The organism is Streptomyces sp. NPDC040610, assembly GCF_055594065.1.
The window spans coordinates 56,449-152,239 of record NZ_JBVIXA010000019.1 but is presented as its reverse complement, the minus strand read 5'-3'; the positions used below and the strand labels follow the sequence as shown (position 1 = coordinate 152,239).

General features: G+C 72.8%; 82 protein-coding genes (1 of these 82 cut by a window edge). 39 read left to right on the top strand and 43 right to left on the bottom strand.

What is annotated here, in order from left to right; all coding sequences use genetic code 11:
• Positions 1-140: 140 nt before the first annotated feature.
• The 8 genes from ACZ6AA_RS38440 to ACZ6AA_RS38405 all read right to left on the bottom strand — a co-directional run bounded on the left by ACZ6AA_RS38440 (position 141) and on the right by ACZ6AA_RS38405 (position 7,489).
• Positions 141-1,628, bottom strand: a complete 1,488-nt coding sequence (locus tag ACZ6AA_RS38440; protein WP_471463086.1) for a nucleobase:cation symporter-2 family protein — start codon at positions 1,626-1,628, stop codon at positions 141-143.
• A gap of 230 nt (positions 1,629-1,858) precedes the next feature.
• On the bottom strand, positions 1,859-3,259 hold the full coding sequence (locus ACZ6AA_RS38435; RefSeq protein WP_468454375.1) for an 8-oxoguanine deaminase: 1,401 nt from the start codon (positions 3,257-3,259) through the stop codon (positions 1,859-1,861).
• 45 nt (positions 3,260-3,304) lie between these two features.
• Positions 3,305-4,723, bottom strand: a complete 1,419-nt coding sequence (locus ACZ6AA_RS38430; protein ID WP_468454373.1) for a nucleobase:cation symporter-2 family protein — start codon at positions 4,721-4,723, stop codon at positions 3,305-3,307.
• A gap of 62 nt (positions 4,724-4,785) precedes the next feature.
• Entirely contained in the window at positions 4,786-5,757 is a 972-nt protein-coding gene (pucL, locus tag ACZ6AA_RS38425) for a factor-independent urate hydroxylase (RefSeq protein ID WP_471463084.1), read from the bottom strand.
• Between the two features lie 5 nt (positions 5,758-5,762).
• Positions 5,763-6,170, bottom strand: a complete 408-nt coding sequence (gene uraH, locus ACZ6AA_RS38420) for a hydroxyisourate hydrolase (RefSeq protein ID WP_471463082.1) — start codon at positions 6,168-6,170, stop codon at positions 5,763-5,765.
• On the bottom strand, positions 6,167-6,679 hold the full coding sequence (gene uraD, locus ACZ6AA_RS38415) for a 2-oxo-4-hydroxy-4-carboxy-5-ureidoimidazoline decarboxylase (protein ID WP_469010169.1): 513 nt from the start codon (positions 6,677-6,679) through the stop codon (positions 6,167-6,169). The genes uraH and uraD overlap by 4 nt, the downstream gene beginning before the upstream one ends.
• A 169-nt stretch (positions 6,680-6,848) precedes the next feature.
• On the bottom strand, positions 6,849-7,226 hold the full coding sequence (locus tag ACZ6AA_RS38410) for a helix-turn-helix domain-containing protein (protein WP_468454365.1): 378 nt from the start codon (positions 7,224-7,226) through the stop codon (positions 6,849-6,851).
• On the bottom strand, positions 7,223-7,489 hold the full coding sequence (locus tag ACZ6AA_RS38405) for a hypothetical protein (protein WP_468454363.1): 267 nt from the start codon (positions 7,487-7,489) through the stop codon (positions 7,223-7,225). Before ACZ6AA_RS38405 ends, ACZ6AA_RS38410 begins: the two co-directional genes overlap by 4 nt.
• A gap of 170 nt (positions 7,490-7,659) precedes the next feature.
• Between ACZ6AA_RS38405 and ACZ6AA_RS38400 the strand changes: the two genes are divergently transcribed.
• The 3 genes from ACZ6AA_RS38400 (at position 7,660) to ACZ6AA_RS38390 (ending at position 11,102) form a co-directional block, all read left to right on the top strand.
• Complete coding sequence (locus ACZ6AA_RS38400) at positions 7,660-8,499, top strand: TIM barrel protein (RefSeq protein ID WP_468454361.1); 840 nt, start codon at positions 7,660-7,662, stop codon at positions 8,497-8,499.
• A gap of 44 nt (positions 8,500-8,543) precedes the next feature.
• Positions 8,544-9,434, top strand: coding sequence for a 2-hydroxy-3-oxopropionate reductase (locus ACZ6AA_RS38395; RefSeq protein WP_468454359.1), 891 nt, complete (start codon positions 8,544-8,546; stop codon positions 9,432-9,434).
• Positions 9,435-9,635: 201 nt separating this feature from the next.
• Complete coding sequence (locus ACZ6AA_RS38390; RefSeq protein WP_468454357.1) at positions 9,636-11,102, top strand: catalase; 1,467 nt, start codon at positions 9,636-9,638, stop codon at positions 11,100-11,102.
• Positions 11,103-11,449: 347 nt separating this feature from the next.
• Here ACZ6AA_RS38390 and ACZ6AA_RS38385 read toward each other — a convergent pair whose 3' ends face one another.
• Positions 11,450-12,028: a YdeI/OmpD-associated family protein gene (locus ACZ6AA_RS38385; RefSeq protein ID WP_468483636.1), complete on the bottom strand. Its 579-nt coding sequence runs from the start codon at positions 12,026-12,028 to the stop codon at positions 11,450-11,452.
• 124 nt (positions 12,029-12,152) lie between these two features.
• Here ACZ6AA_RS38385 and ACZ6AA_RS38380 point away from each other — a divergent pair, with 124 nt between their 5' ends.
• Positions 12,153-12,788, top strand: a complete 636-nt coding sequence (locus tag ACZ6AA_RS38380) for a hypothetical protein (RefSeq protein WP_468454353.1) — start codon at positions 12,153-12,155, stop codon at positions 12,786-12,788.
• On the opposite strand, the gene ACZ6AA_RS38375 is transcribed toward ACZ6AA_RS38380, so the two are convergent.
• On the bottom strand, positions 12,692-13,411 hold the full coding sequence (locus ACZ6AA_RS38375; protein WP_471463078.1) for a TetR/AcrR family transcriptional regulator: 720 nt from the start codon (positions 13,409-13,411) through the stop codon (positions 12,692-12,694). The two genes, ACZ6AA_RS38380 and ACZ6AA_RS38375, sit on opposite strands and share 97 nt — an antisense overlap.
• 212 nt (positions 13,412-13,623) lie before the next feature.
• Here ACZ6AA_RS38375 and ACZ6AA_RS38370 point away from each other — a divergent pair, with 212 nt between their 5' ends.
• Complete coding sequence (locus ACZ6AA_RS38370; RefSeq protein ID WP_471463076.1) at positions 13,624-14,940, top strand: MFS transporter; 1,317 nt, start codon at positions 13,624-13,626, stop codon at positions 14,938-14,940.
• A 45-nt stretch (positions 14,941-14,985) separates the two neighbouring features.
• Here the strand turns inward: ACZ6AA_RS38370 and gcl are convergent, their stop codons facing one another.
• Positions 14,986-16,773, bottom strand: coding sequence for a glyoxylate carboligase (gene gcl, locus ACZ6AA_RS38365; protein WP_468454347.1), 1,788 nt, complete (start codon positions 16,771-16,773; stop codon positions 14,986-14,988).
• Positions 16,774-17,095: 322 nt separating this feature from the next.
• Between gcl and ACZ6AA_RS38360 the strand changes: the two genes are divergently transcribed.
• A complete protein-coding gene (locus tag ACZ6AA_RS38360) occupies positions 17,096-17,962 on the top strand; it encodes a hypothetical protein (protein WP_471463074.1) in 867 nt (288 codons plus the stop codon).
• Between the two features lie 76 nt (positions 17,963-18,038).
• Here the strand turns inward: ACZ6AA_RS38360 and ACZ6AA_RS38355 are convergent, their stop codons facing one another.
• Complete coding sequence (locus ACZ6AA_RS38355) at positions 18,039-19,679, bottom strand: AMP-binding protein (protein WP_468454343.1); 1,641 nt, start codon at positions 19,677-19,679, stop codon at positions 18,039-18,041.
• The gene (locus tag ACZ6AA_RS38350; protein WP_471463072.1) at positions 19,676-21,403 is read right to left on the bottom strand and encodes an AMP-binding protein; all 1,728 of its coding nucleotides are present in this window, start codon (positions 21,401-21,403) and stop codon (positions 19,676-19,678) included. The genes ACZ6AA_RS38355 and ACZ6AA_RS38350 overlap by 4 nt, the downstream gene beginning before the upstream one ends.
• Before the next feature lie 158 nt (positions 21,404-21,561).
• Here ACZ6AA_RS38350 and ACZ6AA_RS38345 point away from each other — a divergent pair, with 158 nt between their 5' ends.
• Both ACZ6AA_RS38345 and ACZ6AA_RS38340 read left to right on the top strand, forming a co-directional pair.
• Positions 21,562-22,440: a helix-turn-helix transcriptional regulator gene (locus ACZ6AA_RS38345; RefSeq protein ID WP_471463070.1), complete on the top strand. Its 879-nt coding sequence runs from the start codon at positions 21,562-21,564 to the stop codon at positions 22,438-22,440.
• A gap of 215 nt (positions 22,441-22,655) precedes the next feature.
• A complete protein-coding gene (locus tag ACZ6AA_RS38340) occupies positions 22,656-23,309 on the top strand; it encodes a LysE family translocator (protein WP_468483643.1) in 654 nt (217 codons plus the stop codon).
• Between the two features lie 26 nt (positions 23,310-23,335).
• On the opposite strand, the gene ACZ6AA_RS38335 is transcribed toward ACZ6AA_RS38340, so the two are convergent.
• Positions 23,336-24,460 carry a winged helix DNA-binding domain-containing protein gene (locus tag ACZ6AA_RS38335; RefSeq protein WP_471463068.1) on the bottom strand — a complete coding sequence of 375 codons (1,125 nt, stop codon included), beginning with the start codon at positions 24,458-24,460 and terminating at the stop codon, positions 23,336-23,338.
• Positions 24,461-24,811: 351 nt separating this feature from the next.
• On the opposite strand from ACZ6AA_RS38335, the gene ACZ6AA_RS38330 reads away from it, so the two are divergent.
• Complete coding sequence (locus tag ACZ6AA_RS38330) at positions 24,812-25,990, top strand: magnesium and cobalt transport protein CorA (protein ID WP_468455026.1); 1,179 nt, start codon at positions 24,812-24,814, stop codon at positions 25,988-25,990.
• Between the two features lie 128 nt (positions 25,991-26,118).
• On the opposite strand, the gene ACZ6AA_RS38325 is transcribed toward ACZ6AA_RS38330, so the two are convergent.
• The 8 genes from ACZ6AA_RS38325 to ACZ6AA_RS38290 form a co-directional block, all read right to left on the bottom strand.
• Positions 26,119-26,958, bottom strand: coding sequence for an MBL fold metallo-hydrolase (locus ACZ6AA_RS38325; protein WP_468483645.1), 840 nt, complete (start codon positions 26,956-26,958; stop codon positions 26,119-26,121).
• Positions 26,959-26,988: 30 nt separating this feature from the next.
• The gene (locus ACZ6AA_RS38320; RefSeq protein ID WP_471463066.1) at positions 26,989-27,870 is read right to left on the bottom strand and encodes an NAD-dependent epimerase/dehydratase family protein; all 882 of its coding nucleotides are present in this window, start codon (positions 27,868-27,870) and stop codon (positions 26,989-26,991) included.
• Between the two features lie 146 nt (positions 27,871-28,016).
• Positions 28,017-30,857 carry a helix-turn-helix transcriptional regulator gene (locus ACZ6AA_RS38315; RefSeq protein WP_471463064.1) on the bottom strand — a complete coding sequence of 947 codons (2,841 nt, stop codon included), beginning with the start codon at positions 30,855-30,857 and terminating at the stop codon, positions 28,017-28,019.
• Positions 30,854-31,066 (bottom strand): hypothetical protein, encoded by a 213-nt coding sequence (locus ACZ6AA_RS38310; protein WP_468483648.1) that lies wholly within the window; start codon positions 31,064-31,066, stop codon positions 30,854-30,856. Before ACZ6AA_RS38310 ends, ACZ6AA_RS38315 begins: the two co-directional genes overlap by 4 nt.
• Before the next feature lie 275 nt (positions 31,067-31,341).
• A complete protein-coding gene (locus tag ACZ6AA_RS38305; RefSeq protein ID WP_471463062.1) occupies positions 31,342-32,514 on the bottom strand; it encodes a barstar family protein in 1,173 nt (390 codons plus the stop codon).
• A 73-nt stretch (positions 32,515-32,587) separates the two neighbouring features.
• Entirely contained in the window at positions 32,588-33,076 is a 489-nt protein-coding gene (locus ACZ6AA_RS38300; protein WP_468461583.1) for a hypothetical protein, read from the bottom strand.
• 113 nt (positions 33,077-33,189) lie between these two features.
• Positions 33,190-33,657: a cyanase gene (gene cynS / locus ACZ6AA_RS38295; protein WP_471463060.1), complete on the bottom strand. Its 468-nt coding sequence runs from the start codon at positions 33,655-33,657 to the stop codon at positions 33,190-33,192.
• Positions 33,658-33,767: 110 nt separating this feature from the next.
• Positions 33,768-34,376 (bottom strand): carbonic anhydrase, encoded by a 609-nt coding sequence (locus tag ACZ6AA_RS38290; protein ID WP_471463058.1) that lies wholly within the window; start codon positions 34,374-34,376, stop codon positions 33,768-33,770.
• A 125-nt stretch (positions 34,377-34,501) separates the two neighbouring features.
• Here ACZ6AA_RS38290 and cynR point away from each other — a divergent pair, with 125 nt between their 5' ends.
• From cynR to ACZ6AA_RS38270, 4 genes are all read left to right on the top strand, one after another.
• Positions 34,502-35,395, top strand: a complete 894-nt coding sequence (cynR, locus tag ACZ6AA_RS38285) for a transcriptional regulator CynR (RefSeq protein ID WP_471463056.1) — start codon at positions 34,502-34,504, stop codon at positions 35,393-35,395.
• A gap of 72 nt (positions 35,396-35,467) precedes the next feature.
• A complete protein-coding gene (locus ACZ6AA_RS38280; protein ID WP_471463054.1) occupies positions 35,468-36,211 on the top strand; it encodes a VOC family protein in 744 nt (247 codons plus the stop codon).
• Between the two features lie 32 nt (positions 36,212-36,243).
• Positions 36,244-37,119: a helix-turn-helix transcriptional regulator gene (locus ACZ6AA_RS38275; RefSeq protein WP_468483652.1), complete on the top strand. Its 876-nt coding sequence runs from the start codon at positions 36,244-36,246 to the stop codon at positions 37,117-37,119.
• 105 nt (positions 37,120-37,224) lie between these two features.
• Entirely contained in the window at positions 37,225-37,869 is a 645-nt protein-coding gene (locus tag ACZ6AA_RS38270; RefSeq protein WP_471463052.1) for a hypothetical protein, read from the top strand.
• A gap of 66 nt (positions 37,870-37,935) precedes the next feature.
• On the opposite strand, the gene ACZ6AA_RS38265 is transcribed toward ACZ6AA_RS38270, so the two are convergent.
• The 7 genes from ACZ6AA_RS38265 to ACZ6AA_RS38235 form a co-directional block, all read right to left on the bottom strand.
• On the bottom strand, positions 37,936-38,169 hold the full coding sequence (locus ACZ6AA_RS38265) for a helix-turn-helix domain-containing protein (RefSeq protein ID WP_471463050.1): 234 nt from the start codon (positions 38,167-38,169) through the stop codon (positions 37,936-37,938).
• Positions 38,169-38,756, bottom strand: coding sequence for a DUF2975 domain-containing protein (locus ACZ6AA_RS38260; RefSeq protein WP_468461568.1), 588 nt, complete (start codon positions 38,754-38,756; stop codon positions 38,169-38,171). The genes ACZ6AA_RS38265 and ACZ6AA_RS38260 overlap by 1 nt, the downstream gene beginning before the upstream one ends.
• An 87-nt stretch (positions 38,757-38,843) precedes the next feature.
• Entirely contained in the window at positions 38,844-39,854 is a 1,011-nt protein-coding gene (locus ACZ6AA_RS38255) for a hypothetical protein (RefSeq protein ID WP_471463048.1), read from the bottom strand.
• A gap of 108 nt (positions 39,855-39,962) precedes the next feature.
• Positions 39,963-41,342 (bottom strand): NAD(P)/FAD-dependent oxidoreductase, encoded by a 1,380-nt coding sequence (locus ACZ6AA_RS38250; RefSeq protein WP_471463047.1) that lies wholly within the window; start codon positions 41,340-41,342, stop codon positions 39,963-39,965.
• Positions 41,343-41,545: 203 nt separating this feature from the next.
• Entirely contained in the window at positions 41,546-42,010 is a 465-nt protein-coding gene (locus ACZ6AA_RS38245; protein ID WP_468461563.1) for a peptidase inhibitor family I36 protein, read from the bottom strand.
• Between the two features lie 142 nt (positions 42,011-42,152).
• Positions 42,153-43,046: a hypothetical protein gene (locus ACZ6AA_RS38240; protein ID WP_468461561.1), complete on the bottom strand. Its 894-nt coding sequence runs from the start codon at positions 43,044-43,046 to the stop codon at positions 42,153-42,155.
• Between the two features lie 86 nt (positions 43,047-43,132).
• Positions 43,133-43,597 (bottom strand): hypothetical protein, encoded by a 465-nt coding sequence (locus ACZ6AA_RS38235; protein ID WP_471463046.1) that lies wholly within the window; start codon positions 43,595-43,597, stop codon positions 43,133-43,135.
• A 326-nt stretch (positions 43,598-43,923) separates the two neighbouring features.
• Here ACZ6AA_RS38235 and ACZ6AA_RS38230 point away from each other — a divergent pair, with 326 nt between their 5' ends.
• The 3 genes from ACZ6AA_RS38230 to ACZ6AA_RS38220 all read left to right on the top strand — a co-directional run bounded on the left by ACZ6AA_RS38230 (position 43,924) and on the right by ACZ6AA_RS38220 (position 48,558).
• Positions 43,924-45,567, top strand: coding sequence for a helix-turn-helix domain-containing protein (locus ACZ6AA_RS38230; protein ID WP_468461557.1), 1,644 nt, complete (start codon positions 43,924-43,926; stop codon positions 45,565-45,567).
• 184 nt (positions 45,568-45,751) lie between these two features.
• Complete coding sequence (locus ACZ6AA_RS38225) at positions 45,752-46,447, top strand: Pvc16 family protein (protein ID WP_468461555.1); 696 nt, start codon at positions 45,752-45,754, stop codon at positions 46,445-46,447.
• On the top strand, positions 46,444-48,558 hold the full coding sequence (locus ACZ6AA_RS38220; protein WP_471463045.1) for an ATP-binding protein: 2,115 nt from the start codon (positions 46,444-46,446) through the stop codon (positions 48,556-48,558). The genes ACZ6AA_RS38225 and ACZ6AA_RS38220 overlap by 4 nt, the downstream gene beginning before the upstream one ends.
• 127 nt (positions 48,559-48,685) lie before the next feature.
• On the opposite strand, the gene ACZ6AA_RS38215 is transcribed toward ACZ6AA_RS38220, so the two are convergent.
• Positions 48,686-50,104, bottom strand: a complete 1,419-nt coding sequence (locus tag ACZ6AA_RS38215) for a hydrolase (RefSeq protein ID WP_471463043.1) — start codon at positions 50,102-50,104, stop codon at positions 48,686-48,688.
• A gap of 352 nt (positions 50,105-50,456) precedes the next feature.
• On the opposite strand from ACZ6AA_RS38215, the gene ACZ6AA_RS38210 reads away from it, so the two are divergent.
• A complete protein-coding gene (locus tag ACZ6AA_RS38210) occupies positions 50,457-53,018 on the top strand; it encodes a hypothetical protein (protein ID WP_468461549.1) in 2,562 nt (853 codons plus the stop codon).
• A gap of 24 nt (positions 53,019-53,042) precedes the next feature.
• Here ACZ6AA_RS38210 and ACZ6AA_RS38205 read toward each other — a convergent pair whose 3' ends face one another.
• Positions 53,043-53,711 carry an eCIS core domain-containing protein gene (locus ACZ6AA_RS38205; RefSeq protein WP_468461547.1) on the bottom strand — a complete coding sequence of 223 codons (669 nt, stop codon included), beginning with the start codon at positions 53,709-53,711 and terminating at the stop codon, positions 53,043-53,045.
• A 251-nt stretch (positions 53,712-53,962) separates the two neighbouring features.
• Between ACZ6AA_RS38205 and ACZ6AA_RS38200 the strand changes: the two genes are divergently transcribed.
• The 4 genes from ACZ6AA_RS38200 to ACZ6AA_RS38185 all read left to right on the top strand — a co-directional run bounded on the left by ACZ6AA_RS38200 (position 53,963) and on the right by ACZ6AA_RS38185 (position 56,740).
• Positions 53,963-55,564: a phage tail sheath subtilisin-like domain-containing protein gene (locus ACZ6AA_RS38200; RefSeq protein WP_468483658.1), complete on the top strand. Its 1,602-nt coding sequence runs from the start codon at positions 53,963-53,965 to the stop codon at positions 55,562-55,564.
• A 74-nt stretch (positions 55,565-55,638) separates the two neighbouring features.
• The gene (locus tag ACZ6AA_RS38195; RefSeq protein WP_030360083.1) at positions 55,639-56,082 is read left to right on the top strand and encodes a phage tail protein; all 444 of its coding nucleotides are present in this window, start codon (positions 55,639-55,641) and stop codon (positions 56,080-56,082) included.
• The gene (locus tag ACZ6AA_RS38190; protein WP_468461543.1) at positions 56,082-56,585 is read left to right on the top strand and encodes a hypothetical protein; all 504 of its coding nucleotides are present in this window, start codon (positions 56,082-56,084) and stop codon (positions 56,583-56,585) included. Before ACZ6AA_RS38195 ends, ACZ6AA_RS38190 begins: the two co-directional genes overlap by 1 nt.
• Entirely contained in the window at positions 56,582-56,740 is a 159-nt protein-coding gene (locus tag ACZ6AA_RS38185; RefSeq protein WP_087886307.1) for a DUF6760 family protein, read from the top strand. Before ACZ6AA_RS38190 ends, ACZ6AA_RS38185 begins: the two co-directional genes overlap by 4 nt.
• Before the next feature lie 194 nt (positions 56,741-56,934).
• Here ACZ6AA_RS38185 and ACZ6AA_RS38180 read toward each other — a convergent pair whose 3' ends face one another.
• Positions 56,935-58,065: a hypothetical protein gene (locus tag ACZ6AA_RS38180; RefSeq protein WP_471463038.1), complete on the bottom strand. Its 1,131-nt coding sequence runs from the start codon at positions 58,063-58,065 to the stop codon at positions 56,935-56,937.
• A gap of 1,705 nt (positions 58,066-59,770) precedes the next feature.
• Between ACZ6AA_RS38180 and ACZ6AA_RS38175 the strand changes: the two genes are divergently transcribed.
• The 9 genes from ACZ6AA_RS38175 (at position 59,771) to ACZ6AA_RS38135 (ending at position 68,779) form a co-directional block, all read left to right on the top strand.
• Positions 59,771-60,271 (top strand): hypothetical protein, encoded by a 501-nt coding sequence (locus ACZ6AA_RS38175; protein ID WP_468483660.1) that lies wholly within the window; start codon positions 59,771-59,773, stop codon positions 60,269-60,271.
• An 83-nt stretch (positions 60,272-60,354) separates the two neighbouring features.
• Positions 60,355-60,777 (top strand): phage tail protein, encoded by a 423-nt coding sequence (locus ACZ6AA_RS38170; RefSeq protein ID WP_030360079.1) that lies wholly within the window; start codon positions 60,355-60,357, stop codon positions 60,775-60,777.
• Positions 60,778-60,815: 38 nt separating this feature from the next.
• Positions 60,816-61,535, top strand: a complete 720-nt coding sequence (locus tag ACZ6AA_RS38165) for a CIS tube protein (protein ID WP_468461536.1) — start codon at positions 60,816-60,818, stop codon at positions 61,533-61,535.
• Complete coding sequence (locus tag ACZ6AA_RS38160) at positions 61,535-63,430, top strand: VgrG-related protein (RefSeq protein ID WP_468483661.1); 1,896 nt, start codon at positions 61,535-61,537, stop codon at positions 63,428-63,430. The genes ACZ6AA_RS38165 and ACZ6AA_RS38160 overlap by 1 nt, the downstream gene beginning before the upstream one ends.
• Before the next feature lie 67 nt (positions 63,431-63,497).
• A complete protein-coding gene (locus ACZ6AA_RS38155; protein ID WP_380856423.1) occupies positions 63,498-63,950 on the top strand; it encodes a GPW/gp25 family protein in 453 nt (150 codons plus the stop codon).
• On the top strand, positions 63,950-65,908 hold the full coding sequence (locus ACZ6AA_RS38150) for a putative baseplate assembly protein (RefSeq protein ID WP_471463035.1): 1,959 nt from the start codon (positions 63,950-63,952) through the stop codon (positions 65,906-65,908). The genes ACZ6AA_RS38155 and ACZ6AA_RS38150 overlap by 1 nt, the downstream gene beginning before the upstream one ends.
• A gap of 28 nt (positions 65,909-65,936) precedes the next feature.
• Positions 65,937-66,494: a phage tail protein gene (locus ACZ6AA_RS38145; RefSeq protein WP_468483663.1), complete on the top strand. Its 558-nt coding sequence runs from the start codon at positions 65,937-65,939 to the stop codon at positions 66,492-66,494.
• Complete coding sequence (locus tag ACZ6AA_RS38140) at positions 66,491-67,876, top strand: zinc ribbon domain-containing protein (protein WP_471463033.1); 1,386 nt, start codon at positions 66,491-66,493, stop codon at positions 67,874-67,876. The genes ACZ6AA_RS38145 and ACZ6AA_RS38140 overlap by 4 nt, the downstream gene beginning before the upstream one ends.
• A gap of 105 nt (positions 67,877-67,981) precedes the next feature.
• Positions 67,982-68,779: a polysaccharide deacetylase family protein gene (locus ACZ6AA_RS38135; RefSeq protein WP_468461525.1), complete on the top strand. Its 798-nt coding sequence runs from the start codon at positions 67,982-67,984 to the stop codon at positions 68,777-68,779.
• 48 nt (positions 68,780-68,827) lie between these two features.
• On the opposite strand, the gene ACZ6AA_RS38130 is transcribed toward ACZ6AA_RS38135, so the two are convergent.
• Both ACZ6AA_RS38130 and ACZ6AA_RS38125 read right to left on the bottom strand, forming a co-directional pair.
• Positions 68,828-70,123 carry a cytochrome P450 gene (locus ACZ6AA_RS38130; protein ID WP_468461523.1) on the bottom strand — a complete coding sequence of 432 codons (1,296 nt, stop codon included), beginning with the start codon at positions 70,121-70,123 and terminating at the stop codon, positions 68,828-68,830.
• Between the two features lie 190 nt (positions 70,124-70,313).
• A complete protein-coding gene (locus ACZ6AA_RS38125) occupies positions 70,314-70,913 on the bottom strand; it encodes a TetR family transcriptional regulator (protein WP_468461603.1) in 600 nt (199 codons plus the stop codon).
• Positions 70,914-71,012: 99 nt separating this feature from the next.
• On the opposite strand from ACZ6AA_RS38125, the gene ACZ6AA_RS38120 reads away from it, so the two are divergent.
• The gene (locus tag ACZ6AA_RS38120; protein WP_471463031.1) at positions 71,013-72,014 is read left to right on the top strand and encodes an oxidoreductase; all 1,002 of its coding nucleotides are present in this window, start codon (positions 71,013-71,015) and stop codon (positions 72,012-72,014) included.
• 60 nt (positions 72,015-72,074) lie between these two features.
• Here ACZ6AA_RS38120 and ACZ6AA_RS38115 read toward each other — a convergent pair whose 3' ends face one another.
• The 5 genes from ACZ6AA_RS38115 to ACZ6AA_RS38095 form a co-directional block, all read right to left on the bottom strand.
• Positions 72,075-73,295 (bottom strand): XdhC family protein, encoded by a 1,221-nt coding sequence (locus ACZ6AA_RS38115; protein WP_471463029.1) that lies wholly within the window; start codon positions 73,293-73,295, stop codon positions 72,075-72,077.
• A gap of 73 nt (positions 73,296-73,368) precedes the next feature.
• On the bottom strand, positions 73,369-74,826 hold the full coding sequence (locus ACZ6AA_RS38110; RefSeq protein WP_468483667.1) for an NCS2 family permease: 1,458 nt from the start codon (positions 74,824-74,826) through the stop codon (positions 73,369-73,371).
• A gap of 159 nt (positions 74,827-74,985) precedes the next feature.
• A complete protein-coding gene (locus ACZ6AA_RS38105; protein WP_471463027.1) occupies positions 74,986-77,370 on the bottom strand; it encodes a xanthine dehydrogenase family protein molybdopterin-binding subunit in 2,385 nt (794 codons plus the stop codon).
• Between the two features lie 2 nt (positions 77,371-77,372).
• On the bottom strand, positions 77,373-77,981 hold the full coding sequence (locus tag ACZ6AA_RS38100) for a (2Fe-2S)-binding protein (protein ID WP_468461513.1): 609 nt from the start codon (positions 77,979-77,981) through the stop codon (positions 77,373-77,375).
• Positions 77,981-78,871 (bottom strand): FAD binding domain-containing protein, encoded by an 891-nt coding sequence (locus ACZ6AA_RS38095; protein ID WP_468461511.1) that lies wholly within the window; start codon positions 78,869-78,871, stop codon positions 77,981-77,983. Before ACZ6AA_RS38095 ends, ACZ6AA_RS38100 begins: the two co-directional genes overlap by 1 nt.
• 385 nt (positions 78,872-79,256) lie before the next feature.
• On the opposite strand from ACZ6AA_RS38095, the gene ACZ6AA_RS38090 reads away from it, so the two are divergent.
• Both ACZ6AA_RS38090 and ACZ6AA_RS38085 read left to right on the top strand, forming a co-directional pair.
• On the top strand, positions 79,257-80,960 hold the full coding sequence (locus tag ACZ6AA_RS38090; RefSeq protein ID WP_468461601.1) for a PucR family transcriptional regulator: 1,704 nt from the start codon (positions 79,257-79,259) through the stop codon (positions 80,958-80,960).
• Between the two features lie 184 nt (positions 80,961-81,144).
• Positions 81,145-81,921: a hypothetical protein gene (locus ACZ6AA_RS38085; protein ID WP_468461509.1), complete on the top strand. Its 777-nt coding sequence runs from the start codon at positions 81,145-81,147 to the stop codon at positions 81,919-81,921.
• A gap of 91 nt (positions 81,922-82,012) precedes the next feature.
• Here the strand turns inward: ACZ6AA_RS38085 and ACZ6AA_RS38080 are convergent, their stop codons facing one another.
• Positions 82,013-82,819 (bottom strand): GntR family transcriptional regulator, encoded by an 807-nt coding sequence (locus ACZ6AA_RS38080; RefSeq protein WP_468461599.1) that lies wholly within the window; start codon positions 82,817-82,819, stop codon positions 82,013-82,015.
• A 182-nt stretch (positions 82,820-83,001) separates the two neighbouring features.
• On the opposite strand from ACZ6AA_RS38080, the gene ACZ6AA_RS38075 reads away from it, so the two are divergent.
• Together ACZ6AA_RS38075 and ACZ6AA_RS38070 are read left to right on the top strand one after the other, a co-directional pair.
• Positions 83,002-83,871 (top strand): (2Fe-2S)-binding protein, encoded by an 870-nt coding sequence (locus tag ACZ6AA_RS38075; RefSeq protein WP_468461507.1) that lies wholly within the window; start codon positions 83,002-83,004, stop codon positions 83,869-83,871.
• A 258-nt stretch (positions 83,872-84,129) separates the two neighbouring features.
• Positions 84,130-85,197 carry a DUF2637 domain-containing protein gene (locus ACZ6AA_RS38070; protein ID WP_468461505.1) on the top strand — a complete coding sequence of 356 codons (1,068 nt, stop codon included), beginning with the start codon at positions 84,130-84,132 and terminating at the stop codon, positions 85,195-85,197.
• 307 nt (positions 85,198-85,504) lie between these two features.
• Here ACZ6AA_RS38070 and ACZ6AA_RS38065 read toward each other — a convergent pair whose 3' ends face one another.
• Positions 85,505-85,972, bottom strand: coding sequence for an ATP-binding protein (locus tag ACZ6AA_RS38065; RefSeq protein WP_468461503.1), 468 nt, complete (start codon positions 85,970-85,972; stop codon positions 85,505-85,507).
• 227 nt (positions 85,973-86,199) lie between these two features.
• On the opposite strand from ACZ6AA_RS38065, the gene ACZ6AA_RS38060 reads away from it, so the two are divergent.
• The gene (locus ACZ6AA_RS38060) at positions 86,200-89,262 is read left to right on the top strand and encodes an alpha-mannosidase (RefSeq protein WP_468461501.1); all 3,063 of its coding nucleotides are present in this window, start codon (positions 86,200-86,202) and stop codon (positions 89,260-89,262) included.
• A 159-nt stretch (positions 89,263-89,421) separates the two neighbouring features.
• On the opposite strand, the gene ACZ6AA_RS38055 is transcribed toward ACZ6AA_RS38060, so the two are convergent.
• Entirely contained in the window at positions 89,422-91,164 is a 1,743-nt protein-coding gene (locus ACZ6AA_RS38055) for a pyruvate dehydrogenase (RefSeq protein ID WP_468461499.1), read from the bottom strand.
• A 54-nt stretch (positions 91,165-91,218) separates the two neighbouring features.
• On the bottom strand, positions 91,219-92,904 hold the full coding sequence (locus ACZ6AA_RS38050) for a protein phosphatase 2C domain-containing protein (RefSeq protein ID WP_471463089.1): 1,686 nt from the start codon (positions 92,902-92,904) through the stop codon (positions 91,219-91,221).
• Positions 92,905-93,658: 754 nt separating this feature from the next.
• Between ACZ6AA_RS38050 and ACZ6AA_RS38045 the strand changes: the two genes are divergently transcribed.
• From ACZ6AA_RS38045 to ACZ6AA_RS38035, 3 genes are all read left to right on the top strand, one after another.
• Complete coding sequence (locus ACZ6AA_RS38045; RefSeq protein WP_468483670.1) at positions 93,659-94,738, top strand: helix-turn-helix domain-containing protein; 1,080 nt, start codon at positions 93,659-93,661, stop codon at positions 94,736-94,738.
• Positions 94,739-94,780: 42 nt separating this feature from the next.
• Complete coding sequence (locus ACZ6AA_RS38040; RefSeq protein ID WP_471463024.1) at positions 94,781-95,266, top strand: DUF456 domain-containing protein; 486 nt, start codon at positions 94,781-94,783, stop codon at positions 95,264-95,266.
• Between the two features lie 420 nt (positions 95,267-95,686).
• Positions 95,687-95,791, top strand: the start of a protein-coding gene (locus ACZ6AA_RS38035; protein WP_471463022.1) for a hypothetical protein. The gene runs 579 nt beyond the window's last position; only the first 105 of its 684 coding nucleotides appear in the window; its start codon is at positions 95,687-95,689; the stop codon falls past the right edge of the window.

The following is a 95,791-nucleotide window of genomic DNA, read 5'->3' as shown; positions in this document are numbered from 1 at the left end:
CCCCCCCCCCCCCCCCCCCCCCCCCCCCCCCCCCCCCCCCCCCCCCCCCCCCCCCCCCCCCCCCCCCCCCCCCCCCCCCCCCCCCCCCGCCGTCGCGACGCGACGACGATCTTCCTTGCCGCGGGCGCCACGGCGCTTCGTCAGTGCACCCCGGCCGCGGAGGGCCCCGCGGACGAGGAGTGCGTGCGCTGTTCGGCGATCTCCCCGCCGGGCTCCATGGGCGCGGTGACCTCGTCGTCCTCGCTGCCCTTGCCGGTGTGGTTGAACAGCAGGTTCAGGACGACCGCGGCGACGCAGCCGGTGGAGATGCCGGAGTCCAGGATGATCTTCGCGGTCTCCGGGAACGCGTGGTAGAACTCCGGCGCGGAGATGGGGATCAGGCCCACCGCGAGGGAGACGGCGACGATCAGGACGTTGTTGTCCTTCTCCAGGCCCGCCTTGACGAGGGTCTGGATGCCGCTCGCGGCGACCGAGCCGAACAGGACGACGCCCGCGCCGCCGAGCACCGGCCGGGGCACGACCGCGATCAGCGAGGCCGCCATCGGACACAGGCCCATCAGGACGAGGAAGCCGCCGCCGGTCGCGACGACGTACCGGCTGCGGATCTTCGTCATCGCGACCAGGCCGATGTTCTGCGCGAAGGCGCTGCACATGAAGCCGTTGAAGAGCGGGCTGACGGCGGAGCCGAGGGTGTCGGCGCGCAGGCCCGCGGCGATGGTCTTCTCGTCGGCGGGGCGGTCCACGATCTCACCGAGGGCGAGCATGTCGGCCGTCGACTCGGTCATGGAGACGACCATGACGACACAGAGCGAGACGATCGCGGCGGCGGCGAACTGCGGGGCGCCGAAGTGGAACGGCGTCGGGAAGCCGACCACGTCCGCGTCGGCGACCGGCCCGAAGTCCGTGACGTCGAAGGGGATCGCGACGAGCGTGCCGATCACGAGGCCGAGCAGCACCGCGATCTGCTTCACGAAGCCGCGCGTGAAGCGGCGGAGCAGAAGGACGATCACGAGGGTGACGCCCGCGAGGGAGAGGTACTTGGTCGAGCCGTAGTCGTCGGCCGCCGGGTTCGGGCCCTGCATCCAGCCGAAGGCGACCGGCATCAGGGAGATGCCGATGAGGGTGATGACCGTACCCGTCACCACCGGCGGGAAGAAGCGGACCATCTTCGAGAAGAACGGCGCGGCGATGAAGCCGAGCAGGCCCGCGACGATCACCGCGCCGAAGATGATGGGCAGCGCGTCGTCCTTGTCCTTGGTGGAGTCGACGACGGCGAGCATGGGCGCGACACCGGCGAAGGTGACGCCGTTGACGAAGGGCAGGCGGGCGCCGATCTTCCAGATGCCGAGCGTCTGGAGGAAGGTCGCGAGTCCGGCGGTGAACAGACAGGCGCCGGTGAGGAAGGTGAGTTCCTTCGCCGAGAGGCCGACGGCCGCGCCGACGATGAGCGGCGGCGCGACGACGCCCGCGTACATGGCGGCGACGTGCTGCAGGCCCGTGGTGGCCATCTTCAGCGCGGGCAGCTTCTCGTCGACGGGGTGCACGTCGGCTGTCGTGCCGTCGGGGCGTGGGGTCCCGTCGGGCTGTGGGGTGGTGCCTTGCTTGGTGAACCTGGGCTTGGTCGCCACTGCGGCTCCTCCGTTTGTTTTCCTGTGCCGGCTGCGGACCGGCACGCGCTTCTGGGAGGTGGTGCGTGATGCAAGGACTTGCTCGTTATGCGGTTGTTGAAGCGCCCAGGTAGTACTGACCGCCCCGGCGACGTGAAGCTTTGGGCCACGTTCCGGGGCGGCACTCGAGCAGCCCGCTCGGCTGCTCGAGTCCGGTCGGGGGCCGTCCCCCCCGACCGGAGATCCAGGGGTCAGCTCCCCGCGGCGATGCGCGCGAGTCGCTGCGCCTCGTCCCGCGTGACGCGGGCGATGGCGTCCTCGTCGACGTGGAGCAGTCGTCCGTTCTCGACGACCGGCTCGCCGTTCACGAGGGAGAGGGTCACCGGCGCGGCCGCGCCGAAGACGATGGCGGTGACCGGGTCGGCGATCGAGGAGTGCCCGATGCCGTCGATCTTCCACAGGACCAGGTCGGCGAGCTTGCCCGCCTCCAGGGAGCCGATCTGGCTCGCCCGGCCGAGGACCTGGGCACCGCCGTACGTCCCGAGGCGCAGGGCCTGACGGGCGTTCAGGGCGGCTTCCTTGTGGGCGCCCAGGCGGTTGATGAGGAGCGCGTTGCGCAGTTCGGTGTGCAGTTCGCCGGACTCGTTGGACGCGGTGCCGTCCACGCCGAGGCCGACGGGGACGCCCGCGGCGAGCATGTCGGGCACGCGGGCGATGCCGGCGGCGAGGCGGGCGTTGGAGGAGGGGCAGTGGGCGACGCCGGTGCCGGTGCGCGCGAACGCCTCGATGTCGGAGTCGTTCATGTGGACGCAGTGCGCCATCCACACGTCCTCACCGAGCCAGCCGGTGGACGCGAAGTAGTCGGTCGGGCCCAGGCCGAACAGCTCGTGGCAGAACTTCTCCTCCTCGACCGTCTCGCTGCCGTGGGTGTGCAGCCGTACGCCGAGGCGGCGCGCCAACTCGGCGCCCTGCTTCATGAGTTCGGTGGAGACGGAGAACGGCGAGCAGGGGGCGACGGCCACCTGCGTCATGGCGCCGAAGGAGGCGTCGTGGTGCTTGTTGACCGTCTCCTCGGTGGCGGCGAGCGCGCCTTCGAGGGTCTCGACGGCGAAGTCCGGCGGCAGGCCGCCGTCCTTCTCGCTGCGGTCCATGGAGCCGCGCGCCAGGGTGAAGCGCACGCCCATCTCGCGGGCCGCCCCGATGATGGCGCCGGACAGGTCGCCGGAGCCCTTGGGGTAGACGTAGTGGTGGTCCATGGCGGTGGTGACGCCGCCGCGGGCCATCATGCCGAGGGAGCCCTGCGCGGCGGCGCGGACCATGTCCTCGTCGATGCGGGCCCACGTCGGGTACAGCGCCACCAGCCAGTTGAAGAGGTTGTGGTCGGTGGCGAGGCCCCGGGTGATCCACTGGTAGAAGTGGTGGTGGGTGTTGACCAGGCCGGGGGTGGCCAGGTGGCCGGTGCCGTCCACTCGGCGTACGACGTTCTCCAGGCCCTCGGGGGCCTTCCCCGCGCCGATCGACTCGATCGTGTCGCCCGCGACGACCACGTACCCCGAGGCGTACTCGGTGTCGTCGGCGTCCACGGTCGCGATGGCGCAGTTCTCGATGACGATGCGCTCGACGGCGCCGCCGGGGGTTGCCGATGCTGCCATGGTGCTTCCTTCTCGTGGGAGTGGCGATGAGGGCACGGCATGACCCTAGGGAGATTTGAGTGCCGGGGCCGCGTTGTGCGCGCTGCCACGGGTGCCGAGGTGGTGGAAGAACAGGTTGAGCGAGACCGCGACGAGCGCGCCCGCGCTGATGCCGGAGCCGAGGACGGTCTGGGCCCACGCGGGGAAGTCCGCGTAGAAGGTGGGCGCGGCGAGCGGGATGATGCCCGCTCCGAGCGACACGGCCACCAGGATGATGTTGGAGCTGTCGTCCAGGCCCGCCTCGGAGAGCGTACGGATGCCGCTGACCGCAATGGAGCCGAAGAGGACGATGCCCGCGCCGCCGAGCACCGGCATCGGTACGAGGCTGACGACCGCGCCGAGCGCCGGGAAGGCGCCGAGCACGATGAGCGCCCCGCCCGCGACGGCGACGACATAGCGGCTGCGGACCCGGGTCAGGGAGACGACGCCGACGTTCTGCGCGAAGGCGGAGGTCGGGAAGCCGCCGAAGACGGGGCCGACCAGGGTGGCGATGCCGTCGGTGCGCAGGCCCCGGGTGATGGTCCCGCCGTCCGTCCTGCGCTCGCAGATCTCGCCGAGGGCGAGCATCCCGGCGCTGGACTCCGTCATCAGGACGAGCATCACGATGCACAGGGAGAGGATCGCGGCGGGCTGGAACTCGGGGGCGCCGAAGGCGAACGGCTCGGGCACGGCGGCGACGGGCGCGGACTTCAGGGCGGCGAAGTCGGCCATCCCGAACGGGATCGCGGCGAGCGTGCCGATGAACAGGCCCATGAGCAGGGCGACTTGCTTGAGGAAGCCGCGGGCGAAGCGCTGGAAGAGCAGGATCACCACGAGCGTGAAACCGGCGAGCGCGAGGAAGCGCATGTCGCCGAAGTCGGCGGCCTCCCTGTCGCCGCCCTGCGCCCAGGTGACGGGCACGGGCATCAGCGTCACGCCGATGAGCGTGATGACGACGCCGGTGACGAGCGGCGGGAAGAAGCGCAGAAGCCGCCCGAAGAAGGGTCCGACGGCAAGACAGAACACGCCCGCGACCATCACCGCGCCGTAGATCGCGGGGAGTTGGTGTCCCGTCGCGCTGTTCTCGGCGATGGCGAGGATGGGCGCGATGCCCGCGGAGGACGCGGCGTTCACGAACGGCAGGCGGTTGCCCACGACGCCTTTGACGCCGAGGGTCTGGAGCAGGGTGGCCAGCCCGGCGATGAGCAGGCCGGCCGCGATGAGCCGGGTCTGGGCGGCGGTGTCGAGGCCGACGGCCTGGCCGATGATGAGCGGAGGGGTGACGACGCCCGCGTACATGGCGGCGATGTGCTGGAGCGCGGCGGGGACGAGCCGCGAGGGGTGGAGCTTCTCGTCCACCGGGTGACACTCGTCCACCGGCTGACGCTCGTTCACCGGCTGACAGACGGGAGTTGACTCACCGTCAGGTATTGCGGGCTGTGCCATGGCTGTCGTTCCCTCCGGTGTGGCGCGCCCCGGCGCATCGGTGCCGGGGCGCGCGTCCCGCGTCAGAGGTTGGTCATGTCGACCGGGATCCTCGCCTCGGTGCCGTCGCGCAGGATGGTGGCCTCGATGAGGCCGTAGGGCCGGTCGGCCGCGTAGTAGACCGCGCCGTCCTTGGCGTCGTTGTCCAGACCGCAGAAGGACAGGTCCTGGCGGAAGTGGTGCTTGTTGGGCGCGGAGAAGCGGATCTCGTCGATCTCGCCACGGTTGTTCAGGACCCGCGTGCCCATCTGGTACAGCGTCTGCTGGAGCGAGAGGGAGTAGGTCTCCACGAAGGCCTGCAGGATGTGCTTCTTGGCCTGCTCGTAGGACTTCTCCCAGTTCGGCATGCGCTGCTCGTCACTGGTCCAGTTGTGCCGCCACCACGTCGAGAGGGACGTGGCGAGGATGCGGTCGTAGTCCTCCTTGAGCGTCGTGTACTTGTCCTTGATGTAGCCCCAGAACTCGGAGTTCGTGGAGTTCATCACGGTCAGGTCCTTCAGACCGCTCAGGATCTCGAAGTGCCCTCCCCCGTCACCGTCGGCGGTGTAGGTGATCTGGGCGAGCCGCGTCTCCTGCCCCTTGCGCACGAAGGAGTGCTTGACCTCGTCGGCGCCTATGAACTGGGAGTGGGAGTCGGAGGCTGAGATGCGCTCCCAGGCGTACTCCTCGATGCGGATGCGCGCCCGGTGGATGGAGGGCTGGCTGTCCACGAAGTGCCGCGCGAGGTGGATGCCGTACTGCTCGGCGGACTCGATGCCGTATTCCTTGGCGAACGCGAAGCAGGTGTTCTTCGTGGTGTCCGTCGGCAGGCAGTTGGCGTTCGAGCCGCTGTAGTGCACGTCGTCCAGGTCGCCGGAGAGGGCGACGGAGACGTTGAGGTCCTTGATGTGGTGGGTGTCGCCGTCCCGCGTGATCTTGACGACCCGGTTCTCGGCCTTGCCGTACTGGTTCTGCCCCAGGATCACAGGGCGGGCCCGGCGGGAATCGTCTGTCATGTCTGCTAGCTCCCTCGGTAAACGGAGTAGCCGAACGGGTTGAGCAGCAGCGGTACGTGATAGTGCTCGCCCGGTACGACGGCGAACGTGATCGCCACCTCGGGGAAGAACACTCCGCTCGCACCGCTGTCCCGATTCGCGGGGGCGTCCTGCTGCGCCTCGGCTTGCTTGGCTTGCTTGCTCAGGAAGTACGCCTCGACGGCGAAGTCGAGCCGTACGTGGGTGGTGCCCACCGGCAGCGCCGGCAGGTCCTTGCAGCGCCCGTCCGCGTCGGTGGCCGAGCCGCCGAGCGCGGTCCAGTCCGCGTCGTCGCCACCGCGGGCGGCGAGCGTGATGGCGACGCCCTCGGCGGGGCGGCCGACGCTGGTGTCCAGGATGTGCGTGGACACGGATGCGGTGGTGTCGGTGCTCATGCGGGGTCCTCCTCCAGGAGACGGGCCAGGCGGATGCGGTTGATCTTGCCGAGTTCGGCGCGGACGATCTCCCGCTCCTGCTCGGGCGAGTTGCCGATCCGGTCCCGGACCGCGTCCCGCATCTGCTCGCCGGTCCTGCCGGTGGCGCAGATGAGGAAGACGTGGCCGAACTTGTCCTGGTAGGCCAGGTTGAGGTCGAGCATCTCGGCCTTGAGCTCCTCGGACGCCCCGGCCATGCCCCGCTGCTCGCGGGACGAGGTCGGGTCCCCCGGCTTCGGGCGCCCGATGGGCGGGTGCCCCGCCATCGCCTCGGCCAGGTCGTCGGCGGTCAGCTCGGCCATGGCGGCGTCGCTGGCTGCGTAGAGGGCGTCGGCGGTGGTGAAGGGGCGCTGGGCGAGCAGCTCGCTCCCCCAGGCCGAGGAGGCGCAGGCCTCGTGGAGCTCGGCGGTGGCCGCCGGCTCCGGCAGGGCGTTGAACCGGGCCAGGCCCGGTGTCGTACGGGAAGTCACGGGGTGCCTCCGTGGCCATGTGCTGGACGGGCTGCGGAACAGCTAAGACCTTCAACAACATCCCGTCAACAGTTTGTTGAAATCATTTGAACAAAGAAGCCGCCACCCCGCGATACGGGTGACGGCTCGGCCGCGCAGTGTGACGACGGGGTCGCCCCACCGCGGGAAATCACTTGTCCTTCGCGGCGTTTTCCCTGTTCAGGTAGTTGTAGACGGTGAAGCGGCTGACCCCGAGCGCACCCGCCACGGTCTCCACGCCATGGCGCACGGAGAACGCGCCACGGGCCTCGAGTATCCGCACGACCTCCTGCTTGGCCTTGCGGTCGAGCTCCGCGAGGGGCATGCCGCGCTTGCGCTCCAGGGCGAGCAGGATGTGGTCGAGCGAGTCGGCAAGCTGTGGAAGGCGCACCGCGAGCACGTCCTCGCCCTCCCAGGCGAGCACCACATCGTCCGGACCCGCCTGGTCCGGCGGCAGCATCTCCCCGCCCATGGCGTCCACCAGCGGCTTGACCGCGGTCGCGAAGGGGTCGTCCCCGAAGGCGGTCACCGGGCGACCTCCCCCGGCTCGGGCTCCGCGATCACATTGACCTGGAGCGAGACGCGGGTGGCACCGGCGCCCAGGGACCGGCGCAGCATCGCGTCGACGGCCGTCAGGACCGCGTCGACGTCGCCCTCGGCGGTGTTGCCGAAGGGGCCGACGTCCACGGCGTCGAGGTCGGCGCCCTGGATGACGTCGCGGGCGGCCAGGGCGTGGGGCGGCGCCTCGTCGAGGTCGAAGGGCTCGGTCGTGAACTCCACTCTCAATCGCACGGCGCCAACTTAACGCGGCATCCCGCCCGCCAGGCGACCCCGCCCGATTTTCCGGTGGAGCCCCGTGGTGGCTTTTCCGGCGGAGCCCCTTGACAGCTTCCGCGGATCGGATGCAACCTTCCATCAAGCAGAAATGAACTTCCGCAATACGGAAGGAGCGCGGAAGCCCCATGGGATACTCCGACCAGCGCTTCAATGTGAACCTGTCGATCCTCTTCACCGAGCTCCCGCTCCTGGAGCGGCCCGCGGCCGCCGCGAAGGCCGGCTTCGGCGCGGTCGAGCTGTGGTGGCCCTGGGTCGACGCCCCCACCCCCGAGCGGTCCGAGCTGGACGCCCTGAAGAAGGCGATCGAGGACGCGGGCGTGCGGTTGGTGGGCCTGAACTTCTACGCCGGACAACTGCCGGGCCCCGACCGCGGCGCCCTGTCGATCCCCGGCGAGGAGAGCGAGAGGTTCCGTGCGAACCTCGCGGTGGCGGCGGACTTCGCGAAGTCGCTCGGCTGCACGGCGCTGAACGCCCTGTACGGCAACCGCGTCGACGGCGTGGACCCGGCGGTCCAGGACGAACTCGCCCTGGAGAACCTGGTGTTGGCGGCTCGTGAGGCCTCTCGCGTGGGCGCGACGCTGTTGATCGAGGCGCTCAACGCCGTGGAGTCGCCGCTCTGCCCGATCGTCAGCGCGCCCAAGGCCGTCGAGATCGTGGACAAGGTGAACGCGGCGACCGGCCTCGGCAACGCCAAGTTCCTCCTCGACCTGTACCACCTCTCCATGAACGGGGAGGACCTGCCCTCGGTCATCGAGCGGTACGCCGCCAAGACCGGGCACGTGCAGATCGCGGACAACCCCGGGCGCGGCGCGCCCGGCACCGGCTCGCTCCCCCTCGAGAGCCTGCTCGACCAGCTCAAGAAGGCCGGTTACGAGGGGTGGGTCGGCCTGGAGTACAAGGCGGGCGACCGCCCGAGCGCCGAGGCCTTCGACTGGCTGCCCGCCGAGGCCCGCGCCGCGCGCTGAGCGCCAACCCACCGACGTACGAAAGCAGTTAGAGAGGCACCCTCATGAGCAACCTCCCCAAGGTCGCCTGGATCGGACTCGGCATCATGGGATCGCCCATGTCCGAGAACCTGATCAAGGCGGGGTACTCCGTCACCGGCTTCACGCTGGAGCAGGACAAGCTGGACCGCCTCGCCGCGGCGGGCGGAACCGCCGCGAAGTCGATCGCCGAGGCCGTCGGGGACGCCGACGTGATCGTCACGATGGTGCCCGCGTCGCCGCAGGTCGAGGCCATCGCGTACGGCCCGGACGGCATCCTGGAGAACGCGAGGTCCGGCGCGCTGCTCGTCGACATGTCGTCGATCACGCCGCAGACCTCCGTCGACCTGGCGAAGGCCGCCAAGGACAAGGGCATCCGCGTCCTGGACGCCCCGGTGTCCGGTGGCGAGGCCGGTGCCATCGAGGCCGTGCTCTCCATCATGGTCGGCGGCGAGCAGGCCGACTTCGACGCGGCCAAGCCGCTCCTCGACGCGCTCGGCAAGACCATCGTGCTGTGCGGCCCGCACGGCTCCGGCCAGACGGTGAAGGCCGCGAACCAGCTGATCGTCGCCGTCAACATCCAGGCGTGCGCCGAGGCCGTGGTCTTCCTGGAGAAGTCGGGCGTGGACCTGTCCGCGGCCCTGGACGTCCTCAATGGCGGCCTCGCCGGTTCGACCGTCCTGACCCGCAAGAAGGACAACTTCCTGAACCGGGACTTCAAGCCGGGCTTCCGCATCGACCTGCACCACAAGGACATGGGCATCGTCACGGACGCCGCCCGCAACGTCGGCGCGGCCCTGCCCGTCGGTGCCGTCGTCGCCCAGCTCGTCGCCAGCCTGCGCGCACAGGGCGACGGCGGCCTCGACCACTCCGCGCTGCTCCGCTCCGTCGAGCGCCTCTCCGGCGCCCGGCTCTGACCGCGGGCCGCAGGCCGTAGAGCACCCCAGACTTCCGGGCCGCGGTGGCGTTGACACCTGTCCTGTCGCGCCCAGACGCCGCCGCGGCCCGGAACCCTCACCCTTCTCACCAACTTCAACAAACTGTTGACGCAGCAGCTCAGGGGTCCTTACGCTCCCCATCACGTCAGCAGCCACAGCACGGAAGGCCGACCCACCACCATGTCGCAGCGTGTGCTCACGACCGAGTCCGGCGCTCCTGTCGCCGACAACCAGAACTCCGCCTCCGCCGGTGTCGGCGGCCCGCTGCTCCTCCAGGACCAGCACCTGTTGGAGAAGCTCGCCCGCTTCAACCGCGAGCGGATCCCGGAGCGCGTCGTGCACGCCCGCGGCTCGGGCGCCTACGGCTACTTCGAGGTGACCGACGACGTCACCGCGTACACCTCCGCCGCCTTCCTCGGCGAGGTGGGCAAGCGCACGGAGACCTTCCTGCGGTTCTCCACCGTGGCCGACAGCCTCGGCGGCGCGGACGCCGTCCGCGACCCGCGCGGCTTCGCGGTGAAGTTCTACACCGAGGAGGGCAACTACGACCTCGTCGGCAACAACACGCCGGTCTTCTTCATCAAGGACCCGCTGAAGTTCCCCGACTTCATCCACTCGCAGAAGCGCGACCCGTTCACGGGCAAGCAGGAGCCGGACAACGTCTGGGACTTCTGGGCGCACGCCCCCGAGGCCACGCACCAGGTGACCTGGCTGATGGGCGACCGCGGCATCCCGGCGTCGTACCGCCACATGAACGGCTACGGCTCGCACACCTACCAGTGGACGAACGCCCAGGGCGAGGCCTTCTTCGTCAAGTACCACTTCAAGACCAACCAGGGCATCCGCTGCCTCTCCGCCGAGCAGGGCGCCGAGCTCGCCGGCAAGGACGCCAACTCCCACCAGACGGACCTGCTCCAGGCCATCGAGCGGGGCGTGAACCCGTCCTGGACCCTGCACGTGCAGATCATGCCGGCGGCGGACGCGGCGAACTACCGCTTCAACCCGTTCGACCTCACCAAGGTGTGGCCGCACAGCGACTACCCGCTGCGGCGCGTGGGCCGCCTGGTCCTGGACCGCAACCCCGACAACGTCTTCGCCGAGGTCGAGCAGTCCGCGTTCTCGCCGAACAACTTCGTGCCGGGCATCGGCCCCTCGCCGGACAAGATGCTCCAGGGCCGCCTGTTCGCGTACGCCGACGCGCACCGCTACCGCCTGGGCGTCAACCACACCCAGCTCGCCGTGAACGCCCCGAAGGCTGTCCCCGGAGGCACCGCCGACAACTACGGCCGCGACGGCCTCATGGCCACCAACGCCTACGGCCGCGACCGCAGGAACTACGAGCCGAACTCCTACGACGGCCCCACCGAGACCGGCAAGCCCCTGTCGGCCCCGCTGGCCGTGAGCGGCCACACCGGCACGCACGAGGCCCCGGCCCACACCAAGGACGACGACTTCTACCAGGCGGGCGAGCTGTACCGGCTGATGTCGGCCGAGGAGAAGTCCCGCCTGGTCGCGAACATCGCGGGCGGTCTCTCGCAGGTCTCCCGCGACGACGTCATCGAGAAGAACCTCGCCCACTTCCACGCCGCCGACGCCGACTACGGCAAGCGTGTCGAGGAAGCGGTCCGCGCCCTGCGCGACGACTGAGGTCCACCAACCCCAAGGCTGCGCGGGGGACTTGACGGGAGGTCGGTCCCCCTGCGCGGAGACCCGCACCGCCGTGGACCCGGATGAGGGGTGGTCCCACGGCGGGCGGGACGACGAGGACCGCGGCGGCTCGGGCGAGCCAGTGCGGTGGTGAAGGTCTTCCGGCACGCCTTCGACCTGAGAAGGCGCCGCCCGGGGGCTGTCGCCCGTGCCGCCGCGGTCCCGGCACCCCAGATTCCGCCCGGCGGCGCGTATGCATGTTCCGCCAGTCGCACGCCGTCGGGCGGCAGCAACTCCCGAACCCCCGGGGCGCATCGCGCCCCGGGGGCCTCGCCGTCCCCGGGGGCTCAGCGCACCTTCTCCCCCGCCGCCAGCGTCGCCACCATCCGCTCCAGGCGCGCCGCCCGCGTGCGCTCCGTCCGCGCCGTCTGCAAGCGCAGGATCACCAGGAACCGGTCCGTCCTGCCGAGCCCGTCGTACGTCCGGGCGGCCCGGGGTTCGGCGGCCAGCGCGGCCGCGAGGTCGTCGGGGACGCTCGCCTCGGCCTGCGGGTCGTACGCGGCGTCCCAGCGGCCGTCCGCCTTCGCCGCCGCGATCTCGGCGAGGCCGCGCGGACGCATCCGGCCCGCGGCGATCAGCGCCTCCACCCGGTCGATGTTCCGCTTCGACCAGGTGCCGCGCGGGCGGCGCGGGGTGATCTTCTGAAGGAAGTACGTGTCGTCGTGGCGGCGGCGCTGGCCGTCGATCCACCCGAAGCACAGCTCCAGGTCGATCACCTCGTCGGTCGTCACGGAGGCCACCCCCGACGCCTTCTTGGCCAGCTTGAGCCAGATGCCGGGGCTGTCCTCGTGATGCGCCTCCAGCCACTCCTCCAGAGCGCTCCGGTCGGCGAACGTGCGGACGGGGAGTCCGTCGAACGTCTCCATGGCAGAACTCCTTCGCTCCGTACGCACCTCACGCCACGGTATACGGCCCGCTCCCCCGCACGGCGGAGACGGTTCGGCGCCCGGGCTGACGCTCCGCGTCCACGGCGGCGGAAGAGTAACTGTCATGACGACGACAGCAGTTCACGAGGGCGGCATCCGCACGAGCGGGGACACGGGGTGGGGCCTGGCCACCGGCACCGAGCGCCCCGTCCCCCGCTGGGCCGAGCGCGTCGCCCACCTCATCCCCCTGGTCCTGCTCGCCCAGTGCGTGTGGCGGCTGCCCTTCGCCTTCGGGTTCGACATGGGCACCGGCACCGGCTCGATCGGCGGCCTGTGGGTCTCGGTGCCGTACATCTTCACGCTGAGCCTGCTCACCGAGGCCCTCGCCCTGCTGAGCTTCGGGCTCGTGCGGGGCTGGGGCGAGGTGGTGCCGGGCTGGGTCCCGCTGGTGGGCGGGCGGCCGCTGAACCGCTGGGTCGCGGTGGTGCCCGCGACGCTCGGCGGCCTCGGCGCGACGGCCCTGTTCGGGCCCTTCACCCTGGGCGCCCTCGGCATCGGCTTCTCCTTCGGGGAGTACGACAGCGCCTTCTGGGAGTTCCTGTTCCGGGCCTGCGTCCTGCCGGTCGGCCTGTGGGGCCCGCTGGTCCTGGCCCTGACCGTGCACTACTTCGTACGCCGCCGCCCGTCCGCCACGAGGGCCGCGAGCCCCGCCGTGAACACGTCCACGGAGAACGCGAACCGCGTGTCGGCGTCGTCCTGAGCCAGCTCCGCGAGCCGCGCCAGCTGCGGCAGGCCGTCGGCGTCGGCGGTACGCAGCCACGGCGGCGGGTGGGCCGCCAGGTCGGCCGGGTCCAACCCGGCGGGCGGGCGGTCCCGCAGGACGTCCTCGAACTCCACGAAGCCCACGACCAGGCGGATCGTCTCCATGCAGGCGCGGTAGGCGTCCGCGAGGCCGAGGCCGACCGCCTCGAAGAAGCCGATCAGGGCGTCCACGTTGCGGAGCATCACCGGGTGCGTGGCCAGGGTGATGTTCTCGCTCAGGGCCAGGGTGGTCATGCCGGGGTGGCGGCGGTAGTGGGCGCGCAGGTCGGCGCAGAAGGCGCGCAGGTCGGCCCGCCAGGTCTCCGGGGACGGGTCCAGGGCCGGTGGCCGCCAGGCTTCCTGGAACACCTCGGCGGCGACGGCGATCAGGTCGCGGCGGTCGTCGACGTAGTGGTACAGGGCGCGTGGGGAGACGCCCAGTTCGGCCGCGAGGGAACGCATCGTGAGGGCGGCGGCGCCGTGCCGCCCCAGGAACGCGAGAGCCGCCTCGCCGACGCCCTGCCGGGTCAGGGTCGCCCGGCCCTTCCGGTGGGTGGGCCGTTGCCGTGTGGTGCCGCTCATCCCCTGAGGCTAGCGCCCGCTTTTCTCGGTGGCGGCTCCACTCCCCTCACCGGCGGCTCCGCTCCCCCTCGATGGCCGCTCCGCTCCCGGAGACCCGGCGCCCGCCCCCCTTCGAGGCCACCCCCGCTTGAACTTCACACATGTTGACTTTAAGGAGTCCGAGCGCCAGGGTGGCCCAAGTAAGGATTGCCTCACCTCGCTTGGAGTCGTCGATGCCCCGTCTCTCCGGGCTCGCCATGGACCTCGGCCCGCTGCGCCAAAGCCGCGATTTCCGGCTGCTGTACGCGGGTTTCCTCGGCGCCCTGATCGGCACCCTGATGACCGGGGTCGCGGTGGCGGTGCAGGTGTACGACCTCACCGGCTCGTCCCTGCACATCGGGCTCGTCAGCCTCGCCCGCGCGCTGCCCATGGTCGCGGGCGTCCTCGTCGGGGGCGTCCTGGCCGACCGGATGGACCGACGCACCCTGATGATCGCCACACGGCTCCCGCTGACCCTCGTCGCGGGCGCGCTCGCCGCCAACGCCCTCGCCCCGGAGCCCCAGTTGTGGCTGATCTACGCGGCCACCGCCACGACGGGCCTGTTGGCGGGCCTCGGCGGCCCCGCCATGCTGGCCGCGATCCCGGCCCTCGCGGGCACCGGCCGCCTCGCCGCCGCGGGCGCGCTGCTCTCCGGCTCCACCCAACTCGCCGCGCTCATCGGCCCCGCGGTGGGCGGCGCGCTCATCGCGGGCCCCGGCCTCGCCGCGTGCTACGCCGTCGACGCGGCGGGCTTCCTGGTGTTCACGGCCGCGCTGTTCTTCGTCCGGCCGCTGCCGGCGCCCGCGGACGGCGGCGCGTCCGGCAAGGGGGTACGGCGGGCGTTCGGCTCGCTCGCGGACGGGTTCCGGTTCGTGCGGCGGCACCGGCTCGTCCTCGGGCTGCTCCTGGTCGACGCGGCGGCGATGGTCTTCACCATGCCGCAGGCGCTGTACCCGGCCCTGGCCGACGAGCGGTTCGGGGGTGGCGCGGCCGTCGTCGGCCTGCTCTACGCGGCGCCCGCGTGCGGGGCCCTGGTGGGCGCGGCGACCAGCGGGTGGACGGCCCGCGCGGGCGGGCACGCGCTGATCGGCGCGGTGCTGCTGTGGGGCGCCGCCCTCACCGGCTTCGGCGCCGGCTCCTGGCTGCCGCTCGCGCTGGTGCTCCTGGTCCTCGCGGGCTTCGGCGACCTGATCTCCGAGACGCTGCGCTCGGCGCTGCTCCAGCACGGCACACCGGACGAACTGCGGGGCCGGGTCAGCGGGTTGTGGATGGCACAGGCGACGGTGTCGCCCGCGCTCGGCAACGCGGCGGTCGGCTTCCTCGCCGAACTGACCAGCGCGGGCACGGCGGTGACGATCGGCGGCCTTGTCTGCGTCGGAGCCACGGTGGTGGTGGCGGGGGCGTTCCCGTCACTGCGGCAGGCGCGGCTCGGCTCCGCCCCGGCGGACGGCGGCGTACGCGAGGAGGCCCCCGCCCCGGAGCCGAACTCCGGTGCGGGGGCCTCCTCTTGAGGGACCGGTTCACCTCCGACCAGGTGACCGGTGCGCCGCGACGTACTACGCCTTGAGCGTCTTGATGGAGCTCGGCGCGTGCCACGGCTCCGTGGCGATCTCCTCGAACTCGGTGACATCGCTGATGTCGGCCGTGCGGCTCATGGAGATGTTGGTGATGCGCTCCAGGATCGCCTCCACGACGACCGGCACGCGGTACTCCTGCGCCAGCTTCTTGGCCTGCTCGAAGGCGGCGCCGAGCTCGGCCGGGTCGGTGACGCGGATGGCCTTGCAGCCGAGGCCCTCGGCGACCTTGACGTGGTCGACGCCGTAGACGCCCAGCTCCGGGGAGTTGAGGTTCTCGAACTCCAGGTTGACCTGGAAGTTGATGTCCAGGCCGATCTGGGCCTGGCGGATCAGGCCCAGGTAGGAGTTGTTCACGAGGACGTGGACGTAGGGGATGCGGTGCTGGGCGCCGACGGCCAGTTCCTCGATCATGAACTGGAAGTCGTAGTCGCCGGAGAGCGCGACGACCTGGGCGTCCGGGTCGGCCGTGGCGACGCCGAGGGCGGCCGGGATCGTCCAGCCGAGGGGGCCCGCCTGGCCGCAGTTGATCCAGTGCCGCGGCTTGTAGACGTGCAGCATCTGGGCACCGGCGATCTGGGAGAGGCCGATGGTGGAGACGTACCGGGTCTCCGGGCCGAAGGCCTTGTTCATCTCCTCGTACACGCGCTGCGGCTTGATCGGGATGTCGTCGAAGTGCGTGCGGCGAAGCAGCGTGGACTTGTGCTCCTGGCCCCGGGCGATCCAGGCGCCCCGGTCGGGCAGTTCGCCCGCGGCCTTCAGCTCCTTGGCGACCTCGACGAAGAGCTCCAGCGCCGCCTTGGCGTCGGAGGCGATGCCGTAGTCCGGCGCGAAGATCTTGCCGATCTGGGTCGGCTCGATGTCGACGTGGACGAACTTCCGGCCCTCGCGGTACACGTCCAGCTTGTAGCCGGTGTGGCGGTTGGCCCAGCGGTTGCCGATGCCGAGGACGAAGTCGGACTCCAGGAAGGTCGCGTTGCCGTAGCGGTGCGAGGTCTGCAGGCCGACCATGCCCGCGTTCAGCTCGTGGTCGTCGGGGACGGTGCCCCAGCCCATCAGGGTGGGGATGACCGGAGTGCCCGTCAGTTCGGCAAATTCCACGAGGAGTTCGGACGCGTCGGCGTTGATGATGCCGCCGCCCGCGACGATCAGCGGCCGCTCGGAGTTCACGAGCATGCCGATGGCCTTCTCGATCTGGGCGCGGCTCGCGACGGGCTTGTAGACCGGCAGCGGCTGGTACGTCTCCGGGTCGAACTCGATCTCGGTGAGCTGGACGTCGATGGGCAGGTCGATGAGGACCGGGCCCGGACGGCCGGAGCGCATCAGGTGGAAGGCCTGCTGGAAGACGCCGGGGACCTGCGCGGCCTCCAGGACCGTGACGGCCATCTTCGTCACCGGCTTGGCGATGGAGGCGATGTCGACGGCCTGGAAGTCCTCCTTGTGGATCACGCTCGTGGGCGCCTGGCCCGTGATGCACAGGATCGGGATCGAGTCACCGATCGCGGAGTAGAGGCCGGTGATCATGTCGGTGCCCGCGGGGCCCGACGTGCCGATGCAGACACCGATGTTGCCCGGGTGGGTGCGGGTGTACCCCTCGGCCATGTGCGAGGCGCCCTCGACGTGGCGGGCGAGCGTGTGATCGACGCCGCCGCCCTCCTTGAGCGCCTTGTAGAAGGGGTTGATCGCGGCCCCCGGCACACCGAACGCGTGGGTGACGCCCTCGCGCTTGAGGATCTCGACTGCCGCGCGGGCAGCGGTCATACGAGCCATTGAGTTCTCCTGCTTCGGCTGACGAAGCCACGGCCACCGTCGCGCCCCGCGATGAGCCGTGCCTTCCGGTGCTGCTTCCGCGCCGTGGCCCGCCTTCCGGCTACTTCCACATTGCGGAAATTATGTTCTGCTATATGGAAGCAATGTAAGGGGGTGCGTCAGGGCCGTCAAGGGATTCCGGGGTACGCGGGGCAGGCGGGGGCACGCCTCCAGCTCAAAATGGCGTATCGGCGCGGTCGCCTTCCGTACGACGATGAGCTCCGTACGATGGGGAGCTTCGGCGGCGGACGGGCGGCGGAGCGGACGGGCGGCGGTGAGGGCCATGGCGAAGGACGGCGTTCTGGTGCGGTGTCCGGTGTGCCGCCATGAACAGGCCTACGCTCCCCCGGCGTTCCCCTGCGTCTGCGGCAAACCCGTCGTACCCCCCGTCCGGCACGGCCCGGCCGTCCCGCTCACCCATCGGACCGGCGCGGACGCCTGGGTGACGGTGCGGTGCGCGGCCTGCGGGCGCACGGCGGACTGGCCGCGGCCGGAGCTGGGGTGCGCGTGCGGGACGGTGCTGCGGGTGGCGGTGGCGTCGCACGAGGAAGACGGGGCGGACGAGGGCGCCGGGGCGGCCGGGGGCGCGGCGAGCGGACCCTCAGCGAACAGTGGCGACGAGCCAGGCGACGAGCCCGCGCCGAACAGTGGCGAGGAGCCCGCGACGCACAGCGGCGGCGACCCCGCGCAGCCCGAGGCGGGCGGCCACCCCTCCCTCACCCCCTCCCACATCCCGCTGCCGCGGACCGCGCCCACACCCCGGCCCGCCTTCCGCCCCCTGCCCGTCCGCAGCGCCGGGGACGCGGTGACCACGGCGGCGCTGTATCTGCGCTGGCTCGGCTACGAGGACGTGCGCGAGGCAGGACCCGACGAGGAGCGCCCGCCGTCGGGCACGCGGCTCGCGGCACTCGGTGTGCTCGCGCAGGTCGAGCCCGCCGTGCGGGAGACATCGCTGCGGGACGTCGAGTGCGCCTGGCTCACCGCCATGGCGTACTCGGCGACGTGCGTGTGCTTCGCGCTGTGCGACTTCACGCCCGCGGCCCGCGACCGCGCCGACGAACTGGCCGTGGCGCTGTTCCGCATCGACCTGTCGGGCACGCCGGAGCCCTTGAACGGCGCGGCGGACGAACTGGCGGCGACGGGCGCCTGACCTCGCGGACCGGGGCGCACCCGGCACCCCGCATGCACCCGGCACCCGCACCAGGACGCCCGCGCCGCACACCAGCTCAGCCGAACCGCTCCCGCAGCTCCACCTTCCGCACCTTCCCCGACACCGTCATCGGGAAGCTCTCCAGGATCCGCAGCCCCGCCGGGACCTTGTAGTGGGCGAGCCTGCCCGCGCAGAAGCCGTGCAGTTCCTCCAGCGTCAGTGTCTCCTCGGGGTCGCGCAGGATGACGCAGGCCAGCGGCACCTCTCCGTACCGCTCGTCCGGCACGCCGACCACCTGTACGTCCGCGATCTTCGGGTGGGCGTACAGGAACTCCTCGATCTCGCGCGGGTAGATGTTCTCGCCACCCCGGATGATCATGTCCTTGATGCGCCCGACGATCTGGACGTAGCCGTCCTCGCGCATCACCGCGAGGTCACCCGTGTGCATCCAGCGCCCGGAGTCGATGACCTCGGCGGTGCGCTCCGGCTCCTGCCAGTAGCCGAGCATGACGCTGTATCCGCGTGTGCACAGCTCGCCGGACTCCCCGCGCGGCAGCGTCACCCCGCTCACCGGGTCGACGACCTTCACCTCGATGTGCGGCAGCACCCGGCCCACCGTGCCGGTGCGGCGCTCCAGGTCGTCGTCCATGCGGGTCTGGAGGGAGACGGGCGAGGTCTCGGTCATGCCGTAGCAGATGGAGACCTCCGCCATGTGCATCTCGGCGACGACCCGCTTCATGACCTCGACGGGGCACGGCGACCCGGCCATGATGCCGGTGCGCAGCGACGACAGGTCGTAGGTGGCGAAGTCGGCGAGGTTGAGCTCGGCGATGAACATCGTCGGCACGCCGTACAGCGACGTGCAGCGCTCGCGCTCGACGGCGTGCAGGGTCGCCACGGGGTCGAACGACGGCGCCGGGATCACGACGCAGGCGCCGTGCGAGGTGGCGCCGAGGTTGCCCATGACCATGCCGAAGCAGTGGTAGAAGGGCACGGGCAGGCACACCCGGTCCTGTTCGCCGTAGCCGATGGTGCGCCCCACCCAGTATCCGTTGTTGAGGATGTTGTGGTGGGAGAGCGTGGCCCCCTTCGGGAAGCCCGTGGTGCCGGACGTGTATTGGATGTTGACCGGGTCGTCGCAGCTCAACTCGGCCTCGCGCGCGGCGAGTTCGACCGGGTCGACGGACCGACCCGCGGCCAGGAGCGCGTCCCACGACGGGTCGGCGATGTAGTGCGCGGCCCGCAGGTCCGGACACTCGCCCCGGACCTCCTCGACCATCGCCCGGTAGTCGCTGGCCTTGTGCTCACGGGTGGCGACGAGCAGCGAGACGCCCGACTGCTTGAGGACGTAGGCGAGTTCGTGCGCGCGGTACGCCGGGTTGATGGTCACCATGATCGCGCCGACGCGCGCCGTGGCGTACTGCACGAGCACCCACTCGGCGCAGCTGACCGCCCAGATGCCGACCCGGTCGCCCTTGCCCACCCCGGAGCCGATCAGACCGAGCGCCAACTCCTCTACGGCAGCGCCGAATTCGGCGTACGTCCAGCGGGCGCCCGCCGCGACGTCGACGAGCGCGTCGCGGTCGGGCCAGGCGGCGACGGCACGGGCGAGGTTCTGCCCGATGGTGTCGCCGAGGAGGGGGGTCTTGCTGGTGCCGTGCGCGTACGAAAGCGCCGCGGCGCCGCCCTCGCCCGTGGCGTTCACCGTCGCGCTCACCGGAAGTCCTCCTCGCGGTACTCGGCGCCGGACCCCTTGGCCGTCGCCTCCCGCAGCTCGATGCGGCGGATCTTGCCCGACACGGTCTTGGGCAGCGCGCCGAACTCCAGGCGGCGCACCCGCTTGTAGGGCGCGAGCACCGACCGGGAGTGCTCGAACAGCAACTTGGCCGTGTCCGGGCCCGGTTGATAGCCCTCGGCGAGCACCACATACGCCTTCGGCACGGCCAGACGTACCGGATCCGGGGCGGGCACGACCGCCGCCTCGGCCACCGCCTCGTGCTCCAGGAGCGCGCTCTCCAGCTCGAACGGGGAGATCTTGTAGTCGGACGCCTTGAAGACGTCGTCGCTCCGGCCGACGTAGGTGAGGTATCCGTCGGCGCTCCGCGCGCCGATGTCGCCGGTGCGGTAGTAGCCGTCCGCCATGGCCTCGGCGGTGCGCTCCGGGTCGCCGTGGTAGCCCGTCATCAGGCCGACCGGGCGCGCCGACAGGTCGAGTGCGATCTCGCCCTCGGTGGCGCCCGGCGCCCCGGTGACCGGGTCGAGCAGTTCGACGGCGAAGCCGGGCGTGGGGCGTCCCATCGAGCCGGGGCGCAGCTCCTGGCCGGGGGTGTTGGCGACCTGCACGGCCGTCTCGGTCTGCCCGAAGCCGTCCCGGATGGTCACGCCCCAGTCGCGCCGCACCTGCTCGATGACCTCGGGGTTCAGCGGCTCCCCCGCGGCGACGACCTCGCGCGGCGGCGTCCGCAGCTGGGTGAGGTCGGCCTGGATGAGCATCCGCCACACGGTGGGCGGCGCGCAGAAGCTGGTGACTCCCGCCCGGTCCATCTCCCGCATGAGACGGCCCGCGTCGAAGCGCGTGTAGTTGTGGATGAAGACGGTCGCCTCCGCGTTCCACGGTGCGAAGAGGTTCGACCAGGCGTGCTTGGCCCAGCCGGGCGAGGAGATGTTCAGATGCACGTCGCCGGGCTTGAGGCCGATCCAGTACATCGTCGCCAAGTGGCCCACGGGGTACGACACATGGGTGTGCTCGACGAGCTTGGGCCGGGCGGTGGTGCCCGAGGTGAAGTACAGCATCAGGGGGTCGTCGGCGCGGGTGACGCCGTCGGGGGTGAAGTCGGCGGGGGCGGTGTCGACGCCGTCGTAGGGGATCCAGCCGTCGGGACTCTCGGTGAACGCGGCCACCGCTGTGGCTTCCCGGCCGTCCTGGGTGCCGACCACGATCCGGGTGTACTCCCCCGGCACGTCCGCGAACTTCGCGACGTCCTCGCCCCGCACCACCACGTGCCGGGCCCGGCCGCGCTCGATGCGGTCGCGCAGGTCGGCGGCGCCGAGCAGCGGCGTCGCCGGGATCACCACGGCCCGCAGCTTCATCGCGGCGAGCGCGACCTCCCACAGCTCGGCCTGGTTGCCCAGCATCACGACGATGCGGTCCCCGGCGCGGACGCCGAGCCCGCGCAGCCAGTTGGCGGCCCGAGCGGAGCGCCGCGCCAGCTCCGCGAACGAGAGGCGGGCCTCCTCGCCGTCCTCCTCGACGATGTGCAGCGCCGTGCGGTCGTTGCCGTCGGCGATGACGTCGAACCAGTCGAGCGCCCAGTTGAAGTGCGCGGGCCGGGGCCAGACGAAACCCTCGTACGCGGCCCGGTAGTCCTCCCGGTGACGCAGGAGGAAGTCCCGCGCCGCACGGAACTCCTCCGTGCCGCCACCCGCTCCGGTCGCCGTCATCCGCACCCCTCGCATTCCGCTCGCATTCCGCTTACCGCCGCTCGTCCGTACCATCGTGTAATTCGTGATGCAGGTCTCACTACCCCCGAACGGGGGTGGTGTCCCGCGAGGGCGGCGGACATCAGGGGCACGGGGCCGAAAGCTGAGGGAGCGGGCGCGTGGGTGCTGCGGACGACGGCGAGGCGGCGGACGTACGGGCCGCGCTGCTGCGGCTGCGTCGCGGGACGGGACTTCCTGTGGCCTTCGGCGGCCTCGTGACCGGCGCGGACGGCGCCGCGCGGGTACGGATCGCCGAACTCAGCGGCACCGCCACGCACTCCCTGAACGGCCTCGCGATCCACGTGGGCACCGGCCTGGGCGGCAAGGCGGTCGCCCTGGCCCGCCCCTGCGCCGTCGCGGACTACAGCGCGTCCCGGCAGATCAGCCACGAGTACGACACCGCCGTCGCGCTGGAGGGCCTGCGGGCGGTGCTCGCGGTGCCGCTGGTGGTACGCCGCCGGGTGCGCGGCCTGCTGTACGGCGCCCTGCGCACCGCGCAGCCCCTCGGCGACCGGGCGCTCGCGGCGGCCGTGGCGGCGGCCCGGGACCTCGAACAGGCCCTCGTCGTACGGGACGAGGCGGCCGCGATGCTGGCGGCGGCCCGGGAGGCGGTCGCGGAGATGCCCGGGCGGGGGTACGGCTCCGGGGACGCGGCCTGGGAGCGCGTGCGGGAGGCGCACGGGGCGCTGCGCGCGCTGGCCGCACGCATCGGTGATCCCGCGCTGCGGGCGGAACTCCTCGCGGTGTGCGGGACGCTGACGGACGCGGCCGCCGACTCCCCCGGGCCGGACCCCGGCCCCGGCGTCCGGCTCGCCCCGCGCGAACTGGACGTGCTGGCCTGCGTGGCCGGAGGCGTCACCAACGCGGCGGCCGCCGAACGCCTCGGCCTGCGCCCCGAGACGGTCAAGGGCTATCTGCGGTCGGCGATGCGGAAGCTCGGCACGCACACGCGGTGGGAGGCGGTGGTGGCGGCGCGGCGGGCGGGGGTGCTGCCGTAGTGGCCGCAGGGGACCGTGCGGGCCGTGCGGACCGTGCGGCCCCTGGCGGATCGGCGCCCTCTGTGCCGATTCCGCTGCCGGATCCCGGCGACGCGGGGTTCAATGACGCGTACACGACCGTGCAGGACCGGCACGGTCCGCCGCGGGCCGCCCGACGCGGACGACCACAGGGCACCCGCGCGCCGGCAGGCGCAGAGCAGGGGGATGAGGCCCGCATGGTGTCCACCGACAGGTTCCTGGCCTTCGCCGCGATGTCGGCGCTGGTGATCGTGATCCCGGGGCCGAGCGTCCTGTTCGTGGTGGGCCGCGCCCTGGCGCACGGCCGTCGCACCGCCTTGGCGACGGTCCTCGGCAATGTCGCGGGCTCGTACCTCATGATCGTGGCGGTCTCCTTCGGCCTGGGCTCGGTCCTGGAGCGCTCGGCCGCGGTGTTCCTGGCGGTGAAGCTCGCGGGCGCGGCGTACCTGGTGTTCCTCGGCGTGCAGGCGTTCCGGCACCGCAAGGCGATGAAGGCGGCGGCGATCGGCGCGGCGGGCGCGGGCGGGCGGCCCGCGCGCGGCGACGTCCGCACCGTCCTCGACGGCCTCCTCGTCGGTCTGACCAACCCGAAGGGCATCGTGTTCGCGGCGGCGGTGCTGCCGCAGTTCGTCGACCACGCGGCGGGCCACGTCCCCGTGCAGATGCTGCTGCTCGGCCTGGTCCCGATCGGCATCGGCCTGGTCACGGACACCCTGTGGGGCCTGACTGCGTCGGCGGCACGCACCTGGTTCGCGCGGTCGGACCGCAGGCTGGCGATGATCGGCGGGGCGGGTGGCTGCACGATGATCGGGCTCGGGGTGACGGTGGCCCTGACGGGCAGAGCGGACTGAGACAGCCTCTCCCTCCCCCCGCTCACTCACTTCTGGACGACGGCCCCGAACCCGATGTCGTACGAAGGGGCGTCGCCCGCGAGGAGCCGTGCCGTCAGCTCCGCCTCCGCCGCGACCTCCCCGCGCTGGGCCTTGGTGAGCTTCCCGAACGGCTCGACGGTGAGCCGCACGGCGCCGTCCTTGGCCTCCTCCAGGCGCCAGAGCCCGGCGAGATACCCGTCCACCAGGAAGGTGCAGTGGGCCTGGTTGCCGGTCCAGGTGCGGTCCTTGTGGGCGAGCGCCACGACACGGGTGCGGTCGGCATGGGACAGCAGGAGGTTGTCGAACTCGGGCAGGAAGCGGGGCGGGGCCGGGGTCTCGGGGTCGGGGCGGGGCGCGTCGGGCAGGTCGAACAGCTCGACGCCGTGCTCGTCGCGGAAGGTGCGGAGCCCGGGCCGCAGCCGCTCGAAGGCGTCGCGGAGCCGGGTCAGACCGGCCCAGGTCTGCATGTCCTTGACGGAGGCGGGCCCGAAGGCGGCGAGGTAGCGCAGGACGGTGTCGTCGGGCGCGGGGTCCTCGGCGAGGGGGCGGCCGAGCCAGTGCTCGGCGGTGGTGAGGGCGACCTGCCCGCTGCGGCGCCACAGGCCGCGCGGGGTCACCTGGATGAGGGGAAGGCGGGCGCGGGCGGCGATGCCGAGGGACTGCGGGTCGGCGTCCGGCCAGTGGCGAAGGAGTTCGGCGCGGATCTGGGCGAGGGTGCGGGGCTCCTCCTCGACGTACGCCCGGGTGAGGGCGGCGAGCCGGTCCAGGTCCACGCCGGTCAGACCGCCCCGGAACATCCGCAGCTCACGGTCGATGGCGGCCTGGGTGAGCGGCCGCAGGGTGAGGAGGTCGTCGGCGGTGAGGGTGTGCACGGTGGACCGCATGGTGACGGCACGGACCGCGGCGCGCTCCGCCATGAGCCCCGACAGCTCCATCGGGTCGAACTCCGCGAGGCGCGCGGCGAGCGCGTAGTACGGCGGCTTCACGTTCTGCGCCTGCAGCCCGACGAGGTGGGCGAGGGCCGCGCCCGCGGCCATCGGGGCCCGCTCCAGGAGGAGCTGGCGGGCGAGGGTGGCACGGTTGAGGGCCTGGCGGGTGAGGACGGGGGCGGCGGCCGGGGTCTTCGTCATGCTCCGCACGCTAGCGGGGCTTGCGGACAGATACGGTCCGCAAGGGGCGCGCCGAACGCGACTGCTCACGCCGCGGGCGCGGTACGAGTGCCGCCTGCCACCTATCGTCCGCCACCTGCCGCCTACCGCCCGCCGTCCGCCACCTGCCACCTGTTGCCCGCCACCGCCACGCACCGACTCCGGCCGCGCCCGTGACGCCCACCGCCCCCACCACCACCCACGACCCCCTACCCACCATCCCCCTACCGACGGCTGTCACACCCACGCCATCTGCCGCATATATCCTGCTCCGGGCATGTCCGGGACAGAATCCACACGTGCCGGGCCGAAGTCGGACGACCACGGGAAGGGCTGCCGGTGACTCCGGAGCGACGACCTCACCGCCCGCAGCAGCCGCGCAAGCACGCGTGGCGGCGGGCGTCCTCCCAGTCCGCGCAGGGCACGCCGCCACCTGCCGACGCGTCGAACCACCACCCGGAACGGGACCCCGCACCGACGGCGCCGGCCGACCCGAGCGTCGTGGAGGCGGCGCTGTACCGCGACGGCGTGCGCGTCTCCTCCCCCGGCTCGCTCGCCGACACGTTCCGCGAGCTGCGCGCCCAGCCCGACGGCATGGCGTGGATCGGCCTGGCCCGCCCGACGGAGCAGGAACTCCTGTCGCTGGCGGCCGAGTTCGACTTGCACGAGCTGGCGGTCGAGGACGCGATGGAGGCGCACCAGCGCCCGAAGCTGGAGCGGTACGGCGAGACGCTGTTCGTCGTGCTGCGGGCGGCCCGCTACCTGGACGCCCCCGAGGAGGTCGACTTCGGCGAGCTGCACGTGTTCGTGGGCGCGGACTTCGTGATCACGGTCAGGCACGGCGCGGCCCCCGACCTGTCGGCGGTACGCCGCCGCATGGAGAAGACCCCGGAACTGCTGCGCCTGGGCCCGGAGGCGGTCCTGTACGCGATCCTGGACGCGGTCGTCGACGGCTACGCCCCCGTCGTGTCCGGCGTCCAGAACGACATCGACGAGATCGAGACGGAGGTGTTCGGCGGCGACCCGACGGTCTCCCGCCGCATCTACGAACTCTCCCGCGAGGTCGTCGAGTTCCAGCGCGCGACGCGCCCCCTGGTGAGCATGCTGCACGCCCTGATGGCGGGCTTCGCGAAGTACGGCACGGACGAGGAACTCCAGCGCTACCTCCGCGACGTGGCCGACCACGTCACCCACACCAGCGAACGCGTGGACGGCTTCCGCCAGGCCCTCGCCGACATCCTCACCGTCAACACCACGCTGGTCACACAGCAACAGAACGCGGAGATGCGGGCCCTGGCCGAGGCAGGCTTCGAACAGAACGAGGAGATCAAAAAAATCTCCTCCTGGGCCGCCATCCTCTTCGCCCCCACCCTCGTCGGCACGATCTACGGCATGAACTTCGACGCCATGCCGGAGCTGAACTGGGCCTTCGGCTACCCCTTCGCGATCCTGCTGATGGCGGTGGTCTGCGTGAGCCTGTACTTCATCTTCAAGCGACGGGACTGGCTCTGAGGGCAAGCGATCACTCGTGGGCACCGTCCTGCGATTCGCTCTCGCATCTACGCCCTAGGGCCTGCGTGAGGGCCTGCCCTGCTGCCTGAATGCCTCAGGGCTCTGCCGAACTCCCCGGTCCAGGGCCGTCATTCCGGGACCGCCGCCTGTTCGAAGCGAAGGTAGCGTTCGACGGAGCGGGCAAGGACCTCGTTGCCGTCCGAGGTGACGACCCGGTGCCACCAGGCGCCGTAGATCCGCTCGAAGCGGTAGCCGGCGAGCAGGTCCGCCGCCGCGCGGACCGCGTGCGGGCGCTCCGGGATGTGGTTGGCGTAGCTGTACATGAGGGTCACCCAGCGGTTGTCCGGGCAGACGTTGACCACGTCGCCCGTGAACAGCGCTCCGTCACCCGCGCTCCAGTGCAGGACCGCGCTGCCAGGGAAGTGCACGCCCGGGTTGATCAGGGTCACCTCGTCGGTGAGCCGGAGCGTGCCACCGCTCCAGAACCGCACGGCCGGGTCCGGCCGGCCCACCCACTGCCGGTCGGCTTCGTGCAGGTGGACCGGCGCGTCGAAGGCGTGCGCCCACTCCACCATCGAGGAGTAGAAGTGCGGGTGGCTGATCGCGATGTGGTCGATGCCGCCGAGTTCCTCGACGGCCCGCACCATCGTGTCGTCGAGGTACGGCACGCAGTCCCACAGCACGTTCCCTGCGGCGGTACGAAGCAGCAGGGCCCGCTGGCCGATGGCGAACTGCGGGGTGACGCCGATGCCGAGCACGTCGGGCCCCTGCTCCTCGAAGAGTCCGCTGTGGCCCTCCTCGCGCATTCCGGCCAGCGTCGTCCACTGCTGGCCGCCCCGGCCCACGTACTGCCGCTCGTCCAGACAGACCGGACAGTCCGGACGGGCGGCGGCGTACTGGGTGCCGCACGTGCGGCAGATCGGGGGTGTGAGGGCGGGTGCGGGGGTGGGGGCAGAGGTGTCACTCACAGCTGTCTCCGGTCGGTTCGGGGAGGACGGTCAGTTCGGGGAGGGGACGGTCGGTTCGGTCAGTTCGGTGAGGACGTACGGGCGGCTCGGGCGCCAGCCCAGTTCCTCGACGGCGCGCCGACCCGACACCACCTGGTCGAGCGCGAGCGCCTCGGCGAACGGCTCCCCGAGCGCCTCCGCGGCCTCGGCGAGCGGCCACGGCTCGGCCCGGCCGGTGCCGCCCGCGGCGACGTCGGCGGCCGCCGCGAGCGCGGCCGCCGGGACGGACTCCCATGCCACGCCGTGCAGGAGGTCGCCGGCGTGCGCCTTGGTCAGCGCGAGGGCGTACAGCTCGGCGAGGTCGTCGACGTGGACCATCGGCCAGCGGGTCGTGACCGGCCCCACGTAGCGGCCCGCGCCGTGCTCCCGGGCCCAGCCGGTCATCAGGGCGGGAATGCCGCCGCCCCGGCCGTACGCGATGCCCGGGCGTATCACCACGGCCCGCACGTCGTCCCCGGCGGTGGCAAGCACCCGCTGCTCGATCCGCGGCCGGTAGCCGACGATCGCGATCGGGTCGGTGCGGGCGTCCTCGGCCAGCGGAACGTCCCCGGTGGCGCCGAGCACCCACACGCCGCTGGTGTAGACGTACGCGCGGCCCGTGCCGCGCAGTGGCGCGACCAGTGCCTCCAGGGCGGCGGTGTCCACCGCCTCGTCGCCGGTCGGCGTGGCCAGGTTCACCACCGCGTCCACGTCGTCCGTCACCGCCGCGCGCAGCGACGACGGGTCGGCCAGATCGCCGACCCGCACCGGCGTGTCCGGACGCAGCGCGGCCGCGTTCTTCACCAGGGGCACCACGTCGTGGCCCTCCTGCGTCAGTCGCGACACCATCGCGGAGCCGATGTATCCGGTGGCACCGAGTACCAGAACCTTCATGAACTCTCCCGGGTGGACGTTCTCGAACGGGAAGACAGCTTGACCGGGAAGACAGTAGGAACCGCGCCCGGACCTGCGGATCCGTCGAATGACCGGGGTGCCTTACCGGAGTTCGTACGGGACGGGGGTGAGGGGGTCCGTGGGCGTCAGCCCAGGTCCAGCGCTCCGAGTGCGGCCCGTGAGGTCACACCGAGCTTCCGGTAGGCGTTGGACAGGTGGTAGCCGACCGTGCGCGGGCTGAGGAACAGGCGCGCGCCGATGTCCCGATTGCTCAGGCCCGTCGCCGCGAGCCGGACCACCCGCAGCTCCTGGGCGGTCAGCCGACCCACGAGATCCGCGCCCGCCGGCGGTGTGGCCGGGGTGGCACCGGCGGCCCGCAGCTCCGTGCGGGCCCGTTCCGCCCACGCGGCCGCCGGCATCCGCTCGAACGACGCGAGCGCCGTGGTCAGCTCCTCCCTGGCGGCGGCCCTGCGCTTCGCCCGGCGCAGCCACTCCCCGTACAGCAGCCGGGTGCGCGCCTCCTCGAACGGGCGGCCGTCCCCCTCGTGGGTGGCGAGCGCCCGCCCGTAGAGCTCCTCCGCCTTCGCGTCGTCGGCGGCGAGCAGGGCGCGGCAGCGCAGCTCCACCGCCTCCGCCCACGCGGTCCCGGAGGCCCCGGCCCAGCGCGCGAACCACTCGGCGGCCCGCCCGGCGTCGGCGGCCCGGTCGATCCGGACGGCGGCCTCCACCTGGTCGGGCAGGCTGTGCACGGAGACCATGAGATGCCGCTGCGGGCCGCCGGTCAGGTCGGCGAAACGTCGCAGCGCCCGGTCGTAGCGGCCGAGCCCGAGGTCGAGCAGGCCCTGAGCCCTGGTCAGCCAGATCGGGATCGGCACGACACCGGGGTACGGGTCCCGCCCCGTGCGCCCGGCGGACACCCGCCCGCCGCCCGGCCGGTCCCCACCGTCCGGCCCGCCGCCACCTACCGGCTCCTGAGTGCCACTCGGCTCCTGCCCTTGGAGCGCGGCGAGCACCGCCAGAACACCGCTGAGCATCGTGGCCAGATGGCGCTGACCGGTGTCACAGGCGATCTCCAGACCCTCCACCGCCGTCGTGTACGCGTCCCGGTGCCGCCCCAGGAAGAGCCGCAGCCGCGCAAGGCGCAGCAGCACCCTCGGCAACACCCCGACGGCACCCTCCGCACGGCACTCCCGCTCCAGGGCGACGGCCTCGTCGTGCACGGTGCGGTACTCGCCGAGCAGCATGTCCCAGCCGTGCAGTCGCACCTGATCGGCCAGGCCGCGCTCGTGCCTGGTCCCTACGACGTACCCGGCGAACTCCCGTACCGCCGCGGCCCCGCCCACCAGATCGCCCTCCAGCGTGTCGAGCACCCCGACCGCGCCCCGGTGCACGGGATCCTCGCCGAAGTCCAGACCGGCCGTCCGCACCCGGGTGTCCCGGGCCGCCGCGACCGGGTCCGGCGCGTCCCAGGCCATGGCGGCCGCTTCGAACAGCAGCCACGCCCCCGTGGCGTGACGGTGCGCCGTCACCTCGGACGCCGCGTCGACGAGCAGCAGCCGCGCCGACTCCGCGCGGCCCTGCCCGTGTTCGAGCGCCGCCCGGACGCTGGCGAGCCTAGCGAGCGTCGGCGGGCCGATCACCGGACCCACCTCGTCGGCGAGCGTCCCCGCGAGCTCCACCTGTCCGGCCTCGGCCGCGGCGGCCGATGCGGCGGCAAGGCGCAGCGACCGGGCTTCCCTGTCCTCGGTGAGCCGTGCGGCCCGCCGGTAGGCGGCGGCGACCGCCGCCCGGCCGCCCTGCGAGCGGAACAGTTCGGCGCTGCGCTCCAGTTCGGCGGCGACCTCCTCGTCGTAGCCGACGGTCGCGGCGGCCAGATGCCAGGCCCGGCGGCCCATGTCCCCGGCGCCCTGCGCCGCTTCGGCGAGCGCCCGGTGCGCGGCCGCCCGCTCGACGAGGACCGCTCCCTGGTAGGCGGCGGCCCGCGCCAGCGGATGCCGGAACGCGAGGCGGCGCCCGGACACCCTGACCAGGTCCGCCGCCTCGGCGGGAGCGAGGTCCCCGGCGGCCGCGCCCACCCGTTCTCCCGCCGCCACCACGAGCGCCACGTCACCGGTGTCGTCCGCGGCGGCGACGGTCAGGAGCAGACGGGTCGGCGTGGGCAGCGCCCGTATCCGCTCGTCGAAGATCCGCCGCACCCGCCACGAGGCCGGAAGCACGGCGATCTCCCGCGCGTCCAGCGGCTCGCTCCCGTCCCGCTGGGCCGCCGTCAGTGCCCCCGCCAGCTCCACCAGGGCGAGCGGATTGCCCTGCGCGAGCCCGAGGATCCGGCTGCTCACGTCGGCCTGCAGATCGGGCGCCGCGTCGACGAGGAGTGCCGCGCCCTCCGCGTCGGTCAACGGCCCGAGACGCAGCACCGGCAGGCCCGGCGCGGCATCGAGGACCACCGAGTCCTCATGCGCGGCGAACACCATGGCCACCCGCCCCATGCCGAGCCGGCGGGCGGCGAACAGCAGCGCGTCCACGGTCTCCAGGTCCAGCCACTGCGCGTCGTCGACCAGGACCACGACCGGGCGTTCCTCGGACAGCTCGTCGAGCAGGCCGAGCGTCGCGGCCCCGACCAGGAAACGGTCCCCCGCGGGCGCGTCGTCCAGGGCGACCGCCCCGCGCAGCGCCCGCGACTGACGCTCCGGCAGGCTCCCGGCCCGGTCCAGGGCGCCCCGCAGGAGCACATGCAGACCGGCGTACGGCAGTGCCGCCTCCGACTGGACACCCGTGCACCGCAGCAGCCGGGCTCCGCCTGCCGCCGAGGCGCACCGGTCGAGCAGGGCCGTCTTGCCCGACCCCGCCTCGCCGAGGAGCACCACGGCGCCGCCCCTGCCCTCCCGGGCTCCCGCCAAGAGCCCGTCGAGGACGTCCCGTTCGTGGTTCCGGCCGCTGAGGTCGGCGCGACCCCGGTCGACGGCGCCCGCCCGGACCGTGTCGGTCATCTGACGCCCGCCCGGTCCGCTTCGTCGAGCACGGTCCCGGCGCCGCGCAGGGCGGCCTCAGCGAGCAGGCGCGGCTTCCCGATGCCCGCCTCCCCCGTGACGGCGACGCACCGCCCCGCCCCCACCACGGCGGCGGGCAGCTCGCCCAGCGCCCCCCGCCGTTCGGCCGGTGGAGATGGGTCCCGGTCGGTACCGAGCCTTCTGAGCATGCGATTTCCCCCTGTCATGCACCGCACCGACCACCTCGCGACCGGTGCTCGCGGCTCCATGATCTCCATGGGCGGGGGTATCGCCAAGATCGGGCATCTCCCTCCCAGGGGCGGCTGGAGGGCTCGCTGACGTGGGCGTCTTCAAGCGGAGGGACGGGCTCTGACGACCTCGCGCGGGGTGGGCGACGGGCAACTTCCCCGGTCCGTCGGAGTAGTTGGGGTAGTCGGGGTAGTTGAGGTAGTCGGGGCAATCGGGCGTCGCGCCCGCGGCACCGTCACCGGAGCACCACCGTGACGCCGCGGGACGCGAGGAGCTGGACGACCTCCTCGAAGTAGGTGAGCCCCGTCTCGGTGTCCCAGATGTCGTCCGCGAGGGCCTCGCGGGCGATGTCGGCGTCGTGCCAGATCAGGGTGAAGGGCGCGGTCGTGCCGAAGCCGCCGTGGAGGCAGTCCTTGAAGGCGTTCCACTCCCGGCCGTAGTAGCCGCCGGGGCCCGCGAGGGCCTCGGCCAGGGCGCAGTGCAGGCCGGGTGCGTCCGTGACGTGCGTGCCGTCGAGGTGGTGGACGCCGCCCGTGCGGTCCGGGCCCTGCTCGCTCATGCCGGTGGCGGTCAGGTCCAGCCACGCGGATCTGCCCTGGGTGGAGAGCGGGGCCCATTGGTTGCGGGTGGTCGGGGCGCCCTGGTACCAGGTCTCCCAGATCGGGCGGGCTCGCGACGGCGGCCTGTCCTCGCCGCCGTCGGTGAGCTCGATGTCGAGGAGGGTGCCGCCGAGGACCGACGGCCGGGCGGACTCGATGCCCAGGTACACGTCGTGGCGGTACATCACCCGGCCGGTGCGGTCCAGGGCCCACAGCCCCACCCAGTCCCGGTCCCGGTCGCGCGGTCGGCGCAGGACGGCGAGCAGGGGTTCGGCGGGCTCGCAGCCGACGAGGGTCATCGGCGTGGGCTCCGGCGCGTCGCGCGTCACGAACAGCCCGTCCACGGCCAGGCATCGACCGGCCGAGGCGGGCGTTCTCGCGGACCCCGCGAACAGCTGGAACCGCGGTGACGTCGGCAGGGAGTGCGACCAGGCGTGCTCCTCGTCGACGCCCGCGCCGACCACGACGTCCACCAGGGCCGGATCGTCACGGTTCGGCCGGTGCGTGAGGACGACGCAGTCGAGCAACGTCCACCACTGCCACGGCCGCTCTTCGTCCCAGACCTCGACGCACACGTCACCCAGCGAGGCGGTCGACTCCCCGCCCGTCAGCGCGTCGCGCAACAGCCCCTCGGGAGCGCACCCCCGCAGCGTCAGAACCTCGCGCGGCGGTGGCACCTCGTCCACGAACATGCCCTCGACACCCGCGCACCGCCCCCAGAACTCGTCCTGATCCTCCTCGCCCTGGTGGACCAGGAGATACTTCACGGGGAAGTCCCGCCCCCAGGCCACATGATCTTCGACCCGCACTCAACCCCCGAACACCTGAACACCTTTCGGCGCCCACGATACGGCGCCGGTCTCGCCCCTTCGCCGCAGCGCGTCAGCCGGCGTCGAGGAGGTCCCCGGTCGCCCGCCGACGCCCGGGCCACATGTCGTCGTACGCCGCGTCCATGAACCGCGCCTGCGGTCCGCGCAGGGCGGCGGAGTCGGTGACCTCGCCCCGCACCGCCTCGGCCAGACGGGCCGCGTAACGATAGGCGGCGCCCCGCAAGGGCTCGCTCCGGGCTGCCAGATCGATCTCCGCCTGGGCGAGCCACAGGTCGTCCACGAGTCGGTCGAGTGCCGCGTCGTCCACCGTGCCGCCGCTGTCCGGGCGGGTGAACGCCACCTTCTCCACCCGCGACGCGATGCCGAGGAAGGCGAGGACCGCGCCCTTCAACTCCGCGCGGTGCGCCGCCGATTCCTGCACCTCCAGCTGGCGGTTGCTCGCCCGCGACACGAGGTACTGGCCGACGATCGTCCCCCCGGCGCCGAGTGCGACACCGGCCAGGGACAGCAGCGCCGGCCCCAAGGTTCCCCAAGATCCCATGGCGCGAGTCTCTCAACCGGCCGTGTCGGCCGTTCACGCGTACGGCACCGCGGTCGGCCTTGTCGCACGGGCGGCACGCGCGGGACCAGGGCCGCGCGTGCCGCCCGGATGCCCTAGAAGGGCTTGGTCGGGAGGTACTTGCCGTCCAGCGTGATGACCGCGCGCTCGCCGCCCTCGGGGTCCGCGACCTTCCGCACGTCCAGCTTGAAGTTGATCGCGGAGATGATGCCGTCGCCGAACTCCTCGTGGACCAGGGCCTTGAGGGTGGTGCCGTACACCTGGAGCATCTCGTAGAAGCGGTAGATCGTCGGGTCGGTCGGGATGCCGCCGGGGATGGACCCCCGGGTGGGGATGGTGCGCAGCAGGAGCACCGCGTCGTCGTCCAGGCCGAGCAGTTCGGCGACGGCCTTGGCGGCGGGCTCGGGCAGCGCGTGCTGACCGAGGACGGCGGCGGTGACGAACGCGACGGACAGGCCCGCGGCGTCGGCTATCTGCTGCCAGGACAGGTCACGGCGGGTCTTGGCCTCGACCGCGGTGATCGCGAGCTGCTGACGGGCGTTGGTGTCGAACTGGGCTTGCATCTTGAGGGGTTTCCTTTCGTACGACCCCATCCCCCTCTCGGTGGGGGGTGGGAAGAAGGGGGCCCGGACGGCCGGTCAGGCCGGGCCGGGAGTGGGAGCGAAGGGGCGGGTCAGGCCGCCAGCGCCGGGCGCCCGTCGGCGGTGAGTTCCTCGACCGCGCCCGTGCCGATGTCGAAGACCCAGCCGTGCAGCCGCACACCTCCCTCGGCCAGGGCGCGGGCCACCGAGGGGTGAGTGGCCAGGTTCGTCAGCTGGGCGGCGACGTTCTCCCGGACCAGCGTGGCGAGTTCGGGCCCGTCGTCGGCGGCCGCGGTACGGGTCCGGGCGGCATCCGCGTGGCGCAGCCACCCGGCGACGGCGGGGACGCCGCTGAGGTCGTGCGCTTCGGCGATGGCCGTCATGGCGCCGCAGGCGGAGTGCCCGCAGACGACGATGTCCCGCACGCCGAGGACGGCGACCGCGTACTCGACGCTCGCGGCGACGCCGTCGGCACCGGGGGCGTGGGGGGCGTGGGCGGGGACGAGGTTGCCCGCGGTGCGGATGACGAACAGTTCACCGGGGTCGGACCGGGTGATCAGCTCGGGCACGACGCGGGCGTCGGAGCAGCCGATGAACAGCGTGCCGGGCCGGTGGGTGGTGGCCAGGCGGGCGAAGAGCCCGGCCTTGGCGGGGAAGACCTCCCGTTGGAAGCGGTCGATTCCCTGGGCGAGATGACGCATGGCCTCGCACTCCCTTCGATCGGGTTGCCGGTGGGGCCGACGTCATTCACTGTGCACGACCTGCACCTATAGCGTCCAAGACGCACTATCACTGTCAGCTATTGGCCTCATCTATAGTTGCGGGCATGAAGCCGGAACTGCGCCACCTGCGCTACTTGCTCGCGGTCGCCGAGCACGCCAACTTCACCCGCGCCGCCGAAGAGCTGCGCATCGCCCAGCCCACCCTGTCCCAGCAGATCAAGCAGCTGGAGAAGGCCGTGGGCGTCCAGCTCCTTGAGCGCACCGGCCGCACCGTGCGCCTCACCGACGCCGGGTCCACGTACGCCCACTACGCCCGGCGCGCGCTACGGAACCTCGCGGCGGGCGAGCGCGCGGTCCTCGACGTACAGGACCTCTCCCGCGGACACCTCCGCCTCGCCGTCACCCCCACCTTCACCGCCTATCTCACCGGCCCGCTCGTCGCCGGCTTCTGCACCAGCCACCCCGGCATCACCCTGGACGTGCGCGAGATGGCCCAGGACCGCATCGAAGCCGACCTCCTGGCCGACCGGCTCGACCTCGGCATCGCCTTCAGCGGCGCCCACCTTCCGGGCGTCGGGGCCACCGCGCTGTTCACCGAGGCCCTGAGCCTGGTCGTCGGCCCCCACCACCCCGACGTCGACAACCCCGGGCCCCTGCCGCTCACCGACCTCGGCGACCGTCAATTCGCGCTCCTCAGCGGTGACTTCGCCACCCGCAGGCACATCGACAAGCACTTCGCCGACCACCACGTGCAGCCGCGCATCGCCCTGGAGGCCAACTCCGTCAACGCCCTCACCGAGATCGTGGCGCGCGCCCCACTGGCCACCGTCCTGCCCGACGCCATCGCCCACGACCACGCCCACCTCACCCCCATCCCCCTCACCCCCGTGCTCCCCTCCCGCACCGTCACCCTCCTGCGCCGCGAGAGCACCTACCAGAGCGCCGCCGCCCGCGCCTTCGCCGACCGTGCCGCCCAGTGGGCGCGGACCATGATGTGAGCCGCCCCGCCCCTCATGGCCCGCTCCGCCCTCATGGCCCGTTCCACGGCTCGTCGGCATAGGCTCCCCGGCATGGCACTGCGACCGGTACAGGTGAACTTCAAGGCGCTCGACGACTCCGCGGTCGGGCGGTTCTGGGCGGAGGCGCTCGGCTGGGGGATCTCCAGCGAGGCTCCCGGGGTGACCAACGTCGAGCCCGGCGGGGGCTTCGTGTGGCCCGACGCCACCGCCGTCTGCATCGATGTCGTGACCGTGCCCGAGGGCAAGACGGCGACGAAGAACCGGACCCACATCGATCTCGCCAGCACCTCCGCGGCCCACCAGGAGGAGCTGGTCGCCCGCCTGAAAGCCCTCGGCGCGACGCCCGCCGACGTGGGCCAGGGCGAGGTGCCGTGGACGGTCCTCGCGGACCCGGAGGGCAACGAGTTCTGCGTCCTTGAGCCCCGGGAGATCTACCGGGACACCGGGCCGATCGCCGCGGTGGTCGTCGACTGCGCGGATCCGCGGGCCATGGCCCGGTTCTGGGGCGAGGCGATCGACTGGACCGTGCACGAGGTGACCGACGAGCACGCCTCGCTGCGCTCCGCCAAGGGGGTCGGCCCGTATCTGGAGTTCCTCCGCTCGACCGACGGGCACACCGTGCCGGACCGCCTCCACCTCGACCTGCTGCCGTACTCCGGCGACGACCAGGAGACGGAGGTGGCCCGGCTGCGGGCCCTCGGCGCCACCGAGATCGACCTCGGCCAGGGCGACGTACCGTGGCGGTGCATGGCCGACCCGGAGGGGCACGAGTTCTGCGTCCTCGGGACCCGCTGACCGCGACGGCAGGCACACGGGAGGGGCGCGGCATGCCAGAGGTCATGAGCGGGAGCGCTGTCGGCCGGGGCGTCGAGATGACCCGGGTGGGCGGCGGCCGGTGGCGCGTGACCCGGCCCTGGCCGCCCGCGCTGCGCCCCTATCTGCACAGCTACGCCGGGTACTGGGAGGCGACGGTCTCGCCCTTCCGGGTCCGGCTCGTCCCCACGGGCCGCGCCGTCGTGGTGATCAGCCTGGGGGCGCCGTTCGCCCAGGTCCGCCGGCTGCACCCCGCGGGCCCCGCCGAGCACGTGGTGGGCTCGCTGATCGCGGGCCTGGAGGACGGGCCCCGGGTGTGCGACCACCCCGGCGGCCAGGAGGCGATCCGGCTCGAACTGACGCCACTGGGGGCCTACCGGCTGTTCGCCATGCCGCTGCGGGAGCTGACCAACCAGGTGGTCGAGCTCCCGCACGTCCTCGGCCCCCGGGCCGGAGAGCTGGTGGAGCGCCTCGCGGCCACCAGCGGCTGGGGAGCCCGGTTCGACCTGCTGGACGCCGCGTTACTGGCCCGCCTCGGGCGCGGCCCGGAACCCGCGCCCGAGGTGAGCCACGCCTGGCGGCTCCTCGCCCGCTCGGGCGGGGCCCTGCCGATCGCCCGGATCACCGCCGAAGTGGGCTGGAGCCACAGCTACTTGGTCCGCCGCTTCACCCAGCAGATCGGCCTGACACCGAAGATGTCCGCCCGTGTGCTGCGCTTCCACCGCGCCATGGGGCTGCTCGCCCGCACGGAAACCGGCCTCGACGACGTGGCCGCCACCTGCGGTTTCTACGACCAGGCCCATCTGAACCGCGAGTTCCGCGCCCTCGCCGACATCACCCCCGGCGAGTTGGCCGCCGCCCGCCCGGCGGAGGGCGCCCTCCCCCTCTAGGGCCCCGCCTCCAGAGACCGTCTTCAGGTCCGTGCTTCAGGTCCGTGCCGGGCAGGTCATATTTGTCCAAGCCAGCCCGCCCGTACGTCACTAAGGTCCCCCACTGTGATCTTCAGGCCGACGGCCTGGGTCCAGTACTGCGAGTACGCCGAGCACGCCGAGTACCGCCAGTACTTCGAGTACGTCGACGCACCGCACCATCACTTCAGGGGGACCCCGATGTCGAATCCGAATCAGCCCGCGCGCCGCGGCCGGTGGGAGCGCTACAAGGTCACGGGCCCGTTCTCGCCCCAGGACCTGGCCGGCCTCTGGGGAGCCATCGCGGGTGTCGTGCTCCTCGCCGTACTCCTCGGCTGGGCGCTCGACATGAAGGGCGGTGTGGTGATCGTCGCCGCGATCCCGTTCATCTCGTCCTGGTTCGACTCCAAGCGCATCCTGTTCCAGTTCGACGCCGCCGGAGTGCGGGTCGGAAACGTCCTGCTGCCCTGGAACGACGTCACCCAGTTCGTCGTGGCCACGCCCCCGAACAGCGAGGACGCCCTGATCGGCGTGCGCCTGCGCGAGGGCGCGACCCTGCCCGCCGGGGCGGAGGTCCCCCCGGCGCACCCGGCCATGCCGGCGCCGATGTACGTGGCCGTGCAGCGGCAGAAGCTCGACCTGGCCAAGATGGTCGCCAAGTCCCGCAAGTACGCCCCCGGTCACCTCCAGATCGTGGTCGCCGAGCCGACCGGGGAGCGGGTCGCTTCCTGAGCGGGGGTCGGGCGGGGGCCCGGGGCAGAGGCCGCGCGGGGGGGCCGGGCAGAGGCCGGACGGGGGCTAGACCTGCCCGTCCGAGTCGTGGGTGATCAGGTCCCCCGGCTGGCACCGCAGGACCTCGCAGATCCGTGACAGGGTCGAGAAGCGGATGGCCTTGGCCCGGCCGTTCTTGAGCACGGACAGGTTCACGACGGTGATGCCGACCTGTGCGGACAGCTCGGTCAGGGTCATGCCGCGCTCGGCGAGGATCCGGTCCAGGTGGATGCGGATCGCGTGGAGTTCCTCCTCGGGCATCAGATGGTCCCTTCGAGGTCCTCTCGCATCCGTACGCCTTCCCGCATGATCTTGCCCATCACGACCGCCGCGAGTCCGGCGAGGACGAGTTCGAGCGACCCGCCCATCTCGGGCCCGGAACCCGCGACCGGCGCCATGCTCCCGACGAGCCAGGAGCGCGACCAGCCGACGACGAGACTGGCGACCGGGGCGCCCAGGGCGACGACCCAGCCGAGCGTGGAGAGCCGTCGCGACACCGTATCGGTGAACGGCCCCTTGTCCACGACGGCGTCCAGGAGCCGGGAGAAGAGCAGCAGCGCGACGGAGCCGTAGAGGAGCCAGGGCAACTGGCCCCCGAGGTCCGCGGCGCGCTGCCCCGCGGAGGGGCCGTCCTGGCAGAGCCGGGTGCCGCTGCCGGACGCCTCCACGCCCTTCTCGATCGGGAGGCTGTTCGGTGCCACCTCGGTGCTGCGCCAGAAGCCCGTCTCCACGCAGACCGCCCCGTCGTCGGTCAGGTGTGTGACCGCCGTACCGATGAAGACGAGCCCAGAGAGCGCCGCGAGCAAAAGGGTCACCGAGGCCAGGGTCCTCGTGAGTCGCGTGTTCATCGCATCCCTCCCTATCGATTTTCGATATGGCCACGGTAGCGGGCCATATCGATAATCGACAAGTCGCGGCTGCGCGCCGCCCGTGATCTAGCCCCCGGCCCGGACCCCGGCAGGGCTCGTCGCGGGTGCGAGGTGGTCGTCCGCGAAGCGCGGCACCTCCTCGCTCTCGTCCCGGTTGCCGTTCTTCTCGTGGATCCACTTGCCTGCGAGGGCGGGGATCCACGCCGAGTACTCGCTCTGGGTGAGGTCGGCGGCTATCTCCGCGCCGCGCCGGTTGAGGTCGGCCGCGGGGAGGCCGAGCGTCGGATCGATGCGCTCGGACGGGGAGTTGGCCATCGTGGCGTCCCACACCTGGAGGGCGAAGGTCGTGCAGTTGCGGGCGGGCGCACCGGCCCAGCCGCCGGTCAGGAGGTACTTCCAGCTCGGCAGGAGCGTGTACTTCTCGTCGGCCCGCTCGCGGCGCGCGATCTCCCGGTCGAACGCGGCCTGCTGGGTGGCGCTGAGCGTCTTGCAGCGGGCCGCCCGGGGCGCGTACGCGCCGTCGCGGTCCTGCTTGCGGCTGGGCCGGTCCCACTCGACGAGGGGTCTGCCGGGCGCGTTGATGTCGTAGCCGGTGTAGTTGACGGACATGCCGCCCACCGGGCTGCCGTCGCCGTTGCGGCCGTCGGGGTCCTCGGGCTGGAAGGAGTACGTGTCGTAGCGCGCCGTGCCGCCCCCGGCGAGTTGCCGCTGGAACGCGCCGCCGGAGTTGAAGTGCACGAGCCAGCTGTGGCCGAAGACGTGCTGGCTCACGTTGAGTTCGTACAGGAGCTTGTTCGTCTGCTCGCCGTAGGAGAGCTGTCCGTACTTGCTCTGGAAGTCGTCGGACTTCCAGAGCGCGTGGGCGCGGGTGCCCACGTCCCAGACGTAGCCGCCGGTGGTCTTGTCGGTGATCTCCGTGCTGTAGACGCAGAGCGTGTTCTCGGCGGGCGCGGCGGCGCCTGCGGCCGTGCGGGGCGTCGTCGCCGACGGCTGTGCAGCGGCGGCGGGGGAGGCGCAGAGCGCCGCGGCCAGGACGGTCGCGGCGCAGGTCAGGGGGAGGAAATCGCGTAAAGTCACGGCAAAGGTATACATCTGGCGAGCCGCTTCATGATCATTCCATGATCGATTTCACGCCAGCCCACCGGGACCGGGGCGCGCCCCCCTCGTTCTCCCCCTCCCCCGGGTTCAGCTCGCGCGGCGGGTGAGCGCGCGGCGCACCACCTTGCCGAGCACGGCCGGGTGGAACAGCAGTGCGGGCGGGGCCGTCATGTTCAGTACGCGGACGAACCGGGCCCATACGTCCGGGTCGCCCACGGCGAGCGCGAAGACGTGCTCGTTGTACCAGTGGGCGAAACGGGCGGGAAGTGGCTGGTTGCCGGGGGCCCACATCAGGTCGGAGCTGGTGGCCATGGTCCACGGGACCTTGATGAGGCGGGCCGCGCCGCGCTGGTAGGCGCGGCTGAGGCCGTCGAGGCCGGAGGCGCCGCTCCGGCGGCGCAGCAGACGGCCGAGCAGCTCCGCTTCGAGCGCGCCGACGGTGAGGCCCTGTCCGTACACGGGGTTGAACACGCAGACCGCGTCGCCGAGCGCGATCAGGCGCTCGGGCCAGCGGGGGTTCTTGTGGTGCAGGCGCCACTCGTTGCCGGGGTTGGTGTAGCGGTGGATCTCGCCCTGCCGGGTGCCGCGCTTGATCTGTTCGGCGAGGCGCGGGTTGCCGAGGCTCAGGGCGAAGTCGAGGTAGCCCTCGTCCTCGGTGGGCGGCACGTGCTGGTCGAAACCGAACAGCGAGCACATCCAGCGGTGGTGCTCCACGGCGAGGACCACTCCGCCGCGCGGAACGCCGGGTGCGAAGGTCATCTGGTACGCGACGTCGAAGTCCGGGCCGTCCCTGCGGTCCTGCGGCGGGCGTTCGTAGCATGCCGACGTGTAGGTGATCTTGGCCTTGATGACGGTCTTGGCGGACACCGGCAGGTCCGCGTCGGTGAGCCAGCGGTCGACGGAGGTGGCGCGGCCCGAGGCGTCCACGACCAGGTCGGCGGTGACCTCCACGGGCGCGTCGGCGCCCGCCGTGCGGTAGCACACCCGGTCCAGGCGGCCGGGGGCGCTCGCCGTCACCGTCTCGCAGTGGGTGGCCGCGAGCAGGCGCACCGGCGCGAGAGCCGCGACCCGCCGGCGCAGGCGCCGTTCGAGCTCGTCGCGGGTGAAGGTCTGGATGGACACGCCGACCGGGTCGCGCGGCGCGAAGCCGGTCGGCAGCAGGAAGCTGATGCGCTCGCCGTAGTCGAGGACGGGCGCGCCCAGGTCCGCCAACTCGGCCCGCAGCCCGGGGAAGAGCCCCTCCAGGACCTCGCCGCCCTTCGCCAGCAGCGCGTGCGCGTGGTAGCCCTGCGGGATGTGCGGGTGCACCCCCGTGTCCGGCCGCACCGGGTCGCGCTCCAGGACGAGCACCTCGGCGAAGTGGTCGGCGAGAACGCGCGCGGCGACGAGCCCGGCGTACCCCCCACCGACGACAACGGCCCGCTCCCAGCGAGCACCGTCCCTGGGGCTGCGCTTCTTCGTGGCCATGACCCGTCCCGTTTCTCTCGGCTCAGCACGGCGCGGTCCGCCCGGCTCAGATCTGCTGCCACTTCACCGTGTGCCACAGGGACGATCAAGACCACCCGGGGAGCGCACGGGAGCACGCTGCACCGGAACGCGTCCTCCTCCCCGATCCGTCACGGCTGTTCGGGGAGGAGGACGGCGATGTCACCTGGCTGTTGGTGCGGGTGTCAGTGGACCAGCCAGTTGCAGTCGGACACCCACTGGTGGGAGCTGATGGTGTCGTTGATGCGCACGCTGTTGGTGTAGACGTCGGTGGGCTGGTCGAGGTCGTCCGCGTACTTCTCGCCGAGGGTGAGGCAGGCGTAGCCGCCCTTGTAGTCGGCGTGTTCGTAGAAGGCGACGATGTCGCGGGTGTCGGGGAAGCCGTTGTTCATGACGGAGCTCGCACGGTCATTGGCGCTGTACACATCACCGCCCGAGGCCCAGTTCACGTCGTTGTCGACGTCTTCCGCGATCATCGTGCCGTAGCAGTCCTCGGCGCTGAAGGCGCGGACGTTGCCGTCCGTCGGGTTGTTCCTGTAGATGCCGTTGCAGTTCGGTCCCGCGTGGGCGGTGGTCGTCGGGATCATGACGGCGGCCACGGCTGCGATTCCCACCGCTGCGGCGGCTGAGCGGATTCCGGTTCGGCGCATGACGGTTCTGCTCCTTTGTGGTGTGGGTTTTTCGGGTGTGGGGTCTTTGTGGTGGGGGGCTTTGCGGTTGGGTTCTATGTGGTGTGGGGGCTTTGTGGTGTGGGGGCTTTGTGGTGTGTCGTCATGTGTCCGCGCGGTGCCGTCAGGTGGTGCCGACTACGTTCCGGGCGCGGTCCAGGGCCGCTCGCTGGAGGCGGCTGTGGGTGCGGATCTCGCGTTGGATCCTTGCCGGGAGCGCGGCGCGCAAGGTGTCCTCGGTCTGTTGGGCGAGGTGTCGCAGTCGGGTCGCGCGGGCGCAGCGAGCCTCCGTCACCGCGAGCCTGACCTCGGCGGTGAAGCGCGCCTGGGCGGGCAGCTCCGGGATGCGGGTGCGCAGCCGTTCGCGGGCCGCCGCCGGGGAGGCGAGGGCGTAGCCGTGGGTGCGCACGCAGCGCGACCAGGAGGCGACCGCGGCCCGGTAGGCGGGGGCGCGGGAGAGCTTCGAGGCGTACAGGGGCGTCAGGTTGGTGGTGGTCTTCTCGGCCCGGAACCACGTCCGGCGGTCACCGTAGAGGCGCTTCTCGGCGTACGCCGTGCACCCACCCAGCTTGTTGGTGATCGTCGCGCCGGTCGGCAGGGTCACCTTCATCTCGGGTGCGTCGGGCCCACCGGTGAGGGCGGTGAGATAGGCGGTGCGGCGCGCGCCCGTCAGGGACCTGAGGTGGGCGAGGTTGGGGTTCTTCCGCTTGGCCTCGGCGTACTTGGTCTCGATCCTGCTGCCGTAGCCGTGCTCGCGGGCCCAGCGCGGATCGTCGAGTATCGGCCCGACGGGGCGGCTCTCCGCCACCGACAGGGGCAGCCACACCCGGTAGGGGTGACCGCGCCCGGTCATGCAGGCCGCGACGAGGGCCTGCTTCGCGTGGGCGAGACGGTACCGCTCGGCGTCGCTCAGGCGGCGCGGCGCGTCGTCGCGGCCGCCCGTCGCGGCGGGCGCGTCGGCCCCCGGACCGCATGCGGCGAGCGATACGACGAGGAGTACGGCGGTGACGAGGCCCATCGGGGCACGGGTGGCGCGGCCCGCCGGGACGCGTGCGGGGCGGGACGAGGGCCCCCGGCTGCCCCGTGGCGCCGGGGGCCCCGCCGTCAGCCGATCGTGACGAGACACGCCGGCTTGCTTCCGGTTCCCTTGCACGAGGCGTCGTCGATGTCCGTGATCTTGGTCCAGACTCCCTTCTTCTTCGTCCCCATGGACACGATCACCGGCGGAATCCCGGGCACCGGAAGCATCATGTGCAGGGAGTACGCGTTCCGCTCGAAGGTGAAGCCGTCGACGTCCCCGCCGTCGCCCGGCCCGCCCGCGTCCTGGCCGGGGTCCAGCGGCTGCTGCTTGCACTTGAGGTTCTCGAAGTTCGCGCGGCGCGCGTCGACCGTGTTGTTCCAGACGTCGCACCGGTGGTGGCGTCCGTTGCCGCTGAACGACGCGAACTCCATCTCCTTGTCGGTGTGGTTCACGACCTCGCCGTACGCGGCCGCCGACGACGCGCTGCCCGGCGTCATCACGGTCGCGCCCGCCGCGAGGATCACCGGCAGCACGACCCACGTGGCCACTCGGCCCCTTGCCCTAGCCCTGGGCGTACTTGAGGCCTCTGAGGTCCCTGAGGTCTTTGAAGCGCTCGATGCTCTCAATGCGCTCAATGCGCTCGAAGTCCATGAAGGCACAGCTGCATCCCCCGATTCCGTCAGTGCCCGCCACCGGCCTCCCCGGCGACGACGGGACCGACTGTGCCGCCGCCCACCGCCGCCCGGCCAGCGAGTCCGCGTCCCCGCTCGCCCGGGGACGCCTGCCACCCTGTTGACCTGCCGTGTCCCCCTCGGACAGGGACAGGCGTGGGATGCTGTGCCCGAGCCGGAAGGCCGTCACGGGGGTGGGGGACTTGGCAGAGGCACGGGAATGCCGGGAGCTGGCCGGTGCGCTGACGGGGCTGAAGCAGCGCAGCGGGCTCAGCTACGAGGAGTTGGGGCGGCGGGTCTTCACCAGCAGCTCCGCCCTGCACCGGTACTGCAGCGGCAAGGCGGTGCCGCGCGACTACGGACTCCTCGTACGCATCGCCACCGAATGCGGGGCCGCTCCGGACGAGTTGAACGAACTGCTGCGGCACTGGAGGACGGCGACGGGTGAGGCACAGGAGACCGGGACCGCCCCGGCCCCCGCTCCAGGAACCCGCCCGGCACCAGGCACGCCCGCCCGCACCCCCGCAGCCCGCCCCCCGCGCCGCCGCCCACCGGAGCGGCACCTCGTCCTCGCCCTCCTCATGGCGATCGTCGTCCTGAGTACGGCCGTAGCCAGCACCCCGGACGCGAGCGCGCCCCCGGACATCCCCACGCCCGCCGGGGCGACGAGCTGGTCCCAGGCGCCGCTCCCGGTCGACCCGGCGCTGTTCGGTGTGACCATGAACAGCTTCAGCGGGGCCATGCCCGCGTTCCGGGTGGGCGCGCTGCGACTGTGGGACAGCGAGACCCGCTGGGCCCAACTCCAGCCCCGGCGCGGTGAGTTCGACTGGTCCACGCTCGACCGGCTGCTCGGCGGCGCCGAACGGGCGGGCCTGCCCACCCTGTTCGTCTTCGGCGGCACCCCCACCTGGGCCGCCCCGCACGCCCGCAAGGCCGCCTACGGAGACGGTTCCCGCGCGGCACCGCCGGACGACCTCGACGACTGGGACGCCTTCGTACGGGCGTTGGTACGGCACGCGGGCAGCCGTATCGACGCGTACGAACTGTGGGTCATGGGCAACCACCCGCACCACTACAACGGCAGCGTCCGGACGCTCGTGGACATGACCCGCCGCGCGAGCCGCATCATCCGGGAGCACGACAAGGACGCGACCGTCGTCTGCCCCTCCGTCACCGAGCTGTGGACGGCGTCGGCGCACCGGTTCCTGCTGCGGTTCGCCGAGCTCGGCGGCTATCAGTACTGCGACGCGGCCGGTATCAAGCTCTATCAGCACCGAGTCACGGATCCGCCGGAGACCATGCTGGAGGCGGTGCGGGGCGTCGAGCGGACCTTCCAACGGGCGGGCTACCACCTGCCGTTGTGGAACACGGGCACCACCCAGACCCTGCCCCTGAACGACCCGCTGCCGGAGGACCGGGCGGCCGATCACGCGGTCCGCTTCTATCTGACGGGTCTGTACGCGCGCCAGGTGCGGCGCATGTACTTCTACGCCTGGGGCAACAGCAAGATCCCCGTCGTGCTCCAGGCCGAGGGTCAGCCGCCCGCGAAGGCCGGACTGTACGTCGGCCGCCTCCAGCAGTGGCTCGCCCACGCCCGCGTGCGCTCCTGCGGACACGGCGTGCAGATCGCCCTGCCCGAGAACGTCTGGCAGTGCGAGTTCCTGATCCCCGACGAACGCGGCACGGCGCGGCGGGCCCGCGTCCGCTGGACGCTGACCGGCACGGCGGACGTGCCGGTGGGCGGGGGCGCGCGGTCCATCCGGTATCTGGACGGGCGGGTCCGTGAGGTCGACGGGCAGGACAGCGAGCGGATCACTGAGCGGCCCCTGCTCATCCAGTACGGGTGAGGCGGTACGGGTGAGGCACCGACTGGCCGGGCGCCTCGGGTGGGACTTTGGTGGGACTTTGAGGCACGGAACTCTGCCCCGCCGTCGTCCCCGGCGCGCGTGCGGCCCGGTCCTGGCGGGGAGCACGATCGGTCGCGGGGCGGCGCGGGGCCGGTCCCGGCGGGCGGCAGGCGGGAGCGCGAGCGTGATTCACGAGGTGGACGAGGTCCTCAGGGGCCTGCTGCGCGGCGGGGCACTGGCCGGTTCCGGCATCGACGTGTCCTTCGACGTCCCCACCCGTGACTGGGCGGCCCGGCGCAACGCCCCTGTGATCAACGTCTACTTGTACGACATCCGGGAGGACTCCTCGCGGCGGCAGCGCGGCCACTCCCCCGTGCGCGACGAGCGGGACGTCGTGGTGCGGCGCCGCCGGCCGCCGCGCTGGTTCCGGCTCTCGTACCTGGTGACGGCCTGGACGAAGACCCCGCAGGACGAGCACCGGCTGCTGTCCGCCGCGCTGGCGACGCTGCTGCCCCACGAGTTGCTGGCCCCCCGGGAACTCCCGGGCGCACTCGGCCGCCTCGGCCTGACGGTGCCGGTCACGGTGGGCGGCACACAGTCGGAGTCCCGCTCCCTGGCCGACATCTGGTCCGCCCTCGGCGGCGAGCTGAAGCCCTCCCTGGACGTCGTGGTGACGGCGCCCTTCCCCGCGGTCCCCGACTACGACGCGGGGCCGCCGGTCACCGAGGGCGCGGCGATCCGGATACGCGGTGTCGACGGCGGCCCGCCCCGGTCGACGGAGCGCGCGCACCGGCCCCATCAGGTGGCGGCGGCCCGTGCCGCACAGGAGCGGGCCGTGGAACGCGAGCGGGCTGGCACGCGGCGTACGGAGGGGTCATGAGCGGCTGGCCCCTGGAGGGTCCCTCGTCCCCGGAGGGCTCCTCCCCCGCCGCCCGGCCCCACGCCCCCGCCGACGACGGCCCCGCCCGCGCCCTTCTCGCCCGCCTCGCCGACCTGCGCCACGCGGTGTCCGCCCTCGTCGAGCACCGCTCCGCGGACGACCCCACCGCCAACGACCCCCTGCGCGGCCTCTACGTACCGGAGGAGGCCGTGAGCCATCTCCTCAGTACCTGGCCGGGCACGGCGGAGAACGCAGCCAGCGCAGAAGGCACTGAAGACACAGAAGGCCCAGAGGGCGCAGAAGACGCAGGCGTCCCGCCGGGTGCCCTGGACCAGTGGCCGCGCGGCGTCGACGACCGGCTGGCCAGGACGGCCGCCCGCACGCGCCTCACCGAGCTGGACACGGCCGTGGTGCTCATCGCCCTCGCGCCCGACCTCGATCGCACCTTCGAGCCGCTCTACGGCTACCTCAACGACGACGTGAGCCGCCGCCGCGCCACCGTCGGGCTCGCGCTCGACCTGTGCGGGGTGCCCGCGCACCTGGCGGAGGCCCGCGCCCGCTTCCACCCCTCGGCGCCGCTGCGCGCCCATGGCCTGCTGACCGTCGAGGACCCCGAACGGCCGCTGCTGTCCCGGGCGTTGCGCGTACCCGACCGCCTGACCGCGCATCTGCTGGGCGACGACACCCCGGACGCCGCGCTCCTCGGCGGCCTGACCCCGATGCCGGACCCGCCGCCCGCCGCCGGGCCCGACGAGGAGTTCGCCAAGCAGCTCGCCGCCCGGCTCGGCGACGGCCCCCTCACCGTCTATCTGCGGGAGCACCGCGAGGGCGACGCCCTGGCGACCCTCGCGTCGGCCCTGCGCACGGCGGGCATGGACGCGCTGCGCTACTCCGGCGGCGCGGACCACGTCCCGGAGCTGCTGCGCGAGGCGCGGCTGAGCGGCCGGGCGGTCGTGGTGTGCGGTCTGCCCGACCGACCACGCCCGATGGTCGCGGAGTTGACCGCGGCCACCGACGTGACCGTCCTGCTCGCCGATCCCCGCCCCTACGACCCGCAGTGGTCCGCGCACGACCCGCTGGTGCTCCAGGCGCCCCGGCTCCCCGCGGGCGGAACGGCCGTGTGGCGCGGCGCGCTCGGGCCCGACGCCGACGCCTTCGACCTGGCCGGGACCGTGGCCCCGTACCACCTCGGCGGTGACCGCGTCGGGCGGGCCGCCCGGGCCGCCGCGGCGCTCGCCGCCTTCGACGGGACGCCGCTGAGCGCCGCCCACGTCCGGCTGGCCGCACGTCGGCAGTCGGCGTCGGGTCTGGAACAGCACGCCCGGCGCATCGAGCCCGCGGTGGACTGGCGGGACCTGGTCCTGCCCGCCGGGCCGCTCACCCAGCTGCGGGAGCTCGCCCTGCGCGCCCGCCACCGCGACCGGGTGCTCGGCGACTGGCGGCTGAGCGCGGGCGGCGGCCGCGGGCGCGGTGTCCTCGGCCTGTTCGCGGGCGAGTCAGGGACCGGCAAGACGCTGTCCGCCGAGGTCATCGCCGCCGATCTGGGCGTCGACCTCTATGTGGTCCAGCTGTCCTCGATCGTGGACAAGTACGTCGGCGAGACCGAGAAGAACCTGGAGCGGATCTTCACGGAGGCCGACCGCACGGACGCCGTGCTGCTCTTCGACGAGGCCGACGCCGTCTTCGGCAAGCGTTCGGAGGTCAAGGACTCCCACGACCGGTACGCCAACCTGGAGAGCGCCTACCTGTTGCAGCGCCTGGAGTCCTTCGACGGCATCGCGCTGCTGACCACCAACCTCCGGGCCAACATCGACGACGCCTTCACGCGCCGCCTCGACCTGGTGGTCGACTTCCCCTTCCCGGACGCCGAGCAGCGGCTCGCCCTGTGGCGGCACGGCCTCGCGCACGTGCCGCGCGTGGACGGCCTCGACACCGGGCCGCTCGCCCGGGACTTCGAGCTGTCCGGCGGCGCGATCCGCGGCGCGGTGGTCACCGCCGCGTACCTCGCGGCCGGCCGGGACGAGCCGGTGGGCGCGGGCGATCTGCTCGAGGGCGCGCGCCGCGAGTACCGCAAGGCGGGGCGGCTCGTCCCGGGCGAGGCGAACTGGTGAGGGAGCGCCCAGCGCGAACCGGTGACGGAGGGCCCGACGGCTCACCGGTGACGGGGTGCACAGCGAAGAGGGGCCGGTGACCTGGTCAACAGTCACCGACCCCTCGTCCCATGTCACGCCCCATCCGTCACACGGTGAAGCGGACCGCCTCCAGCTGAAGGTTCAGCTCCATGGGGCTGCCGCCGTACGTCCACTTCCCGGGTTCGGTGCAGGACTGCCCCATCCACTGCTTGTCCTTCACGTACGCGTCGTGGCACACCGAGCCGTCGAAGACCTGCATGGTGTACCCCTGCATCGGGTTGACGTCCCCGTCGGTGCTGCCGAGGTACAGGTTCTTCTCGTCGTCCGCCTTCTCCCACTCGTCGCCCTTGCGCCAGCCGTCGATGACGAAGGCGCTGGCTCCGGTGACGCCGTTGGTCCTTGAGACCGCGACGTTGAGGGCCTTGACGGCCTTGCCCTCGCCCACGGAGCCCGCCTCGGCGCCGTCGCACTCGGGCTTCTGCCAGCCGCCGTCCTCGACGTACACGCGGTAGCAGATGTGGCGGCCCTCCTCGCGCTCGGCGAGCTTGCGCACGGCGGTGGCCGCGGACACCTTGCGCGGCTTCTTCTCCTTCTCGGGCTCGTCTCCCCCGCCACCGCCCCCGCCGCCTCCGCCGCCCTTCTCCTCCTCGTCGCCCCCGCCGGACGTCTCCGGCTCCTCGTCCGGCTTGTCGTCGGGCTGCTTCGGGGGCGCGCTCTTGATCGGGGCGGAGGGACTGGGCTTGGCGATGGCGCCTGCCTTCTCGGGCTTCTCCAGGGCCGCGCTCTTCACCTGCGGCTTGTACGTCAGCCAGATCATCACGAACGCGATGGCGAGCGCGAGGATCAGGCCGAGCGTGGTGGCGAGCCAGCCGGGCAGGAACCCGCGCTGCACGTAGGTGCCGTCGACGTCCATCGGCTCGGTCCCGGAGCGACGCACGGTCAGCGCGTACGGCTGTTCCTGCTTGGAGCCGAACCAGATGATCTGCTTGGGCCGCAGCGTCGTCTTCACGAACGCGGCCCGGCCCGGCTCGATCTGGACGTTGCCGGGCTGGAGGTCGTACGACAGCTTGTCGCCGGTGTCGCTGCCGCTGAGCGAGGCGGTGACCTTGGTGTTGCCGAGGTTGTCCACGGCGAAGCGGGGCCGCCCCCGGAACCGGCCCTTCACGGTCGGCGGCACCAGCTCGGCGCGTACCTCGGTGAAGGGGGTGATGGTGAGGTTGCCCTCGGGAACGGTGACGGCGTCCGGGTGTTCCGTCGGGGAGATCCGCACCGCGTACGGGTTCGGTCCCGCCGTCGCGTCCGGGGTGCGCGGCGGGGCGAACGTCAGCTCCACCGTGCCGGTCGTCCCCGGGTAGAGCCGCAGCGACCGTGGCTCCACCGTGGTCCAGGGCGCGAGGGCGCCGACCGGTTCGAAGTGGTACTCGTCGACGATGTCACCGGTGTTGCGCACCCGCAGGCGCACCGTGGTGCTGCTGCCGGGGTCGACGGTCGCGGACGCTGGTTCCAGGGAGGTCCAAAGGCTCACGCACACGACGCTAGGAGCGGGCGCCGGTCGTGTCAGGAGGCCGCCGGGCAGACCCTGTTGCCCCGACGGGCGGCGGCCGCGGCAGGGCGGGCAGTGCCGGGCGGTGCGGCCTCGGGGGCAGCCGGGGGTGCCCCCGGGGCCACCCCCGCGGCCCTGTGCCGGGCGCGGCCGCCACGGCACCATGGCGGCGACTCTCGCCGGCGTCGGACGGCGACGCCCGCCGACGTTGGAGGCGCTCATGCGGCAGCGGCAGACCGATTCACGCGGCCACGAGGGACGGGAAGGACGTGCCGACCGACAGCCCCGGTCGGCGGCCCGGCCTCCCTCCCCCGTGCCGCTCACCGCCGAGGGGATGACCCCCGCCGGGCTGCGCGCCATGAACGACGCGGCGGGCAACGGGGCCGTCAACCGGGTGCTGTCCGTGCAGCGTGCGGGCGGCAGCGGGTCGGGCAGGCACTCCCGGCCCGAAGGCAGCGGGTCCGGCAGGCACTCCCGGCCGGAGGGCAGCGGGTCCGGCAGGCACTCCCGGAGGGACGCGCCCTCCCGGCGGGACGCCAAGGACGTCATGAAGGACATCAAGGCCGAGGTGGACGGGCCGCCGCTGGTGAGCTACGGCGCGCGGCGGCAGGGCCGGGCACACGAAGAGTTCTGGATGCGGTTTCCGCGCTTCAAGAACGGCGAGGAGGCCGAGGAGACCACGCACGAGACCAGTGCCCTGCTGTTCGACAGCATGAAGGGCGCCCAGGAGCGGGCCAGGCAGGAGGAGCCGGACAGCGGCGCGGAGGACGCCAACAACCGCGAGGTCCAGGGCATGCTGATCAACGACCGGCTGGTGTTCGCCTCGAACTTCAACTCGTCGGTCGACACCCTCGTGAGCCAGGGACGGCAGGTGTACGGACACGAGCCCTCCCTCCAGGAGCTGCTCGCGTTCCAGCAGAGCCAGGAGGGCCGCCGACGGGGACTGCACGCCTACGAGGCGGAGAACCTCGAGGCGAAGCTCGCGAGCTACCGCCGCAAGAACGCGGCGATCGTCACCGGGCAGCGGGGCGCGGGCGAGCAGGGACGAGGGCCGGACCCCGCCGCCAAGGTGCTGCAGGCGCAGCTCAACTCCCCCGTCATCGTCGTGGACGTCGAGGACAGGAACCTGCACACCATGCTCACCAGCTCCAAGTACGCGGGCCGGGTGTTCCTGCTCCGGTTCGCGCAGCTCGACCCCAGGCCGAAGAAGCAGGGCGAGAACAAGGGGGAGATGAAGCAGGAGGAGTCGGTGCACGCGGAGCAGAAACTGCTCATCGCCCTGAGCCGCGCCGGCGTCGATCCCGGCCAGGCGGCCACGAAGCCCCTCGTCATCATGGGGAAGTACCGCCCCTGCATGGGCTGCGCCGCGGCGTTGACGTACTACCGGGACCAGATGGGGTTCGGCAATCTGAGCTTCGACCAGAACTACGGGCACTACTTCCAGGGCTCCGTGAAATCCCTGGACACGCACCTCAAGCACATCATGGACGACAACTACCACGCGTACATCCGGCACATGGTGCACAACGACATCACGAGCACCCCGGCGATGGCGCACGAGGCGGCTCCGGCAGGGGCCGTACACCGCCGTGGCGGCCCCGCGCTGAGGGTCCCCGGGCGGCTCGCGGCCCGCCAGGCCGACGTCACTCCGGTCGCCAGCGACGCCGAGTTCGACGAGAACGACACCTACACCCGCGTCGCACGACCGCTGCAGGACACCTGGACGGTGGACACCGCCCCCGCGGGCATCGGAAAGGGCACCGCGACCCACCAGGTCCCACGCCGCAGGACGGACAAGCTCTCCGCGGCCCAGGCGGACCAGCTCCACGGACTCTGGAACGGCGGGGCCGGCGCCGACGCCACCAACGAGAGCCGCCAGCAAGCGATCGAGCTGCTGTTCAACTACCACAGGTCCACCACGATGTCCCTCAAGCACCTCGGGGCCGCCATCGACCTGTCCGAGGACCGACTCGGCAGCTATCTCACCCGCTATGAGCGGGAGGGCCACTGGACGCACACGCCGCAGCGGTCCAACAAGCCCGCTCGGGGTGCGGCGAGCACCACGACCGCGCGCAGCAGGAAGAAGGGTGCGGCGGAGAAGCAGTTCACCAAGGGAGGGGAGCTCGACGACTACGGCATGGACGCCATCAAGGCGACGATTCGCGGCCTGCCCCGCAATGACTGGTCCAAGGACTGGGAGCGGCTCCACAAGGGCAGGTCCAGCGGCGTGCTGAACCCCACGAAGGCACCCGTCGACCTCCTGGCCAGGCTCGCCCAGCTCCGCCGCGACCGGGGCTACAACGTCCCGGACATGTCCGCGTATCTGCACACAGGCGAGAACGGGGACAATCTCCGCAAGGCCATCAAGCGCAAGGGCGAGCCGCGGCTCGCCGAGCTGGAGAAGGGCCTCGGCAAGGGCAAGGCGCCCGCGCGCCACCAGGACGTCGAGATGGGAGAGGCGTCCGCTCCCGCCGCGGCCGATCCGTCGAGCTACGCGGCGACCGATCCGTCGGCCTACGCGGCGGCGGACCAGTCGGCCTACGCCGCCACCGATCCCTCGGCCTACGCGGCGGCCTACACCGCGTCCGACCCCTCTGCCTACCCGGCGTCCTACACGGCATCCGGCTCCTCGGCCTACGCGATGGCCGACACGTCGTCCTACTCCATGGCCGGATCCTCGGCATACGGCGGCGAGAGCAGCGCGTCCGGCGCGGGATACCAGGCGCAGGCACCCGAAGTCCCGGGCTACACGCTCCACTTCGACCCGAGCACCGGGCAGCCGTACTACCTCGACGACGAGACCGGCGCCCACTACGTCCGCATCGGGGGCACCATGGTCCGGCTCCAGGTGCAGGACTCCTACGACGTCGACATGAGCGGCACCGGCCAGTACTGACCCGGTCGCGACCGGCGCGGCGGGTCAGCCCTCGTCGTCCGTGTCGTGCCCGGCCGGTGCCGGTCGACCGGGCAGCGACAGGTCGGGCATCTCGCCCCGGGCGACCTTCTTGCCGTTCGACGCGGCCTGGAGCTCGAAGGGGTCACCGGGGCTGGAGACCTTGACGCCGGTGCCGTCGTCGGTGCCCGCCACCGGTCCCAGCGCGTTCTGGAAGCGGTGCCCCAGCTCGTGGTACATCACGTCGTCGGGCAGGTTCGGCTCGGCGGCGATGATGTGCGGGCCCACGGTGTAGGCGAGCGCGCCGAACTCCCGGGCGGACTGCTGTGCTTCGGGGCCGTCGTGCTTGCGTACGTCACCGAAGTTCATGCCGTACGCCTGCTCGGCGCGCTCCCGGATGCGCGGCTCAAGAGGGGCCCCGGGTGAGGCGAGGGCGGCGCTCAGGCCCATCTGCCGCTGCATGACCGGCTGTTCGCCGGACGGCTCCGTCCGGCCGTGGCCGCAGCCGGGGCCGTGGGCGTGCCGCTCCTCCTCGACGGCCCGCGCCACGGCGGCGTTGCCCGCGAGGCGCTGGAGGCTCAGGATCCGCCCCGCCGGCGTGGCGGGGCCGGGCGCGCGGTGCGGCGTGGCCGGAGCGGGGCGGTGGGCCTTGGCCTGGTCCCCGGTCTGCTTGGCCGGTGTTCCGTGTGCGTGCACGACGTTCCCTTCGGCACGGGACAGAGCTGACCCACCACCCTTGACCGGCCGGGCCCGGTCCGGACAGGTCCGCGGGGGCACCGTCGCGGGCACACCCGCGGCCGCCGCGTCCGGCCCCCGAACACGGGCGCGGCGAAGTGCCCCTGCGGGCACGGAAGTTGCCCCGCGCCAGGCACCTGGGGACGTTTCAGTGACGGCAGGCGCCCGCGAGGGTGAGTGGGGTCCCGTCCCGTACCCGAGGAGAGCAGAGCATGCCGTCCTACCTGTCGCCCGGCGTCTACGTCGAGGAGGTGGCCAGCGGTTCGCGCCCGATCGAGGGGGTGGGCACCTCCGTGGCGGCCTTCGTCGGGCTCGCGCCGGCCGGACCGCTGAACGAGCCGACGCTGGTGACGAACTGGACGCAGTACGTCACGTCCTTCGGCGACTTCACCGAGGGCTACTACCTCGCCCACTCCGTCTACGGCTTCTTCAACAACGGCGGCTCCGCCGCGTACGTGGTGCGCGTCGGCGGCTCCGCCGAGGGCGTGTCCGGGGACGCCGAGGCACCGGCCGCGGTGACCGGCGCGGCCGCCGCTCCGGCGGCGCTGCCCGCCGCCGAGCCGAAGCAGCTCGGCACGTTCTCCGTGGCGGCCACCGCGCGGGGCCAGGCCGGGCAGCTGTCCGTGGAGGTCTCCGACCCCGAGGGCGAGGGCGCCGCCGACCGCTTCAAGCTGATCGTCAAGGACGGCGACAAGGCCGTCGAGACGTTCGACGTGAGCGCCAAGAAGGGCAGCCGCTCCTACGTCGTCACCCAGGTCAAGGAGCGCTCCAAGCTCATCGCCGTGACGGAGGCCGCTCCGGCCGCGCAGCTCGCCCGGCCGGAGAACCAGACCGTCGCCCTGGCCGCGCCGCCCGCCCCGGCGGCCCCGCTGCCCGCGCCGACGGAGCAGTCCACGTCCGGGCACGCCGGTCCGGCCGAGTACCTGGGCGACTCCGCGGACCGCACCGGCTTCGGCGGCCTGGAGGCCGTCGACGAGATCTCCATGGTGGCCGTGCCCGACCTGATGGCCGCCTACCAGCGGGGCACGATCGACCTGGAGGCCGTCAAAGCCGTGCAGCTCGGGCTCATCGCGCACTGCGAGCTGATGGGCGACCGGGTCGCGGTCATCGACCCGCCGCCCGGCCTGAACGCCCGTCAGATCCGGGTGTGGCGGCAGGAGACGGCGGGCTACGACTCCAAGTACGCGGCCCTGTACTACCCCTGGCTGAAGTCCTTCGACCCGGCGTCGGGCCAGTCCCGCATGGTCCCGCCGAGCGGCCACGTCGCCGGCATCTGGGCCCGCAACGACTCCGAGCGCGGTGTGCACAAGGCCCCCGCCAACGAGGTCGTACGCGGCGCCGTCGACCTGGAGCTGCAGATCACCCGCGGCGAGCAGGACCTGCTCAACCCCATCGGCGTCAACTGCATCCGCGCCTTCCCCGGCCGCGGCATCCGCGTCTGGGGAGCCCGCACCCTGTCCTCCGACCCCGAGTGGCGCTACCTGAACATCCGCCGCTACTTCAACTACCTGGAGGAGTCGATCCTGATCGGCACCCAGTGGGTGGTGTTCGAGCCGAACGACCACGCGCTGTGGGCCCGCATCCGCCGCAACGTGTCGGCGTTCCTGGTCAACGAGTGGCGCGGCGGGGCGCTCTTCGGCCAGCGGCCCGAGGAGGCCTTCTACGTCAAGTGCGACGAGGAGACCAACCCGCCGGAGTCGGTCGACCTCGGCCGGGTCATCTGCGAGATCGGCATCGCGCCGGTCAAGCCCGCCGAGTTCGTGATCTTCCGGCTGTCCCAGTTCTCCAGCGGGAGCGGGGAGTTGGAGGAGTAGCGGAGCGGACCGGCGGGTCAGGACCTTCGCGCGCGTACGCCCATCGTCAAGAAGCCTAGAAGGACAGCGAACACATGAGTCTGATGCAGGGTGACTCCCTCACGTCACACAACTTCGGTCTGCAGATCGACGGTGTGATGGTCGAGTACCTCGCGGAGGTCAGCGGCCTCACTCTCGAACAGGACGTCATCGTCCACCAGCAGAACTCCGCGCAGGGCAAGCCCGAGGTGAATCTGCTGCCGGGCGTGCAGAAGAACGGCCAGTGCACCGTGGTGCGCGGCATGACCCAGTCGTCGTCGTTCACGACCTGGATCAACGACTCGATCAACGGTCAGATGAGCACGGCCCGCAAGAACGCCTCCATCATCATGATGGACTACCAGGACAATCCGGTGAAGCGGTACAACCTGCGCAACGCCTGGTGCAGCAAGGTCGACGCCAGCACCCTCAAGGCGGGCGAGGCCGCGGCCCTCACCGAGACCGTGACCATCGTCTTCGAAGAACTGGTCATCGAGTAATGCGGCGCACGGCAGCCGGTGCGCCCGGCACGGGCACGGCCGCCGCGCCGCCGCCCCCTCAGACCGCGGCGGCGGGAGCGGATGCCCCCGTCCCGTCTCCCGCCGCCGCACCCTTCGACGCGACTCCCCGGGAGCTGCGCACCGAGTTCCCCTTCCAACTGCCGCGCGGCTACGTCGACGAGTCGGGCACCGTGCACCGGGACGGCGTGATGCGCCTGTCCACGGCGCGGGACGAACTGGTCCCGCTGCGCGACGTGCGGGTCCAGGAGAATCCGGCGTATCTGTCGGTGGTGCTGCTCGGCCGCGTCATCACGCGCCTCGGCACGCTGCCGATGGTGCACGACGGGACCGTGGAGAGCATGTTCGCCTCCGACCTCGCCTTCCTCCAGGACTTCTACCGGCAGATCAACGCCGAGGGCCACACCCGCGCCGCGGTGGAGTGCCCGCACTGCTCCGAGCCGTTCGAGGTGGAACTCGGCGGGAGCCGCCTGGGGGAATCGTGACGTACGCGACCGACCGGCTGCACGAGGAGATCGCGTACGTCGCCTACCACTTCCACTGGAGCCTGGCGGCGATCCTGGACCTGGAACACCACGACCGCCGCCGCTACGCGGACCAGATCGCGTCCTTCGTGACGCGCGCCGGGGCGGAGGGCTGAGCTGTGGGGTTCTTGAAGCGGCTGCGGGGGCGGGCTGCGGGCGGCTCGCCCACGGAGGGTCGGGCCGATGCCGCTCCCGACGGCGCCGCATTCAGTGGCGCCGGGGTCGGTGCCCCTGCGTCCGGCGTCGCTGTGCCCGGCGGTGCTGTGCCCGGGCCGCCGTCCGTGGTCGCCTGGGCGGGGCTCGCGCCGATTCAGCGGGCCGTGGGCGAGGGGCGGGCCGGGGTCGCGGACGCCGCGTTCGGCACGCGGCTGCCTACGTGGCAGAACCCGTCGTTCGCCGGGGCCTCGGCCCTCACCACGGTCCTGGACACCGGCTCCGGCAGCCTGCTCCCGGGGGCGCTGACCGAGTCGGCGCGACCGGTGACGGGTCTTGAACGACCCTCGGACTCCTTGCCGTTGGGGAGTGCGGGGGGCGGGGCCGGGGTCGGGTCCGGAGCGGGGGTGACGGGGCGGCGGGTGCCGGTGGTGCCGTTGCGGGAGGTTTCGGGGGCGGGGGTGGCTTCGTACCGGGGCGGGTCGGCGTTTACGTCGGGTTCGGCTTCGGGCTCGGCAGCCGCTTCGGCCTCGGCGGCGCCCGCGTCGGTGCCGGTGTCGGTGTCGGCGAGGGCTGTGCCTGCCGTGCGGGCCGCCGTGCAGACCGCGCGGGCGCGGGAGGTCGGCCCCGGTGGGCGTGCGGTGTCGGGGGCTTCGTCCGGGGTGGGGTCGGCCACGGGGAGTGCGTCGGCCTCGCGGAGTGCGTCGGTGGGGCCTGCGCCTGCGGCGGCTACGCGTGCGGCGGCTACGCGTGCGGCGGCTACGCGTGCGGATGCGCCTGCGGCGGCTCCCGTGGCCGGGGCGGCGTCGGTGCAGCGTGCGCTTTCCGGTGGGGCGGCTGTCTCGGGGGCGTCGGGCTCCGCGGAGGTGTCCGGCTCCGCAGGGGTGTCGGTGCCGTCCCGCGCGTTGCCGGTTCCGGCTCCTGGGGGCGAGTCGTCGGCGGCTGCGGTCGCCTCGGCGTCGGTGGTGCGGGCGGGTGCCGCGAGTCCGGACTTGTCTCCAACTCCAGCCCCTGCTCGCGGAGTTCGTGTGTCCCCCGTACCGCTCGCCGCACCCCCCGTCACCCGGCCCCGACCCCTGACGAAGGCGCCGACCCCGTCGTCGGCGGTACAACGCCGCGCCCTCCCCGTCGCGCGGCGTGAGCCCACGCCTGCGCGGACCGCGAGCGGCACGTCGGCCGGGGCCTCAGCGTCCGCCGGGGCGTCACCGTCGGCCGACGCCGACGCCCCGGCGCAGCGCGCGACCCCGGCCGCCCCCGCCGTGACGACCACGACCACCAGCAGCAGCAATAGGGCGCCCGTACAGCGAGCCGTGGACCAGAGCAAGGGCCCGGACACAGGCACAGGCACAGGCACCCACAGCAGCACCCCACCACCGTCCACCCGAACTCCCCTCGGCGAGCACAGCAGCAAGTCACCAGCAGCAGCCGTACGCTCCACACCACCCAGCGGTACGACAGGACGCCACGGCTCCCCGCCCCGCCCCGCCGACGCGCCTCCCGCACCACCCGCACGGCCGAAGACCCTTCAAACGCACCCGAACCCGAAGCGACCGTCGCCCACCCCGAACGGGCCTCAGCCCTCGGGCAGTTCGCGCGCCCCCGCACCCCCGAGCGGCCAGGCACCCACCCCTGCCCGCAGCCCGCACCCGGAGTCCGCCCCGACCCCACCCGCAGCCCCGACACCGCACAAGGCAGCGGCCCCGGCACCGGACGCACCACCGGCAACGAACCCCGGCAAGCCGTCCACCCCGCCCGCCCCGCGCGTCCTGCACACCCCGAGCGCCCCGCTCCCCTCCACCACGCCATCCCCACGTCCGCAGGTACAGCGAGCCCCGGACCGAGCCCCGGCACGCCCGGCCCCCACGTCCACGCCCACCCCCGCAGCACCCGGCCCCACCACCCCGCGCGAAACGAGCGACAGCTCCGGCAAGCCCACCGCGCCCCACCAGCCGACCCCAACACCCCCGGCACCCACCCCGCCCTCCGCCCCACCGAACACAGCACCCGCCGTCCAGCGCGCCCCCCGCACCACGCCAGACGCAGGCACACCCACGCCAGGCACAGCCGCACCCGCCCCCCGCGCAGCCACACCCACACCCACCGGCGCCACCACCCCCACCCTCGCCTCTCCCACAGCCGCCAAGGCTCCCTCCACCACGCCCCCAGGGTCACCCAACCCCCGTACACCCGAGTCGAGTTCGCTCCCCTCACAGCCCTCGGCCACCCCCGCCAACCACCCGGCAGTACAGCGCAGCGCCACCCGCAAGCCCCCGCGCCCCGGCCTCGGCGCGCCAATCCCCTCCACCGCGACCACCGCACCGACCGCCGCCCCGGCACCGGCACGCCCGGCATCGGCCCCCGCAGCCCCGGCCCAACCCCCCGGCCCCACCGCACCCGCACACCCACCCCTCGCATCGCCCCCGACTCCCGCCCCAGCCCCGGCACACCCCTCCGCCGACCAGGCCCCCGCACCCAAGCACCAGGTCCAGCGCGCCGCAGCGTCCCCGACCGCACCCCCGCGCCGCCGGCCCCCCCTCGGCGCCCCCTTCACCCCCGCCCCCTCGGAGACCACCCCCCTCACCCTCACTCCGAAGCCGACCCGGGACGCCTCACACCCCACCGACGGCACAGCCGCGCCGATCCAGCGCGCCACGGCCGCCACGACTCCCGTCAGCCCCGGCAACCTCACCAGCCCGAGTGGCCCAAGCGGCCCGGGCAGCCCGAGTGGCCCAAGCGGCCCGGGCAGCCCGAGTGGCCCAAGCGGCCCGGGCAGCGCCCCCTTCACCGCACTCCCTCCGGCACTCCCCGGACGTACCGCACTCCCCCCGACACCCCCCGCGCGCACGGACACCCCGCCCTCACCCGGCGCAGCCACCACACCCGGCGCGCCCGCCCCTCACCCCACCGTCCAGCGCGCCACCACACCCCCGAGACCCGTCCACCTGCGCGTCCTCCCTCCGCCCAGTCACACCGGCGCCACGCCTCCGCTCCCCGTGACGCCCCTCGCGCCGCCCCCGTCCGACTCGCGGCGGCCCGTCGGCCCGCGGCCCGTCGCGTCCGCGGGGGTCCGCGCCGACGGGCCCGCGGTGCAGCGGCTGCCCTTCCGGTCGCCGCTCGCGTCCAGTGCGACGGCGGCGCTCGCCGCGAGGGCCGCCGCCACCGTCTCCTCCACCCTCGGCCACCTCGGCGCACGCCGGGGCCGCCCCGACGACCCGCCGCCGCCCTACAGCCCGCCCGCCGAGCCCCCGCCGCCGTATTCGCCTCCTGCCGACGGCGGTTCCCCGCCGCCGTCCGGCCAGGCGGCCGCGGGTGCGGCGGCGCCCCCGCCCGCGTACAGCAGGGTCCCGCACGGCACGTTCGACCCGAAGGACCTCACCGAATTCCAGCTCGACGAGCTGACGCACCGGATGATCGGCCGGATCACCCGGCTGCTGCGCACCGAACTCCGCATGGACCGCGAACGGATCGGCAGGCTCCGCGACGACCGCCGCTGATGGCCACGGACCGCTCCGACTCGCCTGCGTACGCGGCGGGATGACAGACAACACAGCAGTCACGACAGAAAGGCGCTTCCGCGATGCCCCGCCAGGACCCGGGCTCCACCATTTGGTTCTCCCTCTCCATCGACGGCGAGAGCCTCGGCCGCTTCAACGGCTGTGACGGGCTTTCGTCCCAGGTCGAGGTCGAGCACCACCAGGAGGGCGGGAACAACGGCTTCGTGTGGCAACTGCCGTCCCGTGTCACGTTCTCCACGATCCGGCTGACCCGCCCGCTCACGCCGGACACCACGAAGGTCGCCAAGTGGATCTCGTCCGTGCAGACCGGGATCAAGCGGCCCACCGCCGAGATCACGGCGCTGCGTGCGGACGGGTCGGAGGTCGCCCGCTGGGGGCTGATCGACGTGCTGCCCGTCAGCTGGCAGGGACCCACGCTCGACCCGGGCAGTCCGGCCGTCGCCACGGAGGTCCTGGAGATCGCCCACCACGGGTTCACGGACTAGGGCGTCGGAGCAAGCAGAGAGGAGCGGGGGACAAGCACATGCCCAAGAGCAGAGGCGCAGGCAAGAGCCTGGTGCGCGCCAGTCTCGCCATTCATGAGCCGCCCCTCGGGGACAGCACCACACCGGGGTCGCTCATGAAGACGTTCGACTTCGAGTTCAACCCCGCGCAGCTGACCATCGGCCGTCGCGCCCAGTGGACGGTGACGCCGACGGCGGCCGAACGGGAGGGCGCCATACCGGAGTTCATGGGGGCCGAGCCGCGCGAGATGGGAGTGGAGGTCTTCCTGGACTCCTCCGCCAAGCCCACGGGCAACACGGTCCTCAAGAAGGTGGAGGCGCTGCTCAACTGCTGCAGCGTGACGGCGAAGAGCAAGGACGCCGACCAGCCGTCGCCGCCGTGGGTGATCCTGCAGTGGGGGTCGTTCGCCACGGCCCGGTTCACGGCGTACGTCAGCTCCGTGCAGGCCTCCTACACCCTGTTCGGCACCACCGGCATCCCCATCCGGGCCACCTGCCAGCTGCAGCTGCACGAGATACCCGGCGAGCCCCTGGGGCAGAACCCGACCTCGGGCGCGCTCACCGCGCAGCGCGTGCACCGGGTCGTCGCGGGCGACTCGCTGCAGTCCCTCGCCTGGCGCGAGTACGGCGACGCCACGGTGTGGCGGACCATCGCCGACGCCAACGGGATCGACGATCCGTCCCGCCTCTCCACGGGCACCGAACTGGTGCTTCCCGCACCGCAGGAGGTGCGGCGCTGATGGCGCACATCGCTTTCTCCAGCGTCCTCGACGTGCGGATCGGCAGCGCCGGACTGCCCCTGCCCCGGAAGGCCGCCCTGATGCTCGTCGACGGCTGGGTCGACCAGGGCGCCGGGGTGCCGGCCGCGTTCCGCCTCACCTTCCGCGACCCCCACCACAAGGTCCTCGGCCTGCTCGACGTCAAGTTCGGCACGAAGGTGGTGCTGACGCCGGTCGCGAACGGCAAGGGCACCGGCGATCCGCTGTTCACCGGCGAGGTCACCGCCCTGGAGGCCGACTACGACGGCACCGGCTCCTACACCGTCATCCGCGGCTACGACTACGGGCACCGCTTCCTGCGCCAGCGCCGCGTGGCCGCGTACACGAACGAGACCGCGTCCTCGATCGCCCGGCGCCTCGCCGGTCTGGCGGGGGTGCCGATCGGCAGGATCGACTCGTCCGGCGGGCGCTACGAGTTCATCAGCCAGGCCAACGTCACCGACTGGGACTTCATCGCGCGGCTCGCGGACGAGAACAAGATGGTCATGTCCCTGGACGCGGACGGCAGGTTCAACCTCGTCAAGCCCAAGCCGTCCTCCGGCGCGCCCTCGCCGAAGGCGGACACCAGGAAGAACACCTTCGTCCTGAAGGCGGGCGCCGACATCCTGCGGCTGCGGACCGCGGTGACCGCCGCCGACCAGGTCGGCACGGTGCAGGCGCGCGGCTGGGACGTGGCGAACGCCCGGGAGATCGTGGGCACTTCGCGCTCCGCGCGCAACCCGAACTTCGCCATCGGCGCCACCCCCGGCGAGGCGGCGGGCGCCTTCAAGAAGGCCACGCTCGTGCAGACCGCGACGCCCTACGACAAGCCCGCCGAGGTCGACCACGCCGCCGACGCCCTCTTCGACGACGTGTCCTCGTCGTTCTCCGAACTGGAGGTCGTCGTGCACGGCAACCCCAAGCTGCGGCCGGGCGTGCCCGTCGCGCTCGGCGACGTCGGCAAGCCCTTCGAGGGCAAGTACACGACCACGTCCGTGCGGCACGTGTTCGGCAACGGGCAGCGCTACGAGTCCTGGGTCACCGTCAGCGGCCGCCAGTGGCGTTCCCTGTACGGCCTCACCTCGGGCGGCACAGACAGCGCGCCGCGACTGCCCGGCGTGGCCAACGCCGTCGTCACCGACGTCGACGTGAAGGACGAACAGGCCCGGGTGAAGCTGAAGTTCCCGTGGCTGGACGACACGTACGTGAGCGACTGGACGCGCTGTGTGCAGCTCGGCGGGAAGCGCGGCGGCGGGATCTTCCCGCTGGACGTGGGCGACGAGGTCCTCGTCGGCTTCGACCGGGGCGCGCTCGACCACCCCTTCGTGATCGGCGGGCTCTACAACGGCAGGAACAAGCCGACCAGGGACAGCGCCCCGCTGTACTCCGGGGCGCGCAACCAGGCCAGCCGCCACACCATCGCCGACCGCACCGGCAACCGCGTCGACCTGCTCAGCCAGCGCGTGGGCAGCCACCGGGGCGTGCGGATCAGCACGGGGGACGGCAAGCTGAAGGTCCACCTGGACCGCGCCAAGACCGAGATCACCGTGGACAGCAAGGGCTCGGTCACCATCAAGGGCAGCCGCTCGGTGTCCGTCCAGGCGGGCACCGACCTCACGCTCAGCGCCAAGCGCAACCTGTCCATCAAGAGCGGCGGGCTGCTCAACATCCGGGCCGCGAGCGCCGTCAACGTGAACGCGGGCGGCGGCGGTTTCAGCGTCAACACCTCGTTCCTCAACCTGCGGGCGACCGGCCTCGCGACCGTCTCCGCCGCCGGTCCCCTGGCGCTCACCTCCGCCGCCAGTGTGGCCCTGACCTCGTCGAACATCAATCTGACCGGTGCGGTCCTGGTCAACCGCAAACCGCTGCCCTTCTGACGCCGATGCGATCCCTTGCCGACCCACGCGACCCCCGCACCTCCCGGAGAGGACCGGTGATTTCCTGATGGCCGAACAGTTCGTCGGCTCCGGCTGGGCGTTCCCGCTGCGCATCGGACCCACCGGGGGCATCGCCCTGGTCAGCGGTGAGCGCGAGATCGAGGAGGCCATCCGGCTCGTCCTCGCCACCGCGCCGGGCGAGCGGCCGATGCGTCCCGAGTTCGGCTGCGCCATCCACGACCTGGTGTTCGCCCCCGTCAACGAGCAGACCGCGGGCCGTATCCAGCACGAGGTGTATCTGAGCCTGGACCGCTGGGAGCCGCGCATCGAGGTGCGGGAGGTGGAGGTCACCGCGGGCGAGGACCAGAGCGTGCTCTACATCGACGTCCGCTACGCGATCCGCGGCACCAACAACCCGCGCAGCCTCGTCTTCCCCTTCTACGTCATCCCCTCCCACGAGGACCCGGAGGCCCCGGGGACGTCCGGCGGCCCCGGCAACTCCCCGGAAAGCGACCACTGATGCCCCTGCACTCCCCCAACCTCGACGACCGCCGCTTCCAGCAGTTCGTCGACGACGCCAAGCGCTACATCCAGGAGCGGGCGCCGGAGTGGACCGACCACAACGTCTCCGACCCCGGCGTCACCCTGGTCGAGACGGTCGCCCACATGGCCGACCAGATCGTCTACCGCCTCAACCGGGTCCCGGAGAAGAACCATCTGGCCTTCCTCGACCTCGTCGGCATCACGCTCTTCCCGCCGGTCGCCGCACGCACCGACGTCACGTTCTGGCTGTCCGCGCCGCGCGAGGAGACCGTGGCGGTGCCCGTCGGCACGGAGGTGACGACGCTGCGTACGGAGGCCGAGGACGCGGTCGTCTTCGCCACCGAGCGCGATCTGCGCATCGTCTCGTCCGCCCTGCGGCACCTGATGGTGCAGCTGCGGGGCGAGCCCGTCGCCGACCGGACCACCGAACTCGCCGAGGGCGGCGACGTCCTGTGCTTCGCCGTGGCCCCGCGCCCCGGCGACTGCCTGCTGTTCGGCCTGACCGCGGCCGTCCCCGACTGCGCGGTCGCCCTCGAACTGGACAGCCGCGTCGACGGCGTCGGCGTCGACCCCCGGCAGCCGCCGCTCGTGTGGGAGGCCTGGACGGCGGACGGCTGGCGGCCGTGCGAGGTGCACCGCGACGGCACCGGCGGGCTGAACCGGCCCGGCGAGGTCGTCCTGCACGTGCCCGGCGGCCACGTGCTGTCCCGCAGCGGCGGCCACGAGGGCGGCTGGCTGCGCTGCCGCGTCACCGACCCGCTGCCCGACCAGCCCTTCTACACCACCTCGCCGACCGTGCGCGCCGCCGACGTCTGCACGGTCGGCGGCACGACGCGCGTCGTGCACGCCGAGACGGTGTACGACGAGGCGCTCGGCGAGTCCAGCGGGCTGCCCGGGCAGCGGCTGCGGCTCGCCCACGCGCCCGTCGTCGGCGACGACCCGCCGGTGCTCCTGCAGACCGCCGAGCGGGACGGCTGGGAGGACTGGCGGGTCGTCCCGCACTTCTCCGAGTCCCGCCCGGACGACCGGCACATCACCCTCGACGCGGCCACCGGCGACCTCGCCTTCGGCCCTGCCGTCCGCGAGCCCGACGGCTCCCTGCGGCAGTACGGGATGGTCGCCCCCAAGGGCGCCGTCATCCGCGCCCGCCGCTACCGCACCGGCGGCGGCAGGTCCGGCAACGTCGCCCGCGGCGCGATCAGCGTCCTGCGCAGCTCCATCCCGTACATCACCGAGGTCGTCAACCGCGAGGCCGCCCAGGGCGGGGTCGACGGGGAGACCGTCGACGAGGCCAAGGTCCGGGCCCCGATCACGCTGCGCGCCCAGGAGCGCGCCGTGACCCTGCGCGACTACGAGGAACTCGCCCGCCGCGCCGCCCCCGAGACCGCCCGCATCACCTGCCTGGAGGGCACCCCGGACGAGCACGGGGCGTACGCGGTACGGGTCCTGGTGGTGCCGCAGGCCGTGCCCGACCCCGGCGGCCGGCTGCGCTTCGAGCAACTCGTCCCCGGGGACGCGCTGCTCGACCGCGTCACCCGTCACCTCGACGAGCGCCGCCTCATCGGCACCCGCCTCGCCGTCGGCCCGCCCTACTACCAGGGCGTCACCGTGGTCGCGACGGTGCACGCCTTCCGCGGCGTGGAGACCGACCGGGTGCGCCGCGAGGCCCACGACGCGCTGTACCGCCACCTGGACCCGCTCACCGGTGGCGCCGACAGCCGTGGCTGGCCCTTCGGGCGCCCGGTCCAGGCGGGCGAGATCTTCGCCGTCCTGCAGCGGGTGGCCGGCGTGGAACTCGTCGACGAGGTCGTCCTGCACCCCGCCGACCCGCTGACCGGCAAGCGCGGCGACCCGACCGACCGCATCGACCTGGAGCCGACCGCGCTGGTCTTCTCCTTCGACCACCGCGTCCGGGTGATCGGGGACGCCACATGAGGATCCCGTCCCGCCGGGGAGGCCCGCGATGAGAGGTTCCGTCGACGGCCTCGGCTCCTCCGCGCCCATCGGCATGATGCTCCCCGCCGTCTTCGCCGACGACGATCTCGCGCAGCGCTTCGTCGGCGGGCTCGACGACGTCCTGGCGCCGATCCTGAACGTACTCGACTGCCTGGACGCCTACTTCGACCCGGCGCTCACCCCGATCGACTTCGCCCAGTGGCTCAGCACCTGGGTGGGGGCGGAGACCGACGGCACCGAGCCCGAGCGGCGGCTGCGCGCCGCCGTGGCCGCGGCGGCCACGCTGCACCGCGTCCGCGGGACCCGGCGTGGCCTGTCCGAGGCGGTACGGCTCGCGTTCGGCGTCGAGCCGGAGATCTCGGAGAGCGGGGGCGCCGCCTGGAGCGCGCGCCCCCGCGGCCCCGTCCCCGGCGCTCCCCGCCCCCACCTGCACGTCACCCTGCGGCTGCCCGACCCGACCCCGGCGGACACCCACCGCCTGGACACCCTCGTGGCCGCCGCCCGCCCCGCACACATGCCCTACACCGTCACCGTGACGGCCACCGAAAGGACCCAGCAGAGATGACCACGCAGAACTGCGCCGAGTGCGACACCCGCGCGGAACCCGGTCAGTCGTTCTGCGACGCCTGCGGCGCCGTGCTCCGCTGGGACGCGGCGGGGGCCCGGAGCGGGGCTTCGGGGGCGGCGGAGGCTTCGGGGGGTGGGGCCTTGCCGGGGTCCGGCCCGGGCTGGGACGCCTTCGCCCGCCCCGGCGGCACCGGCCTCGGCACGTCGGGCGCGACGAGGACGACCGCCCCGCCCCACCCCGCCCCCGCGCCCCCTGACTTGACGGACACGGTCCCCAACCCCCCGGCGCAGCCGACCCAGGACGGCTTCCCCGCGGCGCAGCCCGCACCCGACGGCTTCCCCCCGGCGGCCCCCACGCAGCCCACGCCACCCGCCGCGTTCACCGCGTCCCCCTCACCCAACTCACCCGACGCACCGCACGCGTACAACTCACCGAGCTCGCCCACCCCGCCCCACTCCCCCACCCCACCCACGCCCGACGACCGGGCCCGCTCCCTCCTCGTCCCCGTCTCGGACCCGGAGCCCGCCCCGCCCGTACCGGCTCCGGCCGTGGCCCCCGTCCTGCCGGGACGCCCGGACGCGGCCCGCCCCCAGGTGCGCGCCCCCGGCCCCCATCTGCAGGAGCCGTACGGCCCGCCCTGCCCCTGGTGCGGCACCCCGAACCGGCCGGACCGGCACTTCTGCGGCCGGTGCGCGATGCCGCTCGCGGACGACGGCGTACGCACCACGCCCACACATCTCCCGTGGTGGCGGCGGCTGTTCGGGCCGGGCAGGGACGAGGCGCCCTGGGCGGGTGACCGGCCGCGGCTGCGCCGTGTGTTCGACCGGGTCGGCACCTGGGTCACCGCCGTCGTGGTCGTGACGCTGCTCATCCTCGGCGTGGTGCTCATTCCCGACGGCTACAACGCCACGCGCGACCACTTCGCCAAGCGCGCCCCGGTCGAGCCGGACCGGATCAGGGCGTCGCGCGCGTACGAGGGCCACGGCCCGAAGCTGGTGTTCGACAAGCTGAACAACACCTGGTGGGGGCCGGGGGTGGCGCAGTCGGGCCAGGGCGAGTGGATCGAGGTGGGGTTCGCGCGTCCGACCCGGCTGCTCGACCTCATCATCACGCCGGGGGTGTCGACCCGCGCCGACCAGCTCGGCAAGTCCGCGCTGCCGCACCGCGTCAAGGCGACGATCACCAAGAAGGACGGCAGCACGACGACCCGCGACCTCACCCTGGACCCGGGCGCGGGCGGCCAGCGCCGCGCCTTCCGCGTCGGCGAGGTCACCAAGGTCCGCTTCACGATCGAGTCGGCCCACGCGGCGACGGCGAAGAAGCAGGTGGCCATCGCGGAGATCGAGATGTTCGGCCGCTCCGACGGCAGCAGGACCTGACCCCCGCCCCGCCACGGGGCCGTCCCCGGGGCACCCCGGCGGGGGGCTCCGCGCACGTCAGACCCCCCAAGCACGCCCTCTATACACTCTGTGTATAGTTCCCGCATGCCTGCCATACACAAGATGCGGAAGCCCGCGATCAGGTTGCGTCCCCGCACCGCCTTTCTCGGGCTGGCCACGCTCGCCGTGAGCGTGGCCCTGTCCGGCTGCACCAAGCTGGACACCGTGTCCCCGAGCACCGTCCGCAAGGACGCGGTGGACGCGAAGGCCGCTGATCAGGGCAAGTTCGGGACCGTGGACTGCCGCAAGGCCAAGTGCATCGCGCTGACCTTCGACGCGGGGCCCAGCGAGAACACGCCACGGCTGCTGAAGATCCTCAAGGAGAAGGCCGTGCCCGCGACCTTCTTCACGCTCGGCAAGAACCACATCGTGAAGTACCCCGAGCTGGTCAAGCAGATGGACGCCGAGGGCCACGAGGTCGCGAGCCACACGTGGTCGCACAAGATCCTCACCAAGATCGATCCCAAGGAGGCGCGCGCCGAGCTGGAGCGTCCCAACAAGGCGATCGAGAAGCTCATAGGCAAGAAGCCGACGCTCATGCGCCCGCCGCAGGGCCGCACCAACGACACCGTCAACAAGATCTCCCGCGAGCTCGGGCTCTCCGAGATCCTCTGGACGGTGACCGCCAAGGACTACACCACGAACGACTCCGCCCTCATCGAGAAGCGGGTCCTCGAGCAGTCCAGCCGCGACGGGATCATCCTCCTGCACGACATCTACAAGGGCACCGTGCCCGCGGTGCCGGGCATCATCGACGCGCTGAAGCAGCGCGGGTACGTCTTCGTGACCGTGCCGCAGCTGCTCGCGCCGGGCAAGGCGGAGCCGGGGAAGGTGTACCGCTAGGCCGCGGGTGCGGTGGGCGCGGCGGACACGGACCGTGGGGTCGCGCGGTCACCACTCCACGTACAGCGCCTCCGGTGCCCGGTGAATCAGCGTCGGACGCATCCGCACCGGCGGCCCGTCCGCGGCGAGCCGCAGGCGCGGGAAGCGCTGTGTGAACAGCTCCAGGGTCACGCGCAGCTGCTCGCGGGCGAGCTGGGCGCCGGGACAGCCGTGCGCGCCCAGGCCGAAGGCGACGTGCCGGGAGACCGGGGTGCGGGTGATGTCGAAGACGTCGGGGCGTTCGTAGCGCCCCGCGTCGCGCCCCGCCGAGCCGAAGCCGACAAGGACCTCGGCGCCCGCCGGGAGTTCGGTGCCCGCGAGGGTGACGGCGCGGGTCGTGACCCGGCGGAAGCCCTGGAGGGCGGTGTCGTAGCGGGCCGCCTCCTCGATGGCGGCCGGGATGCGCTCCGGCTCCTCGCACACCAGCTTCCACTGCGCGGGGTGGCGCAGCAGGTGCAGCAGGGTCGTGCCGATCAGCGCCGTGGTGGTCAGGTGCCCGGCGACCAGGAAGTTGTGCAGGTGCGCGACCAGCTCGGCGCGCTGCCCGAGGGTCAGCGCGGGGCCCACGTCGTCGGCCTCGGCGTCGCCGTCGTCCGGGTCCCCGTCGTCGGGGACGAGCGAGGTGACCATCTCGCTGCACAGGTCGTCGCGCGGAGCGGCGTGCCGGTCCTCTACGTAGCCCTCCAGGAGCCGCCGCAGCGCCACCGTGTCCTGGGCCGCCGCGATCTGCTCGTCCTCCGGGAGCGGCCGGAACAGCAGTTGCTCGGAGCTGTGGCCGCCGCGCACGATCACCGGCACGTCCTGCGGGTCGAAGCCGAGGACCCGCGCGATCACCTGCCCCGGCAGCCGTAACGCGTACGCCTCCATCACGTCCACGCGCGGCCCGCCCCGCCCGCCGGGCCCCGCCGCGGCGAGGGCGTCGACGAGGGCCGTCGCCCGCTCGCTCACGTACGGCAGCACGGCGGCCACCCTGGCCGGGGAGAGACCGCGGACGATGGGCGCGCGCAGGCGCTGGTGCGCGGGGCCGTCGGCGGTGATGACGACGCGGCGGCGGGTGCCGCCGCCCGGGTCCTGGCTCAGGACGGCGAGGGCCGCGGGCGAGGGAACGGCGTCCGGGCGCACCGCGTTGGCGGACGAGAACACGTCCGGCCTGCGCAGCACCTCGCGGACATCGGCGTCCCTGGCGACCAGCCAGGCCTGTAGCTCGGGCACATAGGTGAGCCCTTCGGCACGCCGGGCGCGCGCGTACAGCGGATAGGGGTCGCGCATCAACTCGTCCAGCCTGGCGTGCTGTTGCCGCTCCATCCTCCTCATGGTGCCCGAGCCGCCGAGCCTCACGGAAGGGCGCGGGCCCCGTCTCGCGGGTCTTGCGCACGCCCGCACCCTCACACCGGGAAACCAGGGGCAGCCCGCGCCCCACGCACCCCGGAGGCCGGTCCCGGTCCCGTGACCTGAACGCCGCCCCACAGCTCCCGGAAGCCCCCCGCAGCCCCCTTCAGCCCCGCCGAACCCCCACGTCAAGGGCGGGGGCGACGACGGCGAACGCCTGGTCCGTCAGGCCCGCCGGGTCCTCCGTGCCGTCGCTGCCGCTCCAGCGGTGCAGCACGGCGTCGAAGGCGTTCAGGGCCATCCCGGCGGCCAGGCGCGGGTACAGGTCGGCCGCGGCGTCGAGGTCCTCACGGCGGGCCAGTTCCGCCGCCAGGTCGTCGCGCCACTGCGCCTGCCGTTCCAGGAAGCGGGCGAGCAGCGCGGGCGTCCCGAGGATCAGCTGGACCACGCGCAGCGCCCGCTCGGAGTGGTGGGCGCACTCGCCGAGCGGGACCCATACGGCGTGCCGCAGCGCCTCCGACGGGCGCTCCCCCGCGGGCCGTGCGGCCAGCTCCGCGCACATGCCGGTGCCCATGTCCGCGAGGAACTGGACGACGACGTCCTCCTTGGACGCGAAGTACCGGAAGAACGTCCGCTTGGAGACGCCCGCCGCACCCACGATCTCGTCGACGGTGACGGCGTCGAACCCCTTCAGGGCGAGCAACTGCAGCGCCGCTTCGGTCAATTCGTCCGCGACGAGCTGACGCTTGCGCTCGGCCAGGCTGATTTCACGGCGAGAACTCACCCCGTCATGCTACATGCGATGCCTTGCATGGCACTCGGTAGCGCATTGACACTCGGTGTCATGCGAGGCAGCATGTGCCGCATGACGCAGCGGCAGAGTCAGCGACACGGGCAGCAGCACGGGCGGCAGCAGACGCGGAAGGGCGGCTGGGACGCCGCCCGCATACCGGATCTGACCGGCCGGGTGTACGTCGTCACCGGGGCCAACAGCGGCCTCGGCCTGGCGACCACCCGAGCCCTCGCCCACCGGGGCGCACACGTGATCCTCGCGGTGCGGGACGAGGCGAAGGGCCTGCGGGCGGCCGCCGACATCACCGCGGACCAGCCGAAGGCCCGCCTGGAGGTACGCGCCCTGGACCTGGCCGACCTCGACTCGGTGCACGCCTTCGCCACCCGCCTGCGGGCCGACCACCCGCGCCTGGACGTCCTCATCAACAACGCGGGCGTGATGGCCCCGCCACGGACGCTCAGCGCCCAGGGCCACGAACTGCAGTTCGCCGCCAACCATCTGGGCCACTTCGCCCTCACCGGACTGCTGCTCGACCTGCTGTCCACGGGCGACAACTCCCGCGTGGTGAACGTGACCTCGACGAACCACCGGCAGGGCAGCCTGTTCTTCGACGACCTCTCCGGCGAGCGCGGGTACGCCCCCATGGCGTACTACAACCAGTCGAAGCTCGCGGGCGCCGTCTTCGGCCACGAGCTCCACCGCCGCCTGACCGAGGCGGGCAGCCCCGTCCGCAGCGTGCTCGCCCACCCCGGCTACACGGCCACCAACCTCCAGACGACCGCCCCGACCGGCCTGGTCAAGTTCCTCTTCGGCCGCCTCCTCAAGCCCTTCGCCCAGCCCCCCGCCCGGGGCGCGCTCCCCCAGCTCTACGCGGCGACGGCCCCCGAGGCCCGAAGCGGCGACTTCATCGGCCCCGACGGCATGGCGGAACTACGCGGCACCCCGAAGCGGGTACAGCTCTCCCCCCGAGCCACGAACCCCGAGACCGCAAGCCGCCTGTGGACCCTCTCGGAGGACCTGACAGACGTTCACTTCACGTTCCAGGGGAAGAGTTTGAGCCCGTCCGGCGATTGAGGACGAGCGCGCGGCGCGACAGACGGCAACCCCGTCCGGGGACACCGCCCGGGGCCAACCTCAGGCGACCGACCCGATCCGCCCACCCAACTCCCGCGTTCCGTCATGGTGGATGGGCGTGTGCGCCCCGGCGAGCGAAACCCCACTGCCACCCCGCCGCGATGCGACAATCTCCGCAGCGATGGACAGCGCCGTCTCCTCCGGCGTACGCGCCCCGAGGTCGAGCCCGATGGGCGACCGGAGCCGGGTCAACTCCAGCTCGGTGACGCCGACTTCACGCAGTCGGCGGTTGCGGTCCTGGTGGGTGCGGCGCGACCCCATCGCCCCCACATAGGCCACCGGAAGCCGCAGCGCGCACCGCAACAGCGGCACGTCGAACTTGGCGTCGTGGGTGAGGACGCACAGCACGGTGCGGCCGTCGACCTCGGTGCGCTCCAGGTACTCGTGCGGCCACTCGACGACGATCTCGTCGGCGTCGGGGAAGCGTGCGGGCGTGGCGAAGACGGGCCGCGCGTCGCACACGGTGACGTGGTAGCCGAGGAACTTGCCGACGCGGACGAGGGCCGAGGCGAAGTCGATGGCTCCGAAGACAATCATCCGGGGCGGCGGCACGGAGGACTCGACGAGGACGGTCAGGGGCTGCCCGCAGCGGGAGCCGTCCGCGCCGATCCCGACGGTGCCGGTGCGCCCCGCGTCCAGCATCGCGCGGGCCTCGCCCGCCACGGTCCGGTCCAGCTCGGGATGCCCGCCGAGCCCGCCTTCGTACGCGGCGGCGCCGCCCGGCGCGGCCTCGTCCGGGGGCCCGTCCCCGTGCGCGACCCCCGCGAGCCCGCCCCCGCCGTCCGCACGGACGAGCAGCACCCGCCCCATCAGCTCGGCGGGCCCCTCCGTGATCCGGGCGACCGCGGCCGCCTCGCCCCGGGCCGCGGCGGCGAGGGCGGCGGCGTACACCGGCCGCGCGGGCGAGTCCGCGCGGACCGGTGTGACCAGGATGTCGATGACTCCACCGCAGGTCAGGCCCACGGCGAAGGCGTCGTCGTCGCTGTAGCCGAAGCGTTCGACGACGGTGTCGCCGTCGTCGAGCGCCTGCCGGCACAGCTCGTACACCGCTCCCTCCACACAACCCCCGGAGACCGACCCGATCGCCGTACCGTCGCTGTCGACGGCGAGGGCGGCACCGGGCTGCCGGGGCGCGCTCCCGCCGACGGCCACGACGGTGGCGACGGCGAAGTCACGTCCCTGCTCGACCCACCGGTTCAGCTCTTCGGCGATGTCCAGCATGTCGGTCTCCTCAAGGGCTCTGCGGAGCCTCCCCGAGAGGCTCCCCACGGTCGTGTGCGGGGCGGGCGGCGCCTCAGTGGACGCCCATCCAGCTTTCGATGGGGCTGAGGGCGAAGTACACGATGAAGATCAGGGTCAGGCCCCACATGAAGGCCCCGATCTCCCGTGCCTTGCCCTGAGCGATCTTGATGGCGACCCAGGAGATGACACCCGCCGCGACACCGGTGGTGATGGTGTACGTGAAGGGCATCAGGACCACGGTCAGGAACACCGGGATCGCGGTGGCGCGGTCGGCCCAGTCGACGTGCCGTGCGTTCATCATCATCATCGCTCCGATGACGACGAGCGCGGCGGACGCGACCTCCTGCGGGACGATCGCGGTGACGGGCGTGAAGAACAGGCAGGCCGCGAAGAACAGGCCGGTCACGACGGAGGCGAGGCCCGTACGGGCACCCTCGCCGACGCCGGTCGCGGACTCGACGAAGACGGTCTGTCCCGAGCCGCCCGCCACGCCGCCGATGGCGCCGCCGGCGCCGTCGATGAACAGCGCCTTGGACAGGCCGGGCATGCGGCCCTTGTCGTCGGCCAGGTTGGCCTCCGTGCCGACGCCGATGATCGTCGCCATCGCGTCGAAGAAGCCCGCGAGCACCAGGGTGAAGACGATCATGCCGACCGTCATCGCGCCGACCTCGCCCCAGCCTCCGAACTCGACGTCCCCGAAGAGCGAGAAGTCGGGCGTGGAGACCGCGCTGCCGTGCAGCTCGGGGGCGCCGTTGGCCCACTGCTTGGGGTTGATGACGTCCATCGCGTTCAGGGCGACGGCGACGACGGTGCCGGTGACGATGCCGATCAGGATGGCGCCGGGGGTGTTGCGGGCCTGCAGCATGAAGATCAGGAGCAGGGTCCCAGCGAAGAGCAGGACGGGCCAGCCCTGGAGCTCGCCGCCCGGGCCGAGGGTCAGCGGGGTGGCCTTGCCCTGGTGGACGAAGCCGCCCTTGACCAGGCCGATGATGGCGATGAACAGGCCGATGCCCATGGTGATGCCGTGCTTGAGCGCGAGCGGTATCGCGTTCATGATCATCTCGCGCAGCCCGGTGACGACAAGGAGCATGATCACCACGCCGTACATCACACACATGCCCATGGCCTGCGGCCAGGTCATCTCGGGCGCGACCTGCGAGGCGATGACGCCGGAGACGGAGAGCCCGGCGGCCAGGGCCAGCGGCACCTTGCCGACGAAGCCCATGAGCAGGGTGGTGACGGCCGCGGCGAAGGCCGTCGCGGTGATGAGGGCCTTCTGCCCCATCGTGTCGCCCGCCGCGTCCTTGCCGGACAGGATCAGCGGGTTGAGCAGGACGATGTACGCCATCGCCATGAAGGTGGTGATGCCGCCGCGCACCTCACGCGCGACCGTCGATCCTCTGAGGGATATGTGAAAGTACCGGTCGAGCCAAGACCGTCCGGCGGGGACGCGTGAGCCGGAGCCCGCGTCCTCCGCGGTGGTCTTCGGCTCCACTGACTGCTGGGTCATGGTGCCTACTCCCAAGGTTCACAGGGGCACCCGCAGAGCTGCGGGATTTGGGATGGTGCGTTGGCTGCACGACCCGGGGGACGGCCCGAGACGAACTTGAGGAGAGGGGGCCGGGGGACTCTCGTCCCCCGGTTCCCTTTTTCCGTGGCCCCGGAGGGCTCAGGTGCCGGTGAGGTGCTCGGGACGTACCGGCGTCTTGTTGAGCTCCAGACCCGTGGCCGCGCGGATCGCCGCGAGGACCGCCGGGGTCGAGGAGAGGGTGGGGGCCTCGCCGATGCCGCGTACGCCGTAGGGCGCGTGCGGGTCGGCGAGCTCCAGGTAGTCGACCGGGATGGTCGGGGTGTCGAGGATGGTCGGGAGGAGGTAGTCCGTGAAGGAGGGGTTCTTCACCTTCGCGGTCTTCGGGTCGACGATGATCTCCTCCATCACCGCGACGCCCAGGCCCTGCGTGGTGCCGCCCTGGATCTGGCCGATGACGGAGAGCGGGTTGACCGCCTTGCCGACGTCCTGGGCGCAGGCCAGCTCGATGACCTTGACGAGGCCGAGCTCGGTGTCGACCTCGACGACCGCGCGGTGCGCGGCGAAGGCGTACTGGACGTGGCCGTTGCCCTGTCCGGTCCGCAGGTCGAAGGCCTCGGTGGGGCGGTGCCTGAACTCCTCCTCCACCTCCACGGCCTCGTCCTCCAGGACGTCCACGATCGAGGCGAGGGCCTCGCCGCCGTCGGTGACGACCTTGCCGCCCTCCAGGAGGAGTTCGGCGCTCGCCCAGGCCGGGTGGTACGAGCCGAACTTGCGCCGGCCGATCTCCAGGACCTTTTCGCGGACGATCTCGCAGGAGTTCTTGATGGCGCCGCCGGTCATGTACGTCTGGCGGCCCGCGGAGGTCGATCCGGCCGAGCCCACCTGGGTGTCGGCGGGGGCGATGGTGACCTGCTGGACGCCGAGTTCGGTGCGGGCGATCTGCGCGTGGATGGTGACGCCGCCCTGGCCGACCTCGGCCGCCGCGGTGTGCACGGTGGCCACGGCCTCGCCGTTGATGACCTCGATGCGGATCTTCGCGGTCGAGTAGTCGTCGAAGCCCTCGGAGAAGCCGACGTTCTTGATGCCGACCGCGTAGCCGACGCCGCGGACGACGCCCTCGCCGTGGGTGGTGTTGGACAGACCGCCGGGCAGCGCGCGGACGTCGGCGCCCTCGCTGGACTCCCACTGGCGCTCCGGCGGCATGGGGCGGGCCTTGACCCGGCGCAGGAGTTCGGCGACGGGGGCGGGCGAGTCGACCGGCTGCCCGGTCGGCATGATCGTGCCCTGCTCCATCGCGTTCTTCTGCCGGAACTCCACCGGGTCCATGCCCAGCTTCGCGGCCAGCTTGTCCATCTGGGCCTCGTACGCGAAGCACGCCTGGACCGCGCCGAAGCCGCGCATGGCGCCGCAGGGCGGGTTGTTGGTGTAGAGGCCGATCGCCTCGATGTCCACGTCGTCGATGACGTACGGGCCGACCGAGAGGGACGAGGCGTTGCCGACGACCGAGGGGGTCGAGGACATGTAGGCGCCGCCGTCCAGGACGATCTTGCACTTCATGTGCGTGATCTTGCCGTCCTTGGTGGCGCCGTGCTCGTAGTACAGCTTCGCCGGGTGCCGGTGGACGTGGCCGAAGAAGGACTCGTACCGGTTGTAGACCATCTTCACCGGCTTGCCCGTGCGCAGCGCGAGCACGGAGGCGAGGATCTGCATGGAGATGTCCTCGCGGCCGCCGAACGCGCCGCCGACCCCGGCCATCGTCATGCGGACCTTCTCCTCGGGCAGGCCGAGGCAGGGGGCGATCTGCTTGAGGTCCGAGTGCAGCCACTGGGTGGCGACGTACAGGTCGACGCCGCCGTCCTCGGCGGGCACCGCGAGGCCGGACTCCGGGCCGAGGAAGGCCTGGTCCTGCATGCCGAAGGTGTACTCGCCCTTGACGATCACGTCGGCCTTCTTGGCGGCCTCGGCGGCGTCGCCGCGGATGATCGGCTGGCGGTGCACGATGTTCGGGTGCGGGGAGTGCCCGGCGTGGTGGTCGCCGCGGTTCTCGTGGACCAGGACCGCGTCGGGAGCGGTCGCGGACGCCTCGTCCGTGATGACCGGCAGCTCGCGGTACTCGATCTTGATCTTCGCGGCGGCGCGGCGCGCGGTCTCCGGGTGGTCCGCTGCCACCAGGGCGACCGGCTCGCCGTGGTGGCGGACCTTGCCGTAGGCGAGGACGGGGGTGTCCTGGTACTCCATGCCGTAGTTCTTCGCGGCCGGCAGGTCGTCGGCCGTCAGGACGGCGTAGACGCCGGAGAGGGCCAGGGCCTCGGAGGTGTCGATGGACACGATCTCGGCGTGGGCGACCGTGGAGCGCAGGGCCTGGCCCCAGAGCATCTCCTCGTGCCACATGTCCGAGGAGTAGGCGAACTCGCCGGTGACCTTCAGGGTGCCGTCGGGGCGCAGCATCGACTCGCCGACGCCGCCCTTCGTCTGGGAGCCCTGGGTGACGTTGGCAGGGATGCCAGTGGTGGTGCCAGCCATGATCAGACCGCCTCTCCCTGGCGGGCCGCAGCCAGGCGGACCGCGTCGAGGATCTTCTCGTAACCGGTGCAGCGGCAGAGGTTGCCGGAGAGCGCCTCGCGGATGTCCGCGTCCGACGGCGTGTCGTTGCGCTCCAGGAGCTCGTCGGCCGCGACCAGCAGACCGGGGGTGCAGAAGCCGCACTGGACGGCGCCCGCGTCGATGAACGCCTGCTGGATCGGGGAGAGGGCTGCGCCCGGGGAGATCGCGCCCTCGCCGGTCTGCGAGTCCTGGCCCTTGGCGCGCCACTGCTGGGCGTCCTGGAGCGAGGTGCCGCAGGCGCCGGAGGCGCAGCCGCCGCCCGGGTGGGCGCTCTCGCGGTGCTTGGCGTAGTCGGCGAGGCCCTCGACGGTGGTGACCTCGCGGCCCTCCACCTGCCCGGCCGCGACCAGGCACGAACACACCGGCACGCCGTCGAGGCGGACCGTGCAGGAACCGCACTCGCCCTGCTCGCAGGCGTTCTTGGAGCCCGGCAGGCCCATGCGCTCGCGCAGCACGTACAGCAGGGACTCGCCCTCCCACACGTCGTCGGCTTCCTGTTGACGGCCGTTGACCGTGAAGTTCACGCGCATTATGCGACTCCCTCAGTGCTGCGGCCGTTGCCGCGGTACGACTCCCAGGTCCAGCCGAGCGTGCGGCGGGCCATGATCCCGACGGCGTGGCGGCGGTAGTTCGCCGTGCCGCGCACGTCGTCGATCGGGTTGGCGGCGCCGGAGGCGAGCTCCGCGAACTGCTTGGCGACCGACGGGGTGATGATCTTCCTGTTGTCCCAGAAGCCGCCCTCTTCGAGCGCCGCGTTCAGGAACTCCTCGGCCGCCTTCGCCCGGATGGGCGTCGGGGCGGCGGAGCCGATGCCGGTCCGCACGGTCCGGGTCTCGGGGTGCAGCGCGATGCCGAAGGCGCACACGGCGATGACCATGGCGTTGCGCGTACCCACCTTGGAGTACTGCTGCGGTCCGTCGGCCTTCTTGATGTGCACGGCCCGGATCAGCTCGTCCGGCGCGAGGGCGTTGCGCTTCACGCCGGTGTAGAACGCGTCGATCGGGATCAGGCGGGAGCCGCGTACGGACTCCGCCTCGACCTCGCAGTCGGCGGCGAGCAGCGCCGGGTGGGCGTCCCCGGCCGGGGACGCGGTGCCGAGGTTGCCGCCGACGCCGCCGCGGTTGCGGATCTGCGGCGAGGCGACCGTGTGCGAGGCGAGCGCGAGGCCGGGCAGCTCCGCGCGCAGGTTCTCCATGATGTCCGTGTACGGGACCGAGGCGCCGAGCCGGACGGTGTCCGCACCGACCTCCCACTCCCGCAGCTCACCGATGCGGTTGAGGTCCAGCAGGTACTCCGGACGCCGGTGGTCGAAGTTGATCTCGACCATGACATCGGTGCCACCCGCAATCGGCACAGCGGTGGGGTGCTCGGCCTTCGCGGCGAGCGCCTCCTCCCAGCTGGCGGGGCGAAGGAAGTCCATGAGTGGCTCTCTCTTCGTGATCGTGCCTGGCGGCCGGATCCCGCTGGGGAGCCGACCGGGGCTTACTAGGCTGACGAGCCGGGGCGAGCGTTCCGGCCAACGTTCTGGCCGAGGCGGTCCTTCGCCTCTCGACTACTCGTTCATGTGCTGTTAACGCGGAGTGGGGCAAGTACACCGCCCGGTCGTCCGATGGGGTCAGTCACCGAAACCATGAAGGAGTTGGCTGGCCAAGGCGCGAGTCTTGTAGATTCGTATGAAGAACGGTCCCCAGTAACCTCGCGGATTCCCTCTAGAAACCGCGGCGCCTTCGGGACTCCGCGGCCCCGGGTTTCGTCCGGGACCTCGGCCACACATGAAATCGAGACAGATCGGCGGCGACGACACCATGCGGCTGCGCGCACTCCTTGACACCGACGCGCTGGGCCTCAGGCTGCTCGGCGGCGAGGACGAGCTGGACCGCACCGTGCGTGGCGTGATGACCACGGACCTGCGCGACCCCAGCCGCTACCTCGCGGGCGGCGAGCTGGTGCTCACCGGTCTCGCCTGGCGCAGGGACGCCTCGGACACCGAGCCTTTTGTACGTATTCTCGCAGCCGCCGGGGTCGCCGCACTGGCCGCGGGCGAGGCGGAGCTGGGCGCCGTCCCCGACGACCTCGTCGAGGCCTGCGCCCGCCACCGCCTGCCGCTGTTCGCGGTCAACGAGTCGGTGGCGTTCGCGACGATCACCGAGCACGTCGTACGCCAGGTGTCCGGCGAGCGCGCCGGGGACCTGGCGGCCGTGGTGGACCGCCACCGCCGCCTGATGACCTCGGGCCCGGCGGGCGGCGGCCCCGACGTGGTCCTCGATCTGCTCGGCACCGACCTGGACCTGCGGGCCTGGGTGCTCTCCCCCGCAGGACGGCCCATCGCCGGGGCGGGCACGGCGGGCCCCGCCCTGCCCCCGGCGGTCTGCGCGCGGCTCGCCGGGGAGCAGCTCGCCGCCGCCAGGACGGGGCGCCGGGGCCCGCACCGGGTGAGCGTGGACGGCCTGACGTACTCCCTGTTCCCCATTCGGTCCAGCGGCAGGGGCGCGGTCGGCGCGTCGCGGGACGTGCGCGAGACGGTCCTCTCGGACTGGCTGCTCGCCGTCGAGGCGGACGCGGGCGACTGGCCCGAGGAGCGGCTCGACCTGCTCCAGGGCGTCACCCAGCTGATCGCCGTCGAGCGGGACCGCAGGGACGCGGCGCGCACGGTCCGGCGCCGCCTCGCCCAGGAGGTCCTCGAACTGGTCCAGACGGGCGCGGCGCCCGCCGAGATCGCGGCACGCCTGCGGGTCGCGGCGCCGGTGCTGCTTCCCGGGCTCGGGTCGGCGCCGCACTGGCAGGTCGTGGTGGCGCGGGTCGAGTGGAACGCCACCGACGCCGCCGACGGCACCGACGGCGCGGGGATCGAGGGCGGCCCGGTGGCCCAGTCGCTCCTCGAGGAGATCCTGGTCGACCCGGCGGCGGCCGGGCCCGACCCGTCCGACCGGATCGCCGTGGCCCACACCGGCGACGAGGCCATCGCGCTCGTGCCGCTGCCCGCGCTGGCCGCCGAGGCCGACGGCGCCGAGCCGGGGCTGCTCGCGGACACGCTGCTCACGGCCGTGCGGGAGCCGCTCTCCGCGGGCCTCGCGGACGACGGCCGGCTCACGATCGGCGTCAGCGCGTCCGTGCACTCGGCGGAGGGGCTGCGGGGCGCCCTGGAGGAGGCCCGGCACGCCCGCAGGGTCGCCGCGGCGCGGCCGGGGCGGGTGTGCGCGGCGGGCCACCAGGAGCTGGCCTCGCACGTGCTTCTGCTGCCCTTCGTGCCCGACGACGTGCGCCGCGCGTTCACCGCGCGCCTGCTCGACCCGCTGCGCGAGTACGACCGCAGGCACCGCGCCGAGCTCATTCCGACCCTGGAGGCGTTCCTCGACTGCGACGGCTCCTGGACGCGCTGTGCGACCCGGCTGCACCTGCACGTCAACACACTGCGCTACCGGGTCGGGCGTATCGAGCAGTTGACGGGCCGTGACCTTTCCCGACTTGAGGACAAGCTGGACTTCTTCCTGGCCCTGCGCATGAGTTGAGGCCCCCGGGCCGATTCCCAGGGGCCGCGGGCGCCTCCCCGGCCCCGCGGTCTCCGCCCGTCCCTCGGCTCTCGTTCCCCCTCGTTTGTGAAATCTTTCACCCATCCCCTTGGCCGAGCGCGCCGATCCGTGCTGAGATTCGCCCACGACTCAACAGCTCAATGGCGCGCTAGGGGAGGGCAACGTGGCGCATACCGCCATGTCTGGTACCGGAACGAACGCTTCGAACGATCCACTCCAGACCGCGGTATGGCGGCTGCGCTCGCGCGGCTGCTGGACCGACGCGGCGGCGCTGCTCGCCACCCGCGAGGGCGCGGACGTCGCCGTCCAGAGAACCTCGCTCCTCATCGAGCGCTGCCTGTTCACCGGCGACGGCTGGGACGAGGCCGAGGACAGCCTGCGGACGGCGGAGGCGGTCGCCGACGATGACGACGCCCGCGGCGCCGCGGCCTGCGAGCGCGGCCAACTTGCGTACGCCGCCACGGTGTTGGGCGTACGGGACCGGGCCGACGAGGCCCGCACCGCGCTCGGCAGGGCCGCCGCGCTGCTCGCTCCCGGCTCCTCCGGGCGCCCTCTTCTCGACTTCCGCCGCGGCCTGATCGCCGAGCACATCGCGGACTCCCCGCAGGCCGCCCGCGCCGCCTACCGCCGCGCCCACGCCGGCGCCACCGCCCACGACGACCCGCTGCTGCTCTCCTTCACCTGGCGCCACCTGGCCGGACTCGCCCTGCGCGAGGGCGAGTTGGCCGACGCCCGGCACGGCTTCTCGGAGTCCCTGCGCATCCGCGAGGAACTCGGCTTCCTCGTCGGCACGGCCCCGGCCCTCGCCGCCCTCGCGGACGCGGAGCCCGAACCGGAGGCGTCCCGGCTGCGCGCCGAGGCGACCCGGCTGTTCCGCCTCCTGGGCGGGGTGCCCTCGTGGCTGGCGGCACAGCTGACGCCTCCGGCACCGGCGGCTTGAGTCACCGGTGACTTGAGACAGCAGCGGCGCGACGGCCGGGGCGGACGTCGCCGACCGCTCGGGCCTTCCCGCCCGGTGCGTCGCCGCCAGGTCAGACGTCGCCGCCCGTGAAGTGCTCGCGCACCAGGGACTGGACCACCGGGAGATCGCGGGCGACCAGGGCGTCCAGGAGGGCCATGTGTTCGGCCGCGTCGGCCACGAGGTCGGCGCGGCGGCCCGCGACGGGGCCCGTCACCAGGGGCCACTGGGAGCGGCGGTGCAGGTCGTCCGCGACCTGGACGAGCTGCTGGTTGCCGGAGAGGGCGAGCAGGGCGCCGTGGAAGGCCCGGTCCGCCTCGGCGTAGCGGGCGAGGTCGGCGCAGGCCGCGGCGGCCACGGTCGCCTCGGCCAGGGGGCGCAGCCGCGCCCACGCCTCCCCGGGCACGCTGCGGGCGAGCCGCAGCATCACCGGCACCTCGATCAGGGCCCGCACCTCCGCCAGCTCCCCCAGCTCACGCGCCCCGCGCCGGGTGACCCGGAAGCCGCGGTTGGGGACCACCTCCACCGCGCCTTCGAGCGCGAGCTGCTGCATCGCCTCGCGCACGGGCGTCGCCGAGACCCCGAAGCGCTCGCCGAGGGCCGGGGCGGAGTACACCTCGCCCGGCGCCAGCTCGCCGCCGACCAGTGCGGCGCGCAGGGCGTCGAGCACCTGGCCGCGCACGGAGGTGCGCTGCATGGGCTTGCGCGGGGGCGGTACGCCGAGGTGGCGGGCCGGTATGTCCGAGACGGCGTCGCCCGGCGCGTCGGGGGCGTCGCCGCCCGCGTCGCCGTCGGGGCCGCCGTGCGTGTGCTCGCCCCGCGCCACCGCGTCCACCTGCCGCGCGTCGGGCTGTTCCGGCACGCGCCCGGCGGCGCGCATGGCGGTCACATCCGCCGTCCGCGCTCCCGCCCGCTCCACGCCTGCCTCCCGCGCTTCCGCGCCCCGTCCGTCCGAAACGTACGAGAAGCACCATAGGCGGACACGACCGCAGTTGAAACCTCGATCATGTTGGGTAAGGTTAGGCTTACCTGCAATCGATCGTGATTCGGTGGTCCCCGCGCATGTCCGTTCCCACCCTGGAAAGCGGCGCTCGACGTACGGAGCGCGCTCAGAGCCCCGTCACCGCCGCCTATGCCCGCCTCACCGAGGTGTTCCCCGGGCTGCGCATCCAGGAGCTGGCCGAGGACGAACAGCCGCCGCGGGGCGGGGGCTGGGTCGGGGCAGCCGGGCTCGCGGAGGCCGGGTCCGCGTTCGAGGAGTTCCTCGCCTGGGACGACGCGCAGGTCCTCAAGGACTACGGCCAGCAGGCCCGCCCGGACGTCGTCGCCAGCTTCGCGCTGCACCGGTACGCCTGGCCCGCCACGCTGCTGTTCACGGTGCCGTGGTTCCTCCAGCGCCGGGTGCCGAGCTACCCCGTCGGGAACGTCTTCTTCCAGCGCGCCCTCGGCAAGTTCGCCGTCCGGCCGGGCGGCTTCGTCTGCCTGCCGGACGACCCGGCGGCCGCGCTGCCCGGCGCCCGCGTCGTGGCGGACGAGGAGGCGCTGCGCGCCGAGCTGCGGGCGGCCGTGGCGGAGCACATGGGGCCGCTGCTCGACGGCTTCGGACCGCGCATGCGGCGCCGGGGCCGGGCGCTGTGGGCCGTCGCCACGGACGAGATCGTCGAGGGTCTCTGGTACGTGGCCCACCTCCTCGGCGAGGAGCAGCGCGCCACGACCGAGCTGGAGCAGCTGCTCCCCGGCGCCACGAAGCCGTACGTCGGCACGGCCGCGTTCCGCGAACTCACCGGGCCGAACGGCGAGAAGCTGCCCACCCGGGACCGCGCGAGCTGCTGCATGTTCTACACGCTGCGGCCCGCCGACACCTGCGTCACCTGCCCCCGTATGTGTGACGCGGACCGCGTCGCCCGGCTGACGGCCGACGCCGCGAGCTGACGCCCCGGCGGCCCCCGGACACCCCCGCCGGGCCCGCGAGGGCCCGCCCGTACACCGCCCCCTCCCCGAACCACCCCTTCGCGCGCGTTTTATTCGAACCCAATTCCAGCCTCTCCCGCATGAGTTCGACGTATTCGGCGCTCGGCACGGCCTTCACCACCCCCTTGGCGTCCTCTTGCCGGAAAACCGCCTTGGGCGCCGTGCGGGGTGGGCCACTATGGCGCCCGAACTCGCCCTACGCGACGCAAGGGACGCCAGATGAGACTGACCGACATATCGCTGGACTGGCTGCTGCCCGGCGGGATCCTGCTCCTGGGCATGGCAGTCGCGGTGGCGGTACTCGCGCGGGGCAGGAAGGCCCAGGCGAAAGTGGCCACCAGCGACGACTCGTGGGAGCGCAACGAGGAGCGCCGCAGGCGCAAGGAAGCCGTCTACGGCACCGCCTCCTACGTCCTCCTCTTCTGCTGCGCGGCGGTCGCCGCCGCCCTCTCCTTCCACGGCCTCGTCGGCTTCGGCCGACAGAATCTGAACCTCTCCGGCGGCTGGGAGTACCTGGTCCCCTTCGGCCTCGACGGCGCCGCCATGTTCTGCTCCGTCCTCGCGGTGCGCGAGGCCAGCCACGGTGACGCCGCGCTCGGCTCCCGGCTCCTGGTGTGGACGTTCGCGGGGGCCGCCGCCTGGTTCAACTGGGTGCACGCGCCGCGCGGCATCGGGCACGCGGGTGCCCCGCAATTCTTCGCCGGGATGTCGCTGTCCGCGGCCGTCCTCTTCGACCGGGCCCTGAAGCAGACCCGCCGGGCCGCGCTGCGCGAGCAGGGGCTCGTGCCGCGGCCGCTGCCGCAGATCCGCATCGTGCGGTGGCTGCGGGCGCCCCGGGAGACCTTCGGCGCGTGGTCGCTGATGCTGCTCGAAGGCGTACGCACCCTCGACGAGGCCGTCGAGGAGGTCCGGGAGGACCGGCGCGAGAAGGAGCAGGCGCGGACGCGGCGGCGGGACCAGGAGAAGCTGGAGCGGGCGCAGCTCAAGGCCATCAGCCGGGGGCATCGCGGGTACCACGGGCGCGGGGGTCGTCAGGTGGACGTCCAGGTCGGCTCCTCGGGTGGGTCCGCGCAGGTCGGCGCGGACCCTGCCATAGCGGCGCCACCGCCATCCCCGCCGCCCCAGGACGAGCTTCCCGTACGGCACCGGCCCTCCCTTCAGGCCGTGCCGAATGACCCGTCCCGTCCCGTCACCGTCGATCTCACCGCCGAGGACGACACCCAGACGTTGCCCCGGCTCGACTCGCTGGAGCAGAAGCTGAAGGATCTCGAGCAGCAGTTCGGGTGACGGCTCGGCCGGGGGCACCCCGCTTATCGGCGCTCCGCGCCTCGTCCTCAATCGCCGGACGGGCTATCTCCCACCCACCCGCCCAACCTTCCCCCGGGGCCACCCAAAAGCCCGGCACCCTCGGGCCCGAAACACCTCGCCCCGCTGGGCACCCCTGAGCCCGCCCCGCTGTACCTTCCAGCCCGCCCCGGCGAAGTATTCAGCCCGTCCGGCGCTTGAGGACGAGCCGCGAAGCGGCGACAAGCGGGGGCCCAGGGGCGCAGCCCCGGTTTCGGGAAAGGGGCGGGACTGGGGCGCCCCGCGAAGGTCAGCCCGGCCCCGCGTCCAGCTCGAACCACACCACCTTGCCCACGCCGTGCACCCGCACCCCCCACGCGTCGGCGAGGGACTGGACGAGGAGGAGCCCACGCCCGTGGGTGTCCTCGGCGTCCTCGGGGACCCGGGGCCGGGGCCGCCGAGCCACGAAGTCCCGGACCTCGACCCGCAGCCGCCGCGGCCCCACCGTGGCGGTGAGAATCGCATCCCGGTCCGTATGCACGAGCGCGTTGGTGACCAGCTCACTGGCCAGCAACTCCGCCGTCTCGGCCCGCCCGGGCCGCCCCCAGTGCCGCAACAGCTCCCGCAGCGCACCCCGCGCCTCGGGCACCGCCCGCAGGTCGGCGCGCCCGAGCCGCCGCAGCAACTGCGTCCGCCCGGCCCCGGGCTCGACCGCACCGACGGATTCGACCGAACCCGCGGAACCGGTGGCAGCTCCTGCTCTTACGTGTCTCGTCATGACCCCCGCCCACCCGATGACCATCACGACCAAGCCCCCCGACCGGTCTCCAACTCGAACACGTTCACGGAATGCATTCCCGTCCCGCCAGAACGCACTCATGTCCATTCGTCAATCAAAGAGAATCAAAGAGACGGATGCGCCGATGGGTTGGGGGGAAGTGAAGCCGAGTACACCCCGACCGTCCCCCGGTCGACCCCCGTGAGCGACCACGCGAAGGAGCCGCTGTGCACGACGACCGACCGCTGGTGGAGGAGCGCCTGGAACGCGCGCTGCGGCAGTTCATCAGGCCCGCCCAGTACGCGGCACGGGTGCCCCTCGCCCTGTCCGTGTGGCACGCGCCGGGCGAGCCGGTGCCCGTGGGCGAGGCCCTCGCGGAGACGTACGAGCCGTTCGAGGCCGGATCCGACTGGGGAAAGCCCTGGTCGACGAGCTGGTTCCGGCTGGAGGGCGAGGTGCCGCGGGAGTGGGAGGGTCGGCATGTGGAGGCGGTGATCGACCCCGGGTTCACCGGGGAGGGCCCCGGCTTCCAGGCGGAGGGCCTGGTGTACGACGCCTCGGGGGTGCCGCTGAAGGGCATTCACCCGCGCAACCGTCATGTGCCGGTGGCGTCCCGCGCGCGGGGCGGCGAGCCGGTGCGGCTGCTCCTGGAGGCGGCCGCCAACCCGACGGTGCTGCACGACTTCGTACCGACCCCGCTCGGCGACATCCTGACCGCGGGCGATCGGCCCATCTACCGATTCGCGGCTGCCGACCTCGCCGTACTGGACGAGGACGTCTGGCAGCTGATCCTGGACATCGAGGTCCTCGACGAGCTGATGCGGGAGCTGGACCCGGCCAGGCCGCGGCGGCACGAGATCCTGCGGGCCATCGAGGACATGCTGGACGCGCTCGATCTGCACGACGTGGCGGGGACCGCCGCCGCGGGCCGGGCCGCGCTGGCCGACGTGCTGTCCCGGCCCGCCGCCGCGAGCGCCCACCGCGTATCGGCTGCCGGGCACGCGCATATCGACTCGGCGTGGCTGTGGCCGCTGCGCGAGACGGTGCGCAAGGCGTCCCGTACGTTCGCCAATGTGACGGCGCTCGCGCGTGACTATCCGGAGCTGGTGTTCGCCTGCTCGCAGGCGCAGCAGTACGCGTGGGTGAAGGAGCACCAGCCGCACATCTGGGAGCGCATCAAGAAGGCCGTCACGGAGGGCAATTGGGCCCCGGTGGGGTCGATGTGGGTGGAGTCGGACGCCAATATGCCGGGCGGTGAGGCGCTGGCGCGGCAGATCGTGCACGGGAAGCGGTTCTTCCAGGAGGAGTTCGGGGTCGAGACGGAGGAGATCTGGCTGCCGGACTCCTTCGGATACACGGCTGCTTTCCCGCAGTTGGCGAAGCTCGCGGGCGTACGGTGGTTCCTCACCCAGAAGTTGAGCTGGAACCAGTCCAACAAGATGCCGCACCACACCTTCTGGTGGGAGGGCATCGACGGCACGCGCGTCTTCACGCACTTCCCGCCGGTGGACACGTACAACTCCCAGCTGCACGGCACCGAACTCGCCCACGCGGAGCGGAACTTCGCCGACAAGGGCCGTGCGACCCGCTCCCTGGTGCCGTTCGGATGGGGCGACGGCGGCGGCGGTCCGACCCGCGAGATGCTGGAGCGGGCGCGCCGCCTGCGCTCCCTGGAGGGCTCGCCGCGCGTCGAGGTCGAGCGCCCTTCGGCGTTCTTCGCGGCGGCCGAGGAGGAGTACGGCGAGCGGGCGCCGGTGTGGTCCGGTGAGCTGTATCTGGAGCTGCACCGGGCGACGTACACCTCGCAGGCGGCCACCAAGCGCGGCAATCGGCGCACCGAACACGCCCTGCGGGAGGCCGAGTTGTGGTGTGCGGCGGCCGCCGTGAAGGACGCGGCGTACGCGTATCCGTACGACGATCTGGACCGGCTGTGGAAGACGGTCCTGCTGCACCAGTTCCACGACATCCTGCCCGGCTCCTCCATCGCCTGGGTGCACCGCGAGGCCCGCGACACCTACGCCCGCGTCCTCGCCGAGCTGGACTCCCTCACCGCCGAGGCGGTACGCCACCTCGGCGGCGGCGAGGCCTCGGTGCTCAACTCCTCGCCGTACGAACGCAGCGAGGTCGTCGAGCACGAGGGGCGGCTCGTGCATGTGAACGTCGGCGGGCTCGGTGTGCGCGGGCTCGCGGAGGCTACGGGGCAGGAGCGGGAGGCAGGCGCCGTGACCTCGGCGACCCGCACCGGCCAGGAGATCGTGCTCTCCAACGAGCACCTGCGGGTCACCATCGACTCCGACGGCCTCCTCGCCTCCGTCCTCGACCGGGCCGCCGACCGTGAGGTCCTCGCCCCCGGCAGCCGCGGCAACCTCCTCCAGCTGCACCCCGACCACCCCACCCACTACGACGCGTGGGACCTCGACAAGCACTACCGCCACCGGCACACCGACCTCACCCGGGCCGAGTCCGTGGAGCTGGTCGAGGACGGGCCGCTGCGGGGCTCCGTGCGGGTCGTCCGGGTCTTCGGCGCCGGGTCGCGGATCACGCAGGAGCTGCGGCTCGCCGCGGGCAGCCGCCGCCTCGACGTCGTCACCGAAGTCGAGTGGCGCGAGTCGGAGAAGGTGCTCAAGGCCGCGTTCCCGCTGGACGTGCAGGCCGAACGGTCCGCCGCGGAGATCCAGTTCGGGCATGTGCAGCGGCCCACGCACGCCAACACCTCCTGGGACGCGGCGCGGTTCGAGATCTGTGCGCACCGGTGGTTGCGGGTGGCCGAGGAGGGCTACGGCGTCGCCGTCCTCAACGACTCCACCTACGGGCACGACGTGACCCGTGCCCCGCACGCCGAGGGGCTCGGCACCACCGTCCGGCTCACGCTGCTGCGCGCGCCCCACAGCCCCGACCCCGACACCGATGTCGGCACCCATCACTTCACCTACGCGCTGCTGCCCGGGGCCGAGACGGGGGACGCCGTCGCCGAGGGGCTCGCCCTGAACCTGCCGCTTCGGGTCGCGGCCGCGCCGGCTGTGGCGCCCCTCGTGCGGGTCGACCACCCCGGGGTGACCGTCGAGTCGGTCAAGCTCGCCGAGGATCGCAGTGGGGATGTCGTGGTGCGGCTGTACGAGTCCCGGGGCGGGCGCGCCCGGGCCGTCCTGACGACGTCGTTCCCCGTCACCCGGGCCGACGTCACCGACCTCCTGGAACGCCCCCTCCACCCTGCCCCCACCTCCGGCGCGGGCCTCCCCCTCACCCTCCGCCCCTTCCAGATCCTCACCCTCCGCCTCACCCCGGCATAGTCCTCGCGGGGCGCGGCCCCAGACCCCCGCTCCTCAAACGCCGGAAGGGCTATAGATAGCCCGTCCGGCGATTGAGGACGAGGCGCGAAGCGCCGATACGGGGTCCGGGGCGGAGCCCCGGTTTCGGTGAAGGGGCGGGCCTGGGGCGTCCCACGCGGGTCAAGGCCGCGGCACGTTGCGCAGGTTGGAGCGGGCCAGCTGCACCATGCGTCCCACCCCACCGTCGAGGACGATCTTGCTGGCGGAGAGGGCGAACCCGGTGACCATCTCCGAGCTGATCTTGGGCGGGATGGACAGGGCGTTGGGGTCGGTGACGATGTCGACGAGGGCGGGGCCCTTGTGGGCGAAGGCGTCCTTGAGGGCGCCCGCGAGCTGCTTGGGCTTCTCGACGCGGACGCCATAGGCCCCGGCGGCCCGGGCCACGGCGGCGAAGTCGGGGTTGTGGTTGCTGGTGCCGTACGAGGGCAGCCCCGCGACCAGCATCTCCAACTCCACCATCCCCAGGGACGAGTTGTTGAAGAGGACGACCTTCACCGGCAGGTCGTACTGGACGAGGGTGAGGAAGTCCCCCATCAGCATGGAGAAGCCGCCGTCGCCGGACATCGACACGACCTGCCGTTCGCGGTCGATGAACTGGGCGCCGATGGCCTGCGGCAGCGCGTTGGCCATCGAGCCGTGACTGAAGGAGCCGATGATGCGCCGCTTGCCGTTCGGGGAGAGATAGCGGGCGGCCCAGACGTTGCACATGCCGGTGTCGACGGTGAAGACGGCGTCGTCGGCGGCGAGGTCGTCGAGGACGGAGGCGACGTACTCGGGGTGGATCGGGATGTGCTTCTCGACCTTGCGGGTGTAGGCCTTCACCACGCCTTCGAGCGCGTCCGCGTGCTTCTTCAGCATCTTGTCGAGGAACTTGCGGTTCGACTTCGGCGAGACGCGCGGGGTGAGACAGCGCAGGGTCTCGCGCACGTCGCCCCAGACGGCGAGGTCCAGCTTCGAGCGGCGGCCGAGGTTCTCGGGGCGCACATCGACCTGGGCGATCTTCACGTCGTCGGGCAGGAAGGCGTTGTACGGGAAGTCGGTGCCGAGCAGGATCAGCAGGTCGCACTCGTGGGTGGCCTCGTACGCGGCGCCGTAGCCGAGCAGTCCGCTCATGCCGACGTCGTACGGGTTGTCGTACTGGATCCACTCCTTGCCGCGCAGGGCGTGCCCCACCGGTGACTTGATCTTCTCGGCGAACGCCATCACCTCGGCGTGCGCGCCCGCCGTGCCGCTGCCGCAGAACAGGGTGACCTTGTCGGCCTCGTCGATCATCGCGGCGAGCTTGTCGATCTCGGTGTCGCCGGGCCGTACGGAGGGCCGGGACGTCACGAGGGCGGTCTCGGCGGCCTTCTCCGGGGCGGGCTCGGAGGCGACGTCGCCGGGCAGCGACACCACGCTGACGCCGGAGCGGCCGACGGCGTGCTGGATGGCCGTCTGCACCAGGCGCGGCATCTGCTTGGGGCTGGAGATCAGTTCGCTGTAGTGACTGCACTCGCGGAACAGCTGGTCCGGGTGGGTCTCCTGGAAGTAGCCGAGGCCGATCTCGGAGGACGGGATGTGCGAGGCCAGGGCGAGGACCGGGGCCATGGAGCGGTGTGCGTCGTAGAGGCCGTTGATGAGGTGCAGGTTGCCGGGGCCGCAGGAGCCCGCGCAGGCGGCGAGGGAGCCGGTGATCTGGGCTTCCGCGCCGGCCGCGAACGCGGCGGTCTCCTCGTGCCTGACCTGGATCCAGTCGATCGCCTTGGTGCGGCGGATCGCGTCCACGACCGGGTTCAGGCTGTCCCCGACGACTCCGTAGAGGCGTTTGACTCCGGCGCGTACGAGGATGTCGACGAACTGTTCGGCGACGTTCTGCTTGGCCATCTCTTCATGCACCCCTTCGCTCTCGTTGGATCCATGAATTCACAGCGAGGGCGCTCACGCCTCCCAAACGGCGGCAGCGGTGCGATCGTCCGCGTATCCCTTCACCCGTACCTGGGTGTCGGCGAGGAACGCGGCGAGGCCGGGCGGGCCGCCCTCGGCCCATCTGCGGGTGAGGTGGCGGGACAGCTCCGGTTCGCCGCGCAGCGGCTCGGCGAGGCCGCCGCTGCACAGCAGGAGGGTGTCACCCGGGCGGGCGACGGAGGCCCGGAACCGGAACGGGTCGCGCGGCGGTGCGGGCGCGGGCTCGTAGGGGCTCGGGGGTGTGGTGATCCCCAGGTCCATGGTGAGCCGGTCGCCGTCGGGGGTCTCGGCGGGCGGTGAGCCGAAGCCGACGACGGGCTCGCCCGCCGTGTCCGCCGTGCGGGGCTCTATGTCCTGCCACTCGCCGCCGCGGAGCCGGAACAGGCCGCCCGCGCCGACGCCGAAGAACACGCGGGTGCGGCACTGGGGGTCGGCGGGCAGCAGCAGACAGCGCAGCGTCGCCGTGTACTCGTCCGGTTCCAGGCCGAGTTCGGCGGCGCGGGCGCGGAGCTTGCCGAGGCTGCGGTCGGTGAGGCGGTGCAGGCCCGACTTGAGGTCGCCGCGGCGCGCGGCGCGGATGTCCTGGGCGAGGCGGCTGTGGCTGCGGCCCACGGCGCGGCCGATCCAGGCGCAGGCGTCGGCCGCGGCCCGGTGCGCGCCCGGGGTGGCGCGGGCGCCGGTGGCCATGGCGACCAGGACGAGGGCGTCCTCGCCGGTGCCGAAGCGGGCGGTGAGCAGCGCGTCGCGGCGCGGCTCGCCCCGGAACCGGGCCGAGTCGCCGCGCACGGACGCGGCGCGCAGGGTGCTCGCCCCGTAGCGGGCCCCGTCGAGCACGGTGTCCGCGACCAGCTCGCCCAGGGCGTCCGGGTCGGCCACGGGCAGGCCCGTCGGCTCCGCCTCGTACGTCGGCGGCCCGTCCCCCACGTACGCGGGCACCCCGACCGGCACCTCCGTGTCGCCCCGCGCCGTCCCGTCGCCGTCACCGGTCCCGCTCATCGGACTCCCCTCGCTCGACGCCCGCCCCGCGTCCGTCGAGGCCCCCGCGGGCTCGATCTGCCGCCCCGAGGGAAACGTGACGGGCTCGGCGGAGACGACGGTGGCCGCCCAGGGGGCGGGGGCGCGGTAGGCGGGAGGGTGGTGGGGGCGGTCGGGGGGCGGTTCGGTGGGGAGTGCGGAGGAGGGTGGGGCGGGCGGTTCGGAGAGGGGTGGGGCGGGCGGTGACGCGGGGCGCTCAGGGGGTGCGGTACGCCCGGAGGGTGACGGGGGAACGGCGGGCTCGGGGGTGCCGTGGGTGGCGGGTGGGGAAGGTGATGGAGGCGGTGCAGGTGAGGCGGAGGAGGCCGTGCTCGGCGGGCGGCGGGAGGGCTCGGGGGGCGCGGGCCGGGGTGTCTCCGTCGCCGGGTGGCGGGGTGGCTCGGGGGGCGCGGGCGGGGGTGGTTCCGGGGCCGGGGGCCGGGCTGGTTCCGGGGCCGGAGGCCGGGGCGGTTCCGGGGCCGGGGGCCGGGCTGGCTCCGGGGCCGGGCGTCGGGGCGGCTCCGGGGCCGGGCGTCGGGGCGGCTCCGGGGCCGGGGGCCGGGGTGGCTCGGGCCTCGGCGGCCGGGGCGGCTGCGGGGGTTCGGGTGTGGGGCGTCGGGGTGGCCGAGGGGTCGATGGGGTCAACCATTCCGGGAGGTCCTGGCGTTGGCCGGGGGCGGGCTCGCGCTCGGCCGGGTCGGCGTCGCGCTGCCCGGGGACGGCGTCGCTCTCCGCGTGGACCGATGCGGCGTCCTGGCCCTGAGCACGGGCCGAAGCGGCATCCTGCCCCCGAGCCGACGCCGTGCCCCCGGGCACTTCACCCCGTTGCCCCGGAACTCCCAGCGGTCCGGAGCCCCCGGCACCGTGCGCGTCACGGCCGTCCGCATCGGCCCCCGCACCCGCCCCGCCGCCCTCGGCGCCCTCAGCGCCCCCGGAGGCCCCGTCCCCGTCCGCCACCGTGTCCGACGCCGAAGCGAAGCGGTCGTCCAGGGTGTCGGCGGCCTTGGCCGGGCCCGTGTCGTCCTTCGACTCGTCGTACAACTGGCCCCACCAGTCGTCCTCCTGACCGGAACGGGCCCCGTGACCGGTGTGCCTCTCCCCCTGCTGGCTCATGCCCCTATTGTCCACCGCACAGGGCGTACGAAAACGGTGCATCAAGAAATTCCGGCCCGCACGGGCGGGGGTGGCCCCGGGTGGCGCACGAAGCGCCGGGCGGCCCCACCCCCCACGGGAGGACCGCCCGACGCAGGGGGACACCTTGGCAGACCGGCGGGTGCTGCGGGGATGATGTTCGCGGCGGGTTTACGCCGTGGCCGCTTTCCGCCACGGAGACGCGGACGCGCCAGGACGATCGGGAGGCCCGGCCTGCCCGGAACGCATCGGGGAGGGACGTCGCCGCATGCTGGCTGCGATAGGTCTGGACGAGACGCACGAGGCGGCGTACCGCGCGCTGGTGTCGGTGGGCGCCGCCGACGTGCCCGACCTGGCGCGCCGGCTCACGCTGGGCGAGCCGGAGACCGAGCGTGCCCTGCGCCGCCTGGAGCGGCACGGTCTGGCCGCGCAGGCCTCGGGCCGGGCGGGCCGCTGGGTGGCCGCGCCGCCCGGGGTGGCCCTCGGCGCGCTGCTCACCCAGCACCGGCACGAGCTGGAGAAGGCCGAGCTGGCGGCGACGCTGCTCGCCGAGGAGTACCGGGCGCGGGCCGCCGAGCCCACCGTGCACGACCTGGTCGAGGTGGTGACCGGCGCGGCCGCCGTCTCCCAGCGCTTCCTCCAGCTCCAGCTCGGCGCGAGCCGCGAGGTGTGCGCGCTGGTGACGGGCAGGCCGGTGGCGGTCACGGGCGTCGAGAACGACGCGGAGGAGCAGGCCGCGAACCGGGGCGTGCGCTACCGCGTGGTCATCGAGCGCGAGGTGCTCGCCGCGCCCACGGGGCTGATGGAGGTCGCGGCGGCCATGCGGCGCGAGGAGCGGATCCGGGTCGCCGACCGCGTACCGACGAAGCTGGTGGTCGCCGACGGCACCCTCGCGATGGTGCCGCTGACGTCGCGGACGGCGGAGCCCGCCGCGCTCGTGGTGCACGCGAGCGGCCTCCTGGAGTCCCTGACGGGCCTGTTCGAGGCGGTGTGGCGGACGGCTCTCCCGCTGCGCCTCGGCGAGGACGACGCGGTGCGCGAGGCGGGCGCGGACGGGCCGGACGGCACGGACCTGGAGGTCCTCTCGCTGCTCCTCGCGGGGATGACCGACGCCAGCGTCGCCAAACAGCTCGATCTGGGGCTGCGGACCGTGCAGCGCCGGGTCAAGCGGCTGATGGAGCTGACCGGCGTGACGACCAGGCTCCAGCTCGGCTGGCACGCGTACGAACGCGGCTGGGTGGCCCGCGAGGCGGGCCCCGGGCCCGTCGCGGCGCTCCCGGCCCCGACCGCCCCGACGGACACCGCCACGGCCCTCGGGACCGACCCCGACGCGAGCCCCCAGGACTGACCCCGACCTGCGGTTTCGTACCCGCTCCTGCACTCTGGGCAGATGGGAGCGTGGGAACTCCTGCTGGTCGGCGTCGTGATGCTGCTCGGCCTGTGCGGAGTGCTGGTGCCCGGCGTACCGGGGTCCTGGCTCGTGTGGGCCGGGACCGCGTGGTGGGCGCTTCAGGAGCCGAAGGGGCTCGCCTGGGGCGTCCTCGTCGGCGCGACCCTGGTGCTCCTGCTGTCCCAGGCCGTGCGCTGGCAGCTGCCGCCGCGGCGGCTGCGGGAGTCGGGGGCGACCCACCGGATGGCCGCGTACGCGGGTGGGGGCGCCCTGCTCGGCTTCTGCGTGCTGCCGGTGGTCGGCGCGCTGCCGGGGTTCGTCGGCGGGATGTATCTGGCGGAGCGGATACGGCTTGGCGGGCGCGGGGAGGCGGTGACGGCGATGCGGACGGCGCTGCGGGCCGGGGGGTGGAGCGTGTTCGTGGAGCTGTTCGCGTGCCTGCTGATCGTGGGGGCGTGGGTGGGGGCGGAGGTGTGGGGCGGCTGATGCGGCGCAGGGCCTGAGGCCGCGCAGTACCTGAGACCGCGCAGGGCCTGAGACCGCACAGTGCGTGGGACCGCCCCGCGCCTGATTTACATCCGACCTCTCCCGACTCGTTGTACGAGGGCCCGTTCCTGGGCAACGGCTTCCTCGGCTCCGGGATCTACGCGGAGCCGGGCCGCGAGAAGGCGGCCGTCCGGTTCAATGTGCAGCACTCCGAGGTGCAGGACCTCCCCCGAGCTCTTAATGAGCAGGGGGCACCCCCATCCCGGAGTTCGGCTCGCTCTTCGGGCTCGCCCGGCTGCCGATCGGCCACTTCGCCCTGGAGCCCGTCGGGGCGATCACCGGCGTCGACCGGCGGCTGCGGCTGCGCGACGCCGAGCTGACGGGGACGCTCACCACGGACCGGCACGCTCCGCGGCGGCCGTGCAGCCGCTGCTCGCCGGTGGGCAGCACGTCACCGCCTGGCGGGATGCCCCGGTGATGGCGACCTGCGGGCCCTGGCTTGAGCCGACGCCCTGGCGGAACCTG

What these genes read in the sequence shown, in the direction of transcription:
- ACZ6AA_RS38435 (WP_468454375.1), bottom strand. Translation starts at nt 3,259, where the DNA reads ATGGCAGCATCGGCAACCCCCGGCGGCGCCGTCGAGCGCATCGTCATC.
- ACZ6AA_RS38430 (WP_468454373.1), bottom strand. Translation starts at nt 4,723, where the DNA reads ATGGCACAGCCCGCAATACCTGACGGTGAGTCAACTCCCGTCTGTCAG.
- pucL (WP_471463084.1), bottom strand. Translation starts at nt 5,757, where the DNA reads ATGACAGACGATTCCCGCCGGGCCCGCCCTGTGATCCTGGGGCAGAAC.
- uraH (WP_471463082.1), bottom strand. Translation starts at nt 6,170, where the DNA reads ATGAGCACCGACACCACCGCATCCGTGTCCACGCACATCCTGGACACC.
- ACZ6AA_RS38400 (WP_468454361.1), top strand. Translation starts at nt 7,660, where the DNA reads ATGGGATACTCCGACCAGCGCTTCAATGTGAACCTGTCGATCCTCTTC.
- ACZ6AA_RS38395 (WP_468454359.1), top strand. Translation starts at nt 8,544, where the DNA reads ATGAGCAACCTCCCCAAGGTCGCCTGGATCGGACTCGGCATCATGGGA.
- ACZ6AA_RS38390 (WP_468454357.1), top strand. Translation starts at nt 9,636, where the DNA reads ATGTCGCAGCGTGTGCTCACGACCGAGTCCGGCGCTCCTGTCGCCGAC.
- ACZ6AA_RS38385 (WP_468483636.1), bottom strand. Translation starts at nt 12,028, where the DNA reads ATGGAGACGTTCGACGGACTCCCCGTCCGCACGTTCGCCGACCGGAGC.
- ACZ6AA_RS38380 (WP_468454353.1), top strand. Translation starts at nt 12,153, where the DNA reads ATGACGACGACAGCAGTTCACGAGGGCGGCATCCGCACGAGCGGGGAC.
- ACZ6AA_RS38375 (WP_471463078.1), bottom strand. Translation starts at nt 13,411, where the DNA reads ATGAGCGGCACCACACGGCAACGGCCCACCCACCGGAAGGGCCGGGCG.
- ACZ6AA_RS38370 (WP_471463076.1), top strand. Translation starts at nt 13,624, where the DNA reads ATGCCCCGTCTCTCCGGGCTCGCCATGGACCTCGGCCCGCTGCGCCAA.
- gcl (WP_468454347.1), bottom strand. Translation starts at nt 16,773, where the DNA reads ATGGCTCGTATGACCGCTGCCCGCGCGGCAGTCGAGATCCTCAAGCGC.
- ACZ6AA_RS38360 (WP_471463074.1), top strand. Translation starts at nt 17,096, where the DNA reads ATGGCGAAGGACGGCGTTCTGGTGCGGTGTCCGGTGTGCCGCCATGAA.
- ACZ6AA_RS38350 (WP_471463072.1), bottom strand. Translation starts at nt 21,403, where the DNA reads ATGACGGCGACCGGAGCGGGTGGCGGCACGGAGGAGTTCCGTGCGGCG.
- ACZ6AA_RS38340 (WP_468483643.1), top strand. Translation starts at nt 22,656, where the DNA reads ATGGTGTCCACCGACAGGTTCCTGGCCTTCGCCGCGATGTCGGCGCTG.
- ACZ6AA_RS38335 (WP_471463068.1), bottom strand. Translation starts at nt 24,460, where the DNA reads ATGACGAAGACCCCGGCCGCCGCCCCCGTCCTCACCCGCCAGGCCCTC.
- ACZ6AA_RS38320 (WP_471463066.1), bottom strand. Translation starts at nt 27,870, where the DNA reads ATGAAGGTTCTGGTACTCGGTGCCACCGGATACATCGGCTCCGCGATG.
- ACZ6AA_RS38315 (WP_471463064.1), bottom strand. Translation starts at nt 30,857, where the DNA reads ATGACCGACACGGTCCGGGCGGGCGCCGTCGACCGGGGTCGCGCCGAC.
- ACZ6AA_RS38310 (WP_468483648.1), bottom strand. Translation starts at nt 31,066, where the DNA reads ATGCTCAGAAGGCTCGGTACCGACCGGGACCCATCTCCACCGGCCGAA.
- ACZ6AA_RS38300 (WP_468461583.1), bottom strand. Translation starts at nt 33,076, where the DNA reads ATGGGATCTTGGGGAACCTTGGGGCCGGCGCTGCTGTCCCTGGCCGGT.
- cynS (WP_471463060.1), bottom strand. Translation starts at nt 33,657, where the DNA reads ATGCAAGCCCAGTTCGACACCAACGCCCGTCAGCAGCTCGCGATCACC.
- ACZ6AA_RS38290 (WP_471463058.1), bottom strand. Translation starts at nt 34,376, where the DNA reads ATGCGTCATCTCGCCCAGGGAATCGACCGCTTCCAACGGGAGGTCTTC.
- cynR (WP_471463056.1), top strand. Translation starts at nt 34,502, where the DNA reads ATGAAGCCGGAACTGCGCCACCTGCGCTACTTGCTCGCGGTCGCCGAG.
- ACZ6AA_RS38280 (WP_471463054.1), top strand. Translation starts at nt 35,468, where the DNA reads ATGGCACTGCGACCGGTACAGGTGAACTTCAAGGCGCTCGACGACTCC.
- ACZ6AA_RS38275 (WP_468483652.1), top strand. Translation starts at nt 36,244, where the DNA reads ATGCCAGAGGTCATGAGCGGGAGCGCTGTCGGCCGGGGCGTCGAGATG.
- ACZ6AA_RS38265 (WP_471463050.1), bottom strand. Translation starts at nt 38,169, where the DNA reads ATGCCCGAGGAGGAACTCCACGCGATCCGCATCCACCTGGACCGGATC.
- ACZ6AA_RS38260 (WP_468461568.1), bottom strand. Translation starts at nt 38,756, where the DNA reads ATGAACACGCGACTCACGAGGACCCTGGCCTCGGTGACCCTTTTGCTC.
- ACZ6AA_RS38250 (WP_471463047.1), bottom strand. Translation starts at nt 41,342, where the DNA reads ATGGCCACGAAGAAGCGCAGCCCCAGGGACGGTGCTCGCTGGGAGCGG.
- ACZ6AA_RS38245 (WP_468461563.1), bottom strand. Translation starts at nt 42,010, where the DNA reads ATGCGCCGAACCGGAATCCGCTCAGCCGCCGCAGCGGTGGGAATCGCA.
- ACZ6AA_RS38240 (WP_468461561.1), bottom strand. Translation starts at nt 43,046, where the DNA reads ATGGGCCTCGTCACCGCCGTACTCCTCGTCGTATCGCTCGCCGCATGC.
- ACZ6AA_RS38220 (WP_471463045.1), top strand. Translation starts at nt 46,444, where the DNA reads ATGAGCGGCTGGCCCCTGGAGGGTCCCTCGTCCCCGGAGGGCTCCTCC.
- ACZ6AA_RS38210 (WP_468461549.1), top strand. Translation starts at nt 50,457, where the DNA reads ATGACCCCCGCCGGGCTGCGCGCCATGAACGACGCGGCGGGCAACGGG.
- ACZ6AA_RS38200 (WP_468483658.1), top strand. Translation starts at nt 53,963, where the DNA reads ATGCCGTCCTACCTGTCGCCCGGCGTCTACGTCGAGGAGGTGGCCAGC.
- ACZ6AA_RS38195 (WP_030360083.1), top strand. Translation starts at nt 55,639, where the DNA reads ATGAGTCTGATGCAGGGTGACTCCCTCACGTCACACAACTTCGGTCTG.
- ACZ6AA_RS38190 (WP_468461543.1), top strand. Translation starts at nt 56,082, where the DNA reads ATGCGGCGCACGGCAGCCGGTGCGCCCGGCACGGGCACGGCCGCCGCG.
- ACZ6AA_RS38170 (WP_030360079.1), top strand. Translation starts at nt 60,355, where the DNA reads ATGCCCCGCCAGGACCCGGGCTCCACCATTTGGTTCTCCCTCTCCATC.
- ACZ6AA_RS38165 (WP_468461536.1), top strand. Translation starts at nt 60,816, where the DNA reads ATGCCCAAGAGCAGAGGCGCAGGCAAGAGCCTGGTGCGCGCCAGTCTC.
- ACZ6AA_RS38160 (WP_468483661.1), top strand. Translation starts at nt 61,535, where the DNA reads ATGGCGCACATCGCTTTCTCCAGCGTCCTCGACGTGCGGATCGGCAGC.
- ACZ6AA_RS38155 (WP_380856423.1), top strand. Translation starts at nt 63,498, where the DNA reads ATGGCCGAACAGTTCGTCGGCTCCGGCTGGGCGTTCCCGCTGCGCATC.
- ACZ6AA_RS38150 (WP_471463035.1), top strand. Translation starts at nt 63,950, where the DNA reads ATGCCCCTGCACTCCCCCAACCTCGACGACCGCCGCTTCCAGCAGTTC.
- ACZ6AA_RS38145 (WP_468483663.1), top strand. Translation starts at nt 65,937, where the DNA reads ATGAGAGGTTCCGTCGACGGCCTCGGCTCCTCCGCGCCCATCGGCATG.
- ACZ6AA_RS38140 (WP_471463033.1), top strand. Translation starts at nt 66,491, where the DNA reads ATGACCACGCAGAACTGCGCCGAGTGCGACACCCGCGCGGAACCCGGT.
- ACZ6AA_RS38135 (WP_468461525.1), top strand. Translation starts at nt 67,982, where the DNA reads ATGCCTGCCATACACAAGATGCGGAAGCCCGCGATCAGGTTGCGTCCC.
- ACZ6AA_RS38130 (WP_468461523.1), bottom strand. Translation starts at nt 70,123, where the DNA reads ATGGAGCGGCAACAGCACGCCAGGCTGGACGAGTTGATGCGCGACCCC.
- ACZ6AA_RS38120 (WP_471463031.1), top strand. Translation starts at nt 71,013, where the DNA reads ATGACGCAGCGGCAGAGTCAGCGACACGGGCAGCAGCACGGGCGGCAG.
- ACZ6AA_RS38115 (WP_471463029.1), bottom strand. Translation starts at nt 73,295, where the DNA reads ATGCTGGACATCGCCGAAGAGCTGAACCGGTGGGTCGAGCAGGGACGT.
- ACZ6AA_RS38110 (WP_468483667.1), bottom strand. Translation starts at nt 74,826, where the DNA reads ATGACCCAGCAGTCAGTGGAGCCGAAGACCACCGCGGAGGACGCGGGC.
- ACZ6AA_RS38105 (WP_471463027.1), bottom strand. Translation starts at nt 77,370, where the DNA reads ATGGCTGGCACCACCACTGGCATCCCTGCCAACGTCACCCAGGGCTCC.
- ACZ6AA_RS38100 (WP_468461513.1), bottom strand. Translation starts at nt 77,981, where the DNA reads ATGCGCGTGAACTTCACGGTCAACGGCCGTCAACAGGAAGCCGACGAC.
- ACZ6AA_RS38095 (WP_468461511.1), bottom strand. Translation starts at nt 78,871, where the DNA reads ATGGACTTCCTTCGCCCCGCCAGCTGGGAGGAGGCGCTCGCCGCGAAG.
- ACZ6AA_RS38090 (WP_468461601.1), top strand. Translation starts at nt 79,257, where the DNA reads ATGCGGCTGCGCGCACTCCTTGACACCGACGCGCTGGGCCTCAGGCTG.
- ACZ6AA_RS38080 (WP_468461599.1), bottom strand. Translation starts at nt 82,819, where the DNA reads ATGCGCGCCGCCGGGCGCGTGCCGGAACAGCCCGACGCGCGGCAGGTG.
- ACZ6AA_RS38075 (WP_468461507.1), top strand. Translation starts at nt 83,002, where the DNA reads ATGTCCGTTCCCACCCTGGAAAGCGGCGCTCGACGTACGGAGCGCGCT.
- ACZ6AA_RS38070 (WP_468461505.1), top strand. Translation starts at nt 84,130, where the DNA reads ATGAGACTGACCGACATATCGCTGGACTGGCTGCTGCCCGGCGGGATC.
- ACZ6AA_RS38065 (WP_468461503.1), bottom strand. Translation starts at nt 85,972, where the DNA reads ATGACGAGACACGTAAGAGCAGGAGCTGCCACCGGTTCCGCGGGTTCG.
- ACZ6AA_RS38055 (WP_468461499.1), bottom strand. Translation starts at nt 91,164, where the DNA reads ATGGCCAAGCAGAACGTCGCCGAACAGTTCGTCGACATCCTCGTACGC.
- ACZ6AA_RS38045 (WP_468483670.1), top strand. Translation starts at nt 93,659, where the DNA reads ATGCTGGCTGCGATAGGTCTGGACGAGACGCACGAGGCGGCGTACCGC.
- ACZ6AA_RS38040 (WP_471463024.1), top strand. Translation starts at nt 94,781, where the DNA reads ATGGGAGCGTGGGAACTCCTGCTGGTCGGCGTCGTGATGCTGCTCGGC.